Annotated in this window: 86 protein-coding genes, 11 tRNA genes, 3 rRNA genes and 1 other annotated feature (2 of these 101 cut by a window edge); of the genes, 4 read left to right on the forward strand and 96 right to left on the reverse strand. The window is 47.4% G+C overall.

The genetic code is table 11. The annotated features are described in order from the left end of the window. From MKY23_RS24460 to MKY23_RS24475, 4 genes are all read right to left on the reverse strand, one after another. A protein-coding gene (locus MKY23_RS24460) for a GerAB/ArcD/ProY family transporter (RefSeq protein WP_339832851.1) crosses the window boundary here: on the reverse strand, window positions 1-404 show its 5' portion. 697 nt of this gene lie to the left of the window's left edge; the window shows 404 of its 1,101 coding nt (coding positions 1-404); its start codon is at window positions 402-404; its stop codon lies beyond the left edge, outside the window. A 90-nt stretch (window positions 405-494) separates the two neighbouring features. Further along, window positions 495-2,207, reverse strand: a complete 1,713-nt coding sequence (locus MKY23_RS24465) for a spore germination protein (RefSeq protein WP_339832853.1) — start codon at window positions 2,205-2,207, stop codon at window positions 495-497. Between the two features lie 232 nt (window positions 2,208-2,439). Beyond that, window positions 2,440-3,360 carry a methyl-accepting chemotaxis protein gene (locus tag MKY23_RS24470; RefSeq protein ID WP_221786779.1) on the reverse strand — a complete coding sequence of 307 codons (921 nt, stop codon included), beginning with the start codon at window positions 3,358-3,360 and terminating at the stop codon, window positions 2,440-2,442. 302 nt (window positions 3,361-3,662) lie between these two features. Continuing rightward, window positions 3,663-4,106: a VOC family protein gene (locus tag MKY23_RS24475; RefSeq protein ID WP_339832858.1), complete on the reverse strand. Its 444-nt coding sequence runs from the start codon at window positions 4,104-4,106 to the stop codon at window positions 3,663-3,665. A 96-nt stretch (window positions 4,107-4,202) separates the two neighbouring features. On the opposite strand from MKY23_RS24475, the gene MKY23_RS24480 reads away from it, so the two are divergent. Beyond that, window positions 4,203-5,249 carry a YafY family protein gene (locus MKY23_RS24480; RefSeq protein WP_339832860.1) on the forward strand — a complete coding sequence of 349 codons (1,047 nt, stop codon included), beginning with the start codon at window positions 4,203-4,205 and terminating at the stop codon, window positions 5,247-5,249. Window positions 5,250-5,320: 71 nt separating this feature from the next. On the opposite strand, the gene MKY23_RS24485 is transcribed toward MKY23_RS24480, so the two are convergent. The 16 genes from MKY23_RS24485 to ppc form a co-directional block, all read right to left on the reverse strand. Then, window positions 5,321-24,259 (reverse strand): non-ribosomal peptide synthase/polyketide synthase, encoded by an 18,939-nt coding sequence (locus MKY23_RS24485; protein WP_339832862.1) that lies wholly within the window; start codon window positions 24,257-24,259, stop codon window positions 5,321-5,323. A 226-nt stretch (window positions 24,260-24,485) separates the two neighbouring features. After that, window positions 24,486-26,219, reverse strand: coding sequence for an ABC transporter ATP-binding protein (locus MKY23_RS24490; RefSeq protein WP_339832864.1), 1,734 nt, complete (start codon window positions 26,217-26,219; stop codon window positions 24,486-24,488). Then, the gene (locus MKY23_RS24495) at window positions 26,216-28,045 is read right to left on the reverse strand and encodes an ABC transporter ATP-binding protein (RefSeq protein ID WP_339832866.1); all 1,830 of its coding nucleotides are present in this window, start codon (window positions 28,043-28,045) and stop codon (window positions 26,216-26,218) included. The genes MKY23_RS24490 and MKY23_RS24495 overlap by 4 nt, the downstream gene beginning before the upstream one ends. Then, entirely contained in the window at window positions 28,035-31,343 is a 3,309-nt protein-coding gene (locus tag MKY23_RS24500) for an amino acid adenylation domain-containing protein (RefSeq protein ID WP_339832868.1), read from the reverse strand. The genes MKY23_RS24495 and MKY23_RS24500 overlap by 11 nt, the downstream gene beginning before the upstream one ends. A 153-nt stretch (window positions 31,344-31,496) precedes the next feature. Further along, complete coding sequence (locus tag MKY23_RS24505) at window positions 31,497-46,289, reverse strand: amino acid adenylation domain-containing protein (RefSeq protein ID WP_339839685.1); 14,793 nt, start codon at window positions 46,287-46,289, stop codon at window positions 31,497-31,499. 696 nt (window positions 46,290-46,985) lie between these two features. After that, the gene (ectB, locus tag MKY23_RS24510; RefSeq protein ID WP_090924349.1) at window positions 46,986-48,269 is read right to left on the reverse strand and encodes a diaminobutyrate--2-oxoglutarate transaminase; all 1,284 of its coding nucleotides are present in this window, start codon (window positions 48,267-48,269) and stop codon (window positions 46,986-46,988) included. Next, window positions 48,256-48,423: a hypothetical protein gene (locus MKY23_RS24515; RefSeq protein ID WP_253491078.1), complete on the reverse strand. Its 168-nt coding sequence runs from the start codon at window positions 48,421-48,423 to the stop codon at window positions 48,256-48,258. The genes ectB and MKY23_RS24515 overlap by 14 nt, the downstream gene beginning before the upstream one ends. A gap of 712 nt (window positions 48,424-49,135) precedes the next feature. Beyond that, window positions 49,136-50,968, reverse strand: a complete 1,833-nt coding sequence (gene glmS / locus MKY23_RS24520) for a glutamine--fructose-6-phosphate transaminase (isomerizing) (protein ID WP_090924350.1) — start codon at window positions 50,966-50,968, stop codon at window positions 49,136-49,138. Between the two features lie 155 nt (window positions 50,969-51,123). Further along, the gene (locus MKY23_RS24525; RefSeq protein ID WP_090924351.1) at window positions 51,124-51,369 is read right to left on the reverse strand and encodes a hypothetical protein; all 246 of its coding nucleotides are present in this window, start codon (window positions 51,367-51,369) and stop codon (window positions 51,124-51,126) included. 31 nt (window positions 51,370-51,400) lie between these two features. Next, window positions 51,401-51,553, reverse strand: a complete 153-nt coding sequence (locus MKY23_RS24530; protein ID WP_186331813.1) for a hypothetical protein — start codon at window positions 51,551-51,553, stop codon at window positions 51,401-51,403. A gap of 180 nt (window positions 51,554-51,733) precedes the next feature. Next, the gene (glmM, locus tag MKY23_RS24535; RefSeq protein WP_090924352.1) at window positions 51,734-53,074 is read right to left on the reverse strand and encodes a phosphoglucosamine mutase; all 1,341 of its coding nucleotides are present in this window, start codon (window positions 53,072-53,074) and stop codon (window positions 51,734-51,736) included. 77 nt (window positions 53,075-53,151) lie between these two features. Next, the gene (locus tag MKY23_RS24540; RefSeq protein WP_167375837.1) at window positions 53,152-54,651 is read right to left on the reverse strand and encodes a CdaR family protein; all 1,500 of its coding nucleotides are present in this window, start codon (window positions 54,649-54,651) and stop codon (window positions 53,152-53,154) included. Continuing rightward, window positions 54,644-55,483, reverse strand: coding sequence for a diadenylate cyclase CdaA (cdaA, locus tag MKY23_RS24545; RefSeq protein ID WP_090924354.1), 840 nt, complete (start codon window positions 55,481-55,483; stop codon window positions 54,644-54,646). The genes MKY23_RS24540 and cdaA overlap by 8 nt, the downstream gene beginning before the upstream one ends. Window positions 55,484-55,773: 290 nt before the next feature. Further along, on the reverse strand, window positions 55,774-56,388 hold the full coding sequence (locus MKY23_RS24550; RefSeq protein ID WP_090924355.1) for a zf-HC2 domain-containing protein: 615 nt from the start codon (window positions 56,386-56,388) through the stop codon (window positions 55,774-55,776). 135 nt (window positions 56,389-56,523) lie between these two features. Next, a complete protein-coding gene (sigW, locus tag MKY23_RS24555; protein ID WP_090924356.1) occupies window positions 56,524-57,090 on the reverse strand; it encodes an RNA polymerase sigma factor SigW in 567 nt (188 codons plus the stop codon). 255 nt (window positions 57,091-57,345) lie between these two features. Further along, a complete protein-coding gene (ppc, locus tag MKY23_RS24560) occupies window positions 57,346-60,138 on the reverse strand; it encodes a phosphoenolpyruvate carboxylase (protein WP_154960784.1) in 2,793 nt (930 codons plus the stop codon). A gap of 580 nt (window positions 60,139-60,718) precedes the next feature. Between ppc and MKY23_RS24565 the strand changes: the two genes are divergently transcribed. Next, entirely contained in the window at window positions 60,719-61,060 is a 342-nt protein-coding gene (locus MKY23_RS24565) for a WGxxGxxG family protein (RefSeq protein ID WP_253491062.1), read from the forward strand. 243 nt (window positions 61,061-61,303) lie between these two features. Here MKY23_RS24565 and MKY23_RS24570 read toward each other — a convergent pair. From MKY23_RS24570 to MKY23_RS24645, 16 genes are all read right to left on the reverse strand, one after another. Next, window positions 61,304-61,374, reverse strand: a tRNA-Gly gene (locus tag MKY23_RS24570). An 11-nt stretch (window positions 61,375-61,385) separates the two neighbouring features. After that, window positions 61,386-61,459: transfer RNA gene (locus MKY23_RS24575), tRNA-Pro, on the reverse strand. Between the two features lie 16 nt (window positions 61,460-61,475). Further along, a tRNA-Arg gene (locus MKY23_RS24580) sits at window positions 61,476-61,552 on the reverse strand. Between the two features lie 6 nt (window positions 61,553-61,558). After that, window positions 61,559-61,633: transfer RNA gene (locus MKY23_RS24585), tRNA-Gly, on the reverse strand. An 11-nt stretch (window positions 61,634-61,644) separates the two neighbouring features. Beyond that, window positions 61,645-61,725 (reverse strand) — tRNA-Leu (locus MKY23_RS24590). 12 nt (window positions 61,726-61,737) lie between these two features. Further along, window positions 61,738-61,810 (reverse strand) — tRNA-Lys (locus tag MKY23_RS24595). Between the two features lie 9 nt (window positions 61,811-61,819). Then, window positions 61,820-61,894: transfer RNA gene (locus MKY23_RS24600), tRNA-Gln, on the reverse strand. An 8-nt stretch (window positions 61,895-61,902) separates the two neighbouring features. Then, window positions 61,903-61,978 (reverse strand) — tRNA-Val (locus MKY23_RS24605). 40 nt (window positions 61,979-62,018) lie between these two features. After that, a tRNA-Glu gene (locus MKY23_RS24610) sits at window positions 62,019-62,090 on the reverse strand. Window positions 62,091-62,100: 10 nt separating this feature from the next. Beyond that, window positions 62,101-62,173, reverse strand: a tRNA-Thr gene (locus tag MKY23_RS24615). 3 nt (window positions 62,174-62,176) lie between these two features. Continuing rightward, window positions 62,177-62,252, reverse strand: a tRNA-Asn gene (locus tag MKY23_RS24620). 84 nt (window positions 62,253-62,336) lie between these two features. Further along, window positions 62,337-62,453: ribosomal RNA gene (gene rrf / locus MKY23_RS24625) — 5S ribosomal RNA — on the reverse strand. 150 nt (window positions 62,454-62,603) lie between these two features. After that, window positions 62,604-65,529, reverse strand: a 23S ribosomal RNA gene (locus MKY23_RS24630). Window positions 65,530-65,863: 334 nt separating this feature from the next. Continuing rightward, window positions 65,864-67,419, reverse strand: a 16S ribosomal RNA gene (locus MKY23_RS24635). Together the 16S, 23S and 5S rRNA genes with 11 tRNA genes alongside form the textbook arrangement of a ribosomal RNA operon. Before the next feature lie 523 nt (window positions 67,420-67,942). Next, a complete protein-coding gene (locus MKY23_RS24640) occupies window positions 67,943-68,173 on the reverse strand; it encodes a hypothetical protein (protein WP_090924652.1) in 231 nt (76 codons plus the stop codon). Window positions 68,174-68,344: 171 nt separating this feature from the next. Continuing rightward, entirely contained in the window at window positions 68,345-68,962 is a 618-nt protein-coding gene (locus MKY23_RS24645; protein WP_154892107.1) for a stage II sporulation protein M, read from the reverse strand. A 122-nt stretch (window positions 68,963-69,084) separates the two neighbouring features. Here MKY23_RS24645 and pdaB point away from each other — a divergent pair, with 122 nt between their 5' ends. Beyond that, a complete protein-coding gene (gene pdaB, locus MKY23_RS24650) occupies window positions 69,085-69,861 on the forward strand; it encodes a polysaccharide deacetylase family sporulation protein PdaB (protein ID WP_090924654.1) in 777 nt (258 codons plus the stop codon). 113 nt (window positions 69,862-69,974) lie between these two features. On the opposite strand, the gene MKY23_RS24655 is transcribed toward pdaB, so the two are convergent. Continuing rightward, on the reverse strand, window positions 69,975-70,589 hold the full coding sequence (locus tag MKY23_RS24655) for a KinB-signaling pathway activation protein (RefSeq protein ID WP_090924655.1): 615 nt from the start codon (window positions 70,587-70,589) through the stop codon (window positions 69,975-69,977). A gap of 125 nt (window positions 70,590-70,714) precedes the next feature. Here MKY23_RS24655 and gerD point away from each other — a divergent pair, with 125 nt between their 5' ends. Next, window positions 70,715-71,461, forward strand: a complete 747-nt coding sequence (gerD, locus tag MKY23_RS24660) for a spore germination lipoprotein GerD (protein ID WP_253491059.1) — start codon at window positions 70,715-70,717, stop codon at window positions 71,459-71,461. A 143-nt stretch (window positions 71,462-71,604) separates the two neighbouring features. Here gerD and MKY23_RS24665 read toward each other — a convergent pair whose 3' ends face one another. The 59 genes from MKY23_RS24665 to cysE form a co-directional block, all read right to left on the reverse strand. Next, window positions 71,605-72,708 carry an Mrp/NBP35 family ATP-binding protein gene (locus tag MKY23_RS24665; protein WP_154892111.1) on the reverse strand — a complete coding sequence of 368 codons (1,104 nt, stop codon included), beginning with the start codon at window positions 72,706-72,708 and terminating at the stop codon, window positions 71,605-71,607. A 78-nt stretch (window positions 72,709-72,786) separates the two neighbouring features. After that, entirely contained in the window at window positions 72,787-73,542 is a 756-nt protein-coding gene (gene cwlD, locus MKY23_RS24670; protein WP_090924658.1) for an N-acetylmuramoyl-L-alanine amidase CwlD, read from the reverse strand. A gap of 68 nt (window positions 73,543-73,610) precedes the next feature. Further along, window positions 73,611-74,780: a sulfate adenylyltransferase gene (gene sat, locus MKY23_RS24675; RefSeq protein WP_339832888.1), complete on the reverse strand. Its 1,170-nt coding sequence runs from the start codon at window positions 74,778-74,780 to the stop codon at window positions 73,611-73,613. Between the two features lie 115 nt (window positions 74,781-74,895). After that, complete coding sequence (locus tag MKY23_RS24680; protein ID WP_090924660.1) at window positions 74,896-75,588, reverse strand: phosphoadenylyl-sulfate reductase; 693 nt, start codon at window positions 75,586-75,588, stop codon at window positions 74,896-74,898. Window positions 75,589-76,377: 789 nt separating this feature from the next. Further along, window positions 76,378-76,770, reverse strand: a complete 393-nt coding sequence (rpsI, locus tag MKY23_RS24685) for a 30S ribosomal protein S9 (protein WP_090924661.1) — start codon at window positions 76,768-76,770, stop codon at window positions 76,378-76,380. A 19-nt stretch (window positions 76,771-76,789) separates the two neighbouring features. Next, window positions 76,790-77,227 carry a 50S ribosomal protein L13 gene (gene rplM / locus MKY23_RS24690; RefSeq protein ID WP_024633564.1) on the reverse strand — a complete coding sequence of 146 codons (438 nt, stop codon included), beginning with the start codon at window positions 77,225-77,227 and terminating at the stop codon, window positions 76,790-76,792. A gap of 205 nt (window positions 77,228-77,432) precedes the next feature. Next, the gene (truA, locus tag MKY23_RS24695) at window positions 77,433-78,206 is read right to left on the reverse strand and encodes a tRNA pseudouridine(38-40) synthase TruA (RefSeq protein WP_090924662.1); all 774 of its coding nucleotides are present in this window, start codon (window positions 78,204-78,206) and stop codon (window positions 77,433-77,435) included. A 160-nt stretch (window positions 78,207-78,366) separates the two neighbouring features. Beyond that, complete coding sequence (gene rplQ / locus MKY23_RS24700) at window positions 78,367-78,732, reverse strand: 50S ribosomal protein L17 (RefSeq protein WP_017692102.1); 366 nt, start codon at window positions 78,730-78,732, stop codon at window positions 78,367-78,369. A gap of 34 nt (window positions 78,733-78,766) precedes the next feature. Next, complete coding sequence (locus tag MKY23_RS24705; protein WP_024633566.1) at window positions 78,767-79,711, reverse strand: DNA-directed RNA polymerase subunit alpha; 945 nt, start codon at window positions 79,709-79,711, stop codon at window positions 78,767-78,769. 136 nt (window positions 79,712-79,847) lie between these two features. Further along, complete coding sequence (gene rpsK / locus MKY23_RS24710; RefSeq protein WP_068537278.1) at window positions 79,848-80,243, reverse strand: 30S ribosomal protein S11; 396 nt, start codon at window positions 80,241-80,243, stop codon at window positions 79,848-79,850. 19 nt (window positions 80,244-80,262) lie between these two features. Then, window positions 80,263-80,631 carry a 30S ribosomal protein S13 gene (gene rpsM / locus MKY23_RS24715; protein ID WP_056697730.1) on the reverse strand — a complete coding sequence of 123 codons (369 nt, stop codon included), beginning with the start codon at window positions 80,629-80,631 and terminating at the stop codon, window positions 80,263-80,265. Between the two features lie 20 nt (window positions 80,632-80,651). Then, a complete protein-coding gene (gene rpmJ, locus MKY23_RS24720) occupies window positions 80,652-80,765 on the reverse strand; it encodes a 50S ribosomal protein L36 (RefSeq protein ID WP_003333770.1) in 114 nt (37 codons plus the stop codon). A gap of 152 nt (window positions 80,766-80,917) precedes the next feature. Continuing rightward, a complete protein-coding gene (gene infA, locus MKY23_RS24725) occupies window positions 80,918-81,133 on the reverse strand; it encodes a translation initiation factor IF-1 (RefSeq protein ID WP_017692098.1) in 216 nt (71 codons plus the stop codon). Between the two features lie 3 nt (window positions 81,134-81,136). Beyond that, window positions 81,137-81,445: a KOW domain-containing RNA-binding protein gene (locus MKY23_RS24730; protein WP_090924663.1), complete on the reverse strand. Its 309-nt coding sequence runs from the start codon at window positions 81,443-81,445 to the stop codon at window positions 81,137-81,139. A gap of 10 nt (window positions 81,446-81,455) precedes the next feature. Continuing rightward, on the reverse strand, window positions 81,456-82,208 hold the full coding sequence (gene map / locus MKY23_RS24735) for a type I methionyl aminopeptidase (protein WP_090924664.1): 753 nt from the start codon (window positions 82,206-82,208) through the stop codon (window positions 81,456-81,458). A gap of 3 nt (window positions 82,209-82,211) precedes the next feature. After that, window positions 82,212-82,856, reverse strand: coding sequence for an adenylate kinase (locus tag MKY23_RS24740; protein ID WP_090924665.1), 645 nt, complete (start codon window positions 82,854-82,856; stop codon window positions 82,212-82,214). Window positions 82,857-82,946: 90 nt separating this feature from the next. Then, the gene (gene secY, locus MKY23_RS24745) at window positions 82,947-84,245 is read right to left on the reverse strand and encodes a preprotein translocase subunit SecY (RefSeq protein ID WP_090924666.1); all 1,299 of its coding nucleotides are present in this window, start codon (window positions 84,243-84,245) and stop codon (window positions 82,947-82,949) included. Next, window positions 84,245-84,685, reverse strand: coding sequence for a 50S ribosomal protein L15 (rplO, locus tag MKY23_RS24750; RefSeq protein WP_090924667.1), 441 nt, complete (start codon window positions 84,683-84,685; stop codon window positions 84,245-84,247). The genes secY and rplO overlap by 1 nt, the downstream gene beginning before the upstream one ends. A 45-nt stretch (window positions 84,686-84,730) precedes the next feature. Continuing rightward, entirely contained in the window at window positions 84,731-84,916 is a 186-nt protein-coding gene (gene rpmD / locus MKY23_RS24755) for a 50S ribosomal protein L30 (RefSeq protein ID WP_090924668.1), read from the reverse strand. A 12-nt stretch (window positions 84,917-84,928) separates the two neighbouring features. Then, window positions 84,929-85,426: a 30S ribosomal protein S5 gene (rpsE, locus tag MKY23_RS24760; RefSeq protein WP_024633574.1), complete on the reverse strand. Its 498-nt coding sequence runs from the start codon at window positions 85,424-85,426 to the stop codon at window positions 84,929-84,931. A 27-nt stretch (window positions 85,427-85,453) separates the two neighbouring features. Then, window positions 85,454-85,822 carry a 50S ribosomal protein L18 gene (gene rplR / locus MKY23_RS24765; RefSeq protein ID WP_017692090.1) on the reverse strand — a complete coding sequence of 123 codons (369 nt, stop codon included), beginning with the start codon at window positions 85,820-85,822 and terminating at the stop codon, window positions 85,454-85,456. Window positions 85,823-85,939: 117 nt separating this feature from the next. Beyond that, window positions 85,940-86,482, reverse strand: coding sequence for a 50S ribosomal protein L6 (gene rplF, locus MKY23_RS24770; protein ID WP_090924669.1), 543 nt, complete (start codon window positions 86,480-86,482; stop codon window positions 85,940-85,942). Between the two features lie 30 nt (window positions 86,483-86,512). Further along, on the reverse strand, window positions 86,513-86,911 hold the full coding sequence (gene rpsH, locus MKY23_RS24775) for a 30S ribosomal protein S8 (RefSeq protein ID WP_090924670.1): 399 nt from the start codon (window positions 86,909-86,911) through the stop codon (window positions 86,513-86,515). A gap of 32 nt (window positions 86,912-86,943) precedes the next feature. Beyond that, a complete protein-coding gene (locus tag MKY23_RS24780) occupies window positions 86,944-87,129 on the reverse strand; it encodes a type Z 30S ribosomal protein S14 (protein ID WP_013312154.1) in 186 nt (61 codons plus the stop codon). A gap of 74 nt (window positions 87,130-87,203) precedes the next feature. After that, window positions 87,204-87,746, reverse strand: a complete 543-nt coding sequence (gene rplE, locus MKY23_RS24785) for a 50S ribosomal protein L5 (protein WP_090924671.1) — start codon at window positions 87,744-87,746, stop codon at window positions 87,204-87,206. Window positions 87,747-87,778: 32 nt separating this feature from the next. After that, window positions 87,779-88,132: a 50S ribosomal protein L24 gene (gene rplX / locus MKY23_RS24790; RefSeq protein ID WP_090924672.1), complete on the reverse strand. Its 354-nt coding sequence runs from the start codon at window positions 88,130-88,132 to the stop codon at window positions 87,779-87,781. A gap of 41 nt (window positions 88,133-88,173) precedes the next feature. Continuing rightward, the gene (gene rplN, locus MKY23_RS24795; protein ID WP_024633579.1) at window positions 88,174-88,542 is read right to left on the reverse strand and encodes a 50S ribosomal protein L14; all 369 of its coding nucleotides are present in this window, start codon (window positions 88,540-88,542) and stop codon (window positions 88,174-88,176) included. A 36-nt stretch (window positions 88,543-88,578) separates the two neighbouring features. Further along, on the reverse strand, window positions 88,579-88,845 hold the full coding sequence (gene rpsQ / locus MKY23_RS24800) for a 30S ribosomal protein S17 (RefSeq protein ID WP_056697701.1): 267 nt from the start codon (window positions 88,843-88,845) through the stop codon (window positions 88,579-88,581). A 48-nt stretch (window positions 88,846-88,893) separates the two neighbouring features. Continuing rightward, window positions 88,894-89,091, reverse strand: a complete 198-nt coding sequence (gene rpmC, locus MKY23_RS24805) for a 50S ribosomal protein L29 (protein ID WP_017692083.1) — start codon at window positions 89,089-89,091, stop codon at window positions 88,894-88,896. Then, on the reverse strand, window positions 89,081-89,515 hold the full coding sequence (rplP, locus tag MKY23_RS24810) for a 50S ribosomal protein L16 (RefSeq protein WP_076292170.1): 435 nt from the start codon (window positions 89,513-89,515) through the stop codon (window positions 89,081-89,083). The genes rpmC and rplP overlap by 11 nt, the downstream gene beginning before the upstream one ends. A 2-nt stretch (window positions 89,516-89,517) precedes the next feature. Beyond that, window positions 89,518-90,183, reverse strand: a complete 666-nt coding sequence (rpsC, locus tag MKY23_RS24815; protein WP_090924673.1) for a 30S ribosomal protein S3 — start codon at window positions 90,181-90,183, stop codon at window positions 89,518-89,520. A 15-nt stretch (window positions 90,184-90,198) separates the two neighbouring features. Beyond that, on the reverse strand, window positions 90,199-90,531 hold the full coding sequence (gene rplV, locus MKY23_RS24820) for a 50S ribosomal protein L22 (protein ID WP_090924674.1): 333 nt from the start codon (window positions 90,529-90,531) through the stop codon (window positions 90,199-90,201). A gap of 35 nt (window positions 90,532-90,566) precedes the next feature. Further along, window positions 90,567-90,845, reverse strand: coding sequence for a 30S ribosomal protein S19 (rpsS, locus tag MKY23_RS24825; protein WP_056697694.1), 279 nt, complete (start codon window positions 90,843-90,845; stop codon window positions 90,567-90,569). A gap of 71 nt (window positions 90,846-90,916) precedes the next feature. Then, window positions 90,917-91,747, reverse strand: a complete 831-nt coding sequence (gene rplB, locus MKY23_RS24830) for a 50S ribosomal protein L2 (protein WP_076292169.1) — start codon at window positions 91,745-91,747, stop codon at window positions 90,917-90,919. 31 nt (window positions 91,748-91,778) lie between these two features. After that, window positions 91,779-92,069: a 50S ribosomal protein L23 gene (rplW, locus tag MKY23_RS24835; protein WP_090924675.1), complete on the reverse strand. Its 291-nt coding sequence runs from the start codon at window positions 92,067-92,069 to the stop codon at window positions 91,779-91,781. Next, the gene (rplD, locus tag MKY23_RS24840) at window positions 92,069-92,692 is read right to left on the reverse strand and encodes a 50S ribosomal protein L4 (RefSeq protein ID WP_090924676.1); all 624 of its coding nucleotides are present in this window, start codon (window positions 92,690-92,692) and stop codon (window positions 92,069-92,071) included. Before rplD ends, rplW begins: the two co-directional genes overlap by 1 nt. A gap of 25 nt (window positions 92,693-92,717) precedes the next feature. Continuing rightward, the gene (gene rplC / locus MKY23_RS24845; protein WP_090924677.1) at window positions 92,718-93,341 is read right to left on the reverse strand and encodes a 50S ribosomal protein L3; all 624 of its coding nucleotides are present in this window, start codon (window positions 93,339-93,341) and stop codon (window positions 92,718-92,720) included. 47 nt (window positions 93,342-93,388) lie between these two features. After that, window positions 93,389-93,697 (reverse strand): 30S ribosomal protein S10, encoded by a 309-nt coding sequence (gene rpsJ / locus MKY23_RS24850; protein WP_017692074.1) that lies wholly within the window; start codon window positions 93,695-93,697, stop codon window positions 93,389-93,391. A 433-nt stretch (window positions 93,698-94,130) separates the two neighbouring features. Beyond that, window positions 94,131-95,321, reverse strand: coding sequence for an elongation factor Tu (tuf, locus tag MKY23_RS24855; protein WP_090924678.1), 1,191 nt, complete (start codon window positions 95,319-95,321; stop codon window positions 94,131-94,133). 94 nt (window positions 95,322-95,415) lie between these two features. Next, window positions 95,416-97,494, reverse strand: coding sequence for an elongation factor G (gene fusA, locus MKY23_RS24860; protein WP_154960498.1), 2,079 nt, complete (start codon window positions 97,492-97,494; stop codon window positions 95,416-95,418). Window positions 97,495-97,542: 48 nt separating this feature from the next. Continuing rightward, on the reverse strand, window positions 97,543-98,013 hold the full coding sequence (gene rpsG / locus MKY23_RS24865; RefSeq protein WP_056697679.1) for a 30S ribosomal protein S7: 471 nt from the start codon (window positions 98,011-98,013) through the stop codon (window positions 97,543-97,545). Window positions 98,014-98,100: 87 nt separating this feature from the next. Next, on the reverse strand, window positions 98,101-98,523 hold the full coding sequence (gene rpsL, locus MKY23_RS24870) for a 30S ribosomal protein S12 (protein WP_017692070.1): 423 nt from the start codon (window positions 98,521-98,523) through the stop codon (window positions 98,101-98,103). 150 nt (window positions 98,524-98,673) lie between these two features. Next, complete coding sequence (locus tag MKY23_RS24875) at window positions 98,674-98,922, reverse strand: ribosomal L7Ae/L30e/S12e/Gadd45 family protein (RefSeq protein WP_090924680.1); 249 nt, start codon at window positions 98,920-98,922, stop codon at window positions 98,674-98,676. Window positions 98,923-99,123: 201 nt separating this feature from the next. After that, window positions 99,124-102,738 (reverse strand): DNA-directed RNA polymerase subunit beta', encoded by a 3,615-nt coding sequence (gene rpoC, locus MKY23_RS24880; RefSeq protein WP_154892114.1) that lies wholly within the window; start codon window positions 102,736-102,738, stop codon window positions 99,124-99,126. A gap of 112 nt (window positions 102,739-102,850) precedes the next feature. Beyond that, window positions 102,851-106,396, reverse strand: a complete 3,546-nt coding sequence (gene rpoB / locus MKY23_RS24885; RefSeq protein ID WP_090924682.1) for a DNA-directed RNA polymerase subunit beta — start codon at window positions 106,394-106,396, stop codon at window positions 102,851-102,853. Window positions 106,397-106,807: 411 nt separating this feature from the next. Next, window positions 106,808-107,410, reverse strand: a complete 603-nt coding sequence (locus MKY23_RS24890; RefSeq protein ID WP_090924683.1) for a class I SAM-dependent methyltransferase — start codon at window positions 107,408-107,410, stop codon at window positions 106,808-106,810. Window positions 107,411-107,508: 98 nt separating this feature from the next. Then, window positions 107,509-107,871, reverse strand: a complete 363-nt coding sequence (gene rplL / locus MKY23_RS24895; protein ID WP_090924684.1) for a 50S ribosomal protein L7/L12 — start codon at window positions 107,869-107,871, stop codon at window positions 107,509-107,511. A gap of 71 nt (window positions 107,872-107,942) precedes the next feature. After that, a complete protein-coding gene (rplJ, locus tag MKY23_RS24900) occupies window positions 107,943-108,446 on the reverse strand; it encodes a 50S ribosomal protein L10 (RefSeq protein WP_090924685.1) in 504 nt (167 codons plus the stop codon). A 23-nt stretch (window positions 108,447-108,469) separates the two neighbouring features. Next, window positions 108,470-108,616, reverse strand: a sequence feature (ribosomal protein L10 leader region). Between the two features lie 68 nt (window positions 108,617-108,684). Continuing rightward, window positions 108,685-109,377: a 50S ribosomal protein L1 gene (rplA, locus tag MKY23_RS24905; protein WP_090924686.1), complete on the reverse strand. Its 693-nt coding sequence runs from the start codon at window positions 109,375-109,377 to the stop codon at window positions 108,685-108,687. Between the two features lie 94 nt (window positions 109,378-109,471). Then, window positions 109,472-109,897, reverse strand: coding sequence for a 50S ribosomal protein L11 (gene rplK, locus MKY23_RS24910; protein WP_017692062.1), 426 nt, complete (start codon window positions 109,895-109,897; stop codon window positions 109,472-109,474). Between the two features lie 68 nt (window positions 109,898-109,965). Next, window positions 109,966-110,499, reverse strand: coding sequence for a transcription termination/antitermination protein NusG (gene nusG, locus MKY23_RS24915; protein WP_024633599.1), 534 nt, complete (start codon window positions 110,497-110,499; stop codon window positions 109,966-109,968). Window positions 110,500-110,521: 22 nt separating this feature from the next. Further along, on the reverse strand, window positions 110,522-110,713 hold the full coding sequence (gene secE / locus MKY23_RS24920; RefSeq protein WP_024633600.1) for a preprotein translocase subunit SecE: 192 nt from the start codon (window positions 110,711-110,713) through the stop codon (window positions 110,522-110,524). 21 nt (window positions 110,714-110,734) lie between these two features. Next, window positions 110,735-110,884 (reverse strand): 50S ribosomal protein L33, encoded by a 150-nt coding sequence (rpmG, locus tag MKY23_RS24925; RefSeq protein ID WP_072735843.1) that lies wholly within the window; start codon window positions 110,882-110,884, stop codon window positions 110,735-110,737. Window positions 110,885-111,194: 310 nt separating this feature from the next. Next, window positions 111,195-111,839 carry an RNA polymerase sporulation sigma factor SigH gene (gene sigH / locus MKY23_RS24930; protein WP_024633601.1) on the reverse strand — a complete coding sequence of 215 codons (645 nt, stop codon included), beginning with the start codon at window positions 111,837-111,839 and terminating at the stop codon, window positions 111,195-111,197. 172 nt (window positions 111,840-112,011) lie between these two features. After that, window positions 112,012-112,533 (reverse strand): NYN domain-containing protein, encoded by a 522-nt coding sequence (locus MKY23_RS24935; protein WP_090924687.1) that lies wholly within the window; start codon window positions 112,531-112,533, stop codon window positions 112,012-112,014. A gap of 5 nt (window positions 112,534-112,538) precedes the next feature. Next, window positions 112,539-113,285, reverse strand: a complete 747-nt coding sequence (rlmB, locus tag MKY23_RS24940; RefSeq protein ID WP_090924688.1) for a 23S rRNA (guanosine(2251)-2'-O)-methyltransferase RlmB — start codon at window positions 113,283-113,285, stop codon at window positions 112,539-112,541. 49 nt (window positions 113,286-113,334) lie between these two features. Beyond that, a complete protein-coding gene (locus MKY23_RS24945; RefSeq protein ID WP_253491039.1) occupies window positions 113,335-113,856 on the reverse strand; it encodes a ribonuclease III domain-containing protein in 522 nt (173 codons plus the stop codon). Beyond that, window positions 113,853-115,253 carry a cysteine--tRNA ligase gene (cysS, locus tag MKY23_RS24950; protein ID WP_339832917.1) on the reverse strand — a complete coding sequence of 467 codons (1,401 nt, stop codon included), beginning with the start codon at window positions 115,251-115,253 and terminating at the stop codon, window positions 113,853-113,855. The genes MKY23_RS24945 and cysS overlap by 4 nt, the downstream gene beginning before the upstream one ends. Before the next feature lie 65 nt (window positions 115,254-115,318). Continuing rightward, window positions 115,319-115,343, reverse strand: the final stretch of a protein-coding gene (cysE, locus tag MKY23_RS24955) for a serine O-acetyltransferase (RefSeq protein WP_339832919.1). The gene runs 629 nt beyond the window's last position; 25 of the gene's 654 nt are visible here — the last part of the coding sequence; the start codon falls outside the window, past its right edge; it ends in the stop codon at window positions 115,319-115,321.

Raw genomic sequence — 115,343 nt, forward strand, 5'->3', positions numbered from 1 at the left:
AGATAGATTCCAATCCACATAAACACCATCACTATGGCCCAGGTAGGTGTACGCTCCAGCAAATACATTCCGGTCACGTCTGCCATCACCCGAATTTCGAAGGCGGCAATCACCATAAAATAAAGAATGTTGGCACAGCCGAGTATGTAAGCTACCCAACGTCCCGTAATCTCACGGGTGAATTGGAAAACGGTCTTTTCCGGGAATCGTCGACACAAAGTCACCAGAATAATTCCTACACCCGTGATAATCAACCCGGATAGGATAATCGAAATCCAGACGTCCGGTGTACCAACCGCTTTGCTTGTTGTCCGAGGCAATGTTAATATGCCTGCACCCAGCATATAATTGACGATAATGACCACGGCTTGTGTCGTGCTTATTTTTACTTGGGAGTCATTCACTTCTTAGCACCTCCAGACCATCAGCGGATTATACGAGGCTAAACTGAACTGTACAGAACTGTTTGGCACGAAACTTCATTTCGATCAACGTTATTTCTTACGATCTTCATCGGTCGGATTCATCATGTCTGGACGTCTTCTCATCATATTCAGCGGGGCACGGATGACAAAATCCTTCCAATCACTCAAGTGGTACGGAACCGCTGGCGCGATGTAAGGGACTCCGAAACTAGATAGTCGAGCCAGATGTGTGCACATCAGCAAGAAGAACATGACCACACCATACAATCCCATTACAGCGGCACTAAACATCGCGGCAAAGCGCAATAATCGCAAGGTCAGCCCTGCACTATATACGGGAATAGTGAAGGAAGAAATCGCTGTAACCGCCACGACAATAACCAGAAACTGACTGATAATGCCTGCCTGTACTGCTGCCTGACCGATGATCAGACCCCCAACGATCCCCATCGCAGGTCCGATAGGTTTCGGGAGACGAATCCCCGCTTCCCTCAGAATCTCGATGGATAGCTCCATAATTAAAGCCTCGATAATCGAAGGAAAGGGTACACCCGAACGGGTTTCAATAATCGTTAGCACCAGTTTCGTTGGAATCAGACCTGGATGGAACGAAATGAAAGAGATATAAAGCGCCGGGGCAAGCAGGGCTAACATAGCCGACATAAAACGCAGAATTCGAAGGAACGTACTTGGAATCCAGCGTTCATAGTAGTCTTCTGGAGATTGAAGCAACATACTGAACGTCACCGGCACGACCAGAACAAACGGAGTTCCGTCCAGCAAAATAGCTACACGCCCTTCTAATAAAGCACCAATAACGCGGTCAGGTCTTTCCGTATTCAGAATCTGCTGGAAAGGACTCAAGGCATCATCTTCAATCAGTTGTTCTACGTAACCGGACTCCAGCATCGTGTCCATATCAATACTTTTCACACGTTTTATAACCTCGGTTACGAGTTTAGGATCGGCAATATCCTGAATATAAGCAATAGCCAAGTATTTTTTGATCCGACTGCCCACTTCAAGCTTTTCAATAAACAAACTCTGATCGCTTCCATAACGTCGTAAAATGCCCGTGTTATCACTAAGCTCCTCTGTAAAACCGATACGCGGTCCGCGTAGCAGACCCTCAGATAAGGGTTCATCCACTCCGCGCGTCTTTAATCTGGACGTTCCGATCAGCATAGCTCCCGGAAGACCATCCACCAACAAACCGTTTTTCCCTACCAATACACCTGTTGCAAGCTCCTGTAGAGATTGTGTCTCCTGAATCTCGCTGACGGGAAGAATTTGAGTTTTCAGATACGTGGACAGGAAGTCTGCCTGTTCCGGATGAAGAAAACTTTCCTGTTTGAGTTCAGGTATACCCTCAATCATTAAAGGTTTGATTAAATAGCTGTCAATTAGATCTGTATCTGTAAGTCCTTCGGTATACAGGATCGCCACTCTCGTGTTCGTTCCTCGAATGGTGAACTCTCGAATATGTACATCTGCATTCTTGCCAAAGGTCTCTCGAACCGTAATCAAATCTGTCGTGTATATTCCGGTTAACTTAATGTTGGCATAGTGCCCGGTTTCCGTCCCTGGTCCGATGCCAGCTTCAGCTGGTGAAATGTCCTTCGGTGAAGGAATCATTTTATTTTTGCGAGAGAAGCTGCCCCGCTTGATTGCCGTATGGAACCAGTTGGTCGTGAAATATATCATAATCGGTACAATAAACACCATGAGTGCCTGTGCCCAGATGGTCCATTTCGGTACATAAGATAAGATCGTTGACCACACCCTCCATCCATCCTCCCTTCTCTGTAAAATCAAACCACAGGTATTCCCGGCTTATTGTGTCCTGTTTACCCATAAAAATTCCGTGATTTTGGCAGGATATGCAATAGAACACTTTCTTGCCTGATGGTTAACGACCACTTTGATTTGCGAGGAATATGATCCAAACAGCAAAAAAACGACCCTGCCATGAGCACAGAATCGTTCTGGAATTCATACCGTATTTATTTTTCGCTTACACAATTCGAGTCACATGTTGTGCCTTATCATCCAGTAAAGTGGCCGCGGCCGCGATCGTTTTGAAATCATTTAACGCAATCTCAATTCTTTCGTGACTTTGTTGCACGTAGTCCTCTACCTTTTTCGTACCATTGGTAATATTGGTAATCTCTTTGGTAATGCCTGTTACACTGTCTCGAATCTCGTTAATTGAATTCTCCACCATGGCTGACAGCTTGCGCACTTCTTTCGCCACAATATCGAATCCTCGGCCGAACTCTCCTGCATGTGCAGCCTCAATCGCTGCATTGAGCGCGAGTAATTGTGTCTGAGAAGAGATTTCCCGAATCGTTCGCACCACGCCTTGAATGGAGCCAGCCTGTTCTTGCAGATGGGTTAGCGTAGATTGGTTAGCTGCAGATACTTCCGAGATGTAAGAAACGCTGGACATTAATTCATGGCTTCGGCCAATCCCTGCCCCTGCCTGCTCATTCAGCTCTTGAGATAGCGTCTTCAATTCCTGAACAACGGCTGTAATGTTATTTTGGCGATTCGTAATATCCGTAGCCATCTTGCAAACGCCAAGCACCTTCTGATTCGACGCATCAAACACGGGCATGTATGTAGCTTCGAGCCATACCGATTGGCCTTTGGCATCCATACGCTCAATCTTGTCCTGAAAGCTGTTCCCGGCCAAAATACTTCTCCAGAACTCCTCATATGCCGGACTATCTGTAAATGTTGCAAAGCATAGTTGCCGATGTTGCATTCCATACATCTCTTCCTTGGTATACCCCATTCTTGAAGCAAATACATCATTCACGTATGTAACCCTACGGTTTAAATCGAAGCGAATAATCGCCAAACTTTTCTCCATCGCCTTGACCACTAAATCGTCCGTCACCTGATCTTGCCGCCCCGTCTCCAATAAAGACATCCAAATCCCCCACAATCCGTCCCATAGTCAATAAAGTGTTGCATTTAATTACTTCATGCCGTTCATGATAGATGCATTCATGCGATGCGTTGACTCCTAGTAATGATACCCGAATTCGGGACTTATGGATCACTAATTTGCACGAATCCCAAAAAATATTTTTTTGTGTACATACAACCTTCATACTCTGGGTCATAATTCACAATCTGTGGGGACATAAAGCAGCATAAAAAGCAAGTTATGGATAATCATAACTTGCTTTTTTCTGGAAACTTTATTCTATATAAGTTGAACTAAAAAACTTAGAAATCATGTACCGTTACACATAACTGAATGACAACACCAAACGGATCACGGACAATCCCGTAGCCGGGACTAAATTCATTCCTTGCATAAGGCACAAGCACCTTCACCCCTTCATGTTGTGTCAACGCCTCGTATAGTCCATCCATTTGGCCTTGATCTTGAGATTGAATGCACAGCGATATACTGTTTCCCAGTTCCCAAGGTCTCTCCGTATCCATCGCTTCCTCCGCAATCATGATTTTGTTCGCTCCGATCTCCAGCACCGAATGGGTGATGTACTCATCCTGGCCGCCAGGATACGTGAAATCGGGACTCATCTGCTTCATTTCTTTGTAGCTTTTTCGGAATAATACTTTCGCACCCAACGTTTTTTCGTAAAATGTAATTGCTTCTGCCGCTTCTCCGTTCATCGAGAGAAAGGGGATAACTTCAACATTCATGTGACTTGCCTCCTTCATTTGTCTGTCTTACACTTATTACTATAACGACTAAAGGTGCCAATAGATGACACCATTGAGAGGAGGAGATGCCAACAAATGAAAAAGACTGAACGTCTACACCATATGCTTCGCTTTATTAATCATAAACAGCACTTCACGCTGCCTGACTTAATGCAAGAGTTTCAAATATCCAAACGAACCGCCTTACGAGATATTGCGTCTCTGGAAGAGATGGGTGCGCCCATCTATGTGGAGTACGGACGTTATGGCGGTTACCATCTGCTTCAGCAGATGCAACTGCCTCCGATCTCTTTTAATACAGATGAGCTTCATGCCCTGTATTTCGCTATGCAGGCTCTTCGCAGCTTCACCAGTTTGCCTTTTCGAACCACATTTGAATCTGTTCATAAGAAATTTATGGCAGCATTATCAGACAGACAGCAAGAAAACATTCATAACATGCAACAGCGTGTTGCTTTTAAACATACCGAACAGATCAAAGACAGTGCTCATCTGGAGCTTCTATTAAATGCCGCAGTACAGCAGATCGTTATTCAAATTACGTATCATGACAAAAACAGGAGTGCGGCGGAGCAGAGTAAAGTCGCAGTTTCTATTGAGAACAAAGAGCCTACGAAAGAGAATCTGGAAGATTACCATGATCAGTCAGAAGCAGTTTCCAAAACAAAAACCAGCACCCGTATTATACAGCCCATTGCGCTATATTCTATTAAAGGGTACTGGTATTGCCAGTCATACGATCTGAAGAAAAAAGCATACCGTGTATTTCGCTGTGATCGAATCATTTCGGCTGTATTAACGGAGATCGAACCTGTCGCACACCTTGCTGACATACATAGTGAACATCTCCGTTCCCTATGGAAACCTTCCGAACAAGCTATCTCATTTCAATGCAAAATCAGTGAGGCGGGCATGGATCAATTTCAGCAAAATCACTACCCCTCCATGCGCCTTGAAGAACAAGACGGATTCTATCTGCTCGTCGGAACCTATGAACCTCATGAACTGGAGTTCATTGTGAGCTACCTTGCAGGGTACGGTACTTCCATTAAGATTGTGGAGCCTGAGATGTTGAAGGAATCGTTGAGACAATACTATTTAAATTTGTTGGAGTGTATTTGATGCTAATAAAAAATACCCGGTAGAGTGCATACCGAGAAAAAATACGGCATACACCCAAGCCGGGTATAAGATTAGAACATAATATCAATGGCCTCTAGCTCGTCTTGTTCCTGTTCAGATTGACCGTTCAGGGAAATATCTTTCAGCAACATCGAAGGCTGTTCACCAATCTGGCTGATGATTAAGAGCAGATCCTGAGCGAAATTATCGATCAGATTGCGTGTAAACAACTTGGTCGCATATTCAAACTGCCCGGTCATCCCCTCATCCAGCATCGAAATGACCAAAGTCAGATCGAATTGAGCAACTGTATGCTTTTCCGGATAAGATTCGATCTGGATCTCTCCGAAGCTTTGAACGTTATCTTCCTTCGTTTCCAGAGCAAACATGACATCGAATACAGGATTGCGGCTTAGATCTCGCGGTACCTGAAGTTTCTTCACAAGCTCCTCAAACGGATAATCCTGGTGATCGTAAGCCTCCAGCATCGTTTCTTTGACTTCGTTCAAGTAAGCAAGGAATGTCTTCTCCCCCGACGGATAATGGCGAATGGCCAACGTGTTGACAAACATTCCGATCAGTGGCTCCAAGTCGGCATGTGTGCGACCCGAAACCGGCGTGCCTACAATGAAGTCTTCTTGCCCCGAGTACTTGCTGAGCAGGATGGAATAGGCTGCAGATAATACCATATAAAGAGTAGCACCGTTCTGACTAGCGATGCGTTCCAAGTTTTCCGTCATCTGCTGGTCGATATTGAAAGGTAGCACATCTCCCTCAAAGCTGCGATTGACAGGTCTGACAAAATCCGTAGGCAGTTCAAGCGTCGGCAGTTCGCCTTCCAGCACGTCCAGCCAATAGGCTTCCTGACGTTTCAGCTGTTCTTTTACAGGCTCAGACTGTTGCCAAGCGGCATATTCCTTGTATTGAATTCGAAGCGGTTCAAGAGTCTCGCCGTTATACAGGCGTAAGAGCTCTTCGACGAATATACCCATCGACATGCCGTCCGTGATGATATGATGGATGTCCAGCATAAGCAAGTGCCGCTCTGCTTCCCATTCAACTAAGCCCACACGCAGCAGCGGCGGCCGCTCCAAATCAAAGACTCGCACAAATCCGTCTGCGATATTTCTCGTTTCACTTTCTGTCGCTTTGGTATACTCGACAGCAAACTCCAAGTTCGGATAAATTCGTTGTACGGGTTCACCGTCCACCATCTCGAAGCCAGTTCGCAAAACTTCATGACGAGCGATTAATCCTTTGAGCGCGGACTCGAATTGATTCCGTTCCAAACGCCCGACGAGAACCGTCATGCCTGACATGTTGTAACTAAGCTCCGCGCCCTCCATCTGTTGCTGGATGTACAACCGTTTTTGCACGGAGGAAAGCGGATAGTAATCCTTCTGATCCAGCACCGGAATGGATCGGTGTTCCTGCCACTCCAATTGACTGATTATTTCAGCCATCGCTTCAATCGTCGAGTGTCGGAACACATCGCGCAGCGGCAAGTCTACACTCAACTCCTTGTGCACCTTGCTAACCAGCATTGTTGCTCGTAAGGAGTGCCCACCAAGATCAAAGAAGTTATCCGTTACACCTATTGTTATTGGTCCGAGCACGTCCTGCCAGATGGCGACCAGTTTCGCTTCTAGCTTGGTTCGCGGCGCCACGGTTTCGCGTCCTCCTCCAGCTCCTTCTTCTGGCGCTGGCAACGCCTTCCGGTCAACTTTCCCATTCGGCGTTAGTGGCAAGTTTTCCAGTTCTACAAAGTACGATGGGATCATATACCCTGGCAACTCCTGTGCCAGCGCTCCGCGCAGATCATTCACTACCAGATCCGTTCCCGTGTCCACTGTGTAATATGCACATAGCACTTTCTGCCCGTTTGCGTCATTTCGAACCAGCACCACGGCTTCGCGTACATTTTCCACCCGCAAGAGTTGTGACTCGATCTCGCCTGTTTCAATCCGATACCCCCGGATTTTCGCCTGGTTGTCCATCCGACCGATGAAGTCCACGTTGCCGTCTTTTGTCCATCTCGCCAAATCTCCCGTGCGATACAACCGTTCCCCCTCGGTGAACGGACTATCGATGAACTTCTCTTCTGTCAGCTCTGGACGGTTCAAGTATCCTCGCGAGACCCCAACTCCGCCAATAACCAACTCGCCCAGCACCCCGACAGGCACGGGATTTAAATGTGCATCCACAATATAAAACTTCGCATTTAACCACGCTTTGCCGATAGGCACATGCCCTGTCTCGGGGAGCATTTCCAGTGGCTCATCGTAGAAGCTGGAGTCAATTGCTGCTTCCGTTACACCATAGGCGTTGATGATTCGGAATTGAGAGCCAAATCGTTCCTGCAAGGTTCGATAGTCTCCTACGCTGCAGCTGTCTGAACTTGTAATGAGCAGTTCCATCTGACTCATATCCAGCTGATTTTCATGCACATATTCCATAAACGGCACAATCAGCGCTGGCGTCGATTCAAAAATGGTCACTCGCTCCTGCTCAATCCAGTGGTGTAGACGCGATGGATCGATCCGGTCGTCCTTCGGCACAATGATCATTGCGCCTCCGTTATACAGCGTGCGTGCAATATCACCCACGAACACGTCAAACGAGAAGCTGGCAAGCTGCAATAGCCGCACCGGGAACTGATCTAATCGATATTCCCGTCGGTATCCTGCCGCCGTATTCACCAGACTGCGGTGCTCAATCATGACGCCTTTGGGCTGTCCTGTTGTTCCCGACGTATAGATCACGTAGGCCAGATCCTCTGGACGGGCTTCGTGGAAGCTGTCCATGCCAGAACTCATCGACGTATTGGCCTGCTCTTCGCTGTACGATGCTTCGTCATCGAGATACAACACTGCAGACAACGCTAGTTCCTCTTCACCCAGCCATGTTTCAGCACGCTCTCGCAGTGGCGTTTGCGTTAATAGTACCTTTGCTCCACTGTCTTCGAGCATGAACCGCACACGGTCTGCCGGGTAATCCGGATCGAGCGGTACATATGCGCCGCCTGCTTTCCAGACAGCCAGCACGGCTACCAGCAAATCCACCGAACGTTCGGCAAGAATGCCGACGATGGATTCCCGGCCGATGCTACTTGCGCGCAGTGTAGCGGCCAAACGGTTCGCCCGCTCATTCAGCTCCGCATACGTTAGACGGTCGTTCTCGTACACAACGGCCTCCGATTCAGGCGCTTGCTGCGCCTGTTCCTCGAACAGACGGTGAAACGTAGCTGCAGGAGCAGCTTCCACTTCTGAAAGCGCCGGGTTAAACGCGCAGAGAATTTGTTCTTTTTCCACAGTGGTTAAGATATCCAATTCAGCAATGGTCCCTGACGGGTTACGGAGAATGGACTCGAGCAGTTGCAAGTAATGAGATGCCATTTTCTCCACCGTTTCGGTTTTATAAAGAGCTGTGGCATATTCAAACAGATATTCCAACCCTTCCTCAATCTCCGTGACGTCTAAACTTAGATCGAATTTAGAAACAATCTCTTCGCTGGCGTACGTCGATAAGCGGAGTCCAGGAAGCTGGATTTCCAAATTCTCTGTATTCTGCAAAGCAAACATCGTATCAAACAACGGATTACGGCTTAGGTCCCGAGCCACACTCACCTTATCTACCAGTTCTTCAAACGGATAATTCTGATGTTCAAAAGCACCCAGGGTGGTCTCCTTGATTTCCTTCAAATAGTCTAGGAACGTCTTATCGGCAGCCGGATAACTGCGAATAGCCAAAGTATTAACGAACATGCCGATCAATGGCTGAACGTCACTATGATTTCTTCCCGCAATCGGTGTACCGACGACCACGTCTTCTTGTCCTGTGTATTTCTGCAACAATATCGTATATCCAGCAAGTAGAACCATGTAAAGTGTTGCACCGTTCTCGGATGCAAGTCGTTTCAGACCCTCGCTTTGCTCGCTATTCATAAACAATTGAAGTGTACGTCCCTCGTAACGCTGCATTGTCGGGCGCGGATAGTCAGTCGGCAATTCCAAAACCGGCAGTTCTCCGCGGAACATGTCCAGCCAGTAGGCTTCTTGCTTAGCAAGCTGCGCCTTCTGCTCGTTTGATTGTTGCCATACCGCGTAATCTTTGTACTGAATGCGGAGCGGATCAAGCGACTTACCGCTGTACAAATGTACGAATTCTTCGATTAGTACGTCTATTGAGACACCGTCAGATACGATATGATGCGTATCAAACATCAGAATATGCCGGTCCGGCGCCAGTTTGGCAAGACCTACACGCAGCAGTGGCGGCTTCGCAAGATCAAACGGACGAACGAATTGGCGCACCGTCTCTTCCGCTTGATCTCCGCTGATATGCACATATTCCACATCGAAGACGACTTCATCATAAATCTGCTGAATCGCTTCGCCTTTTACCATCTCAAAGCCAGTACGCAGCGTTTCATGACGAGCTACGAGTTCTCGGAATGTTTCCGCAATCCGCTGTCGGTCAAGCTCACCTTCAAGCAACATAGCTCCCGGTATGTTGTAACTCAGCTCGGCTCCTTCCAGCTGGTTCAAAATATAAAGACGTTTCTGAGCGGAAGAGAGCGGATAATACGCGCTCGGTTCCGCAACCGGAATAGCTGTGAACGAGCCGTTCTCCAGCTTCTCCATAGCCGTGGCCATTTCCTCAACCGTGGAGTAGCGGAATACGTCACGAAGCGGGAATTGTACGCCTAGCTCTTTATGCATTTTGCTGACCAGCGTTGTCGCCCGCAGAGAGTGTCCGCCCAGATCGAAGAAATTGTCAGTTACGCCCACTGCTTTCTCCCGCACAAGCACATCTTGCCAGATAACAGCCAGATTGGCCTCCAGTTCGGTGCGCGGAGCCACATATTCACGACCTCCATCTGCTCCCGTCTCTGGTGCCGGCAGTGCCTTCCGGTCGATTTTTCCATTCGGCGTCAGAGGCAGATGCTCCATTTCTACGAAGTATGACGGGATCATGTAGCCAGGTAGCTCGCTTGAGATGGCCCGTTTCAGGTCTGCTACGGTTAAGCCTTCTTCCGCAGTATAATAGGCGCACAACGCTTTCTGACCTTCTTGATCTTCCCTTACTACAACGACGGTTTCCTTCACACCCGTTGCACGCAGCAACTTTGCTTCGACTTCGCCTGTTTCAATCCGGTAACCCCGGATTTTAGCCTGGTTGTCCATCCGACCAATGAAATCCACATTGCCGTCTTTTGTCCATCTTGCCAAGTCTCCCGTGCGATACAAACGCTCACCTGCGGCAAACGGACTGTCTACGAACTTCTCTTCCGTCAACTCTGGACGGTTCAAGTATCCGCGTGCGACCCCAATCCCGCCAATAACCAGTTCGCCCAGCACCCCAACAGGCACCGGATTCAGGTGTACATCCACAATGTAAAACCTCGCATTTAGCCATGCTTTTCCGATAGACACATGTCCCGTCTCGGGAAGCATTTCCAGTGGCTCGTCGTAGAAACTGGAGTCAATCGCCGCTTCCGTTACACCATAAGCGTTGATGATTCGGAATTGCGAGCCAAAGCGTTCCTGCAAGGTTCGATAATCTGCTACGCTGCAGCTGTCCGAACTTGTGATGAGCAGCTCCATCCCGCTCATATTCAGCCCCTGCTCATGCACATATTCCATAAACGGCACAATCAGCGCTGGCGTCGATTCAAAAATAGTTACCCGCTCCTGCTCAATCCAGTGATGCAGACGCGATGGATCGATCCGGTCATCCTTCGGCACAATGACCATCGTGCCTCCGTTATACAGCGTGCGCGCAATATCGCCCACGAACACGTCAAACGAGAAGCTGGCAAGCTGCAATAACCGCACCGGGAACTGATCTAATCGATATTCCCTCCGGTATCCTGCCGCCGTATTCACCAAACTGCGGTGCTCGATCATAACGCCTTTAGGCTGTCCTGTCGTTCCCGACGTATAGATTACGTAGGCCAGATCCTCTGGTCGGGCTTCGTGGAAGCTGTCCATACCGGAGATTTTACCGGAGACGGAGTCCGAAGCTATACCAGATTTCACCGTGAAATCCTCCTGCTCATCGCTATACGATTCCTCGTCGTCCATATACAGTACCTTCGCCAACGCTAGTTCCTCTTCACCCAGCCAAGCTTCAGCACGCTCTCGCAGTGGCGTTTGCGTGAGTAGTACCTTCGCTCCACTGTCTTCCAGCATGAACCGCACACGGTCTGCCGGGTAATCCGGATCGAGCGGTACATACGCGCCGCCTGCTTTCCAGACAGCGAGCACGGCTACCAGCAAATCCACCGAACGTTCGGCAAGAATGCCGACGATGGATTCACGACCGATGCCACTTGCACGTAGCGTAGTCGCCAAACGGTTTGCCCGCTCGTTCAGCTCTGCATACGTCAGACGGTCGTTCTCGTACACGACGGCCTCCGATTCAGGCACGCGCTGCGCCTGTTCCTCAAACAGACGGTGGAACGCAAGCGCAGGAGCCGTTTCTGCTTCCAGTTGCGCTGGATTAAAGCCACCGAGAATTTGTTCCTTTTCTGCCGCTGTCAGCAGTTCCAACTGATTCACACGGATGTTCGGATTAGCCGCGACCTGCTCCAGTGCCCGGGCAAAATGACCGTGGATCGACCTGATATCTTCTTCTCTGAAGGTCAGCGCATTGTACGTAAACCGCAGCCAAATATGCTCTTCCGGAATGACAGTAATGTCCAGGTCGTAATTCGTTTGCTCCGGTGACTGGATATTAGCGATTTTAAGCGCTTCTTTGTCCCCGCCAACAACCTGCTCAATCTGTTCCTCCATCGGATAATTTTCAAAGACCATGATATGGTTGATCAAGTCGCGCTTTTGCTTACTCAGCGACTGAATTTCGAACAACGGATATGTCTCATAAGCTCCCGATGTCAGTGCCTGATCCTGAGTATTTCTCAAAATATTAGCTACCGTTTCCGATGCTTTGCTTTGAATACGAACCGGAATGGTATTAATAAATAAGCCTATCATACTTTCGATGCCTGGAATTTCAACCGGACGACCGGATACGACCGAGCCGAATACGATATCCTCACTGTTGTTGTATATTTGCAGAACCAATCCCCATACGGTTTGCATGAACGTATTAAGCGTCACCTGCTGCTGGCGTGCCACCCGTTCGATTTTCCCGGTCAATTCCTTGCTGAGTTCCACATCCATTTCAGCCATCTCAAAAGCATGCTGATTCAGCTTCATTTTTTCCTGAGGCAGTTTGGTCTGCTCGTCGTAACCCTTCAAATACTCGGACCAGTAATGTGAAGCTTGCGCAACATCTTGCATTTCCAGCCATTCGATATACTTGGAGTACGAAGTAACCGGTGGAAGCTCCAGCTTCCGATTCTCTTGCAACGCGAAGTAGGTTTCGAACACTTCCTTGATCATAAAAGACATGCACCAGCCGTCCATCAAAATATGATGGTGACTCCAGATCACGTGGTAGGACTCATCGTCTGTACGCAAAACGGTAACGCGCATCAGTGAGCCTTGAGCCAAATCGAACTTGTTCGCTTTATCCGCGCTAACGAAATCGGCTATGGTCTTCTCCATGTCTTCACCGCTTACCGAGCGAATATCTTCAAAGTACACTTCACACTTTCGCTCACGGAATACCACTTGAATCGGCTCGTCTCTCCAGCCCGTAATAAAGTTGGTCCGCAATGCCTCATTCCGTTGCACCAACGTATCCAATCCTTTAGCAAAGGCTTCGACATTCAAGCTTCCGTACAGATCGAAGGTCACCTGTTCGAAGTACGCTTCCGAATCAGCATCCAGCAGGCTGTGGAACAACATCCCTTTTTGCAGTGAAGTCAGGATATACACATTCTCCAGTTCGCCAATCGCCGCCGTCTGTTCAGCTAACTGATTTAATTCCTCCACTGTCACATCTCGAAGCAGTACATCGCTAGGTGTAAGCTCTGGTCGCTCTTTCGAAACACAATGAAGGATGACTTCGCGTAAACTCGATTGAAGCAAGGTTCCTAATTTCTCTATCGTTTCCCTTTTATACTGGGTCTCTCCGTAACGGATCGTGAATTCCAGCATGCCTTCTGACACCATACCATTGATATCGAGGACAAAATCCATCACTGCATTCGGGCTTGAATCCGCGCCCGCACTGAATGGAGACGGCTGCACCCCGTTGCTTTCGACATCCTGGTCGAACTGACCCAAATAGTTAAAGCTGATCTCTGGTTCCAAAGTAAAGGCCTCACCGTCACGCGGTGCCGACAAATAACGCAGGATGCCATAACCGATTCCTTTGTTCGGAATACGGCGCAAGCTTTCTTTCACCTGTTTCACCTGATGACCGAGAGCCTGAACATGACTCAGCTCCAGTACAACAGGGAATTGACTTGTAAACCAGCCTACTGTACGTGTAATGTCCACATCTGGCAAAAGTTCTTCCCGGCCGTGACCCTCGAGATTCACCAGCACACGTTCCTGACCGCTCCAAGCTTGTACCGCAAGGCCAAGCGCAGTCAGCAACAGATCGTTCATTTCCGTATGGTATGCACGGTGTGCCTGCTTCATCAGCTGTTCCGTTTCCTCTGCCGACCAGCGAACAGTCACAAGCCCACTGTCCTTCAGCTTCGATCTGCCTTGTTCAAAATCTTTCGGAAGCGATTCATAGGTCAATTGCTCGACTTGTTGCCAGTACGCTCTTTCGCTATCTATTGCCGAGCTGTTGGCATAATCAGCAAGCTGTTTTGCCCACGTTTGGAATGAATCCGTTTTGAGCGGTAGACGAATTGGCTGTCCTTGCATAGCCTGCTCATAGCCAGTAGCCAAATCCTCAAGCAGAATCCGCCAGGATACACCGTCTACAACCAGATGATGAATCGCAATGAGCAGATGATCGCCGTCGTCACAGCGGAACAAACCGAGCTTCACCAAGGGGCCGTTTTCCAGATCGATGCTCGCTTGAATGTCATTCGCCTTAGCCTCTACCGTTTCTTTAACGTCGCGGACTCCCTTGAGATCGATAACTTCCAGATCGAACAGTGCTTCATTCTCCAGGGCGCTTCGGTTCCAAGCTGTATAACCGTTCTCGCTTTGACGGTAAACCGTGCGGAGAGCGTCGTGATGCACAACAAGCTGATGCATCGCATGGCGTAATGCTTCTTCGTCAAAACCTTGCTTGGAAAATTGCATGAACGCCTGGTTGCTATGATGCACGTCAGCCGGATTTTGTCCAAAGAACCAGTGCTGAATCGGAGTTAAGATCACCTCACCCGTTACTTCGGCTTGGCTAGCCGTTTTTTCCACCGTTTGCAGTCTTAAGCTAAGGGCAGAAATTGTCGGATAATGGAACAAATCTTTCATGACCAACTTGTAGCCCGTTTGCAAAAGACGGGACGATACCTGCAAGGCCTTGATCGAATCACCGCCGAGCGCAAAGAAATTGTCCTTTGTGCCGACCTGATCCACACCAAGTACAGACTGCCATACTAACGCAAGTGCTTGCTCAGCATTAGTACGTGGTGCCGTGTATGCAACCTCGGCGCGAATACTCCCTTCCGGCACAGGTAACGCTTTGCGGTCTACCTTTCCGTTCGGCGTAAGCGGCATCTGATCCAGACGCATCATGCGCGCAGGCACCATATGGGAAGGCAGGGCTGTGTCCAGATGAGCCACCAGTCTTTCCAGATCGAAACTTGATTCGGCTACGACATACGCGCACAAATATTTCTGCCCCCGCTCATCCATCCGATCCATGACAAGCGCTTGACGTACACCAGCCACATTATTCATGGCTGCTTCAATCTCACCAAGCTCGATCCGGTAACCGCGAATTTTCACCTGGTTGTCGATCCGACCGATGAAATCTACGTTGCCATCCGGCATCCAGCGGGCCAGGTCACCCGTCCGGTACAACCGCTCCCCAGCGGTGAACGGGCTATCTACGAATTTTTCCGCCGTCAAATCCGGACGGTTCAAATAACCGCGGGCTACACCCACACCGCCAATAACAAGCTCACCGAGTACGCCGATTGGCACCGGCTTCAGGTTCGCATCCACGATATAGAACTTGGCATTCAGCCACGCCATCCCGATCGGCACACTCCCCGTCTTTGGCAGTTTCTCCATCGGCTCATCATAGAAGCTGGAGTCAATCGCGGCTTCCGTTACGCCGTAGCTGTTAATAATACGGAACTGCGATCCGAAGCGCTCCTGCAAAGTACGGTAATCTGCTACGCTACACGCATCGGAACTTGTGATCAGTAACTGCATCGAACTGATATCGAGACCTTCGGCATACAGATGTTCCATAAACGGTATGATTAACGCCGGAGTCGATTCAAACACCGTTATGGCATAGTCACGAATCCAGCCGTACAGCCGGCTTGGATCAATTCGGTCATCCTTCGGTACGATGACCATGGTGCCGCCATTATACAGCGTGCGCGCAATATCGCCGACGAACACGTCGAACGAAAAGCTCGCGAGCTGTAATAACCGGATCGGAAACTGATCTAGACGGTATTCCCTCCGGTAGCCAGATGCCGTGTTCACCAAGCTACCGTGTTCCACTGCCACGCCCTTCGGTTGGCCTGTTGTACCTGAGGTGTAAATGACGTAAGCCAAATCACCCGCCTTGTTCACATTTGCAGGATTGGATGCCGGATCTGCTACTTGTGTGCTCTTCTCAGCTTCTGCTGTGGCAGAGGTTTCGGCAGCAGCCAATTCCACTTCCGCCTGCAACGTAGCTCTCTCTTCAGCGCATGTTTCACTCCAAGCTTGTGTACCTACAGTCCCATTTTCCCCTGCAAGTCCGTACGTTGTCTCGTCATCAAGCGCAAGCACCGTTTGCAGCATCAGATTTGTATCAGTACGCCAGACTTCTGTTTGCTCCAGCAGGCAAGTCTGCGTGAGCAGGACAGATGCACCACTGTCCGCGAGCATATACTCAATTCGTTCCGCGGGGTAATCCGGGTCAAGCGGTACATAAGCGCCGCCTGCCTTCCATACGGCAAGCACCCCAATCAATAGCTCCGTGGAACGACCAGCCAAAATGCCAACCACCTGCTCAGGCTTCACTCCGTGCGTCCGCAGTATATATGCCAAACGGTTCGCTTTGGCGTTCAGCTCCGCATATGTCAGCTTGCTATCTTCGTAGACAACGGCCAGCGCTTCTGGCGTACGCTCCGCCTGTTGCTCAAATCGCTCGTGGAATGTTCTCTCCCGCCAAGCTTCATGTGCCTCCAGATCTGTGCCCTCTTCCTCTTCGGAGGATTGTTTCGCGAGAGCCAGAGACGACACGTCAAACCCAACCAGCAAATCATGCTTTTCGTCATCCGTCAGGAAATCCAGATCCGCAATCCGTGCTCCAGGCTGAGCCAGAATCGACTCCAGAAGATGCTCGTAATGCCCTGCCAGCCGTACGATCGTTTCAGGTCTGAATAGCGAGGTAGCATACTCAATCTTGCAAACCAGTTCTCTCCCCGCTTCCACGATATCCAAACTAAGATCAAACTTTGCTGTCTTCTCCTCGATGTCGAACAGCGACCATTGCAAACCTTCCATCTTTAAATCCAAGCTCTCGTGCTTTTGTAAAGAAAACATCGTATCAAACAGCGGATTCCGGCTCAAATCCCGGTTCACCTGAAGTACTTCCACCAGTTCCTCAAACGGATAGTCCTGATGCTCATAGGCTCCAAGCGTTGTTTCCTTCACTTCCTGCAAGTATTCCATGAACGTCCGCTCTGCCGCTGGACCCAAACGAAGAGCCAACGTGTTGACAAACATGCCGATAATCGGTTGCAGGTCGGCGTGTGAACGGGCGGCAATCGGCGTGCCGACTACGATATCCTCCTGTCCCGCATATTTATGAAGCAATACGGAGTATGCGGCCAGCAAAAGCATGTACAGCGTTGAGCCCGTATCACCTGCAAGACGTTTAAGGGCTTCACTTTTGGCTTCATCCAGTGTAAACGTGAGCGTTTGACCGTCAAACTGCTGAACAGCTGGACGCGAGAAGTCAGATGGTAGCTCAAGAACCGGAAGCTCGGAGCTAAATACCCCACGCCAGTATTCCTCCTGTTGCTCAACGCGCTGTCGCTGCTCCTCGGATTGTTGCCAAACGGAATAATCCTTGTATTGAATATGCATCTCCGGTAACTCTTCCCCATTGTAAAGTCGCACGAATTCACGCAGTAGTACGTCCATGGAAAGGCCGTCGGAACCAATATGATGAATATCCAGTGCGAGCAGGAACTGCTCTTCTCCCAGTTCGATCAGCAGGGCACGTAGCAAAGGCGGCGCGCTCAAGTCAAAAGGCTGAATAAAGCCTTCAAGAATGGACGCAATCTGATCTTCACTGGCTTGAAGCTTCTCGATCTTGAAAGCGACATGTGGATGGATACGTTGAACCGGCTCTCCATTTACAATTTCAAAACCGGTGCGTAACATATCATGACGGGCCATCAAGGTATCCAGTGCTCTTTCCACTCTGGCCTCATCCAGAACACCTTCTAATCGCAAGGCGCTTGGGAGGTTGTAATTCAGCTCCAAGCTATCCAGTTGGTTCAGGACATACAGCCTTTTTTGCGCAGAAGAAACCGGATAATATGCTTTGTCCTCCGCTTTGGGAATGGAAGTATGTTTCGTTACTTCTAAGCTGGCAATAGCCTCGGCCAGCGCCCCTACCGTCATATAGCGGAATACATCACGTAACGGGAGTTCGACGTTCATCTCCTTCCTGATTTTGCTGACAAGGTTTATTGCCCGCAAGGAGTGGCCTCCGAGCTCGAAGAAATTGTTCAGGACTCCAATGCCAGAATAGCCCAGCACTTCCTCCCAAATTTTCACGAGTTGAGCCTCCAACTGGTTACGCGGTGCTACGTATTCAACGCCTGTTTCCATGCCACCTTGTGGCTCAGGCAACGATTTGCGATCGACTTTACCGTTGGACGTCAGCGGCATACGCTCCAGCTGCACGAAGTATGACGGGATCATATATCCCGGCATTTCCTCCGCCAACGCAGTTCTCATGGCACTGACTGTCAGCGTTCGATCCGCCACAAAGTAAGCGACAAGCGCCTTCTCACCCCCGCTGTCCTCACGAGCGAGCACCACTGCCTCTTCCACGCCCTCTACATTTAGAAGCTGAGTCTCGATTTCGTCCAGCTCAATCCGATAACCGCGGATTTTCACCTGATGGTCGATCCGGCCTAGATATTCGATGTTGCCATCCGGTAGCCAGGCCGCCAAATCACCCGAGCGATACAGTTTCTCCCCCTCCGCAAAAGGAGAATCGACGAACTTCTCCGCTGTCAGATCCGGACGGTTCAGATATCCTCTGGCCAACCCTTCCCCGGCCACATACATTTCGCCTGCCACACCAATCGGCACAGGACGGCGGTTTTCATCCAGAACGTATACGCTCAGCGTAGGGATCGGTTTACCGATATTACTTTTGGCTGCCTCTATCTCGACCCACGTAATTTCCTTATACGTCACATGAACCGTTGTCTCCGTAATACCATACATGTTGATCAGCTTCGTATCAGGGTATTTCGTCTTGTAGCCCTTGAGCAGCAATGGACTAAGTGCTTCTCCCCCAAAAATGACATTGCGAATCCGCAGATCATATGCATGATCCGTCAATACCTCCCGCAACAGTTGATAAAAATACGTTGGCGTCTGATTTAGAATCGTGACTTGTTCGCGGCCTAACAGTGCCAGGAAATCGGCCGGGTTTTTCGCCGTAAGCGGTGGTACAATAACCAGCTTGCCTCCGTACAGCAGTGCTCCGTACATTTCCCAGACCGAGAAATCAAAGCAGAACGAATGGAACAACGTCCACGTATCAGACGGTCCAAAGTCGAACAGGTTTTTGTCATTAAACAGGAGGCGCACAACGTTTTTATGCTCGATCAACGTTCCTTTCGGTTTGCCCGTCGTTCCCGATGTGTAGATGACATAAGCCAGATTGCCCGGGCCAGATATCGGTTCCAAGTTTGAGACATCCAGTGCACTTCCCCAGTCCGCTTTGCCATCTCCCCAAACAAAATCATCCAATTCAAGCCGGGTTCCAGCGAAGTCCGTCTTCTCATGCAATTTCTTTTGAATCAGCAATAATGGTGCACCGGAATCCTCGATCATGAAACGAATACGCTCTTCCGGATAGTCGGGATCGACAGGCACGTAAGCTCCGCCCGCTTTGAGAATCGCCAGAATGCCGACGACCATATCAAGCGAACGTTCGGCCAAAATGGCCACCAACTGATCCGCTTCGACTCCAGTCTCCCTCAGTTTTCGTGCGAGGCGATTCGATTGTTCATTTAACTCACGGTAGGTCAATTGCTTCTCATTCATAACAGCCGCCACGTTATTCGGGTAGAGCTCTGCTTGTTCTTCGAACAGTCCGTGAATGGTTTTCTGACGTGGGTAGTCCGCCTCCGAATCGTTAAACCCGTGCATCAGCTCGTGGATTTCCTCACCCGTAAGCATTTCCAGTGATGCAATGTCCCTGTCCGGTGCTGCTACGATGGTTTCGAGCAACTTGTCATAATGTCTGGCGAACCGCTCCGCAGTTTCCTGTTTGTACAGAGCCGTAGCGTACTCCAACCGACATTCAAGCTGACCATCCAGCTCCGAAATATCTAGTAGCAAATCGAACTTGGATGTTCGGTTTTCCAGCGGATAAAAAGATTGTTCAAGCCCCTCGATGACAATTCGCTCGTTCTCCGTATTTTGCAGGGAGAAGAACGTATCAAAGAGCGGATTCCGGCCAGTCGCGCGCGCAATGTGCAGACTCTCCACCAAGTCTTCGAACAAATAATTTTGATTTTCAAAAGCCCCAAGTGTGATGTCCTTAACTTCATCAAGGTAGGAAAGGTAAAGCTTGGAACGCTCTGGACGGCTACGAATGGCCAGTGTGTTGATGAACATTCCCACGATAGGTTGCACTTCTTCTTGCGTTCTTCCGGCAATCGGCGTTCCTACGATCAGATCTTCCTGGCCCGAATATTTATGCATAAGGATGGAGTACGCCGACAGTAGCACCATATACAGGGTCGTTCCCGTCCGTGCCGCAAGTTCTTTCAACTTCTCCGTTCGTTCTTTTCCGATATTAAACTTTACAGTCCGGCCGTCAAAGCTCTGCACCGCAGGACGCGGGTAATCCGTCGGTAGCTCCAAAACAGGCAATTCACCCGACAACTGTTCCAGCCAGTACTCCTTCTGCGGCTCAAGCATCAGCCCGTAGGCTTCGGAATGTTGCCACACAGCATAGTCTTTGTATTGAATGTCTAGCGGAACCAGCGTCTCCCCCCGATACAGACGACTGAACTCGTCGAAAAGCAACGCAGTCGAAATGCCATCGGAGACGATATGATGCATATCGAACAACATAATGTGGCGATTCTCGGCGACTTGGATCAGGCCGATACGTAGAAGTGGCGGCTTGGTCAGATCAAACGGGCGATAATAAGCCTCCACCATTTGATCTAATTCCTGCTCGTTCACCTGGAAATAATCCACGGCAAACTGCACCTCATCATAGATGCGCTGCACAAGCTCGCCCTGAACCTGCTCGATCCCGGTGCGCAGCGTCTCATGGCGCTGAATCAGTGCCCGGAATGCTTGCTCGACGCGCGTATGATCCAATGCACCTTCGAGTAGAAGCGCCGCTGACATATTGTAGCTACGCTCGGCTCCATCAAGCTGGCGCAGGATGTACAAACGCTTTTGTTCAGATGAAACCGGATAGTACTCTGCCTGGGCTGCCTTTGTAATCTCGTATGTCTCCTGCTGCTTTAAGCCACCGATTCTCTGGGCCAACTGTTCAATCGTGGTGTAGCGAAAAACATCCCGCAACGGAACCTCGACTTGCAGTTCCTTCCGAATCTTGGAAACCAGTGAGGAGGCCCGCAAGGAATGCCCTCCCAGGTCGAAGAAATCATCTTGAACGCCAACTCGCGCAATACCCAGCACCTGTTGCCAAATGAGCGCAATCCTTGTTTCAAGCCCTGTGCGAGGTGCTATATACTCATGTCCTGCCTCTACCTCTCCGCTCGGTTCAGGCAACCCTTTACGATCAATTTTACCGTTCGGCGTAAGGGGAAGCTTATCGAGTGATACGAATCGAGCCGGGATCATATGGACAGGTAGCTCTTCCTTCAATTGAGACAGCAGATCGCTTATCTGCAAAGATACATCGCTAGCAACGTAACCACACAAATACTTCTGCCCCTGTTCATCCATACGGTCGATCACTACAGCCTGCTTAATGCCAGGATAACGTAGCAAAGCCGTTTCAATCTCCCCGAGTTCGATTCGGAACCCGCGAATTTTCACCTGGTAATCGATCCGGCCGATGAAGTCCACGTTTCCGTCTTCAAGCCAACGAGCCAAGTCCCCTGTCCGGTACAGACGTTCGCCCGGTACAAACGGGCTCTCTACAAACTTCTCAGCGGTTAAGTCGGAACGTTTCCAGTACCCGCGGGCTACCCCAGCACCACCAATAACAAGTTCCCCCGGAACCCCTATAGGCACTGGCTTTAATGCAGCATCAACAATATAAAATCTGGCGTTCAGCCAAGCTTTGCCGATTGGCACATGGCCCGACGTCGGCAGTTTGTCCAACGGTTCATCGTAAAAGCTGCTGTCAATCGCCGCTTCCGTCACTCCATAGCTGTTAATAATGCGGAATTGTCCGCCGAATATTTCCTGTAACAATTGATAGTCGTTAACACTGCAAGCATCCGAGCTGGTAATCAGCAACTGCATGGAGCTAACGTCCAGCTTTTCTTCATAGATATGTTGCATGAACGGCAGAATGAGCGCAGGCGTTGATTCAAATACCGTAATGTTTTGATCCCGAATCCAGCCGTATAATCGGTTTGGATCAATCCGGTCATCCTTCGGCACAATCACCATAGTACCCCCGTTGTACAGCGTGCGTGCGATATCTCCGACGAATACGTCAAACGAGAAACTCGCCAGTTGCAGCAGCCGTACCGGGAACTGATCCAATCGGTACTCAAGGCGGTATGCATCCGCCGTATTTACGAGACTGCCATGCTCAACCATGACACCTTTCGGATGTCCCGTTGTACCCGAGGTGTAAATCACATAAGCCAAGTCTTGCGGAGCACTGTCGACAGAGTCAAATCCCATGCCAACTGCGTCCCCGGTATAAAGCTGCTCATCGTCCATGGCATAAACCGCTTGAAGCTTCAGCCTGTCATCAGCCAGCCAACCTCCGGCCCGCTCCAACAAATGACGGTGCGTAAGCAACACCGATGCCTCGCTGTCGCTTAGCATATACTCGATTCGCTCTGCCGGATAATCAGGATCTAGCGGCACATAGGCTCCGCCCGCTTTCCATACAGCGAGTACCCCTACCAGCAGTTCGACCGAACGTTCCGCCCAGATCCCTGTAATGCTCTCCTTTCCCACACCCTGTTCACGAAGGAGAGAAGCCAGACGTTCGGCCCGCTCGTTCAACTCGCCATACGTCAGCTGTTGATCCATATAGATGACTGCAGGATGATCCGGTATTTCCCTTGCAAACTTTTCAATATATCGATGAAACGCTTGTGCCTCGCTGAGTTCTGCCACTGGCGGGTTGAAAACGTTCAATATGCGATGTCTCTCCTCATCACTGAGCAGAGAAAGTTCACATACCCGTAGTTCGGGTGTCTGAAGAAACTGATCCAGAACCGTTACATACTGTTCCATAATCCGATCAATTTCGGCCTTCTTGAACAGGCCAGTACGGTAAGAAGCATGCAGAATGACATGTCCTTCATTCAGCATATGGTCGAAGCGCAGCAACAAATCGTCCATCTCATGTCTGGCAAAATGAGCCTCCAGGCGTACTTTGATTTCTTCGTACTCCTCAATTTTCAGAGGCAGATATTCCAGAGATGTGCGGAAAAGCTCCGACAGATCGTTGCGTCCATGTTGCTCACGCAAATCCTGGATCAATTGGTTATACGGATATTTCTGATACCGTAGATCCGCCGTATTTTCCTTGGAAACGGTCTGGATCAGGGACATCAGATGAGCGTCTGGATCAAGATGAATCCGTGTGGCCACAGTGCTGACGAACATACCAATGGTTTCTTTTTCCTTTTTGCTGGTACGATTGGCGAAAACCGTGCCGACCGGCACATCGGTGCTGTCAGTCAGCTTGTACAGCAGGGCGTACATGGTGGACAGAAATAACGTATATAAGCTGACCTGATATCGTTCACTGAAGGCCAGAATGCGTTCATACCGGGAACCATCCAAAGTGATGGCGAGTTTATTGGACTCACTGCCAACGGAGAATGATGGCACCGATTTAATGCCCGTCGTTTCAGGCAACGTACTGTACTTTGTCAACCAATATTCCTTGCCTTTTTGATAACGTTGTGATTGCTCATACTCTTGCTCAGCAGAAATATAATCCAAATAGGAGGGAGCCTGATCATTACCTGAGATATCTTTATCTCTGCCATTCTCATTCTCATTCTCTTTGACTTTGCCTTTTACCTTACCTTTGTCTTTGCGCAGTTTCAGATATTTTTCCATCACGGCATGCAACAAAGCATTTACGGACAAACCGTCAGCAATGATATGATTTATCGTCAAATTAAGCCATACCTGACCATTTGCAAAATGAATAATTGTAAATTGGTAAAGGTTTTCGTCAAACACGCTTACCGGTTTTTCGCTTACTTCGTTTACCCATGTATAAAATTGTTCAGTTGTATCTAATTCGAGGTGGCTTATCCTGGCTTGCACATTCTCCAGTTCTTCAAACCACTGTGTTGGATGTTGTAAATCTCCACTAAGACGGATGCGGAAAGCATCATAGGTTTTGACGATTTCACCCGTCGCTTGCTCCAGAAGCGGTGTGTCAATCTCACCCGTAATTTGGTAAGTTGCGGAAAGCATCGTGATGGACGTACCCGGATTCATAATTTCCATAAACCATATTCGGCGCTGGGCTTGCGTTAATCCGTATTGCTTGTTGGTATTTTCTCTCACATCGACACACTCCCGTTTTAGAGATTGTTTGTTAATAAGTTGAATTAAAGGGTTTTACACAGACCACTCCGATGGCAGAATAACCTTCCAATCGCTGTTATCCCCAGATTTTTTTGATCCATTTCTAAAGGGAAAATCCGGTGATAAAGGCGAGCGCTTCGCTTTTCCAGGTTTTTTCTGTCCTCTCCGTTTTTGTGTAAAAAATAGTTCAACTTATATAAATCAGCTAACTGTAAAGCCGGGCGTAATAACCTTCGAGCGCGAGCAGATCCTGATGCCGGCCCCGCTCAACGACTGTCCCTTGGTTCATAACCGTAATCAAATCTGCATGTTCCACGGTGCTGAGACGGTGCGCGATCAGAATAGTCGTACGCCCCTTCATCAGTACGTTCAGAGCCTGCTGTACCCAATGCTGGGATTCGTTATCCAGTGCAGAGGTTGCTTCGTCCAGCAGGAGAATTGGTGCATTCTTAAGAATCGCCCGCGCAATCGCAATGCGTTGCCTTTGTCCGCCTGACAACGATGCGCCTCTCTCTCCAACCGACGTTTGATACTGCTCAGGAAGTTCCTGAATAAAATGATGAGCGTATGCCGCCTTGGCAGCTTCGACAACTTCTTCATCCGTGGCTTCCGGCTTGCCATAGCGAATATTTTCCTCAATCGTACCTGCAAACAAGAACGGCTCCTGCGGAACATAAGCAATCTGCCTGCGGATTTCCTCCAGTGTGTAATGGCCAAACGCTTTGCCTTGGAGCAGGATTTCTCCACTGTCCACCGGATAAAAGCCGAGCAACAGCTTGATCAGCGTACTTTTGCCGCTACCGCTGGCTCCCACAATTGCTGCGACCTGGCCGGGAAACACCTTCAAGGACATGCCTTCAATCACCTTTTTATCCATCTGATAGGAAAATTCCACATCGCGAAACTCCACCGCAGCATCCGAAAAATGTTTACTATCTGGAGATCCTAGTCGCTCTGGTTCCTCTTCCTCTGCAAGTACCTCTTGAATCCGGTGAGCCCCCGCGAGCGAATTCTGAGTCATGGACAGAACCATCCCCAGGTTCAATAAAGCGTGCGTCAGATTCACTTGCAAAACCGCCAGGGCAGCAACACTCCCCATTCCCATAAGTCCATAGGCATAGAGAAGACTACCGATGACGATAATGCCACAGAACGTGACGTAGCTAATAAAATGATTCACCGCAGCCTGCATGCCGTTTTTCTGTGCAGTTTGCCGAAGCGTCTGAGTCATCTGTTCGTTCAACGTCTCATACTGGCTATAAATCGAACGGATACGAAACAGTTTCACCATCTGAATGCCGCCCATGAAATCTTTGAATTTTTCAGTCATTTTACCAAGCGTTTGCAATCCTTGTTCGGACAAGACACGAATATCTCGTGCAAATTTCAGGCTGACCGCGGAGGACAATAGCAGAATGACAAAAGATACGCCAGCAAACCGCCAATCGATCAACACCATGGAAACAATAGAACCGATGCAAAAAACAACTTGTAACAACAGAACGAAGTAAACCTGTGAAAATGTAAACTCAACTGTCGTTACGTCGTTGTTCACCCGCGACAACAAGTCCCCGTGGTGCGTTTGCTCCAGGAATCTCGGACGTACTCGGCACAGTTTGTTATAAAGACGCTCGCGGATGTTCAGTACAGTCAGCTCGACACTCCGCTGGTACAAGTAAATGAACCAGGGCGAAATGATATTTTCCAGAAACAGCGCCGTGCCCAAAATGATAAAAGCATTCACCATCAGGGACGTATCTCGGGACACGGCGAAATCAACCAAGTTATGTACAACCAAACTGAAGGCAATCAGAAACAATGTCTGGGTGAGCGCCGTTACAGCCAGGCCGGTGGCGTACTGAGTTTTTTGCTTGCGGTTCATAAATGTCAGCAAATAGCCAAGTTCTTTAACTTGCAAGATCCATCCGCCCTTTTTCATGTGTGCGCCACCTCCCTGCGTTCGGCGGACTCGGTAAACTCCTGGTAGTAAGACTGGGCATACAGCCCATTCATCCCCAGTAATTGTTCATGAGTGCCCTTCTCCACAATATTTCCCTGTTCCATGACCCAAATCTCGTCGACACTTTGTACCGTAGAAAGTCGGTGAGCAATAACCATCGTTGTTCTCTGTTTCATCAATACACCCAGAGCTTTCTGAACCGCACTTTCCGACTCCGGATCAAGGGCCGACGTAGGCTCGTCCAACAACAGCACGGGAGCATCCTTTAAAAAGGCCCGAGCCATGGCGATACGCTGACGCTGTCCGCCGGACAAAAATCCTCCGCGCTCTCCGACATACGTCTGGTATCCATCAGAGAGCTGCATAATGAAGGAATGCGCCTGAGCAACTTTGGCAGCTTCAATAATCGCGTCCATCGATGCTCCCTCCTGCCCGTAGCCAATATTTTCGGCAATCGTCCCGCTAAACAAATACGAATCCTGAGTGACCACGGAGAAATGTGACCGCAGTTGCTCCGGATCGGCACCATCAATCTGGCTGCCAAACACGCGGATTTCGCCTTCGCCTTTCTCCGGTAGCGGATAAAAGCCGCAAACCAGCTTAAACACCGTGCTCTTCCCTCCGCCGCTCGCCCCGACAAGAGCAATCGTCTTACCTTCCGGTACCGAGAAGCTAACATTCCGCAGGATCGGAGAGTGATCTTCATATCCGAAGGTCACGTTCTTGAATTCAATAGGAGCTGCGTTTGCTTTCGGAATTAAACGACCATTTTCTGTTTCGGTTGGTTGCTCAACGATGTCGGAAACCCTTCTCAAGGCACCGGCCATTTCGAACGTACGCGTGATAAGCTCGGGAATATGTTCCAGCGGTTCCAGACACAGATTCAGCAAGTATAAGAAGGCTACAAGTTCTCCAGCGCCTAACTGCCCTTGATAGATCAAATAACTTCCGTAACTGACTGCAAAAATGATCGGACTGATCATCAGTGTAGAAAGCAACGGGTTGACCCAGGCTTCCCGCTTTTTTACCGCCAGTTTTTTTTGAGCTGTCAATTGCAGCAACACTTGGTAGGATCGAGATAACATCCCGGATAACAGGTAGCTTTTTACAACAGGCATCCCCCCGAGCGTATCCTGGAGGTTAACGTTCATTCGACCCATATTGGTCTGAGCTTCCTCCGTCAACCGCTCCAATTGCTTGCCAATCCACTGAGAAACCAGCAAGGCTACCGGAAATAACAGCAGACTGTACAGCATCAGCTCCCATTGGAGGTAGATCAAATATGCGAAACAGCCAATGAACAATAGCGGATGATAGAACCACTGGGCAAAATCCCGCATCATAAACTGCTGGATGAGCTGCAGATCATTATTGATCCGTGACAGCATGTCACCCGAGTGCTGTTTTTCCAAATCGGAGACCCGAAGTTTACCGATATGACGCATGACATCGTTACGGACATCCTGAACCGCAGAGGCACTGCTTCGCTCCACGCCGAAACTCATGAAAAACTTCGCAGGTACACCGATCAGGATGACCACAAAGACCGCATACACGATCTGTAACACAATTGGCCCTGCCCCTTTCTCGGCCTGCGTGGTCAGTTGCTCGATCAGACTTCCCGTCCATATCTCAATGACGGCCGCAGCAATGGAGGACAATATACCGACGATCATCCAGCCCTTGTGACGGCCTACATAAGACATCAGCCAGCGAAACGCTTTCCATGTGGCGTAAGCGGTGTGACGCTTGGAAGGTTCGGCTGTGACTTGTTCTCGAACGAATGGTTGCCGCTCAGCTTCCATGCAGTACTCCAGCCTCCGCCTCAATCTGCCGCTTAACTTGCTCTAAAATATCCCGGATGACGACGGCCGTTTCGTCCACACGCACAAGCTCTAATAGTTCTTCATGCGCGCCTTCCAAACGATAGTCGGTGTAAGCTTGCCTTGTCGCACGCCTCCAGGATGGCAATTGGTGCTCCAGACGAAACGCCTCGCTGTCCTTCGCAATCAATTCATAAATCCGGGCCGAGATCGTTCCAGAATTAATAAGCTGTGCCTCGTACATCAAGGTCGCTTTAACCTTACGATGAACCCGCTCCCGTACGAGTGAGTTACTCATTAATTCCTTCTCTTCTTCGTCAAAATCGGCAAGCATTTCTTCAAGCTCTTTCTCTGACGTTTCAGCAGGCGTCAGCGTTTCCTTAATCCACGAGTCCACCATAAGCACGTCCGTTACGACATGCCCTCTTTTTTCCATCACTTTAGCTACCTCAAACGTCAGGTTGCCTCCAAAGCAATAACCGAGTAACACGTAGGGCCCTTCTGGCTGGATGCGAACAATCTCATCCACATAGCGGTTCAGCATGGACTCGTAATCGGTGGCATCGTCAATAAAATCAATACCGTAGAGTATGAATCGTCCATCGAGCCTACTTGCGAGTTCCCGGTAACCTATGCCGAAGCCGCTACCGGGAGGGAAGCAAAACACGTTAAGATCACCTGTTTTATTCAACTTAATGAAAGAGTCTCCCCCTTGATCTAGCCCCATATCTCCCTCTCCAAAAGCCATGGCTTCAACGGTGAAATGATGGAACTCGCGGTTCAGCGGGATCTCAATTCCTGTTTCATCGTAAACAGCTTGAACGAGCCTCATCAGGCTTAACGAATTGCCTCCAAGTTCAAAAAAGTTATCCTTTACGCCAACCTGCGGAACGGCAAGCGTATCTTGCCATACACGGGCGATTTTCATCTCAAGCAACGTTCTCGGCGCGACATATTCGGCTTCCCTGGCCGCGGTTTCCCCTGGCGCTGGCAATGCTTTGCGGTCAATTTTCCCGTTCGAGGTCAGCGGCATCTGCGGAAGCTGAACGAAGTGAGAAGGAATCATATACCCCGGAAGTTGCTTGGAGAGTTCCTCCTTAAGTTCATGCGCGGAAAACCTGGTTTCTGCGACGTAATACGCAACAAGAAGCTTATTACCGTTCGCGTCGTCGCGATCAAGCACTTTGGCCTCCTGCACAGCTTCAATCTTCAGCATCTGGTTCTCGATCTCATCCAACTCGATCCGGTATCCACGAATTTTCACCTGATGGTCGATCCGGCCCAGATATTCGATATTGCCGTCTGGCAACCAAGTCGCCAAATCGCCCGTGCGGTACAGTTTCTCCCCCTTTACAAACGGGGAATTGACGAACTTCTCTTCTGTCAAGTCCGGACGGTTCAGGTATCCTCTCGCAAGGCCTTCCCCGGCAACGAACATTTCACCCGCTACACCAATTGGAACGGGTTGGCGGTTTTCATCCAGAACATACACACGAAGCGTGGGGATAGGCTTGCCGATATTACTCTTCGCCGCCTCTATTTCGGTCCACGTAATTTCCTTATATGTCACATGAACGGTCGTTTCCGTAATGCCGTACATGTTGATCAGCTTTGTCTCCGGGTACTTCGTCTTGTAACCCTTGAGTAATAACGGACTGAGCGCTTCGCCTCCGAAGATGACGTTACGAATCCGTAGATGATATGCATGATCGACCAAGACCTTACGGAGCAACTGGTAAAAATACGTTGGCGTCTGATTCAAAATCGTAACTTGTTCGCGGCTTAGCAGCGCCAGAAAATCAGCGGGACTTTTCGCCGTCAGCGGTGGTACGATGACCAGCTTACCTCCATTCAGCAACGCTCCGTACATTTCCCAAACAGAAAAATCAAAGCAAAAGGAGTGGAACAGTGTCCATGTGTCGGCTGGCCCAAAATCGAACAAGTTCTTGTCGTTAAACAGAAGGCGCACGACATTTTTATGCTCAATTAGCGTTCCTTTAGGTTTACCGGTCGTTCCTGACGTGTAGATAACATAGGCCAAGTTCCCTGATCCAGATATCGGTTCTAAGTTTGAAGAGTCCAGTGTACCTTCGGAGCCGAGTCCATTCTCTTCCCAAACAAAAAGATCTAATTCAAGCCGAGTCCCTGCGAAATCGGTCTTTTCATGCAAATGCTTTTGAATCAGTAATAACGGTGCGCCTGAATCTTCAATCATGAATCGGATGCGCTCCTCTGGATAATCGGGATCGATAGGCACGTAAGCCCCGCCGGCTTTGAGAATCGCTAGGATGCCAACAACCATATCAATCGAGCGTTCGGCTAGAATCGCGACCAGTTGATCGGCTTTGACTCCTGTCTCCCGCAACTTCCGCGCAAGGCGGTTGGATCGTTCGTTTAATTCGCGGTAAGTCAACTGCGCTTCATTCATGATAACGGCTACGTTATTCGGGTAAAGCACTGCCCGTTCTTCAAATAAGCCGTGAATGGTTTGCCCACGTTCAAATCCGGTTTCGGTGTCATTAAATTGATTCAGGAGCGTTTCCCTCTCATCTGGAGACAGTACGTCGGCTTGTCCAATCTCCAGATCGGGCTGAAATAAAAGTAAGGATAGTAGCCGAACCAAATGGTCGGCAGCCTGTTCCACAAACGCATGCTCATACCGCTGCCCGTCATAACTTATCTCCAACTTGATCGAGCTGTCTTCGCGGTCGAAGCGAAAAATCATATCGTTCACCATTCGGTTGCCCAGCGGTTCAGGATGAATCGGGGCGAAGGAGACCACAGTATTAATGACTGGGAAGCCGTCCTTCGTGTAACCCAGATGGAGCGGCTCCACCATTTTCCGAAAAGGCAGGTGCTGATGCTCCAATGCCTCGCCGATGGAGGTTTTAATTCCTCCAAGTAACGTTTTAAGCGTCGTCTGATGGCTTACAGCCGTTTTGATGACCAGGATTTCATGCGACGTCGGCATCTCATGCGCTTCTGCATGATAAGAAGGCATACCGACCAGTACTTGACCCTGCCCTGTATATTTGAAAAGCAGGCCTTTTACTCCTGCCAAAGCAACCATGTATATCGCCAAATCGGAACCACTCGCTAGGCCAATAATTCTCTCCGAGAGCTCGCTTGGCAGAGTGCGGTGAATCAAGCCCGGCTTGGCCTGGACTTCCCCACTTGCAGATAATTTGGAGGATTGACTGTAAGGAAGGAAGCTCAGGCTATCACCGGCATCCAACTTGCTGCTCCAGTATCGTTCTTCCTTTTCAAATAAAGATTTCATGGATACCTCCCCTAAAATGAAGTGACCGCATGCCCTGCGCAGATCCCAAAACGTTTGTTTTCGGATCTGTGCATCTAGGGCTTGCATGTAGTTCGCCATCTTACTTGGGATACTGCAGATTTCGCTAGAGACATCAAAGGCACGTTTGTAGAATCAGAACGCGAATTCGATTGTATCCACCGCATTCTTTCCGCCTGTCTCCGGTTTATGACATTCAATGCGGTTTAGCTCAAGATGTGGATTTTCCACGATTTGAGACAGCACCCGCAGGTAATCCTCGGACAGGGTACGAATCATCGTCTCTTTGAACAGCTTCGTGGCATAGAAGAAGCCTCCGCTCAGCGTGCCGTTGTTTTCATACATAAACAGAGTTAGATCGAACTTGGCTTCTTCCAACTGGTCGAGTTCAACATTTTTCAGGTTGACCCCTTCCAGTTCGACGTCGTGTTCTTCGATATTTTGCAAGTCGAAAACTGCATCGAATAACGGGAAGCGCCCTGGTTCCCGCTTCACATTCAAACGCTCCACAAGCTCTTCGAACGGATAATCCTGGTTCTCAAAAGCACCCAAAGCTGTCTCTTTCACTTCTTCAAGGTAGGACAAAAACGTTTTGTCGCCTGACGGACGATTGCGGAGCGCCAACGTATTGACAAACATTCCGATGACCGGCTCCAAATCGGCATTCGTTCTTCCCGCCACCGGGGTACCCACGATGATATCCTCTTGTCCGCTGTACTTGGAGAGCAACAAGGTATACGCCGCTAGTAGCACCATGTACAGCGTGCTTTCTTGCTGGGCTGCCAATTGACGCAATCGCTCAGAGAGAGAAGCATCAACGTCGAAATCCAGATGCATGCCTTCGTAATCGCGAATCGCAGACCGTTCATAGTCCATCGGTAAGTCGGCCCTCGAGAGCTCGCCTTCAAAGGCTTTCAGCCAGTAAGCTTCCTGCCGCCCGATCCGGTCTTGGTAATCCTTAGAGTGTTGCCAAACAGCATAATCTTTGTATTGAATCCGTAGTGGAGGCAGTTCTTCACCGGCATATAAACTTGAGAACTCATCCATCACAATTGCCATCGATACGCCGTCGGACACAATATGATGCATGTCAAACAGGAGAATATGCAGGTCCCGCTCCAGTTCTATGACTCCGGCGCGCAGAAGTGGCGGCTTGCCAAGGTCAAATGGGCGAACGAAGCCGCGAATGGTCTGCTCCATTTGAGTCACATCCTCTGGATCTGCTTGATGGTGTTCGATAGCAAAATCAACCTGCTGGTAAATGCGCTGAACCGCTTCACCCTTCACAACTTCAAAACCGGTACGTAGTGATTCATGGCGAGTTATCAATTTACGCATGGCATCTTCAAAACGCTCTAAATCAAACTCACCTTCCAACTGCACCAGTTCCGGCATGTTATAAAGCTGGTCTGCTCCGTCCAGCGTGTGCTGAATGAACAATCGCTTCTGCGCAGAGGAGAGAGGGTAGTATTCTCTCACATCCGCTTGAGGAATGGCGTCATGCTCCCGTCGCTCCATCCGGGCGACTACCTCGGCCATCGCTGCAATGGTCGAGTGACGGAATACGTCGCGCAGCGGCAGATTGACATTTAATTTCTTAAATACCTTGCCTGCCAATGACGTTGCCCGTAGAGAGTGACCACCAATGTCGAAGAAGTTCTCGTACACGCCGATCTCCTTCGTTAGCCCCAGCACCTCTTGCCAAATCGAGGCCAATTTTATTTCCAGTCCATTGCGCGGTGCGACATACTCCGCTCCGCTTCCTGCCGCCCCTTCCGGGGCTGGCAACGCCTTCCGGTCAATTTTTCCGTTTGGCGTCAGAGGCAGATGCTCCATCTTCACGAAGTACGATGGGATCATATACCCCGGCAACTCCTGTGCCAGCGCTCCACGCAGATCGTTTACTGCCAGATCCGTTCCTGTATCCGGTGTGTAATATGCACATAGCACTTTCTGCCCGTTTGCATCATTTCGAACCAGCACCACGGCTTCGCGTACATTTTCCACCCGCAAGAGTTGTGACTCGATCTCGCCTGTTTCGATCCGATACCCCCGGATTTTCGCCTGATTATCCATCCGACCGATGAAGTCCACGTTGCCGTCTTTTGTCCATCTCGCCAGGTCTCCCGTGCGATACAAACGCTCACCTGCTGAGAACGGGCTGTCTACGAACTTTTCTTCCGTCAGCTCTGGACGGTTCAAGTATCCGCGTGAGACCCCAACTCCGCCAATAACCAGTTCGCCCAGCACCCCGACAGGCACCGGATTCAGGTGTGCATCCACAATGTAAAACTTCGCATTTAGCCATGCTTTTCCGATAGGCACATGCCCCGTCTCGGGAAGCATTTCCAGTGGCTCATCATAGAAACTGGAGTCAATCGCCGCCTCAGTCACACCGTAAGCGTTGATGATTCGGAATTTCGAGCCAAAACGTTCCTGCAAGGTTCGATAATCGGCCACGCTGCAGCTGTCTGAACTTGTAATGAGCAGTTCCATCTGACTCATATCCAGCTGATTTTCATGCACATATTCCATAAACGGCACAATCAGCGCTGGCGTCGATTCGAAAATAGTCACCTGCTCTTGCTCGATCCAGTGATGTAGACGCGACGGATCAATCCGGTCGTCCTTCGGCACAATGATCATTGTGCCTCCGTTGTACAGCGTGCGTGCAATATCACCCACGAACACGTCAAACGAGAAGCTGGCAAGCTGCAATAACCGCACCGGGAACTGATCTAATCGATATTCCCTCCGGTATCCTGCCGCCGTATTCACCAGACTGCGGTGCTCGATCATAACGCCTTTGGGCTGCCCTGTCGTTCCCGACGTATAGATCACGTAGGCCAGATCCTCTGGACGGGCTTCGTGGAAATCATCCATGCCAGAACTCAGCGGCGCATTGGCCTGCTCATCGCTGTAGGAGGCTTCGTCGTCGAGATACAGCACTGCAGATAACGCTAGTTCCTCTTCACCCAGCCAAGCTTCAGCACGCTCTCGCAGTGGCGTTTGCGTGAGTAGTACCTTCGCTCCACTATCTTCGAGCATGAACCTCACGCGGTCTGCCGGATAATCCGGGTCAAGTGGTACATACGCGCCGCCTGCTTTCCAGACAGCAAGTACCGCTACCAACAAATCCACTGAACGTTCGGCAAGAATGCCGACGATGGATTCCCGGCCAATGCTACTTGCGCGCAGTGTAGCTGCCAAACGGTTCGCCCGCTCGTTCAGCTCCGCATACGTTAGACGGTCGTTCTCGTACACGACGGCCTCTGATTCAGGCGCGCGTTGCGCCTGTTCCTCAAACAGAAGGTGGAACGCAAGCGCTGGAGCCGTTTCTGCTTCTGGTTGTGCCGGGTTAAATGCGCGGAGCATTTCTTTTTCCTCAGCCGTTAACAAGCTCAGCTCAGCAATCTTCGCCTCCGGACGGCTTACAATCGTGACGAGCAATTGCTCGTAATGTTTGGCCAGCCGTTCGATGGTCTCCCTTTTATAAAGAGCCGTCGCATATTCGAAGCTGTAATCCAAGCCGTCGTTCTCCTCACCCACATCCAAGCTAATATCAAACTTGGCGGTATCCATTGCGCTCGGATAAGAAGTCAAACGGAGCCCTTCCAACTCGAATTCCTCGTTCTCCGTATTCTGCATCGTAAACAACGTGTCAAAAAGGGGATTACGGCTTAAATCACGGGTGACTTGCACCTTGTCCACCAATTCTTCGAACGGATAGTTTTGATGCTCAAAAGCATGGAGGGTCGTTTCTTTAATCTCGTTCAGGTATGACAGGAATGTCTTCTCCGAAGACGGATAACTGCGAATCGCCAGTGTATTCAAGAAAATCCCGATTAACGGTTGCACATCTCCATGGTTCCTTCCGGCAATTGGCGTACCAACAACTACATCTTCCTGACCTGAATATTTGTGCAGAAGCACGTTATAAGCAGCAAGCAACACCATGAACAGTGTCGTGCCCGTTTCTGAAGCCAACTGCTTCAGGGCATCGGTTTTCGAAACTTCTAAGAAAAACTCCAGTGTGTGACCATCGTAGCTCTGCACAGCAGGACGCGGATAATCGGTTGGCATTTCCAGCACCGGAAGTTCTCCTTGGAACATGTCCAGCCAGTACGTTTCCTGATGCTGAAGCCGTTCCTTCTGCTCCTGTGAATGTAGCCAAACGGAATAATCTTTGTACTGAATGCGTAAAGGCTCCAGTTGTTCTCCCCCATACAAGCGGACGAATTCTTCAACAAAGATCTCCATCGATACACCGTCGGAAATAATATGATGCATATCGTACATTAGAATATGGCGTTCCGGAGCAAGCTGGACAAGGCCTACTCTCAGTAGCGGAGGTTTCGCCAAGTCAAACGGACGGACAAAACGATGAACGATCTCTTCGACCTCTTGCTCATCTGCTGAGTAGAACTCCACGGCCAAATTCAAGTCTTGGTAAATCCGTTGCGCTGCTTCGCCATCCACCATCTCGAAACCGGTGCGCAACATTTCATGTCTATCCACGAGCCTACGGAATGCGTCTTCGAACCTTGCACGATCCAAAGCCCCCTCTAGCACCATGGCTTCCGGCATGTTGTAACTAAGCTCCGCACCTTCTAGTTGATTCAAAATAAAGAGACGTTTTTGAGCAAAAGATTGTGGGTACACCTCACGTCTCTCCGCCAGCGGAATAGCAACGAATTTCTGCTCATCTAGCCGGGAAATGGCAACCGCCATGTTCTCGATCATAGAATGACGAAACACCTCTCGCAGTGGCAGATCCACGTTCAACTCTTTATGAATCTTGCTGACCAGTGTCGTTGCCCGTAGGGAGTGACCGCCGATGTCGAAGAAGTTCTCGTACACGCCGATCTCCTTCGTAAGCCCCAGCACCTCCTGCCATATCGAGGCCAATTTTCTTTCTAGCTCATTGCGTGGTGCGACATACTCCGTTCCGCTTCCTGCCTCCCCTTCCGGCGCTGGCAACGCCTTCCGATCGATCTTTCCGTTCGGCGTCAGAGGCAGACAGTCCATTTCCACGAAGTACGATGGAATCATGTATCCCGGCAACTCTTGTGCCAGTGCACCTCGCAGAACGTTCATTGCCAGATCCGTTCCCGTATTCGTTGTGTAATAAGCGCATAACATCTTCTGTCCTTCTCCATCAGTTCGAACCAGAACGACTGCTTCGCGAACACCTTCCACACGCAACAGCTTCGCTTCGACCTCACCTGTTTCAATCCGGTAGCCCCGAATTTTAGCCTGGTTGTCCATTCGACCGATGAAATCCACGTTGCCGTCTTCCATCCACCTCGCCAAGTCTCCTGTGCGATACAACCGCTCACCTGCGGCAAACGGACTGTCTACGAACTTCTCCTCTGTTAATTCTGGACGGTTCAAATATCCGCGCGAGACCCCAACTCCGCCGATAACCAGTTCGCCCAGCACCCCCACAGGCACCGGATTCAGGTGCGCATCCACAATGTAAAACTTCGCATTCAACCACGCTTTTCCGATAGGCACATGCCCTGTCTCGGGCAGCATTTCCAGTGACTCGTCGTAGAAACTGGAGTCAATCGCTGCTTCCGTTACGCCATAGGTGTTGATGATTCGGAATTGCGAGCCAAAACGTTCCTGCAAGGTTCGATAATCTGCTACGCTGCAGCTGTCCGAACTTGTGATGATGAGCTCCATCTGACTCATATCCAGCTGATTTTCATGCACATATTCCATAAATGGCACAATTAACGCTGGCGTCGATTCAAAAAGGGTCACCCGCTCTTGCTCGATCCAGTGGTGCAGACGCGACGGATCAATCCGGTCGTCCTTCGGCACAATGACCATCGTGCCTCCGTTATATAGCGTGCGTGCAATATCGCCCACGAACACGTCAAACGAGAAGCTGGCAAGCTGCAATAGCCGTACCGGGAACTGATCTAATCGGTATTCCCGTCGGTATCCTGCCGCCGTATTCACCAGGCTGCGGTGCTCAATCATGACGCCTTTGGGCTGTCCTGTCGTTCCCGACGTATAGATCACGTAGGCCAGATCCTCTGGACGGGCTTCATGGAAATCACCCATACCAGAACTCATCGGTGCATTGACCCGCTCCTCGCTGTAGGTTGCTTCGTCGTCGAGGTACAGTACTGCCGACAAAGCCAGTTCCTCTTCGCCCAGCCATGCTTCGGCACGCTCTCGCAGTGGCTTTTGGGTGAGTAGTACCTTTGCTCCACTGTCTTCCAGCATGAACCGAACGCGATCTGCCGGGTAATCCGGGTCGAGCGGTACATACGCGCCGCCTGCTTTCCAGACAGCCAGCACGGCTACCAGCAAATCCACCGAACGTTCGGCGAGAATGCCGACGATGGATTCACGGCCAATGCCACTTGCTCGCAGTGTGGCCGCCAAACGGTTCGCCCGCTCGTTCAGCTCCGCATACGTTAGGCGGTCGTTTTCGTACACGACGGCCTCCGATTCAGGCGCGTGCTGCGCCTGTTCCTCGAACAGACGGTGGAACGCAGCCGCGGGAGCCGTTTCTGCTTCGGGTTGCGCCGGGTTAAATGCGCTGATCAATTCTTCCTTTTCCGCTGTAGTCAACAGATGTAGCTCAGCAATCTTCGCATCCGGACGGCTTACGATCGTCGCAAGCAAATGTCCGAAATGAGCCTGAAGTCTTCGAATCGTGCTTTCTTTATAAAGAGCTGTTGCGAATTCAAAGTTGCATTCCAACACGCCGTCTTCTTCTGTAACATCCACACTCAAGTCGAACTTGGCTGAGCCATAGTCGCTAGGGTACGGTGATAACTTCAGTCCTTTCAGTTCTATCTTTTTATCTTCCAAGTTTTGCAGGGAGAACATCGTATCAAAGAGCGGGTTGCGGCTCAGATCACGAGTGACTTGCACTTTGTCGACAAGCTCTTCAAACGGGTAGCTTTGATGCTCGTAAGCTCCTAAAGTCGTTTCTTTCACTTCTTCCAAATACGAAAGGAAGGTTTTGTCCGCAGTCGGATAATTGCGAAGTGCCAGCGTATTAACGAACATTCCGATCAAAGGCTGTGTGTCGACATGTGTTCTGCCCGCAATTGACGTTCCGACGATCAAATCGTCCTGACCTGAGTATTTATGCAATAGCACGGTATATGCCGCAAGTAACACCATATATAGCGTCGTTCCTCTTTGAGCGGCCAGTTGCTTCAAACCTTCGTTTGTCTTCTCATCGACGAAAGATGTTAACGTCTGTCCTTCAAAACTTTGCACGGCAGGACGCGGGTAGTCGGTCGGCATCTCCAGCACTGGCAAATCGCCTTGGTAACGTTCCAACCAATAGCTTTCTTCCCGTTTCAACTGCTCCTTTTGCTCGTCTGACTGTTGCCATACCGCATAGTCCTTGTATTGAATGCGTAAAGGCTCTAATGTCTCGTCGCTGTATAGACGGACGAGTTCATCGACGAATACGTCCATCGAAACCCCGTCAGAGATAATATGGTGCATGTCAAACATCAGTAAATAACGTTCGGTCGCCAGCTCTACGAGTTTCGCTCGCAGCAGTGGAGGCTTCGCCAAGTCGAAAGGCTGGATGAAGGCCTGTACAACGTCTGGCGCTTCTTCCTCGTTCGCATGGCAGTACTCCACAGCAAAGTGGGCACTCTCATAAATGCGCTGTACTGCTTCGCCTTGCACGATCTCGAAGCCGGTTCGCAGCGTTTCGTGGCGTGCAATCAGTCCGCGGAAAGCCTTTTCCAGCAGACTTCGATCGATTGTTCCTTCCACCAGTAACACACCAGGCATGTTGTAGCTCTGATCTGCTCCTTCCAGCTGATTTAGGATATACAACCGCTTCTGAGCTGATGAAAGTGGATAATATGCTCTTGTGTCTGCCAACGGAATCGATGAGAACGTCTGCTCTCCGATCCGGGATATGGCTAGGGCCATCTCTTCAATTGTCGAATAGCGAAATACGTCCCGCAGAGGCAATTCAACGTTCAACTCCTGGTGCACCTTACTTACGAGTGTTGTCGCCCGAAGTGAATGGCCGCCAAGGTCGAAGAAATTATCATGAACGCCAATGTGCCCGAGTCCGAGTACACTTTTCCAAATATCAGCCAGACTGGCTTCGAGTGGGGTCCGTGGTAGAGTCCCCTCTTCTCCAACCTGCAAGCTCTCCTCTGGCTCCGGGAGAGACCTGCGGTCAACCTTGCCGTTCGTTGTCAGTGGGAGTTGCTCTAGCTGGATCAAGTACGACGGAATCATATAGGCCGGTAGCTCCTGGGAAAGTACACTCTTCACCTCAGCCGCTGGAAGCTCAACGTCTGCTTCATAATACGCACAAAGTTGCTTTTCGCCGGAAGCACTCTCTCTGGCAAATACCGTTGTTTTCCGAATGCCCTCCACTTTCTGAAGCTGAGCTTCAATCTCGCCGAGTTCAATCCGGAAGCCACGAATCTTCACTTGGTCATCCGTCCGTCCAACGTATTCAATCGTACCGTCCGGCAACCATTTCGCTAAATCCCCCGTTCGGTACATACGTGCTCCCGGTTCAAAAGGATGTTCCACGAATTTCTCTGCCGTCAGCTCAGGCCGGTTATTATAGCCCTGTACCAAGCCTTCTCCACCAACGCATAATTCGCCAGCCACACCGATCGGCAGAAGTTGGTTCCGGCTGTCCACGATATACACCGTTGTATTACTGATGGGTCTTCCTATAGGAACGGTAACGGCTGTGTCATCAATGAAGTCGACCGGAAGGTATGTGGTATACACTGTGCTTTCCGATGGGCCATACAGGTGGTTAAGTTTTCCCGGCCCGATATGGGCGAGCGCTTTACGCACATGGCCAACCGACACTCGCTCTCCTCCGAACAATATTGCCCGGACATCTCGCAAGCAGTCGATGTTCACATCTACAAGCACGTTGAAAAACGCCGTCGTTATCAGCATCACAGAAATATGCTCACGCTGAATGAGATCCGCAAGCTGACCAATCTCCAGCACAGTCTCACGAGGAACCAGTACTAACTTTGCTCCGTTGGTCAAAGCACCAAAAATATCGAAGATCGCTCCGTCAAACGAATAACTCGAAAGCTGGAGGACATGGTCGTGCTCCGTGATGTCAATATAATTCGTATTTCGTACAATACGCACGATGTTACGATGTGAAACAAGGTTGCCTTTCGGCTTGCCCGTCGTGCCTGACGTATAGATGATGCATGCCAGATCTGTCGCTTCCGTGCCTGGATGTAGATCAGTGCTGTCCTCATGATAGAAAAATTCATCATCCAATAAGATCACGGAGTCCGAATCCGCCATACGTTCACGCAAGTGGCTTTGGGTCAGCATGACCTGAGCTCCCGAATCCTCGATCAGAAAACGAATACGCTCCTCTGGATATTCCGGATCAATTGGTACGTAACCCGCTCCGGCTTTGTGTGCCGCCAGCATACCCACCACCATTTCAATCGAACGCTCAGCCATAATAGCGACTAGTCTCCCTCGGGTTATCCCGTGACTACGCAAGGTACGGGCAAGGCGGTTGACACGTTCATTCAGAGCGCGGTAGGTCATCTCGTGTCCATTCAAGGTGACAGCAGTTGCATCCGGGATGCGCCCCGCTTGTTCCTGGAACAATTGAATGAGCGTCTTATCGCGAGGAAACGCTGTGGTGGTATCGTTAAAACGTTCGAGCAGGTCCGTCTTTTCTGCCTCCGTCACAAGTTCCAACTCACCCACCGCAATTTTCGGATTAGCCGTCACCTGCTCCAGCAGATGTACGAGATGCCCCTTCAGTCGCTCGATACTATCTTTGTCGAACACTTCAGCATTAAAATCGAACCTGATTTCGATCTCGGCTCCTGGTGATACGGTCACGTTGAAGTTATAGTTAGTCTGCTCCTCCATCTGAACGTCTGCGATCGTCAGTTCCCCATGGTTCTGGTCGCCCGCTTGCTCCATCTGTTCATCTACAGGATAATTCTCGAAAGCGATGATATGGTTGATCAAGTTCTGCTTTTGCAAGCTGAGAGCTTGAATCTCATACAGCGGATAGTAATCATAACTCCCTGACTCCAGCGCTCGCTCCTGAAGCTTCACCATCAGGTTGGCAAATACGGTGTCGGCTTCACTCGTGACACGAACCGGAACTGTATTTATAAACAGACCGATCATGGACTCGACGCCTGGAATCTCCACCGGTCTTCCGGCTACAACGCTACCAAATACGGCATCGTGGGTTCCGTTATATTTTTGCAACATCACACCCCATGTAGCCTGCAAAAGTGTATTTACCGTAACCAGGTGCTGTTTCGCTACCTGATCCATCCGTTCACTTAAATCCTTGCCCAGCAGAGCTGTGACGTGATCGGCTTTAAATCTGTTATGCGGCGCTGATTCCTTTTGCCCGGGGAGTACCGTTTGCCCCTCATAACCTGCCAAGAATGCCGTCCAATAATCGGATGCTGCCTTATCGTCCTGCTTCTCCAACCATTCGATATAAGTACCGTAATCTGCTCCTTTATCTACTACCGGTTGCTCACCAGAGATCAAAGCAGAATACACCTCAAACAGCTCCTGTGTCAGCTGAGACAGACACCAACCATCCATTAAAATATGCTGGAAACTCCACAATACATGGTAGCTTTGCTCTTCAGTACGGAGGATCGTAAAGCGAACAAGTGCATCATGTTCCATGTCGAAGCCGCGAAGTTTGTCATCCTCAGCCTTTTTGTCCAGATAGGCCTGTTTTTCATCCATTTTCAAATGAAGCAACTCTTCATATTCGAATCCAACTGGTTTATCACGGTACACAATTTGCAACGGCTCCCCTGTTGGACCTTTCACAAAATTCGCCCGTAACACCAGATGTCGTTTCGCAAGCTCCATCCAGCTTTTCTCGAAAAGCTGGACATTGAGTGCTCCCCGCATCGTAAATCGCGTCTGCTCGAAGTAAGCGGCTGTTTGCTGATCAAGCGCGCTGTGGAACCACATACCCTTTTGCATCGGCGTAAGCGAGTAAATATTTTCGATTTCCCCGAGATGACCGGAACGCTGAGCGATTTGCTCCAATGCTGTAATGGTCAAACCTTTAAATTGTACGTCGCTTGGTGTCAGTTCGGTATGTTCTTTCCCTACACAGTGCGCTATGAGCTCTCGGAGACTTTGCTCCAGTCCTTGAGCAAAAAATTCCATTGTTTCCTTCCGATACTGCTTTCGACTGTAGCTAAGATCAAGCGATAAAGCTCCGTCCAGCACCATGCCGTTAATATCCAGCACAAAGCTGCGGGCCTGCCGATCACTAGCCGGGCTACCACTGGAATAAGCAGATATGCCGATCTCATCTTGATTGACATCATCGTCGAACTGACCGAGGTAATTAAAATTAATTTCCGGCTCTGCGCCCCAAACCAAGCTATCCTCCGACTTGGAGAGATAACGGCATACGCCATAGCCAAGACCTTTGTTAGGAATGCGGCGCAAGCGTTCCTTGACCTGTTTAATCTGGTAGGCCAAATCCCGATCGCTTTCCGGCTCCAGGACCACTGGAAATTTGGTCGTAAACCAGCCAACTGTGCGATTAATGTCGATATCAGTTCCGATGGATTCACGTCCATGTCCTTCGAGATTGATCCGCACACGTTCGTGTCCTGTCCAATTGCGAATGGCTATGCCGAGCGCCGTAATTAAAATATCATTCATTTCAGTGTTATAAGCTCGGTGAACCCGCTTCAGTAACAGCTCTGTTTCTTCGGGAGTTAGACGGACGAATAGTGATTCGCTGTCTTGTTGTGTCGTCATATCCGTCTCCATATCCTTCGGTATGGCCGGAACCTCAATTAGCTCCACGTCCTGCCAGTAGGCTCGCTCCTTCGCAAGCTCCGCACTTTGTGCGTAAGCGGCCAGTTGTTCTGACCAAGTGCGGTACGCATCCGTTTTCGCCGGGAAACGAATGTCCTCGTTTTTGACTGCCTGCTCATAACCCTGTGCGAAATCCTCCATCAAAATACGCCAAGATACACCGTCCACCACAGCATGGTGAACCGTCAGTAACAGATGATCCCCATCCGCACACTGAAAGAGTCCCGCTTTCATAAGAGGCCCATTCTCCAGATTAATACCTGCTTGAATGTCCGTTGCCTTCGCTTCCACAACCTGCCCGGTGTGTTGCTCATCCTTGAAGTCGAACACATCCAGCGTGAACAACCCGCCTTCCTGAATTGCTCGGTTCCGGGCGCTGAACCCTTGTTCCGTCTTACGGAATACCATTCGCAAAGCGTCATGATGTTCGGCCAGCTTTTGCAGTACATGTCCTACCGTTTCTTCGTCGAATCGGTCCTTTCGGTACAGCATCACCGACTGATTGAAATGATGGGAATCCACAAAGGAGCTCTCGAAAAACCATTGCTGGATCGGCGTCAGTACTGTTTCACCCGTAACTTCTCCTTGATCGATGGTACGTCCAATCGGTTTCACATGCAGACTGAGCTGTGAGATCTTCGGATATTTGAACAAATCCCGGATTTCCAGCTTGTATCCGGCTTGATGAAGACGCGAAGATACTTGAATGGACTTAATCGAGTCTCCACCAAGCTCAAAGAAGTGATCCGTTACCCCAACGCGATCAGCGTTCAATACGGCCTGCCATACATCAGCAAGAGTCCGCTCCACTTCATTTCGGGGAGCTACGTACTCGCCTCCAATCAGTGCATTTCCTTCTGGGGCAGGCAAAGCCTTGCGGTCAATTTTGTCGTTCGGCGTAAGGGGCATCCTTGGAAGCTGAACAAAATGGGCCGGAATCATGTAATTCGGCAAGTTTTGTGCCAGCGTGCTTCTCAGCTCACCTAGTGTAAGTGGGTGGCTCGCGACCAGGTAAGCACACAGTTCTTGGCCGCTTTTGCCTTCCCTCGCTATTACGATTGTCTCCTGTACAGAGTCAATCTTCAGAAGTTGCTCTTCAATCTCCCCGATCTCGATTCGGAATCCACGGATTTTCACCTGATGGTCGATCCGTCCCAAATACTCCATATTTCCGTCTGGAAGCCAGCGGGCCAGATCTCCCGTCCGGTAAAGGCGTTCTCCCGGTACAAACGGATGTTCCACGAACTTCTCTGCCGTTAGCTCCGGTTGGTTCAGATAACCTCTCGCAAGTCCCACACCTGCTACGCACAACTCGCCGTCCACTCCTGGAGGTACAAGTTGCAGGTTGGCATCCAGAATAAAAATCTGGTGATTCGCCAGTGGCCGCCCGATCGGAATCACTCTATGTTCCGGTTGCTCCTCATTCGCATCCCAAAGTGTCGTAACAATGGACGCTTCAGTAGGACCATAAGCATTGAAATAGTGAACCTTCGTTTTCCACTGTTGCACGAATTCGGCTGATACTGCCGAGCCTCCCGTTACGAGTTTCGTTAAACTAGGGAGTTGATCCGGGTGCAAATAAGCGCTATACGTTGGCGGCAAAATGGCCGCTGTAATTGCATGCTCATTCATATAATGCTCGAACAAACGAGTGTCGAGAATCGTTTCGGCTGTAGGAATGTACAAAGTCGCACCAAAGTAGAGCGCTTTGAACATTTCCCAGCAGGATGCATCGAATGACAGACTGGCGAATTGAACAATTCGGTCTCGCTCCGTAATACCAAGCCTGTCCGCAAACATCAATTTCAAGCTTACCAAGCCCCGATGCTCCAGCATGACTCCTTTGGGTTTGCCTGTCGTACCTGACGTATAAATGACATAAGCGAGGTCATTCGGGCCACTAGCGAGCTCCAGATCCGCCCCATCGTTGTCATAGGAGTTCTCGTCATCCAGTGCAAGAACAGTCCCTTTGAAAGGTACTTGGTGCATCAGCTCCCTTTGAGTCAGTAGCAGCTGCGCGTTAGAGTCCTCCAGAATGTATCGGATTCGTTCTTCCGGGTATTCGGGATCAATGGGTACGTAAGCACCGCCAGCTTTTAGAACCGCCAGAATACCAACAACCGTCTCCAGCGACCTCCTTACCATCAAGCCGACCAATTGATTGGGTAACACGCCGACGGATCGCAGTGTTCTCGCAAGCCGGTTAGCTCGTTCATTCAACTCCGCGTATGAAAGTTGCTGATTCTCAAAAACAACTGCCGTTGCTTCTGGCACCCGCTGTACCTGTTCTTCTATGAGTTGATGGATTGTCCAATCCCGGGCATAGTCCTGCTTGGTATCGTTAAAGCTTTGGAGCAATTTAATTTTCTCTTCTTCAGACAACATATCAATCTTCACGATGTCCAGTTCCAGCTCGTGGAGACCCACAGTTAGCAGGCTGTTGAGATGACCAACAACCCGAGTCATGAATTCAGAATCATATAAATGCTCGTTGTATAAAAGAGCTAACTGTATGGTCCCGCCGGTTATGCTGAACTCAAAAGAACAATCTGTGACCACATATGGTGTGATTTCATCCGTATGTAGCTCCTTTAGAGATACTAGTGTATGGATGATTGGCTTCCCGTCCTCATATTGCAAGTCCAGCTTCTCCGTCATTTTCGAGAACGGAATATGTTGATGCTGAATCACTTCCGGTAAGGAAGTCCTCAATTCATTCAGAAGTGTTTTAAAAGTCACACCCGCCGCAAACGAGTTTTTTAATATGACGGTATGATTAATGGAGCGTCGCTGTTCCGTCTTTTTCGGTACAATCGGCATACCAACCAAAATGTCGGAAGCGCCTGTATATTTATATAAAAGTGACTGCACACCCGCAAGCATAATCATAAACGTCGCCAGCGGAGTCCCCTTACTCATTTGTAGGACACGTTGCGACGCTTTCTCTGAAAGCGAACCACTAACGGTTGTCATCATGGGTCTTAAAGGGCTTTGCGTTTTGCTATAAGGTAACCGCGTCAGAATATCATCATCACTACCGAGTTTTTCGTTCCAAAACAACGTTTCTTTTTCAAAAGCCACCTGGATCGTTCCCCTCTCTTCATCGGTAAAAGCAATCCGGCAGAGCCTATGCCGCAGCAATGCTCCCCGCCTTTTCAAAATGTGATAACAATAGCTATGGCTTATGCCAAATCACCGCTCTGCTTATCCAATTGATCGCATATGGCAATCTTCTGCCTGGCAACGATCTCGAACGACTACCCTGCTTGAAAAAAATAGAGACATCGTTTACGCAAAAGGTGTATCTGTTACTGACTCCCTTGCTTCAATATGTTTACTGTGAACACAGATGCCCGAAAACGGACCTTACATTTAACCTTGGATTCGGAATTGGAATTAGAGGTAGACAAGGGAGGCTCATCCCATTGATGTAAGACGTGCTGTAGGATTCCAGAGGCAGCAGGAAATCAGCCGTACCTTCGGATTTTGCAACGGAGTTACCTTGATCAAAACCTATGTTAAGGGGCATTGATACACTCTATGTACGCTTAATGCATTCCCCCGCAGTCCCGATGTGGATAAGTCAAGATCAGGCCGCGGGGTAGTGATCTTTTCCCGGGCGATTACATGTGAAGATGGTATTTCATGAGGTTCTCAAAAATGCTCTGTATTAGATGAACGGGTTAGTCCTAGGAATAGAAATGAATTCCATGTTGCCTGACGCGCGGCCCCCTGAAAGAAGTTCTATTCCTATTGCCAGCGCACCCGTCGGTTTGACCAAACTTAGGTTGTTACCAGCAAACGCTGGGCCTCTTGAGAGATTACCTGCTGAATACTAGACTTGATAATATCGCAACCAGCAGCCAGATTCTCCATGGAAACAGTCAGCGGAGGCATGATCTTCAGGACGAGGTCCCCTCTGCCGGCCCTTTCAATAATAAGCCCATTCTCGAAACTGATCTCCGACATCCGCTTCGCCCCGGCTTCATCCGTAAAGCCCGAAACGTCAATGCCCCAGATCAGGCCAAGCCCGCGGATGGTGATGGAAGGATGTAGAGGTTTGATTTCTTTATCAAGGAACGCTCGCACGAACTCTTCCTTCTGCTTCACCTGTTGTTCCAAGGCTACTCTATCCCGGAACTCAAGAGCAGCCTTGGCAGCCACAAAAGCAAGCTGGTTGCCGCGGAAGGTGCCGTTGTGTTCCCCTGGCGTCCAGAGATCCAGTTCAGGCTTCAGGAGCAGGAGGGACATTGGCAGGCCGTACCCGCTGATCGACTTTGACAGGGTAATCAGATCCGGCTCAATCCCCGCACGTTCGAAGGAGAAGAATTCGCCAGTTCGGCCGCAACCGACTTGAATCTCATCGGTAATGAGCAGTATATCGTGCTTGCGGCAAATCTGTTGCAATCCGCGTAGCCACTGTGCGTCAGCAACATGAATGCCGCCTTCAGCTTGAACTGTTTCGAGCAGAATGGCAGCCGGCTTATCAACTCCGGAGTGCGAATCCGTTAGAATATTTTCAATATAACCAAGTGTATCCATATCTGCGAAAGCTCCACTCGGATGTGGTATGAAGGTAACTCCATCCAGAGGAAGCCCCGCTCCTTCCCTCATCGACTTGGAGCTTGTTGCCGAGAGGCTGCCAAGTGACATGCCGTGGAAACCGCCCATGAATGCAAAGATGCCGGTTCTTTTCTTCGCCTTGCGTGCAAGCTTGAGTGCCGCTTCCACCGCATTTGTACCCGTCGGACCGCAGAATTGAAGCTTGTAATTCAGCTTCTTTGGCTCCAAGATTCGTTCCGAGAAGCTCTGGATGAATTCGCGCTTGGCCATTGTGTACATATCGAGACCATGCATAATCCGATCGGAGGTCAGATAATCTAGAATCCGACCTTTAATATAATCGTTGTTATGACCATAGTTCAGTGCTCCAGCACCTGCAAAAAAATCAATGTATGCTCTTCCATCCTCAGCATATAACAGGTCTTCCTTGGCCCGGTCGAATACTACCGGAAAGCTTCTGCAGTAAGATCTTACGTTAGATTCCAGCTTCTCAAAAATGCTCACGCGCTTCATCCTCCATCGTAATTGGGATAAGTTTAGCTTCATTCTTTCTGAAACTTCTGGCGTCATCGAGCAAAAAATTCTTGGCTGTCGTTACCACAATTGTCGGTCCTCGCATGCCGGCTTGCTGGGTATCCAGTAGACTGGTCTCTCGCACACAGCTTAGGTATGTATAAAAACCCACCAATTCTATTTTTTTCAATAATTGGAAGGTCGACCTGCGTAGAATTATATCAAATTTCCAAAGAATGTATAGTAAAATTTTGGTTAAATTAGATCTTTGAAGTATAAAGTGTTAATATTTTGCCTTAAATTAACACAATTAGGAGGGAAATAAGCAGAGTTTGTCATCAATCGAGGAATTCAACAGGAATGATTTACCAATAATTCGAATGGTACTAATGGTATATATTACCTTCACTTCCTCCGTCGAAGCTTTGAATCCTTTCACTTTACAAAAATTTAACATGATTGTCCTAAATTGATCTCGTTAACTTATATAAGCAGAAGAATTTAAGAAGTTATACTTTCATTTTAATTTACTTTTGTTTTGTAAAGATTAGCAGAGCTAAAAATTACGTTGATGTCGATTTAACAACTATTTTACGAAGTGCCTTACTTGCTATTTCGATACGTGGAAGGCTCTCTCTTCTTCATTTGGCTTCGTCTTTTTCTTTCATTTTCACTACAACGAATGATTAAGGCTGTATCGTATATTTTTGAAAACTAAAAAAAGGAAGCCACGAGTCAATCTCTCGGGCTCCCTTTTCGATGTTAAAACTTTTTTCGTACCATACGATTCAAAACTCTTTTACTAGTTCACAACTTTTTCATCACTGAACATGTGCTTGTTCATTCAAGCCAGGGTTTTACTCAACCGTTACACTTTTCGCCAAGTTACGTGGTTTATCGACATCGTGACCCAGAGCGAGGGAAGCGTAATATGCCAGCAATTGCAACGCTACAACAGACAGAGCTGGGCTTAGAAGTGGCAGTGTCTTAGGAATCGCAAACGCTTGGTCAACGGATTTAAGCAATGGAGCTACGTGCTCTTCGTACGTAATCGCCAGTACGTCTGCGCCACGTGCTTTTACTTCTTTGATGTTACTTACCGTTTTCTCCAGTACGTTCTCCTGTGTTGCCAAGGCAATAACAGGAATACCGTCCTCGATCAACGCGAGTGTACCGTGTTTCAACTCACCTGCAGCATAAGCTTCAGAGTGAATATAAGAGATTTCTTTCAGTTTCAATGAGCCTTCTTGTGCTACCGCATAATCCAAACCACGGCCGATGAAGAAGAGATGTTCATGTTTAGAGATTTGCTCCGCATACCCTTTAATCGCATCCGCTTGCTCCAGCATGGATTCCACTTGTTCAGGCAGTGCTTGCATCGCTGCCAGTGTGTGTGCAATCTCATCCGGTGTTTGTGTACCACGTACTTGTGCAAGGTACAGACCAAGCAGGTTGAACGCGATCAACTGGGACGTGTAAGCCTTAGTGGAAGCCACGGCGATCTCAGGTCCAGCCAATGTAGCAATTACATCGTCTGCATCACGTGCAATCGAGCTACCCACAACATTTGTAATCGCCAGTACATGCGCACCGTTAGATTGAGCTTCACGCAGTGCTGCCAGCGTATCTGCTGTTTCACCGGATTGGCTTACCACAATTACAAGTGTATCTTTATGAACGATCGGCGAACGGTAACGATACTCGGAAGCAACATCCGTTTCAACCGGAATACGAACCATTTGTTCAATCACTGTACGTCCAACCAGACCAGCATGGTACGCTGTACCACATGCGATGATTTGAACGTTACGAATATTTTTAATTTGCTCTTCCGTCATTTTGAGCTCAGGAAGCTGCACTTTTTTGCCTTCATTGTCGATGCGACCCAGCATTGTATCACGATATGCTTTTGGTTGCTCATGAATCTCTTTCAACATAAAGTGCTCAAATCCGCCTTTTTCCGCGGTTACTGCATCCCAATCGACACGAATCATTTCCCGAGAAATAAAATTGCCCTCAATCGTCATCAATTCGACAGCATCATGTGTCAATACAGCCATTTCGCCATCATTCAGAATGTACACATTACGTGTATGTTCCAGAATTGCCGGAATATCGGAACCAATGAAGTTCTCGCCTTCACCAACACCAATAATCAATGGACTAGCTTGACGCACAGCAACAAGTTTCTCAGGCTCATGCTCTGTCAATACACCCAGTGCGAATGCACCACGCAACAACGTGATCACTTTTTGCACAGTTTTAACAATATCACCATTGTATTCACGTGCAACCAGGTGAGAAATGACTTCAGTATCTGTCTCGGAAGTAAACGTGTGACCTTGGGAGATCAGCTCATCCTTCAGCTCCAGATAGTTCTCAATAATCCCGTTATGCACAACGGAAAACTTCTGGCTTCCATCCGTGTGTGGATGGGAATTCTCGTCCGATGGTTTACCATGCGTAGCCCAGCGAGTGTGTCCGATTCCGGCATTACCTACCAGCGGAGCACCATCCAGCTTTGCTTCAAGATTCGCCAAACGTCCAAGAGCTTTCGTAATTTGCAGACCTTGCGGTGTAAATACAGCGATCCCTGCAGAGTCATAACCACGATACTCGAGCTTTTTCAATCCTTCGACCAATACCGATTGAGTGTTCTTATTACCAATATATCCAACAATACCGCACATAATTTAGTTCCTCCGTTTGTATATGAATACTGTGTCTGGAAGAGAAACAGGCAGAGGTGGACGTATTGGAAAATGATAGATTGCTTACCGTATCATGAATATCATTTCCTATTCAATTATCAATGATTAGAACGGCCTTCTGCCGCTCTGTGTGTTCATGCTCTATTACGAATGCAATCATGAATGTACATCATTTTCCCGTCCGCGCACTGTTTACGCTCTTCACGCACATTCATTTTGAATTTTATCTGATCCTTTGCACCTACCGGCGCGTTGTGTGGACAGTCACCTATCCATTTTCCGCAATCCGGTTTACGGCTCTGGTGCATCACCGGGAGGTCCCCGCCGAACAATCCGAACACCTCCACCTCGTCAGCTTGATTGCCGTCCATGTTTCCCATGTTATCTCCTGATTAGCAAAAGAGAAATCCATCAACATGCGTCCCGCGCAACTCCAAGCTCTGGCGCTTGTGTAACTGTAACCTTACAATCCTCACTTTCCGTGTCTGAATGACGACTCCACTCATTATATGCACCTGAAGTCCATTTTGCAATGGAGCAAAGTACCTGTAACCATTTCAGCATATTTACCCACGCTCCCAGCCAAATAATCAGACCCATAGTCTTATCTGGCCAGGACGCAGGAACAATGAATGAATCGTTAATATATGGAATCAAAGCAGCCTCTGTATAACCATATGCCAAGATATCTATTTTGTGAAAAATAACACTCAAATCGCATGACAACAGGCTTTTTTCAGTAGGTTATACCAGTTCTTTTTGCACAACATCTGCAATCTGGGATACAAACTGCTCCAGCTCATCCTTATCCGGCCCTTCAGCCATAACACGGATCAAGGACTCGGTACCCGATGCACGAACAAGCACACGACCATTATCCCCCAGTTTTTCTTCTACTGCAGCGATCGCTTCTCCGATGGCAACATTGCCTTCGTATTTGCTCTTGTCTTCAACACGAACGTTAACCAGCACTTGTGGGTACTGTGTCATGATTGCTTTCAACTCACTCAGCTTTTTACCTGAAGCTTTCAGTGTGTCGACAAGTTGAATCGCCGTTAGCATGCCATCTCCCGTCGTATTGTAGTCCAGGAAAATAACGTGACCCGACTGCTCGCCGCCCAGGTTATATCCACCACGACGCATCTCTTCCATCACATAGCGGTCACCAACAGCCGTTTTGGCTGTTTTCAGCGCAAGCTTCTCTGTTGCTTTGTAGAAACCAATATTACTCATAACGGTAGACACCACCGTGCTATCTTTCAGCTTACCTGCCCGATTCATCGCGTCTCCGCAAATACACAGAATAAAGTCGCCATCCACTTCGGCACCCGTTTCATCAATAGCAATCAGACGATCGGCATCCCCGTCAAAAGCAAGACCAAGATCCGCTTGATGTTTCAGCACCTCTTGCTTTAAATGCTCCGGATGAGTCGAACCGCACTGCTCGTTAATGTTCAGACCGTTCGGCTCAGCGCCAATGGCAATAACTTCAGCCCCAAGCTCACTGAATAATTTTGGTGCCAGCTCATATGCCGCACCATTGGCACAGTCGAGTACAATTTTGAGACCAGAGAACGACTCGGATACAGTGGTTTTCAGATAATCCAGATAACGATAACGAGATTGCTCATCCATCGTCACCGTTCCAAGACCTGCACCAACGGGGCGTGGCAGTTCATCTTTTGCCGCATCCATCAGTTCTTCGATCCGGTTCTCCGTCTCATCCGATAGCTTGAAGCCATCTCCACCGAAAAATTTGATACCGTTATCCTCAACAGGATTGTGGGAAGCCGAGATCATTACACCCGCGTCTGCTTTGAGCAAACGAGTAATATAAGCGACACCTGGTGTAGACACAACGCCTAAACGAATTACATCCGCTCCAATAGACAACAGACCCGCTACGAGTGCTGATTCCAGCATAAGTCCGGAGATTCGTGTGTCCATGCCGATCACTACTTTAGGTCTTTCCACCCCACCTGCAAGCACATAACCACCACAGCGTCCGATGCTGTAAGCCAGCTCCGCCGTCAATTCTTTATTCGCAACCCCTCTTACACCATCTGTACCAAAATATTTACCCATGATCTAACTCCTTCTATTTGCATCATATATGAGCACATCAATATCATTTTTAGATTTGAAAATAAAAAATTGCATAATTACGGATTAGAACCAGATTTACTGCCGTTATTATTATTTGCATTGTTATTTACACTACCACGATTGGTCGCTGCACTTCCCTGCTGAGTTTGATCCTGCTGTTCCGTATTCGATTCGTTTTGCTCTTCTACAGGATCTGTGTTTGGCTGTCCATTCTCAACTTCTGCCGGTGATGGATCTGGCCCTGAGGGATTATCCTCACCAGAATTTTGCTCTGGAGGAGCAGTCGCATCTGCGGCTTTCTCACTGATCTTCACCGTGGCACTTAAATTATTAGACGCCTCATCCAGCTTAGCGAACCGGGGCAGATTAGCTTCCAGTTTAATCTCATGTGTGCCCACACCAAGTCCCTGGAGATTGGCTGTAAGCTTGATGTCATCACCACTGAGACCTTCAAGCATGGTTCTTGGCCCACTTAGTGTAATGTTCTGTCCACCACTTTTTGGAGTAACCAACTCACCTTCCAGCCCGTTCCCCACGCCAGTTAAATGAATCGGCACGTTGGGAAAGACTTTGGTCGTTGTTTCGACCTCATCATATGGGGACACCGTCACCTTGATCTGAATCGAACTAGGCTCGATTTTCTCAGAACCAGAGGGCGGCGTCAAGTCCACGTTAACTGTAGAGGTACCAGACTCCGTGAATTGCGTAAGATCAAGAGTAGCTTGGTCGTAGGACTGTATACCTGCAAGTGCACCCTCACTCCCATAAATCGAGACTTCTTTCACGCTCGGCTCGACCGAGGACAGCACCAGACCCTCTGGTAACTGTCCCGAATATTTGATCCTCAAGGGAACTTTAGTGTAGGGCTGATTGACTGGTATTCGAACTTCGACTGTTTGAGGTGATATGGTTGCATTCTCGATGACTTTACCCTCAGCATCATATGCCTGAAGCTTCACTTTTTTCTGAATTATATCTTCCTTCGCATCTTTAACACTGACACTGCCCTGAACACTCGCCACAGCATCAAGCTGTCCTTCCGGCAGAGTTACCTTAACTGGAGCAGAAGGCTCAACCACGGGCGTTCCAGCCGTATATCCAGCCGAAGGCTCTCCTTCGGGTACAATATTCACATTGAACGATTTGGTGCCCAATTTCTCCACGTTCACCGTTACCATGGAAGGTTCCATACTGACCACTTCAACGCCGGAAGGCAGATCAGGTACAAGCGGCAGTGTGTTCGAACCATCTTTAACCTGGCTCAAATCAACCAGAACCTTATAATCATCATTGGTAAAAATGGACGTAAGCATTGAACGCTGTCCTTTAATCTCCAGCCGCACCTCATCTGTGCTAAGTGAAGTAAGAACATAAGCATTACTATCCAGCCCATATGGCTGAACAGGTACAGTACGCTCCACAACCTTGCTCGATATCCCCGTTGTGATGGTTGGTGTAGTTGGTACTTCATCCAGATGAATCATGAACCAGAGAAGCAGGCTTACCGCCAGTGCAAGTATTTTCGCAAAGTTATTGTTGTTAAACCATTTATCCATTGTTACGTCCCCCCTTCCGTTTCCAGAAGGTTGACCATGCATTCTTTTTGCTCAGGTTGGAGGTCGGTCGCAATTCCTCATACAGCTTGGCAATCAACGACTCTTCCTTAATATCACGAACTACCTGTCCATTCATCGCCAGAGAAACTTGCCCTGTCTCCTCCGAAACAACCAGACAGATTGCATCGGCCACCTCCGTTATTCCGATTGCCGCACGGTGGCGCGTTCCCAATTCCTTACTGATAAACGGATTCTCGGATAATGGCAGGTAACAGGCTGCTGCAGATATTTGTTTTCCTTGAATGATGACTGCCCCATCATGGAGCGGCGTGTTGGGAATGAAAATGTTAATCATCAGTTCAGAACTGACGAGAGATTGCATCTTGATCCCGGATTCCGTGTAGTCATTCAGTCCTGTTTCACGCTCGAAGACGACAAGTGCACCAATTTTACGGCGAGACAAATAGTTAACGGACTTAATAATTTCACCAATTAACACGGTTAACTCTTCATCACTTGCGGCGGCTGAGCGCCCAAACAGTTTACCTCGACCCAATTGTTCCAAACCACGACGGAGTTCCGGCTGGAATATGATAAACACCGCAACAACCCCAAACGTAAACATCTGGTTCATTAGCCATTTAAGTGTATACAGATTTAGCCATGTGCTTAACGCCCAGATCAACACCAGGAACAAAATTCCTTTCAGTAGCTGAACCGCGCGTGTACCCCGCACAAGCAAAATCAGTTTGTACATAATATAGGTAACGATCAATATATCGATAACGTCCTTAATGGACTCTTTCCACGTTAAGTCAGCAAAATAATTCATAAGCCAGCCCCCGCTATCCCCATTGATGAGTAAACTCTGATCTCATATTAACCATTTGGGATTTTACATAATCCCTTCTTCGCATTTATTCAATGCTTATCTATATGTAGTATGTTCTCATTACTATCTAGGTTATAACGTTACCGTTCAGGTTGCAAGTTACTCCAGTCACAAACTGCATATAAGCTTCCTTTTCGTACTTTCTCTGTCATTTAGGCAATAAAAAAAGAGCACCCCACGCAATTCGGAGGTACCCTGCTTGGTATATACCCGTGAAGTTATACCCTGACTTAGCGGTAAGCCACTTCATTTACCATATTGGTTATTTTGTACCAAAACCAGTCCAGCGCCTGATCAATACTTTTTACCTGACCTGACACGTGCGCTGTAGAAGCTTGAAACAGTTGTCCGTCGATGACCGTCAGATTGCCATTCACATCACCATACACCTGAGCGGTTCCATTCTCTATCGTAAGATCGCCAGCAACTGACTTACCTTCTGGAACAATAACCGTGTTGCCTTGAATCACGAGCTGATCCAGACTGTTCCCCTTAACGACCATTTCGTTGTTCTGATTCCAGAAATTGAAGGCGCTAAAGAGCATCACGACCAAAAAGAAGGCTGCCGCCGTCAGCGCGGGATGTCCTTTGACCCATCTGAGCCATACTTGTTGTCTCTTGGGCTGTGGCAGAGCATTCATAATTCGATTGGTCAGCTCATCCGAGGCAGACGGTGAATAATGTTTCATGGCAAAGAGTAGCATTTCCGTCTGTTCCAACTCTTTAAAGCGCATGCGACAATCCGGACAGATCAACAAATGGCTTTTCAATTCAGTTTTCTGATCCGGGGACAACGACTCATCCAAACATTCATGCATTAAAGAGACGGCCGAGTTGCAATCCATATGAGAGCCAATCCTTTCCTTAGACACTTAGTCCATACACCTGCAAAAAGCATGCATAAGACTTGCATACATTTCATACGCACCCGTTTCGGATATGTTTCAAATAATTTTGCCCAAAATTTCGGGTGATTGTGATTATAACTTATATTCTAGTTTTTTGCGCAGAAAATCACGGCCCCGGTGCACCCTTGTCTTAATCGTTGTTACGGGCATACCTGTGACATCACTGATCTCCTGTAATGACAAGTCCTGTAAATATCTCAAAACCATAACGGACTTATACTTGGCTGGTAAGCTATCAATCGCCTCACGGATGAGGGTCTGTGTTTCGGAAAGCAGTGCTTCACTCTCTGGTGTTCGATCATCACTAGGAAGCATTGCGTAGCCGTCAGATCCTTCTTGATCATTCAGTTCTGCATCAAGTGAGTAAGAAGGTTTCTTTCTCCGTAACCGGTCAATGCACAAATTCGTTGCAATCCGATAGATCCAGGTCGAGAATTTCTGATTCGGATCATACTTTTCCATATTTCGAAACACACGCAAAAACGTCTCCTGAACAACATCCTCCGCTTCGTGACGGTTGCTCAGCATCCGATATGCCAAATGAAACAGCTTGTCCTTGTATAATTCAACGATTTCTGCAAAGGCTCTCTGGTCTCCCTTGAGTACCAGCTTCACAAGCCTGTTCTCCAAATTGTCCACCCTGATTCCCCCAGACATGCTGATGGGTCTTCCGTCTTCTGATACCCGTCCACACTTGTAATTCACCAATCAAATCGTAAATCAACTTTGGTCAAAAATCAAGACTGTATGACAAATATCCTCCAAAAACAGTAAAAACGGGAACTCCCTAAGGAGTCCCGTCTAATCTCTCTTTTCAAAAGAAGAGATAGATATTTATTTTATTACATAAATCATTCATCATATGAACGTTGTGAATGATCCTTTGATCAAACATCAGCCTGTATTCCGCAATCCTGCTGCAATACCATTAATGGTCAACAATACTTCACGAAGTAGTTCGGTATCATCCTCACCACGTTCCCGCATGTCACGCAGTTCACTTAGCAACTGTACTTGCATGTAGGAAAGTGGATCAACATACGGATTACGCAAACGAATCGATTCCTGAATTACAGGTACATCATCCAGAATTTCAGCTTCACCTGTAATTTTCAGAATCAGCTCTTTGGTAAGCTTAAACTCCGATTCGATCTGACCAAAGATACGGTCACGAGCTTCTTTATTGGAAGTCATAGCCGAATACTCTTTAGCAATCACGAGATCTGCTTTGGCAACCGCCATTTGCACCGTATCAATCAGCGTACGGAAGAACGGGAAGTTAGCATACATTTCTTTCAGGACGTTCAGGTTCTCCTCTTTGCCCTGATAGTAACTTTGCAACCCCGTACCTGCCGCATACCAAGCCGGAAGCAAGTAACGGCTTTGTGTCCAGGCAAATACCCAAGGAATCGCACGCAAGTCTTCAAACTTGTCACTGCCCTTCCGTTTGGATGGACGTGAACCAATATTGAGTTCGCCTACTTCTGGAAGCGGCGTAGACTCTTTAAAGAACGTGAAGAAATCCGGGTCACGGAAAATGAGATCCTGATACTTCGTCAGTGACACTTCCGAGATGTCCTTAATAATCTCATCCCAAGCTTGCTCTGACGCCGACTCTTGCGGCTCCAGACCATTCAAAGCCGCTGTGATTAGCGCCGAAGTAGCCTGCTCCAAACTGCGGTAAGCAATTCCTTGGAGAGAATAACGAGATGAAATAACTTCACCTTGCTCCGTAATTTTGATGCCGCCGCCAATCGTATGAGGAGGCTGTGCAAGAATACTACGGTTCAGTGGCATGCCGCCACGTCCGAGCGCTCCGCCGCGTCCGTGGAAGAATTTCAGCTTCACACCATGCTCATTGCCTACAGCCGTAATCGCATTCATCGCTACGCGCAGTTCCCAGTTTGCCGTAACTACACCGCCATCTTTATTACTGTCGGAGTATCCAAGCATAATTTCGTGCAACTCATTACGTCCAGTCACGCTTGCACGATATATAGGTAAGTTAAACAACCGTTGCATAATTTCCGATGCTGCATGAAGGTCGTCAATCGTTTCAAACAACGGAACAGCTTGCAGTGTAGAGATCACTTCACCGTTTGCCCCTTTGGAGAACAAACCAACCTCTTTGGCAAATACCATCACTTCAAGTAGATCACTTGCTCCTTGTGTCATACTGATCAAGTAACTCGTGATACAGCCTGTACCGAACTCATTCTGTGCACGCTTAATTGCGCGGAAGACATCCAGACACTCTCTCGTTCCTTCCGTGTACTGATGATACGGGGAAGTAAGTGGTCTTGGATCATCCAGCAAACGAGCAAGCAGATCGATTTTTCCGTCTTCTGTCAGACGTGCATAATCGTCTACAATGTTCATTTTTGCTAAAATTTCCGACATCGCACTTTCATGCTCTTTGCTGTGCTGACGCACATCCAGAGCAGCGGTATGGAATCCGAAAAGTTCAACCTGACGAATCATTTTACGCACTGTAGTATCTGCTACATAGTCAGCAAAATGATGACGCAAGCTACGGTCGATAATTAACAGATCATCAATCAGATCTTGAGCGTTCTGGTAGCGATCCGGCTGACCAACCTTGTTCTCATCAAGGACATTGTTCAGCTTGGCAATCATGTAGGCCAGTTTAATGCGATAAGGCTCTTTTTCATTACGCCAAATGTCCACTTTTTTCAAAGTAACACAGTTGCGATCCTGCTCAATCGACTGCGCCAGTTCATCCGAGATATGAATGATGTTGGTGCTGAAGCTGAGGTGTCCCATAAGTTCAATCATAATCCGCTGATACTCACGCAAAGCGAGCTTACGTTGCATGAGAAGCGTTTGCCATGTTACATCTGAAGTTACCGATGGATTTCCATCCCGGTCTCCACCAATCCAGGAACCGAAACGCAAATACGTCGGCACATGCCAGTCATGGTCTGGATAAAATTTATTCAGGCAACGTTCCAGTTCCTGATATACATCCGGAAGTACGTGGAACAACGTTTCATGAAAGTAATACATCCCGTTCCGCACTTCATCGAGTACAGTCGGTTTGCGATCGCGAAGCTCATCTGTCTGCCAGAGCGTAATAACCTCATTCAACAGTTTCTCACGCAGTTGTTCACGTTCACGCAACGTCAGCGTAGGATTGTCCAGTAGCATGACATCTTCAGAAATCCGTTTATGGATATCCAGAATAACCCGGCGCATCGCTTCTGTCGGGTGAGCTGTCATCACGAGTTCCAGTGATAAATCATCCAGAATCTCTTCTACTTCGGTATGAGACAATCCACGTTCTTTTAGGTCCTGTACTGCCTTTTCAATCGAACCTGGCTGTACAGCATCTCCCGCAGAACGCTCATAATCCCGTTTACGCCGAATCCGATGGTTTTGTTCAGCAATATTAACTAATTGAAAATAAATAGCGAAAGCTCGAATAACCTGATGACGATTGTCCGAGTCTAATTCCTGGATCATCGTTTTGAACTCTTCATACAGTTCTGGCAAAAACTCTGCACGCAACGATTTGCTCGTTTCCCGAATCTTCTCAACGACATCTAGAAGCTCCGTGCCTCCTTGATGGACAAGAACTTCTCCGAGTATGTTGCCCAGGAACCGCACGTCTCGCCGAAGCAGGTTGTTGGATTGGCTTTTGCTGGCGGTTACCGTAGTTTCAGTCATGCTTATCCTCCCATCTGATCGTTCCATTCGTACACGTAAATTTGACACCTTCATAACATCATACAATAAAATGGTACGAAAATCTTTATTTTTCTACTAGTAAAAATGGGGATTATCCCCGAAATACATCACAAAAACACGCTTTTTTATTCATTTTCTTGTTCTGCTTCTATGAATAGCCATATGCTGTCGCATGATACCTTTTTCACGTACTTTTTATACCTTGAACATCTCATAACTAATCTAAAAAATTCATAATTATGCAGTCACATTATTCTAGGTTTTGGAATACGGAAGTAGGCTTTCAATTCTCCAGTTTTAGCATTCATGGATAACAGGCGCTCCTAAGAAACATGACCGGCAAAGCAAGCTTTTGTATACTTTACCACACTGACGCAATGAATTAAAGAGAAATTTCGATTTTCTAACACTTACCGTTGTCTTTAGACATATTTCTTATGTATTTCACAGTAAATTTGTTTGTCCCCCATAACTTAACACTCCTCCTGCTACATAATGTTCTTGTGTATTTGGGCAGATTACTTGATAGTTCGTACAACATAAAGGAGGAGTTCACATCATGAAAAAAGCCACAACCATTATTGCTTCCATGTTAGTCGTTGCCGCAATGGCTGGTTCTGCAGGTGCTGAGGGCCATATGACCAACGGGATGGATACCAACGGTTCACGTGTAAAGTCTTATCAGAATAGCAACTACATGGACCGTACAAACAGCAACTTGAACATGAACATGGATGGTAACTACCGTACCAATGGGGATTACCGCACTAACAGTGTACGTACAAATGCAGCTACAACAACAGACCGCGACAACGGAATGGACTGGGGATGGCTTGGTTTGCTCGGGTTGCTGGGACTGGCCGGTATGCGTAAGAGAGCAACTGATCATCACGAGCGTTAATTGATTGGTTCTTTTGTGAAAAAAAGGACCTCCGCTACTAAGCTGGTCATCACTGACCTTTAGCGTAAAGCAACATAAAAGAGCCGAACCCGTTGTGTACTGCTTCACACAATGGATTCGGCTCTTAGATACATACAAGGCCGATCTGTGCCTTAGATCGCCTCCTAACACGATATATCAACGTTTCAGATTCATTACAAAAAAAGTCTCTGCTATAAGTGCAGAGACTTTTTTGAATCAGTAAGCGGGTGATGGGAATCGAACCCACGCTATTAGCTTGGAAGGCTAAAGTTCTACCATTGAACTACACCCGCATAAACAAAAATCGGGATGACACGATTTGAACATGCGACCCCCTGGTCCCAAACCAGGTGCTCTACCAAGCTGAGCTACATCCCGATATGAAAGGTAATAATGGCGCGCCCTGAGAGATTCGAACTCCCGGCCTTTTGATTCGTAGTCAAACGCTCTATCCAGCTGAGCTAAGGGCGCAAATATTGGAGCGGAAGACGGGAATCGAACCCGCGACCCTCGCCTTGGCAAGGCGATGCTCTACCGCTGAGCCACTTCCGCAAAATAAGGGATGCGCGTGGAGGGACTTGAACCCCCACGTCAAAGACGCTAGATCCTAAGTCTAGTGCGTCTGCCAATTCCGCCACACGCGCATGTAGTAAAAGTGAGTCATGAAGGATTCGAACCTTCGACACCCTGATTAAAAGTCAGGTGCTCTACCAACTGAGCTAATGACTCATATTAAAATGGCTGGGGATATAGGATTTGAACCTATGCATGACGGAGTCAAAGTCCGTTGCCTTACCGCTTGGCTAATCCCCAAAAATAGATGGTGGAGGCTGAGGGGATCGAACCCCCGACCCTCTGCTTGTAAGGCAGATGCTCTCCCAGCTGAGCTAAGCCTCCATCTTTGGGATGTTCATCCCTAAAACATTAGATAAAACTATGACCCGTAGGGGATTCGAACCCCTGTTACCTCCGTGAAAGGGAGGTGTCTTAACCCCTTGACCAACGGGCCCCATTTGCAGAGCTCTCAACCGGGATCGAACCGGTGACCTCATCCTTACCATGGATGCACTCTACCTACTGAGCTATGAGAGCAAATGGCTCCCCGAACAGGACTCGAACCTGTGACAACTCGATTAACAGTCGAGTGCTCTACCAACTGAGCTATCAGGGAATAATATGCATTTGCAGTGCAAATGCAATTCATCGTACAACGTCCACATGCAGAGCCTGTTTTCTATGTATGATGAAAGAGTTCGCTTGGCGGCGTCCTACTCTCCCAGGACCCTGCGGTCCAAGTACCATCGGCGCTAGAGGGCTTAACGGTCGTGTTCGGGATGGGTACGTGTGGAACCCCTCCGCCATCGCCACCAAACGCGATTGGTCGAAGCATAGCTTCTTCCATATCAATCAGAACTGAAAATCAACCACACATTCCGTGATGTACCGATTTTCACTTCATTCAGAGTGTTGTTCTCTGAAAACTAGATTCGAAACGAAACGCACGCGATTTAAAACTTGCATATTGGATAAGCCCTCGACCGATTAGTACTGGTCAGCTCCATGCATTGCTGCACTTCCACCCCCAGCCTATCTACCTCGTCGTCTTCAAGGGGTCTTACATACTGGGAAATCTCATCTTGAGGGGGGCTTCACGCTTAGATGCTTTCAGCGCTTATCCCGTCCGTACATAGCTACCCAGCGGTGCTCCTGGCGGAACAACTGGTACACCAGCGGTACGTCCATCCCGGTCCTCTCGTACTAAGGACAGCTCCTCTCAAATTTCCTACGCCCACGACAGATAGGGACCGAACTGTCTCACGACGTTCTGAACCCAGCTCGCGTACCGCTTTAATGGGCGAACAGCCCAACCCTTGGGACCTACTTCAGCCCCAGGATGCGATGAGCCGACATCGAGGTGCCAAACCTCCCCGTCGATGTGGACTCTTGGGGGAGATAAGCCTGTTATCCCCAGGGTAGCTTTTATCCGTTGAGCGATGGCCCTTCCATGCGGTACCACCGGATCACTAAGCCCGACTTTCGTCCCTGCTCGACTTGTAGGTCTCGCAGTCAAGCTCCCTTATGCCTTTGCACTCTTCGAATGATTTCCAACCATTCTGAGGGAACCTTTGGGCGCCTCCGTTACTCTTTAGGAGGCGACCGCCCCAGTCAAACTGCCCACCTGACACTGTCCCCGCACCGGTTTACGGTACCAGGTTAGAACCTAGATACGATCAGGGTGGTATCCCAACGGTGCCTCCACGCAAGCTGGCGCTCACGCTTCAAAGGCTCCCACCTATCCTGTACAGATCGTACCCAAATTCAATATCAAGCTGCAGTAAAGCTCCATGGGGTCTTTCCGTCTTGTCGCGGGTAACCTGCATCTTCACAGGTATTAAAATTTCACCGGATCTCTCGTTGAGACAGCGCCCAAGTCGTTACGCCATTCGTGCGGGTCAGAATTTACCTGACAAGGAATTTCGCTACCTTAGGACCGTTATAGTTACGGCCGCCGTTTACTGGGGCTTCGGTTCACAGCTTCGGATTGCTCCTAACCACTCCCCTTAACCTTCCAGCACCGGGCAGGCGTCAGCCCGTATACTTCGCCTTACGGCTTCGCACAGACCTGTGTTTTTGCTAAACAGTCGCTTGGGCCTTTTCACTGCGGCCCCCTCGTGCTATTCACACTACCGGGGCACCCCTTCTCCCGAAGTTACGGGGTCATTTTGCCGAGTTCCTTAACGAGAGTTCTTCCGCGCGCCTTAGAATTCTCTTCTCGCCTACCTGTGTCGGTTTGCGGTACGGGCACCTTCATCTGGCTAGAGGCTTTTCTTGGCAGTGTGAGATCATGACCTTCGCTACTGTAATTTTCACTCCCCATCACAGCTCAGCCTTACGGTTAGCGGATTTGCCTACTAACCAGCCTTACTGCTTGGACAGGCATCCATCAGCCTGCGTCACTACCCTACTGCGTCCCCCCATCGCTCGTAACGATTTACGGTGGTACAGGAATTTCGACCTGTTGTCCTTCGACTACGCCTTTCGGCCTCGCCTTAGGTCCCGACTTACCCTGAGCGGACGAGCCTTCCTCAGGAACCCTTAGGCTTTCGGCGGATCAGATTCTCACTGATCTTTTCGTTACTCATACCGGCATTCTCACTTGTATAATGTCCAGCGCTCCTTACGGTACACCTTCAACCCTTATACAACGCTCCCCTACCCCTGATGCAAAGCATCAAGCCATAGCTTCGGTGGTGTGTTTAGCCCCGTTACATTTTCGGCGCAGAGTCACTCGACCAGTGAGCTATTACGCACTCTTTCAATGGTGGCTGCTTCTAAGCCAACATCCTGGTTGTCTGTGCAACTCCACATCCTTTCCCACTTAACACACACTTGGGGACCTTAGCTGATGGTCTGGGCTGTTTCCCTTTTGACAATGGATCTTAGCACTCACTGTCTGACTCCCGGAAGTAAGTCTATGGCATTCGGAGTTTGACTGAGCTTGGTAACCCTTGCGGGCCCCGCACCCAATCAGTGCTCTACCTCCACGACTCTGTTTTCCGAGGCTAGCCCTAAAGCTATTTCGGGGAGAACCAGCTATCTCCGAGTTCGATTGGAATTTCTCCGCTACCCCCACCTCATCCCCGCATTTTTCAACATGCGTGGGTTCGGGCCTCCAGTGCGTGTTACCGCACCTTCACCCTGGACAGGGGTAGATCACCCGGTTTCGGGTCTACGTCCACGTACTATGGCGCCCTATTCAGACTCGCTTTCGCTGCGGCTCCGGCTCTTCACCTTAACCTTGCACGGGAACGTAACTCGCCGGTTCATTCTACAAAAGGCACGCCATCACCCCTAAAACGGGCTCTGACTTTTTGTAAGCACACGGTTTCAGGTTCTATTTCACTCCCCTTCCGGGGTGCTTTTCACCTTTCCCTCACGGTACTGCTTCACTATCGGTCGCTAGGAAGTATTTAGCCTTGGCAGATGGTCCTGCCGGATTCATACGGGGTTTCACGTGCCCCGCACTACTCGGGATCCGTCTCGGAGGGAACAGACTTTCAATTACAGGGCTTTTACCTTCTTTGGCGGGCCTTTCCAGACCTCTTCGCTTAACCGGTTCCTTTGTAACTCCATGTGAGACGTCCCACAACCCCAAAGAGCAAGCTCTCTGGTTTGGGCTTCTCCGCGTTCGCTCGCCGCTACTGACGGAATCACTATTGTTTTCTCTTCCTCAGGGTACTTAGATGTTTCAGTTCCCCTGGTATGCCTCTACTTGCCCTATGTATTCAGACAAGAGTAACTGGATATTACCCCAGCTGGGTTTCCCCATTCGGACATCCCCGGATCAAAGCTTGCTTACAGCTCCCCGAGGCAGTTTCGTTGTTCGCCACGTCCTTCATCGGCTCCTAGCGCCTAGGCATCCTCCGTGTGCTCTTAGTAGCTTAACCATTGCGCTCGTGTTCGAGCTGTCACTTCCCTTGGTTTGCTTGCGCAAAGCCAAAAGTCGTTCCATTTCGATCACTCGCTCCAGCAATCTACCTTATAAAACACTTCACTTGTTTACACAAGATCAGCTTAAAGGAATGTTCTAATTCGCGTTTGTTTCGTTTCGATATCTAGTTTTCAAAGAACAAATCGTTTCGTTCGGGCCGTTCACGGATGTGTCGGTCGAACAAACGAGAAGTTTTGAGAGTTTGAGCTCTCAAAACTGAGCAACGAGTGAGTGGTTTGCAGCTGAGCTGCATATTTGAATGTTTCCACGCGGGAAACGATTCTCCATAGAAAGGAGGTGATCCAGCCGCACCTTCCGATACGGCTACCTTGTTACGACTTCACCCCAATCATCTATCCCACCTTCGGCGGCTGGCTCCTTGCGGTTACCCCACCGACTTCGGGTGTTATAAACTCTCGTGGTGTGACGGGCGGTGTGTACAAGACCCGGGAACGTATTCACCGCGGCATGCTGATCCGCGATTACTAGCAATTCCGACTTCATGCAGGCGAGTTGCAGCCTGCAATCCGAACTGAGACCGGCTTTGGTGGGATTGGCTCCATCTCGCGATTTCGCAGCCCGTTGTACCGGCCATTGTAGTACGTGTGTAGCCCAGGTCATAAGGGGCATGATGATTTGACGTCATCCCCACCTTCCTCCGGTTTGTCACCGGCAGTCTATCTAGAGTGCCCACCCGAAGTGCTGGCAACTAAATATAAGGGTTGCGCTCGTTGCGGGACTTAACCCAACATCTCACGACACGAGCTGACGACAACCATGCACCACCTGTCTCAACTTTCCCCGAAGGGCACCTGATGCATCTCTGCTTCGTTAGTTGGATGTCAAGACCTGGTAAGGTTCTTCGCGTTGCTTCGAATTAAACCACATACTCCACTGCTTGTGCGGGTCCCCGTCAATTCCTTTGAGTTTCAGTCTTGCGACCGTACTCCCCAGGCGGAGTGCTTAATGTGTTAACTTCGGCACCAAGGGTATCGAAACCCCTAACACCTAGCACTCATCGTTTACGGCGTGGACTACCAGGGTATCTAATCCTGTTTGCTCCCCACGCTTTCGCGCCTCAGCGTCAGTTACAGCCCAGAGAGTCGCCTTCGCCACTGGTGTTCCTCCACATCTCTACGCATTTCACCGCTACACGTGGAATTCCACTCTCCTCTTCTGCACTCAAGTCACGCAGTTTCCAGTGCGATCCGGGGTTGAGCCCCGGGATTAAACACCAGACTTACATGACCGCCTGCGCGCGCTTTACGCCCAATAATTCCGGACAACGCTTGCCCCCTACGTATTACCGCGGCTGCTGGCACGTAGTTAGCCGGGGCTTTCTTCTCAGGTACCGTCACCTTGAGAGCAGTTACTCTCCCAAGCGTTCTTCCCTGGCAACAGAGCTTTACGATCCGAAAACCTTCATCACTCACGCGGCATTGCTCCGTCAGGCTTTCGCCCATTGCGGAAGATTCCCTACTGCTGCCTCCCGTAGGAGTCTGGGCCGTGTCTCAGTCCCAGTGTGGCCGATCACCCTCTCAGGTCGGCTACGCATCGTCGCCTTGGTGAGCCGTTACCTCACCAACTAGCTAATGCGCCGCAGGCCCATCCCCAAGTGACAGATTGCTCCGTCTTTCCAGTTCTCTTCAGGCGAAGAAAACAAGTATTCGGTATTAGCTACCGTTTCCGGTAGTTGTCCCAAGCTTGAGGGCAGGTTGCCTACGTGTTACTCACCCGTCCGCCGCTAACCATCAGAGAAGCAAGCTTCTCTTCAAGTCCGCTCGACTTGCATGTATTAGGCATGCCGCCAGCGTTCGTCCTGAGCCAGGATCAAACTCTCCAATAAAGATGAATTTCGCAGCGTCGTTAAACGCGGTATAACTCATCGGGGTATTGAAAAGAGCGATAAGCTCATTTTGAATCTGACGAGATTGAAAATCTCATTTGTGTTCCAGTTTTCATACAGCCAGATGGCATGTACCAAAAACCTTCACGTCATTCTGCAAGCAGAATGTTTACTCACTCGTTGTTCAGTTTTCAAAGATCAAACATAATTTGATGCGTTGTTTTTCATATTGTCGTCGTTTCAGCGGCGACTTTTATAATGTAACACATCCACGTTTTCTTTGCAAGCATTTTTTTCAACCGTTTTAGTTACTGTCTTATAAAAATGCTTGTCCAATCAAACGGCTCCTTAAAAATGGAACGAAAATTAATTTACCATATAGTTTCGAAAAGGTCAACCCTATTTCGACAAATAAGTTGATCATTCCCTTTAGCAAATGGCGAATATAATGAGAGGCGCATTCTCTATCTAGAGAGCTACACCTCTCATCATATCGTTTAAAAATTATATGTTCAGCTTTATTTTATAGCTTGGAGTTTTTTAACTTACCGCCTCTTGCATACTTGGATAACTCTTTAGGCGGGGCGAACCTTGCATACATACGGAATACTGTTTTATACCGACTCGCTATAGCATATTTAATCTCTTGGTCAAGACGATGGTCACTTAGATCGAACAGCATTTCATCCAACTCTTTGCGTAATACATAGTCCAGTTCCTTGCATTCTTTCTCGTTAAATAGCATACCCAGCATTAAGAGTTCTCCTTTTTGTGCATAGCCTCTATAGTCACACTCGTCTTTCAGCATCTTCTTTTGTTGAACATATCTCTTTTTTGTCTGCACTGCTGAAACCCGTTTTATTGTTATGGTCAAATTACTGGGAATTTATGAATGCTGGGTATCACAAAATTTGCACAAATAATTTTAACCTCTCACAAGTGCATATGTGAGCGTGCTCTCAATAACCGCTGCAACGAGAAGCAAGATGACTACCCAAAAGCTTGCCGTTAACGTCATATTCATAAACTCTTTCCACCGAGATCCGATCATTGCCCGTTTGTCGCCTCCCATTTGCGCCAGACTCCGCACAACCAAACCGCCGAACCTCAATCCAAACGCACAGGCAATAATAATAACCGGGATTTCGATAATGCCATGTGGAAGAAGCCCTTTTACGACAATATCAAAAAAGCTTGCCCCATAATTCATCGTGGTGTGAACAACAAAGCCAAGCACCATCCCGTTGATTAGCAGAAAGATAATTGGCAAGATTCCGAAGAAAATACCTGCATAGATAACCAATACACTTTTAATGGCATTATTGAAAAAGATAAGCAAGAAGAAATTCCACTGCACATTTCCTCCTTGCTCCAACTGCTGACTGATTTGGCGAAGCCCTTCAATCTGCCCTAACAGTAACTCTTCTAAGGGGCCAGTACTCACCCACCCTGCCCCTATACCCACAGCGAACAACAAAAATGACCAGATTAAAGCTCCTCTAATCTTACCCATATCTCTTATAAATGTACTGAATTTTAACATAACAACCTCCTGTAAACCTAAATGATGGACAAACAAAGATGTAAAACGAATAACTGGACGGTACGAGCATACATTGAGAAGTAAACAAGCATTTCTTTATTGGGAGAGGGGCGCTTAGCGAAATGAACTCGTTCTATGTATTCAGCGGCAAAAAGATCAAACGTAATCTGATTGTGCTCGTTGCTGCCATTTTTGCGATTGGTATTATTTATTTGGAAAGTGGCAACGTGTCAGTGTTCTCGGAAGAAGCACCTTCCGCCGTCTACAGTGTACCGACTGACAAAAAGGTCATTGCACTTACCTTTGACATTAGCTGGGGTGATAAACGAACTGAACCGATTCTTAAAGTTCTTCAGGAGAATAAAGTGCAGAAGGCCACCTTCTTTCTCTCTTCACCCTGGAGCAAAACCCATCCCGAGATTGTGACTGCCATCAAAGATGCAGGCTATGAGATCGGTAGTCATGGACATCGGCACGAGAACTATACTAGCCTGACCGAAGAGCAGATCCGCAAGGAGATTTCGACAGCTCACAGCATTTTAACCGATTTAACGGGAAAAGAACCCAATTTGCTACGATTGCCTAACGGAGATTTTGATAAACGCGTGCTTCAGGTTGCGAATAGTCTAAACTATCAAGTTGTACAATGGGATACAGATTCTCTGGATTGGAAAAACCCCGGAGTACAGACAATCGTTGATCGTGTCGTCAGCAAAGCACATCCCGGTGACATTGTCCTGTTGCATGCCAGCGACTCATCGAAACAAACTCATGAAGCACTTCCGGCCATCATCGATAAATTAAAAAATCAGGGCTATGAATTCGTCACCGTATCTGAACTCCTCAACCATTCAAGTGTAGAGGGTAAGGAAGTACGCGATCAAGCCAGCGGCCAATAATACGCAAACAGTTGAAAAAGAGCTAACACAGTTAGCTCTTTTTGTATTTTTCATCGTTATGAAAACCTTATTCATGTGGTATGACCCTTCAACTCTTTATACCCAACATTCGTTCAACGACTCGGAGCAGGATTCACAGCGGCTTCTTTTGAGCTATCGACCAGCTTGTGCAGGATCAGCATCTGATATGCATTACATAACAGCAAAGGGATCACAATAAAGATGGTGGCTGCATTAACGTCAATACGCAGTACACCAATCGTTTCCACTGCAGTCACAGCGATCATGAAAAAGAGCGTTGGTACTAGCGCAGAGATATGTGTCTGTTTCACTTTCACGTAAGCGGTAACAATTGCAGCCGCCAAAATGATCAGTCCCAGCACAATGTCCGAGATACGCTCTCGTCCTCCTCCGACAAACAAACGCAAGAACATGATGTCCAGCAAAGCTAGCACAGTCAGCACAACCTGCACGATCTGCCATCCGCGTCTTGGGAATACACCCTTGCCCATATAATTCAAGATGAGATATGCAAAGAAACCCATTTGTGAATATACGCTAATCATCACTCCGGAGCCAAACAGAATCAGAAGATACAGCATAAAATCAGCAATACCATTCATTTTTTCTCCGTTTACCAACATCATAATCAATCCTGTACCTAATGCTCCCGCGGCGCCAATAAGCAAGGCTGTCCAAAATAGGAAAAACCATCTACGCAAATTCAAATGTTTTCCACCCCCGAGTGTTTATTTTACCAACCTTCACAGCAAAAAACCATCATTGCTCAACATATTTCCCCCTTTCCCATCACATACTACATCCAGTATCTAATCAAGGAGGGATTGTACACATGAAACGGCCTATATGGCAGCTATGCTACGTTGTATTGGGGCTATCCGTCATGCTCGCCGGCTGCGGTTCAGATCAGAGTTCTTCGCCTCCTCAGGGCAGTTATAAAGAGATGAAAACGATGGTCGTAGATATTTTGAAAAGTGATGAAGGCAAAAAGGCTGTTGAAGAGGCTCTAACGGGTCAAAGCTCCTCTGGCGGCGGTGGCGGCGGTGGGTCAGAAGAAGGCGGGAGCTCTGGTGGTGGATCGGGAACGGTAGGAATGAAAATGTTAATGCCAATGCAATCTTCGGAACAAATACGTATTGCCGTAAAAGATACCATAACCGCTCCTGAATACCAGAAGGAATTCGAGAAAATCATGACCGATCCGCAATTTGCCGGTGAATTCGCCAAAGCGATTAACGGACAAAGCAAACAACTGCATATGCAACTGATCAAAGATCCGACGTATCAGAAGTCGATTGGGGATATCATGAAATCTCCTGAAGTATCCAAGATGTTCATGGATATGACCAAAACCCCGGAATACCGAAAACAAACGATGACCGTTATGCAGGAAGTGATGCAAAATCCTTTGTTTCGTATGGAAGTTCTTACTTTGCTGAAAAAAGTGGTACAAGAAGAACTCCAGCCTAAAACGGAAAGCGGTGGCGGGCAAAAGGGGCAGGAATCCGGTGGTCAGGGAGATGGTGGCAGTGGTGATTCTGGAGGTGGAGACTCCGGTGGTGGCGGTGGAAGTTCATAGAACTGCAACGATGATCCAGGTTCTACAAGAAGAGAAACGTTGATAAGCTTCAATTTCCTAAGTAGAGATCATGTGAAAAAGCCTGCATCCAAAGGACGCAGGCTTTATTTATAAGCACATTAAATTTTAATCACATAAAAAACTCATTCAAACTTAGACTCGATCGACTTGGCAACCTCGTCATATATAGCTCCTATTGTTGTCTCTGCCTTGTACACAGACGGTGAGAAATCCGGCTCAGAAGGATGGTTATCTGGAGCACCTAATGGAATCTGGGCAAGCAGTACCGTGTGCAAGCTTTCGGCAAGACGTCCGCCCCCTCCTCGACCAAAGACATACTCTTTCTCCCCACATTTACCACATTCGTAGTACGCCATGTTCTCAACCACACCTAACAGCTCATGTTCCGTTTGAATGGCCATCGCTCCGGCACGCGCCGCTACAAAGGCTGCAGTGGCATGTGGAGTCGTTACAATGATCTCTTTGCTCTGTGGCAACATCTGATGCACATCAAGCGCAACATCTCCGGTGCCCGGTGGCAGATCCAGCAACATGTAATCCAGTTCGCCCCACTGAACATCGGTGAAGAACTGACGTAGCATCCGGCCAAGCATTGGGCCACGCCAGATCACGGGGTTATTTTCCCGAATGAAGAAACCCATAGACATCACTTTGACGCCAAAACGTTCGACCGGTTGAATCACACCGTCCTCAACGACAGGGTATTCCTCAATCCCCATCATATCCGGCACACTGAAACCATAAATATCAGCATCAATGAGACCGACTTTCTTCCCTTGACGAGCCAGGGCTACAGCCAGGTTAACGGTAACCGTTGATTTCCCCACGCCGCCTTTACCACTAGCTATGGCAATAAAACGAACTCCCGACTCAGGGCTTAACAGCTCATGTCCATCGAGACCAGCCGCATGACCTTTTACAAGCACTTCATCCTGATCTTGCTCTTGCTGCACTTGTCCCAGGTTAAGGCTCTGACGGTCATGCTCTGACGCTACCCGTGTGCGGATATGCACATCCTTCACTCCATGCTGGGAAAGCAGGTTACGTGCAGCATCCGTTAAAGCGGTTGCATCTTCTGGCCGATTCTCCAGTGTCACCATGCTTAAGGCCACATGGTGTTCTTTCACCATAATGTCACGAATCCATCCCAGTTCCACTAAGCTTTGTCCTAGCTGCGGTTCCTGTAATGGCTGTAAAAGTTCAAGTATCTGTTCTTTTGATAACATCAGACAGCACCTCGGTTTTATCTATTGGCATGTGTTAGGTATGCTGTTCCAATTATAGCACTACCTCTCTTCTTATGACTAACTTTTCGGACGTTCACCTGAAGCATATCGGAGAATACCGTTATAAATAGATGCGGCTACTTTGCGTTGGTACGTTTCTTCAGCGAGCAGACGAGCCTCTTCCGGATGAGACAAGAAGCCGACCTCAACAAGTGCTGACGGGATTTTCAGAGCCTGAAGCAGATAAACGGTACTCACCGTTTTCGCTATACGATCTGTATTTTCCAGATTCCGAATCATTTCGGCTTGTAGCAGATTTGCAAGACCTTCGTTATCAGGATGATTAGGCGTGTAAAAGACTTGTGCACCGCTCCACCGATTAGATGGCACACTGTTCATGTGAATGCTGATAAATAAATCCGCTTGTTTATCTTCAATCTGTCTTACTCTCTGTTTGAGATCCTCTGTCTTACGTCTGGAGTACCCTCTCGTTCCCTCATCGGCCAAATCCTTATCGATTTCACGAGTCATTACAACAAGAGCTCCTGCCTGTTGCAGATAGTCTCTAACATACAGCGCAATGGACAGATTGATATCCTTCTCAATAACTCCCTGCCTGCTCACGGCTCCCCCATCTGGTCCGCCATGACCTGCATCAATAGCGATCACCTTGCCAGCCAGAGGCAAACTCCAATATCCTGACGTTTTGGCCGAGGGCATCTCATACGAAACAACCGCTACAAACATAGCCAACAAACATAGGCTCAGCATAACCCTCTTCACTGTTTTTAACCGGACCCAGACTACCAGATGTTTCCCCATGTTTTTGCGCATAAAAAAACCACCTCGTCCCTATAAATGACTCTAATCATCTATATGGGACAAGATGGACAAATATACCCTTAGGAATGGACTTGCTCAGCCATACCCTCAATCAACACCTCAGCAACTTCAGGACGTGTAAATTCTGGCGGTGGACATTCACCATTACGCAACAATCCACGTACCTTGGTTCCCGACAAAGTCATATGATGTTCCTTGTCATGAGGGCAGGTTTTGCTGGAAGCCATATTTCCGCATTTGGTACAGAAGAAACTGTGCTCAAAGAACAGTGGTGTAATGCCCAATTCCTCAGCCGTAAAATTAGAGAAGATCTCTTGTGCTTCATAGGTTCCGTAATAATCACCTACACCCGCATGATCACGCCCTACGATAAAATGGGTGCAGCCATAATTTTTACGTACCATGGCATGGAAAATAGCTTCACGAGGTCCCGCATACCGCATTGCAGCCGGGAATACACCCAGAAACGCACGATCCGTCGGATAATAGTTCTCCAGCAGTACCAGATAACTCTTCATGCGCACATTCGCTGGAACATCATCAGACTTCGTCTCACCTACAAGTGGATTCAAGAAAAGTGCATCAACGATTTCCATTGCACTTTTCTGGATATACTCATGTGCCCGGTGGACAGGATTACGTGTCTGAAAACCAACAACGGTTCTCCATCCTTTATCCTGGAAAATCTTACGTGTCTGAGCCGGGTCATAATAGAAATCTTCAAACTTGGCCGGTTTCGGACGGTTCAACACTCGAATTGGACCTCCTACATATGTTGCAGGACGCTCCAGCAGTTTTTTCACACCAGGGTGCTCAGGATCATCGGTTTTGAAAACTCGACGAGCTTCCTCTGCCTGATCCACCTTATAGATGCTTTGAACCTCGAGCAGACCGTACGTTACTCCATCCGCTTCACCAACAAGAGCTACAGTTTCACCTTTACGAAGTGAATCAGCCTGTTGATCATTTACAGCCAGTGTAATCGGTATGCTCCATACTGTGCCATCCGCTAAACGCATTCGGGATACGACAGACAGATAATCTTCCTCATTCATAAAGCCTTGAAGCGGTGAAAACGCACCTACACCAATCAAATCCAAATCTGAGATCGTCCAGGTGTTAATCTGCAATGAGTTCAGGTTTTTGCTTTCCTGCAATAATTGCTCACGTTCTTCTCCTTGTACGATACGCTGCACCAGCGTACCTCCATGAGGCAGAATCGAAGTCATCTTGTCAGCTCCTTATTAAAACATCCGATATTTTGATGAAAACTGCATTATCATTCTAAAATGGTTTAACTGAAAAAGACATTTGCGCTATCATGCCATAACTCTATTAATCAGCTTATTTGTGCAATCCGCACTCCGTTTTATCATTACCAGACCAGCGCCCTGCGCGAGGATCTTCCCCAGGCATTACCTGGCGTGTGCAATGCTCGCACCCGATGCTCGGGTAATTTTGATCATGCAGCGGATTATATGTCACGTTATTAGCACGAATATATTCCCACACATCCTCACTCGTCCAATGTGCAATCGGGTTAAATTTCATGAGTCCAAACTTAGTATCATATTCCACCTTCTTGGAGTTTGCACGCGTTGGTGCCTGATCTCTGCGAATCCCCGTAATCCATGCATCATACTGCGATAGAATACGTGTCAGAGGTTCTACCTTACGAATGTTACAACAAGCATTGGGATCGGATTTCCATAATTCTTCCCCATGCTGAGCAGCTTGTTCTTCTGGTGTGATTTTTGGCGATACTTTTACAAACTCAAGGTTGTACTTTTCTTGCATCCGATCACGCGTATCATATGTTTCCTGAAAATGAAAATCTGTATCCAGATAAAAAACATCAGTAGATGGGCTAATTTTTTGCAACATATCTACAAGTACAACATCTTCTGCACCGAAGCTGCATGCAAATGTGATATTAGGAAATGTTTCAACCGCATAGCGAATAATATCTTCCGGGCTTGCGTGCTCCAGTTCCTCTGCTTTTGTACGAGCCAGTTCTTCCTTTTCTAACAAGTTCATTGTTCAATTTCCCCCATTCATGATCTCAAAACCACAAAAGCCGACTAATCTAATATGAATTATGTATAGTATAAATCTTTCACTCGCGATGTCAATGCCTGCCATCTGGTAAATTACATCAATTCTAATCGTAAAAATACACTATAAACGAGCTGAATTTTTAGTGCCTATTAGGCTTCTAGATGAAATGTAGGTAAAACCATACAAAAATCTTATAAACGTAACTTTCAAGTGCTTGAGACCCTAAAGAGAAAAAACGTTGCTATTGTTGGATTTTTGGGATGAAGGAAGAAATATTTTTCATCATTAAAGAGCGTATCCTGTCAGAAGACCATCCTCATTTGGGGAATATTGAGAGCCCGAGTCTGCAACTCCGTCAAATAACAAAAGTAAGGACCCTTTATCGTATTCATAAAAAAGACTGATATCTGAGACATGAGAAAAAATGATATTGCTCTGGAGTAGGAGTATTGCTATAAACGGCTAAGATTTGTGCTAACGATAGTTAGAGTTATAACGTGGATCAAGTCATAGAGGGGAATGGCGGATGGACATTACTTAATCAATCTGAATTCATTTGGATTAAGAAGGTTAATTTAGATATGAATTAGATCAAAATTCAAGGATATACAAAACTAATGTTACAGCTAATCTCTTGTAACCTCGTTTTTCTCTCAATGGGAATCATGTTGCTATTACGTTAACGTTAGAATATTCAAATTAGGCATAGCCTATTAGTAGATAAAACACAAAAAAGTCCCTGGCCGAAGCCAAGGACTTTGAAAAATCTTAACGTTTGGAGAACTGAGGTGCGCGACGAGCCGCTTTAAGACCGTATTTTTTACGTTCTTTCATACGTGGGTCACGAGTCAGGAATCCTGCTTTTTTCAGGGATGCACGGTATTCTGGATCTGCTTTGAGCAGAGCGCGGGAGATACCGTGACGGATCGCACCGGCTTGACCGGAGATTCCGCCACCGTGAGCGATAACCAAAACGTCATAGTTAGTGAGCGTTTCTGTCAAAGTCAGTGGTTGTTTTACGATCAGTTTGAGTGTTTCCAAACCAAAGTATTCATTAATATCACGTTTATTGATGACAATGCGTCCTTCACCCGGTACAAGGCGAACACGTGCTACCGAATGTTTACGACGACCTGTCCCATAGTATTGTACTTGTGCCATGAAACTGTCCTCCTTTTAATTAACCGCGAAGTTCGTAAACTTCTGGTTTTTGTGCTGCGTGTGGATGCTCAGTGCCTCTGTACGCTTTAAGTCTCAGCTTCATTTTCTCGCCCATGCGAGTTTTAGGAAGCATACCGCGAACAGCCAATTCCAACATACGTTCAGGTTTGTTTTTAACCATCTCTTCTGCAGTAGTTACTTTCAAACCACCTGGGTGCATCGAGTGACGGTAGTATTTTTTACCTTGCATTTTTTTACCAGTCAATACAATTTTCTCTGCATTGATGATAACAACGAAATCGCCAGTGTCCACATGTGGAGTGAATTGTGGCTTATGTTTGCCGCGGATCAAAGCAGCTGCTTCGCTCGCCAAACGTCCGAGGGTTTTGCCTTCAGCATCAATGATGTGCCATTGGCGCTCAACTTCGTTAGGCTTCGCCATGTACGTAGTACGCATGAAAAGTTCCTCCTTAAATGTTCAAAATCATCATTTTTCATTTATCTTCGTTCGTTAAGTGATAACTTTAGGTGTTGATGGATAGTTGTTGCGATGTGAACATCTTAATTGGGGCTGTGGGAAAGCCATTAAGAAAACACAACTTTTATATTACATGATAGGAGACTAATTCGCAAGTATTATTTGAGCTTTTTACTCACCAAATTTAATCTTTTTTGTATTCAAGATCCCAGAGCATTAAACCACAACTAACTGCAGTTGGTCCCGCAGCAGAACGGTTGCATGCAGCAATCATATCCGGCACATCAGAGGCTTTCCGTTTACCCTCTCCGACCTCCAGCAGTGTCCCTACAATGATACGCACCATATGTTGCAAAAAGCCGTTACCACTCACATAAATGTGAATGACACCCTGATCGCGAGGATGGTCTCTGCACATTGAACGGTCCACTTCTATCCATGCTTCGTATACCGAACGCACATGATTCTCTTTCTGAGACTTGCGTGAAGCAAAGGAAGTAAAGTCATATGTGCCTATGAAATGACGCAGGCCCTCTTCCATCGCAGTGATGTCCAGCTTGGCATGATGATGATGCTGCAGTCTTCTGTTAAAGACATCCGGGAATTGGTTTGCATTGACCGTATATCGATAGGTTTTCTTTTTCGCTGCATAACGAGAATGAAAATCTAGCGGTACCTCCATTGCATCAATAACAACAATGTCAGATGGCAATCTGGAGTTGAGTGCAATACACCAACGTTCCACCGGAATCTGGGACGCTGTAGGAAAATTGAAGATTTGTCTGCGGGCATGAACGCCTGCATCCGTTCGACCTGACCCCGTGATTTTCACCGTCTCACCAGTCAACGCACGAATAGCATCCTCAAGGTGGTCCTGAATGGTATTACCTCCTGGCTGTACTTGAAAGCCGTAGTAGGCCGTTCCATCATAAGTTACCGTCATACATAAGTTGCGCATATTACCACACCTTTGTTCCATACTATACATAACCCTATCCCGAACAGCAAAAGAAGCCCCTTACGGAGCTTCATTTACAGCACGAATTCCGAAATGAAGAGAAAAAAAGGGTTGATCCAGAATCTTGGACTCTGTCCCCTTTCCTCATCTCACATCTGTATTACGCGCGGTCTACCAGTTCCAAGTAAACCATAGGCGCTGCGTCACCACGACGAGGTCCCAGTTTCAGGATACGTGTGTATCCGCCTGGACGCTCAGCGTAACGACCGGACAATTCGCTAAACAGTTTTTGGATTGCATCTTGCTCACCATCGATAGTTTCGCGGCGAACATATGCTGCCACTTGGCGACGGGCATGAAGATCTCCCTTTTTCGCTTTAGTGATCAGTTTTTCAGCAATAGAGCGAACCTCTTTTGCTTTCGCTTCAGTTGTCTGAATGCGCTCGTATAAGAACAGGTCGGTTACCAGGTCACGGAACAAAGCTTTACGTGCGCTGGAATTACGGCCCAACTTTTGGTATGCCATTGTTTTCCCTCCTTCACTTCAAGCACTCAGCTGTCTATTCTTCTGTACGTAGTCCCAAACCCAGTTCCTCAAGCTTCTCTTGAACTTCTTCCAAAGACTTGCGTCCGAGGTTACGGACTTTCATCATGTCTTCTTCCGTTTTCGTAGTCAGCTCTTGTACGGTATTAATACCAGCACGTTTGAGGCAGTTGTAGGAACGAACAGAGAGATCCAGCTCTTCGATCGTCATTTCGAGTACTTTTTCTTTTTTGTCTTCTTCTTTTTCAACCATGATCTCTGCATCCTTCGCTTCGTCTGTAAGACCCACGAAGAGCATGAGATGCTCGGTCAAAATTTTAGCGCCAAGGCTTACAGCCTCTTCAGGACGAATACTTCCGTCAGTCCAAACTTCCAACGTGAGCTTGTCATAGTTGGTTACTTGGCCTACACGCGTATTTTCCACAGCGTAGTTTACGCGGCTGATCGGGGTGAAGATGGAATCGACAGGGATGACGCCGATCGGCTGGTCATCGCGTTTATTCCGATCTGCCTGGACGTAGCCGCGACCGCGATTGGCAAAAATACGCATGTGAAGTCTCGAACCTGGTCCAAGCGTAGCAATGTGAAGATCCGGGTTAAGGATTTCTACATCGGAATCAGCACGAATGTCTCCAGCCGTGATTGCTCCTTCGCCTTCAGCATCAATCTCGAGCACTTTCTCCTCGTCAGAATGAATTTTGAGCGACAAAGCTTTCAGGTTAAGGATAATCTCTGTAACATCTTCCATTACGCCAGGAACTGTAGCAAATTCATGCAGAACGCCATCGATTTGAACCGAAGACACTGCCGCACCCGGCAGTGATGAGAGCAGGATTCGGCGAAGCGAGTTTCCAAGCGTCGTACCGTATCCGCGCTCCAGCGGTTCTACTACGAATTTCCCATAGGTGCCATCATCGTTGACGTCTACCGTCTCAATTTTCGGCTTTTCGATTTCTATCACTGCAATACCCCTCCTTCAAAACGTCGGTCCTCTATGAAACATTTACCTTCTCTTGCGAAAACATGTAGTAGTATGCCTAAACAACCATTATTAGCAGATTGTGCCGGAAGTATACCACACGCAGGGGCAAATCTCATTAGACACGACGACGTTTTGGAGGACGGCATCCGTTATGCGGGACTGGAGTTACGTCTTTGATCAGGTTAACTTCAAGACCAGCAGCTTGCAAAGAGCGGATCGCTGCTTCACGGCCTGCGCCTGGTCCTTTAACCATAACCTCAACGGATTTCATCCCATGTTCCATTGCAGCTTTGGCAGCAGTCTCAGCAGCCATTTGTGCAGCAAACGGAGTCGATTTACGGGAACCTCTGAATCCGAGGCCGCCGGAGCTTGCCCACGAAATCGCGTTTCCGTGAGGATCCGTAATAGTAACGATAGTGTTATTGAAAGTGGAACGGATATGTGCCACGCCAGATTCAATATTTTTACGGTCACGACGTTTAGTACGTACGACTTTTTTCGGTTTAGCCATTTTCTCTTATCCCCCCTTATTATTTCTTCTTGTTCGCTACAGTACGACGAGGACCTTTACGAGTACGAGCATTCGTTTTCGTACGTTGTCCACGAACAGGCAGACCACGACGATGACGAACTCCACGGTAACAACCGATCTCCGTCAAACGTTTAATATTCAAAGAGATTTCACGACGCAGGTCACCTTCAACTTTGACCTCTTTGTCGATACTTTCACGCAATTTGCTGACTTCATCTTCCGTCAAATCACGAACACGAGTGTTCTGATTGATGCCTGTAGAGCTCAGAATTTTCTGGGAAGTCGTTTTACCGATTCCGAAAATATAAGTCAAGGCGATCTCAACGCGCTTATCACGTGGCAAATCCACACCAGCTATACGTGCCATTTTACGCTACACCCCCTTCATTAACCTTGTTTTTGTTTGTGTTTTGGATTTTCACAGATAACCATTACATTCCCTTTGCGGCGAATGACTTTGCATTTTTCGCAAATCGGCTTGACCGAAGGTCTTACCTTCATGTGAATTACCTCCTCAAAGTTCTGCTTAGCAAAACCCTCTTCGTAAGCATTGACCTTGTTCTACTATTGTAAAACCGGCTTCGAAGCTTTCGCAAGTTTTGCCGGGCAAAACCCGCTTCATAAGCTTCACAGTTCATTGCAACTGTCTACTACTATTTACGGTAAGTTATACGACCTTTTGTTAGATCATAAGGCGATAACTGAACAACTACTTTGTCTCCAGTCAGGATACGGATGAAGTGCATCCGTAATTTCCCGGAAACGTGAGCGAGAATTTGATGACCATTCTCAAGCTCAACCTTGAACGTTGCATTCGGCAGCGGTTCAAGAACCGTGCCTTCCACTTCAATGACATCTTCCTTGGCCATTAGTCAGTCTCCTTTCTCTTCAGCTTGAATGTTGGTGGATTCCAGAAACGAATGAACCGCATAGCGGAGCTTTCCGTTTGTCACCCGACCACTCTCGTTTAAACTGTTTACAACCTCACTGCTAATCATCGGTTGAAGTTCAAGATGAAGAACATTCTTCTTCTTGGGTTGGTCAAACTTTCGTTTGTCTCCATCCGCGATATATACGAACCTATTGTCCTCTATAGCAACAATTACTGCGGCTTGGTCCGCATTGCGGCCTTTACGGATCTTCACAATTTGACCGAGCTGCGGATTCGACGGATTGTTCATGCCTAATCACCTACGCATTCAGTTTTGTGAAAATTTCCATACCTTCAGGTGTAACTGCTACGGTGTGTTCAAAGTGGGCACATAACGATCCATCAGCTGTAACGACAGTCCAGTTATCTTCCAACGTTTTGACATACCGTCTGCCTGCGTTAACCATTGGCTCAATAGCTAGCACCATACCAGCCTTTAACCTTGGTCCACGATCAGGAAGACCATAGTTCGGAATCGATGGTTCCTCGTGTAGATTCGCTCCAATGCCGTGACCGACATATTCACGAACGACGGAAAACCCTTCATCTTCGATATATTTCTGAATTGCATGAGATATTGTAAACAAGCGAACGTCTGGTTTTACCAGCGCTAGTCCTGCGTATAATGAAGCCTCGGTAACGTCCAGAAGACGACGAGCTTCTTCGGAAATACGGCCAACTGGATAGGTCCAGGCAGAATCTCCATGATACCCCTGGTACTGCGCGCCAATGTCAAACGTAACGATATCGCCCTCGTTCAACTTGCGTTTGCCGGGAAATCCATGTACCAACTCTTCATTCACTGAAGCGCACACACTGGCAGGGAAACCGTTATAACCTTTGAAAGACGGCACAGCTCCTTGACTGCGAATAAATTGATCAGCCATATGGTCAAGTTCACCAGTCGTAATACCGGGAACAATGTGTTCTTCCAAGAGACGATGCGTTTCCGCAACAATTCTCCCAGCTTCCCTCATCAAACCCAGTTCCGTTTCGGACTTACCAATGATCATCAATTAACCTCTCAACAAGGACACGATTTCTTGAGAAACTTGATCGATATCCTGTTCTCCGTCGATTTGACGAAGAAGGCCTTTAGTTTCGTAGAACGTGAGGAGTGGTGCTGTTTTGTTGATATATTCGTCCAAACGAGTGCCTACGCTCTCTTCGTTATCATCAGAGCGTTGGTACAACTCGCCGCCGCATTTATCACAGATTCCATCCTGCTTTGGTGGATTAAATACGACATGATAAGTCGATCCACAGTTTTTACAAATACGACGACCCGTCAAACGAGCCAGCAATTTGTTGCGATCCACTTTCAGGTTGATCACATGATCAAGACCTGAGTTCAGTCGTTCCAGGATGCCATCCAGCGCTTCTGCCTGAGACAGGGTTCTTGGAAAACCATCCAAGAGGAAACCTTCTCTGCAGTCCGACTGTTGCAATCGCTCTTCAACGATGCCAATGGTAACATCATCTGGTACAAGTAATCCTTGATCCATATATTCCTTGGCTTTCAGGCCAATGGGAGTTCCCTGTTTAATCGCAAGACGAAATGCATCGCCTGTTGAAATATGGGGAATACCGAACTCTTTCACAATGACGTCTGCTTGCGTACCTTTTCCTGCCCCCGGAGGGCCCATGAATAGGATGTTCACGTTATGTCACTCCCTCCAAGACTACCCTACATCAACAAACAGCACAATAGGTGCCGGCAAGTAAATCTTTACTCAACCGGAACCTATTGCCTATTTATTGATAAAACCTTTGTAGTGGCGTTTGATCAATTGGCTTTCGATTTGCTTCATCGTATCCAGCGCAACACCGATAACGATCAGGAGGGAAGTTCCTCCAATTTGCGCTGATTGAGGCAAACCAGAAAGTGCCCCTAAGAATACAGGCAGAACGGAAATGACTGCCAAGAAGATGGCTCCGGCCATTGTCAAACGAGTCATGACACGGGTCAGATATTTCTCGGTTGCTTTACCTGGGCGAATACCCGGAATGTAACCGCCGTTCTTTTTCATATTATCAGCCATCTGCTGTGGATTCATCTGTACGAACGTATAGAAGAATGTGAATCCGAAGATCATCACGACATACAGCACCATACCAAGAGGTTTGTGTGTAGTCAAGTTCTGACCGATCCACTGTGCCCAACCATGATTAGCCCAGAAGTTGGCAATAATCGTTGGGAACATCAACAGCGATGATGCGAAGATGACAGGGATAACACCAGCTGCATTAATCTTCAGCGGGATATGTGTATTCTGTCCACCGTACATTTTGTTTCCTACGACACGTTTTGCGTACTGTACAGGAATTTTCCGAATCGCCTGTTGAATGTAAATGACCCCGATGATAATCAGCACGATGACAATCGCGATGATCACACCTTTAAGAATGTTCATGAACAATTGATCAGGTTGGATGAAGTCGGACTCGATTGTTTGTTTGATAATGTTAGGCACTGTTGACAGGATACCCGCAAAGATCAAAATCGAAATTCCGTTTCCGATGCCTTTCTCGGTGATCTGCTCACCAAGCCACATCAGGAATGAAGTACCGGCCGTAAGTACAATTGCGATCAAGATATAATCTGCAAACGTAGCGTTAGGAATCATGTCTGTATTGTACAAGCGGTTGAATCCGATCGACGTACCAAACGCTTGAATCAATGCCAGCCCGATCGTTAAATAACGAGTCAGTTGTGCAGATTTCTTCTTACCTTGTTCACCTTGCTTTGCCCACTCCGCTAATTTAGGAATAACGTCCATGGAAAGCAACTGTACTATGATAGACGCAGTGATGTAAGGAACGATCCCGAGAGCAAATATAGAGAACTGGAACAGTGCTCCACCCGAGAACGTATTGAGAAGTCCAAAAACTTCTTTACCCGCAGAATTTGTCGCTTCGAACACATCTTTGTTAACGCCCGGAACGGGGACAAAGGAGCCGATGCGGTAAATGATCAGTACAAAAAGGGTAAATAATACCCTTTTGCGCAGATCTTCAACCCGCCAGATATTCTTTAGGGTCTTGAACATTAAATCACCTCGGTTGTACCGCCGGCAGCTTCAATTTTCTCCACCGCAGATTGAGAAAACTTGTTAGCTTTAACAGTCAGCTTCACAGTGACTTCACCGTTACCCAGGACTTTGATTCCGGATTTAGCGTTTTTAACAACGCCGTTCGTCATCAAGAATTCTGGAGTTACTTCAGTACCCGCAGGCAAACTATTCAGGTCTTCGATATTAACAACTGCATATTCTTTGCGAGTTGGGTTTACGAAACCGCGTTTTGGCAAGCGACGATACAATGGATTTTGTCCACCTTCGAAGCCTGGACGAACACCACCGCCCGAACGAGCGTTTTGTCCTTTATGACCGCGACCTGATGTTTTACCTGTACCACTACTTGGACCGCGACCAACACGTTTGCGTTCTTTACGCGATCCAGGAGATGGTGAAAGCTCATGTAACTTCATCGTTCGTTGCACCTCCTTAAAGATTTGTGGGTGTATACCCGTATATTAAGCTTCTACTTCTTTTACAGCTACCAAGTGACTTACTTTGTTAATCATACCACGGATGGCAGGATTATCGTTTTGGATCACTTTGCTGTTGATTTTGCGCAATCCCAATGTTTTCACAGTTGTTCTTTGCGTCTCCGGACGTCCGATCAAGCTACGGACGAGGGTAATTTCTAATTTAGCCATGAGAATTCCCTCCTAACCCAGAAGCTCTTCGACGGATTTTCCGCGCAGTTTAGCCACGTCTTCAGCACGCTTCAAACGGGACAAACCTTCCAAAGTCGCATTGACCATGTTCATGGAATTCGAAGAACCCAGAGATTTTGTCAAAATGTCACCTACACCAGCAAGTTCGAGAACCGCACGTACAGGACCACCAGCGATAACACCAGTACCTTCAGATGCTGGTTTCAACAGAACGCGTCCTGCGCCGAACTTACCTGTTACCAAGTGAGGAATCGAAGTTCCTACGAGTGGAACGTGTACAAGGTTTTTCTTAGCATCTTCAATACCTTTGCGAATTGCATCAGGTACTTCGCCCGCTTTACCGATACCCGCTCCAACCCAGCCGTTGCCGTCGCCGACTACAACCAGTGCGCTAAAGCTGAAACGGCGTCCGCCTTTTACTACTTTAGCTACGCGATTAATGTTTACTACTCTTTCAGACAGTTCCAAAGTATTCGGATCTACACGCAAGTCGTTAACCTCCTTTTGAAAAATATCTTAAAACTCAAGTCCTGCTTCACGAGCCGCTTCAGCCAATGCTGCGATACGACCATGATACAGATATCCGCTACGGTCAAATACGATATTGGAAACACCTTTATCTTTTGCACGTTTAGCAACGAGTTCGCCAACTTTACGAGCAGATTCAACAGATGCACCATTTTTGATGTCAGTGCTCAATTCTTTGTCTACAGTAGACGCGGAAGCGATTGTTACACCAGCTACATCATCGATGATTTGAGCGTACATATGTTTACCAGAACGGAAAACGTTCAAACGAGGACGTGCAGCCGTTCCTTGGATTTTCTTACGAACACGAAGGTGTCTTTTCAGACGAGCCTTGTTTTTATCTGGTTTCGTAATCATCTCAGGGATTCACTCCTTTCAGGTTACCTCGCTGGCTTCAAAGCAGAAGCCACGGGGTATATTAGAAACACACGAAGCAAGCAAGCCGAAAGCCGCGAAAAGGCGGTAAGAGAAATCTTATTTCTTCTTACCGGCTTTACCTTCCTTACGGATGATACGCTCGCCTTCATATTTAATACCTTTACCTTTGTACGGCTCAGGTTCACGAACGGAACGAATTTTTGCAGCGTAAGCACCTACGCGCTCTTTATCGATACCGCGAACAATGATTTTCGTATTCGAAGGTACTTCGAATTCGATTCCCGCTTCCGGTGTGATTTCAACCGGGTGAGAGTAACCAACGTTCAGAACGATTTTATCTCCGGATTTGCTTGCACGATATCCGACCCCAACCAACTCCAGAGATTTAGCGAATCCTTCAGTTACGCCACTCACCATGTTGCTGACAACGCTACGTGTTGTGCCGTGTAAAGAACGGTGAGTTTTGTTATCGGAAGGACGCACAACTGTAATTTCGTTGTTTTCAACTGTAACCTTCATGTCTTTGTGAAGTTCACGAGTCAAAGTTCCTTTAGGTCCTTTTACCGTGATAACGGTATTGTCCAAAGTGATGTCTACACCACTTGGTACTGTAATTGGTTTGCGACCAATACGAGACATATGTTGCACCTCCTATCTTGTGACGTTATATTACCAAACGTAGCAGACGACTTCTCCGCCGGATTTCGATTGACGAGCTTCTTTGTCCGTCATAACACCTTTGGATGTCGAGATAATCGCGATTCCAAGGCCGCCAAGTACGCGAGGTACTTCATTGCTTTTCGTGTAAACACGAAGACCTGGTTTACTGATTCTTTTCAGACCAGTGATAACGCGCTCGTTATTTTGACCGTATTTCAAGAAAACACGGATAATCCCTTGTTTGTTATCTTCGATATATTCTGCGTCACGGATGAAACCTTCACGCTTCAGGATATCGGCGATTTGTTTTTTCATTGTCGAAGCAGGCATTTCTACCGTTTCGTGACGAACTGTGTTCGCGTTACGAATACGAGTAAGCATATCTGCAATTGGATCAGACATAGTCATTGTGAGTTAACCTCCTTCCCGTTCAGGACTTTTTACCAGCTTGCTTTTTTCACGCCAGGAATCTGGCCTTTATAAGCTAATTCACGGAAGCAAATTCTGCAAATTTTGAACTTTTGCAGTACCGAATGTGGACGACCACAACGCTCGCAGCGTGTATAAGCACGTACTTTAAACTTTGGTGTACGTTGTTGTTTAACTTTCATCGAAGTTTTTGCCACTTTAGCCTGACACCTCCTAAATAATTTCGGAGAAAAGGGAGTCTTTCCAGACACCCGGAACGTTTATGCCAACATTATTTAACGAAAGGCATTCCCATTTGCGTAAGCAATTCACGGGACTCTTCGTCTGTTTTCGCCGTTGTTACGATGACAATATCCATACCGCGGACTTTGTCTACTTTATCATACTCGATCTCTGGGAAGATCAATTGCTCTTTCAGACCCAGAGTGTAGTTACCACGACCATCGAACGCTTTGCTCGATACACCGCGGAAGTCACGTACACGTGGAAGTGTTACGTTGAACAATTTATCGAGGAAGTAGTACATACGCTCGCCGCGCAATGTTACTTTCACACCGATAGGCATGTTCTCACGCAGTTTGAATCCTGCGATTGATTTTTTCGCACGAGTGATTACAGGTTTTTGACCTGCGATCAGTTGCAAATCGTTTACTGCGGAATCCAACACTTTGGAGTTTTGGACAGCGTCGCCCACACCCATGTTGATAACGATTTTCTCGATTTTCGGCACTTGCATTACCGTTGTATAGTTAAACTTCTGCATCAAAGCAGGAGCGATTTCTTGCAGGTAACGTTCTTTCATTCTTGATGCCATGAATCATAGCCCTCCTTTCTCATTCGGTTCAATTAGTCGATAATTTCTCCGGAACGTTTTGCAACGCGCACTTTTTTACCGTTATCCAAAACTTTGTAACCGATACGGGTTACTTTTCCGCTCTTCGGATCGATGTGCATCACGTTGGAAACATGAATCGGAGCTTCCTTCTCGATAATGCCGCCTTGCGGGTTTTGCTGGTTAGGCTTCTGGTGTTTTTTCACCATGTTAACACCTTCCACAAGGACGCGGTTTTCACGAGGATAAGCAGCGATGACACGGCCTTTTTTACCTTTGTCTTTACCGCTGATCACCATAACCGTATCTTCCTTTTTAACGTGAAGTTTGTTGTTATGGGATTCCAGAACTTTTTTCACTCTTGGCATTTCGTACACCTCCTGTTTCTAAACATCACGAGCTTAATCTATTAGATAACCTCTGGGGCCAAGGAAACGATTTTCATGAAATCTTTCTCGCGAAGTTCACGAGCAACAGGTCCGAAAATACGTGTTCCACGTGGGCTTCTGTCGTCTTTTACAACAACAGCTGCATTTTCATCAAAACCGATGTAGGAACCGTCTTTACGACGTACAGAACGCTTCGTACGAACGACAACCGCTCTAACTACATCACCTTTTTTGACAACGCCGCCTGGTGTTGCTTGTTTTACAGAACAAACGATCAGATCACCGATTTGAGCTGTACGACGTCCCGTACCGCCGAGTACGCGGATACACATCAGTTCCTTCGCACCGGAGTTGTCGGCTACAGTCAAACGTGTAAATGGTTGAATCATTTAGTATTCCTCCTTCCAGCTATGCTGATCATGCAATTAGATGATAACCGCTTTTTCAACGACTTCAGTAAGTCTCCAGCGTTTATCTTTCGAAAGCGGACGAGTCTCCATGATTTTCACCGTGTCACCGATTTTTGCAGTGTTTTCTTCGTCATGCGCTTTGAACTTTTTAGTAACCTTAATGCGTTTATGATACAATTTGTGGTTTTTGTAGGTTTCTACAGCAACAACAATCGTTTTGTCCATTTTATCACTGACAACTTTACCAGTTTGAACTTTACGTGCATTACGTTCTTCGCTCATTGTTGGCCTCCTTCCTGATTACGGACGGAATGTATATCCGACCTCTAATTAACCGATTCCCAATTCTCTTTCACGGATGATCGTTTTAGCACGAGCTATTTCTTTACGCACATCACGGATACGAGTCGGGTTATCCAGCTGACCGGTAGCAAGTTGAAAGCGGAGGTTAAAGAGTTCTTCTTTAAATCCGGCAATCTTTTGCTCGATTTCAGCAGAGGTTAGGTTGCGAAATTCACTAGCTTTCATTTGCTTCACCACCCAATTCTTCACGTTTCACGAACTTCGTTTTGATTGGCAGTTTGTGAGCGGCAAGACGCATCGCTTCGCGTGCAATATCCTCCGGTACACCAGCAAGTTCAAACATGATCTTACCTGGTTTCACTACTGCAACCCATTTTTCTACGTTACCTTTACCGCTACCCATCCGAACCTCGAGAGGCTTTTGAGTGATTGGTTTGTCAGGGAAAATTTTAATCCAGACTTTACCACCACGTTTGATGTAACGAGTCATCGCAATACGAGCCGCTTCGATTTGACGGTTCGTAATCCAAGCCGGTTCCGTAGCTTGCAGACCATATTCGCCAAAGTTCAGCGTAGTTCCGCCTTTTGCTTGGCCTTTCATATGTCCACGTTGTTGCTTACGGTGTTTTACACGTTTTGGTACCAACATGATTAGTTGCCTCCTTCCTTAGCAGCTTGTTTCTTAGCCGTAGGAAGAACCTCTCCACGATAGATCCATACTTTTACGCCGATACGTCCGTAAGTAGTATGAGCCTCTGCAGTACCATAGTCAATGTCAGCACGCAGTGTGTGCAGTGGAACAGTTCCTTCGCTGTAGCCTTCAGAACGTGCAATCTCAGCACCGCCAAGACGTCCGCCTACTTGAGTTTTAATACCTTTAGCACCAGAGCGCATAGTTCTTTGAATAGCTTGTTTCAGAGCACGACGGAAAGAAACACGACGTTCCAATTGTTGTGCAATGCTTTCTGCTACCAGGATCGCGTCCAGGTCTTGGTTCTTAATTTCAGAGATGTTGATGTGTACTTTTTTACCGCCAGCAATTTTCGTAATTTGGTTACGAAGATTCTCAACTTCAGATCCACCTTTACCGATTACCATACCTGGTTTCGCTGTGTGAATCGTTACGTTTACACGGTTAGCCGCTCTCTCGATCTCAACACGAGACATAGCGGAGTCTTTCAATTTATTTTTCAGGAATTCACGAATTTTCACGTCTTCCATCAAAAGATCGCCGAAGTCTTTGCCTGCATACCACTTAGATTCCCAGTCACGGATAACTCCGACACGAAGTCCGACTGGATTTACCTTTTGGCCCACACGTTTTCCCTCCTTCTACTTTTCAGATACCACCAAAGTAATGTGGCTAGTACGTTTGTTAATACGACTTGCACGTCCCATTGCACGAGGGCGGAAACGTTTCATCGTTGGTCCTTGGTTTACGTAAGCTTGCGAGATCACCAAGTTATTAACATCTAAAGAATAATTATGTTCCGCATTCGCAATAGCGGAGTTAAGCAACTTCTCAACAACTGGAGAAGCGGATTTCGGAGTGTGACGGAGAATGGCAACCGCCTCACCTACTTGCTTGCCGCGAATCAAGTCAACAACGAGTTGAACTTTACGAGGAGCAATCCGGATAAACTTAGCATGTGCTTTTGCTTCCATTGTGTAACCTCCTCTCAAACATTAGAGATGTTCATTTATCTTCTTGTTTTCTTGTCATCATCAGTATGGCCTTTGTACGTACGGGTTGGAGCGAACTCACCCAGTTTGTGTCCAACCATGTCCTCAGTTACATACACTGGCACGTGTTTACGACCGTCGTAAACGCCAAATGTGTGTCCGATGAATTGTGGGAAAATTGTAGAGCGACGGGACCAGGTTTTGATAACGTTCTTCTTGCCTGATGCTTCCATCTCTTCTACCTTCTTGAGCATGTAGCCATCAATGAATGGCCCTTTTTTCAAACTGCGACTCATGTGGAGATCCTCCCTTCAAACATAGCTTTTATGCATCCGTAGATGCCTCACGAAGTTATGCACAGTGTGTATTACTTCGTGCGGCGACGGATGATGTATTTATCAGAAGCTTTATTTTTCTTACGCGTTTTGTAACCAAGAGTAGGTTTACCCCATGGTGACATTGGCGATTTACGTCCGATTGGAGCACGACCTTCACCACCACCGTGAGGGTGATCGTTAGGGTTCATTACCACACCACGAACCTCAGGACGTTGACCCAACCAACGGCTACGACCGGCTTTACCGATTTTGATAAGCTCGTGGTCTTGGTTACCAACGGATCCGATTGTTGCGCGGCAAACTTTCAAAATACGACGAACTTCTCCAGAAGAGAGACGAACGGAAACGTATTTTTCTTCTTTACCAAGCAATTGAGCTTCTGTACCAGCAGCACGAACCAATTGTCCGCCTTTACCTGGTTTCAACTCGATGTTGTGGATAACGGTACCTACTGGAATGTTTTCAAGCGGCAGTGCGTTACCAATTTTGATATCTGCGTCAGGACCAGAGAATACTTGATCTCCAACTTTCAGACCTTTAGGAGCGATGATGTAACGTTTCTCACCATCAGCATAGTGAATCAATGCAATGTTGGAGGTACGGTTCGGGTCATACTCGATTGTAGCAACGCGGCCCGGTATTCCATCTTTAGTACGTTTGAAGTCGATGATACGGTATTTACGTTTGTGTCCACCACCGTGGTGACGAACTGTAATTTTACCTTGGTTGTTGCGGCCTGCTTGTTTGCTCAATGGGGCCAACAACGATTTCTCCGGCTTATCTGTGGTAATTTCCTCAAATGTAGAAACGGACATGTTCCGTCTTGCCGGGGATGTTGGTTTATACTTTTTGATTGGCACTAGTTTTCCCTCCTTACTTCAAAGATTTCAATTATACAGTTTCAAAGAACTCAAGCGATTTGCTGTCTTGCGTCAGTGTTACAAACGCTTTTTTCCATTCGCTTGTATATCCGGAATAACGTCCGTACCGTTTCGGTTTAGCTGGAACACGAAGTGTGTTCACGTTTTTCACTTTTACGCCGAAAATAGCTTCTACCGCTTTTTTGATCTCGGTTTTGTTTGCACGGATATCGACTTCAAATACATATTTCAAGTCGTTCATCATGTCGGCAGTACGTTCCGTAATAATCGGACGTTTTACAATATCACGAGGATCTTTCATTACGCGAGCACCTCCTCTACCTTCTGAACTGCTTCTTTCGTAATGATCAGTTTGTCGTGCGAAAGCACGTCAAGAACATTAATACCATCAGCAGCTACGAATTTCACGCCCGGAATATTCCGTGCAGAAAGAGCTACATTATCATCATAGCTAGGAGCTACAATCAAAGCTTTGCGACCTACTTTGAGATTGTTCAAAATAGCTGCAAACTCTTTTGTTTTTGGTGAGCTCAACGCGAGAGCATCCAAAACGATAATGTCATTGTCTTGCACTTTGGATGAAAGAGCAGACTTGATCGCCAGACGGCGAACTTTCTTAGGCAGTTTGTACGCATAGCTCCGTGGTGTCGGACCAAATACGATACCGCCGCCTTTCCATTGTGGAGAACGAATCGAACCTTGACGAGCGCGACCTGTACCTTTTTGTTTCCAAGGTTTACGTCCACCGCCACGTACTTCAGAACGTCCTTTTACTTTGTGGGTACCTTGACGAAGAGAAGCGCGTTGCATAAGAACTGCATCGTACAGAACGTGTTGATTCGGCTCAATACCGAATACCGCATCATTCAGTTCAACTTCACCTACTTGGCTACCATCTACATTGTAAACTGATACTTTTGGCATTTTGTGTTCCTCCTTTCTTCAGTGGTTATTTTTTCACCGTTTCTTTGACTCTTACAAGGCTGTTCTTCGGTCCAGGAATAGAACCTTTTACGAGGATTACATTACGCTCAGCGTCTACTTTAACAACCTCAAGACGTTGAATTGTAACAGTATCATGTCCCATATGCCCTGGCAGGCGTTTGCCTTTAGGAACTCGGTTAGCTTGGATCGAACCCATCGAACCTGGGCCACGGTGATAACGCGAACCATGTGACATAGGTCCAGTGCTTTGTCCCCAACGTTTGATAACGCCGGCAAAACCTTTACCTTTAGAAATACCTGTTACGTCAACGAACTCGCCTTCAGCGAAAATGTCAGCTTTCAATTCTTGGCCAACTTCATATTCCGCGATGTTAATGCCGCGAAGCTCACGAACGTAGCGCTTAGGTGCAGTATTCGCTTTTTTAGCGTGTCCTGCTTCTGGCTTGTTAGCATTTTTCTCTTTCTTATCGGCAAAACCGATTTGAACTGCTTCGTAGCCATCGTTTTCAATATCTTTCTTTTGTAAAACAACACAAGGACCTGCTTCGATAACCGTTACTGGAACTACGTTACCTTCAGCGGTAAACACTTGAGTCATTCCAAGTTTTTTTCCTAAGATACCTTTCATGTTGACACCTCTTTTCCTTTATACGTGGTCTTGTTTGTTGCTATATATTACAATTTAATTTCGATATCTACACCGGACGGTAGATCCAAGCGCATCAAGGCATCCACAGTTTGTGGAGTCGGGTTAACGATATCGATCAAACGCTTATGAGTGCGTTGTTCGAATTGCTCCCGAGAATCCTTGTACTTGTGCACCGCACGAAGAATAGTAATGATTTGTTTTTCAGTAGGAAGCGGAATCGGACCGGATACACCTGCACCCGAACGTTTTGCTGTTTCAACGATTTTCTCCGCGGATTGATCAAGAATTCTGTGGTCGTAAGCTTTCAAACGAATACGAATTTTTTGCTTTGCCATTTTAGTCCCTCCTTCTATCGCCCAATTTTTTATCGGACATACTCCGTGAAAATTTTCTAGCCACTCTCCCATGGCAAAGGGGCCGGGTGTGCCAGTAACCTCTCACATCATCGCAACGTCACAAGAACAACATTCATTATTATATAGAAAAGATGGGCATATTGCAAGCATATTTAAAAAAAACATTTAAATTGATCTTTTCAAAAGAATCGACTCAATTTAGCTCAATGTTTTTCTTCATATCCAGGCTGCCTAACCTATCAATCTATAAGATAAATCTTGTTCATTTTAGATGACGCAGGTTCCGAAACGTTGACATAATAAAAGAGTTCTTTATCCGATGTCGGATAAAGAACTCTTCCGAAGCTTCGTTACAATACAATGTTACTCGTTCCAGTACACTGTTGCTTATACTTATTTGGCAAGAGCCAAATTATTTTTGGATTGTTGCTACGGAACCCGCACCAACTGTACGTCCACCTTCACGAATAGAGAACTTAGTTCCTTCTTCGATCGCGATTGGAGAGATCAGTTGAACAGTAACCGTGATGTTGTCACCAGGCATTACCATTTCAGTACCTTCTGGCAGGTTGATGATACCAGTTACGTCAGTTGTACGGAAGTAGAACTGTGGACGGTATCCAGTGAAGAAAGGCTTGTGACGGCCACCCTCTTCTTTAGTCAAAACGTAAATTTGAGCAGTGAATTCTGTGTGTGGTTTAACAGATGCTGGTTTAGCAAGTACTTGACCACGCTCGATTTGAGTACGGTCAACACCACGCAACAATGCACCGATGTTGTCACCCGCTTGTGCGGAATCCAACAATTTACGGAACATCTCAACGCCCGTAACTACGGATTTTTTAGTTTCTTCAGTGATACCAACGATCTCGATCTCTTCGCCGACTTTAACAGTACCACGCTCTACACGACCTGTAGCAACGGTACCACGACCAGTGATGGAGAATACGTCCTCGACAGGCATCAAGAAAGGCTTGTCAGTTTGACGCTCAGGCAGTGGGATGTAAGTGTCGATTTCTTTGAACATCTCAACGATTTTTTGAGCCCACTCACCATCAGGGTTTTGCAGAGCTTCACGAGCGGATCCACGAGTGATTGGAGTATCATCACCTGGGAACTCGTACTCGTTAAGAAGGTCGCGAACTTCCATCTCAACCAGTTCCAACAACTCTTCGTCTTCAACCATGTCACATTTGTTCAAGAAAACAACAATGTAAGGTACGCCTACTTGACGGGAGAGCAAGATGTGCTCACGAGTTTGTGGCATTGGGCCGTCAGCTGCGGATACTACCAGGATAGCTCCGTCCATTTGTGCCGCGCCAGTGATCATGTTTTTAACATAGTCGGCGTGACCTGGGCAGTCTACGTGAGCGTAGTGACGAGTGTCAGTTTCGTACTCAACGTGTGCTGTGGAGATAGTGATACCGCGCTCGCGCTCTTCTGGAGCTTTGTCGATTTGGTCGAATGCTACAGCAGCACCACCGTAAGTTTTGGACAATACAGTTGTGATTGCAGCAGTCAGAGTTGTTTTACCATGATCGACGTGACCAATAGTACCAATGTTAACGTGTGGTTTATTACGTTCGTATTTAGCCTTTGCCATTTGAACGTGGCCTCCTTAAAATTTATGATTTTATGTTTCACTGAATGCGGTGCTTCAAACCATGTTTCAAGCACAAGCATTCAGTGTGAGAAAACTACTCGGTGCCTTTTGTTTTGGCAACGATCTCTTCAGCGATGCTCTTAGGAACTTCTTCATAGTGGGAGAGTTCCATTGAGAACACGCCGCGTCCTTGAGTACCGGAACGAAGAGTTGTAGAGTAACCAAACATCTCAGAGAGAGGTACCTTAGCACGGATGATTTGAGCTCCACTACGGGAATCCATACCTTCAATGCGGCCACGACGGGAATTCAACATACCCATTACGTCACCCATATACTCTTCTGGAACAGTTACTTCTACTTTCATGATAGGCTCAAGCAGAACTGGACTACATTTGTCTTTCGCTGCTTTCAGCGCCATAGATCCGGCAATTTTAAATGCCATCTCGTTGGAATCGACATCATGGTAAGATCCGTCTACGATAGTAGCCTTAACGTCAACAAGCGGGAAGCCTGCGATAACGCCGTTTTTCATTTGCTCTTCAATCCCTGACAATGCAGGTTGAATGTATTCTCTTGGTACGGAACCACCGACAACCTTACTTTCGAACTGGCTGCCTGTACCCGGCTCGAGAGGTTCGAATTCAACCCATACGTGACCGTATTGACCACGACCACCGGATTGACGTACGAATTTACCTTCAACGCGCGCTGGAGCACGGAATGTTTCGCGGTAAGCTACTTGTGGTTTACCCACAGTAGTTTCAACCTTGAACTCACGACGCATACGGTCGATGATGATATCAAGGTGAAGCTCACCCATACCTGCCAAGATTGTTTGGCCTGTTTCTTCGTCAGTATGAGCGCGAAGAGTTGGATCCTCTTCCGTCAACTTACCGAGAGCCACACCCATTTTATCTTGGTCAGCTTTGGTTTTAGGTTCAACAGCAATTTCGATTACCGGATCAGGGAAGTTCATGGATTCCAGGATAACCGGATGTTTCTCATCACATAGTGTATCACCTGTACCTGTATCTTTCAAACCAACAGCTGCTGCGATATCACCGGAGTAAACTTCAGTGATTTCTTGACGGCTGTTTGCGTGCATTTGAAGGATACGACCGATACGCTCACGTTTGTTTTTAGTTGCATTCAATACATAAGAACCGGATTGAAGTACACCGGAGTATACGCGGAAGAATGTCAATTTACCAACGTAAGGGTCAGTCATGATTTTGAAAGCCAATGCAGAGAATGGCTCTTCATCGGAAGACTTACGAACCGCTTCAGTTCCATCCTCAAGAAGACCCTTGATTGCTGGAACGTCAACTGGAGCTGGCAAGTAGTCGATAACAGCATCCAACATCAGTTGAACACCTTTGTTACGGTATGAGGATCCACAGATAACTGGGAAGATCTTAACATCTACAACACCTTTACGGAGAGCGGATTTAATCTCATCAATAGTGATTTCTTCGCCTTCCAGGTATTTCATTGTCAGTTCTTCATCAAGCTCTGCAACACGCTCAATCAATTCGTTGCGAAGTTCTTCAACTTGCTCAACGAATTCCGCAGGAATATCGGTTTCTTCAATATCTTGTCCCAGGTCATCTTTATACATATGAGCCCGTTGAGCAACGATATCAATGATACCTTTGAAATCATTCTCAGCACCGATTGGAAGTTGAATCGCAACAGCGTTCGCTTGAAGGCGATCACGCATGTCAGATACAACGTTCAAGAAGTCAGCACCGATGATATCCATTTTGTTTACATATGCGATACGAGGTACGCCGTACTTGTCAGCCTGTCTCCATACAGTTTCAGACTGAGGCTCAACGCCTTCTTTCGCACTGAATACACCTACTGCTCCGTCCAATACACGAAGGGAACGTTCAACTTCAACAGTGAAGTCAACGTGTCCCGGGGTATCAATGATATTTACGCGGTGACCTTTCCAAGCAGCGGTAGTCGCAGCGGAAGTAATCGTAATTCCGCGCTCCTGTTCCTGTTCCATCCAGTCCATTGTCGCAGCGCCTTCGTGAACTTCACCGATTTTGTGCGTACGTCCTGTGTAAAACAAGATCCGCTCAGTTGTCGTGGTTTTACCCGCATCAATATGAGCCATGATCCCGATATTACGTGTATTTTTCAAGGAGAACTCTCTAGCCATGAAATGGGTCTCCCTTCAAAATTGAAGTTTATTTTTGTGAACTGAATCCTACCAACGGTAGTGAGCAAACGCTTTGTTCGCTTCAGCCATTTTGTGCGTATCTTCACGTTTCTTAACGGAAGCGCCTGTGTTGTTGGAAGCGTCGATGATCTCAGCCGCCAAACGCTCTTCCATTGTTTTCTCACCGCGGTTGCGGGAGTAGTTCACGAGCCAACGTAAACCCAAAGCAGTACGTCTCTCTGGTTTTACCTCGATTGGTACTTGGTAGTTGGCACCGCCGACACGGCGAGCTTTAACTTCCAGGACTGGCATGATATTTTTGATTGCTGTCTCAAATACTTCCATCGGGTCATTACCCGTGCGTTCTTGGATCAACTTGAACGCATTATACAGAATGCTTTGAGCAACACCGCGTTTTCCGTCGAGCATGATGCGGTTGATCAAACGAGTAACCAACTTGGAGTTGTATACCGGATCTGGCAACACGTCTCTTTTCGTAACTGGACCTTTGCGTGGCATGGATATCCCCCTTTCTTTCTTGTTCAGCAGTCCCTGTACCTTCCAGACCTAAGCCAGAAGGCTTTCAGGCAATCTGCTTATCGTAATTTAGGCTTTTTTAGCTTTTGGACGTTTAGCTCCGTATTTAGAACGAGCTTGCATACGGTTGTTCACGCCTGCAGTATCGAGAGCTCCACGAACGATGTGATAACGAACCCCTGCAAGGTCTTTTACTTTACCTCCGCGGATCAATACCACACTGTGCTCTTGAAGGTTATGTCCGATTCCCGGGATATAAGCAGTTACCTCGAGACGGTTCGTCAAACGAACACGGGCATATTTACGAAGTGCAGAGTTCGGTTTACGTGGAGTCATTGTACCTACACGAGTGCAGACACCACGTTTTTGTGGGGCACTGATGTTAGTGGATTCACGTTTCAAAGCGTTGAACCCTTTTTGCAAAGCTGGTGATTTTGACTTCTCAACTTTTGCTTGACGTCCTTTACGAACCAGTTGGTTAATAGTTGGCATGTGATTGCCACCCCCTTCCTCAATTATTCATGTTTCTTTACAAACCTTTATCTAAGCCCACAGACCCAGGCGGTTCATAAAAAGACAAATGAAAAGTTTTTGCCTTGGAGAATCCTTAAATGTTCTCGGACAAAAACGTTCCTTACCGTATCATTTTACGACAGCAGCCATCGCTGCTCCCACCCCAATCCCGCACGCTTTGCCGAGATTTTTCATTGTGTCCACTTTCGTGTACTTCACATTGTGTTGTTCACACAAAGCAATGATTTTGGAAGTGAGCTGCGGATCACTATCTTCTGCGACATAGACTTCTGAAGCCATTCCTGTCTGCACTGTCCGCATGGTCTGTTTGGTACCAATCTTGACATGAGCATCTTGCAAGCCTTTTTCATTAGACATCATACATTCCTCCGAATAGGACCAATTACAATCAGCTGCCCACGCACCTTTGATATATTAGCATCTAGCGCAAGCATTGTCAATGTTATTCCAAAAAGTTTTTATAAAGTTTGTGTACATCAGGATTCGTCCGCTTGGATATTACAAACGTCGCTTCCTGACATACACATTCTTTAATTCCTCAGAACGAGGAAATCTATATTAGTCTACCGAAACTGGCTCCAGTTCTTCTACAGAAGATTGGCCATCTTCAGGCTCAGCAAATTTGATACTGCGGTAACGGTTCATACCCGTACCAGCAGGGATCAGCTTACCGATGATAACATTTTCCTTCAGACCGAGCAACTGATCCACTTTACCTTTGATCGCTGCATCCGTCAGTACACGTGTTGTCTCTTGGAACGATGCCGCAGAGAGGAAGGAGTCTGTTTCAAGGGATGCTTTTGTAATACCGAGCAAGATTGGTTTTGCAACCGCTGGCTCTTTATCACTCAGAATCGCAATTTTGTTCGCTCTTTCGTACTCATGCGTATCTACAAATGATCCTGGCAACAATGTTGTATCTCCCGCATCAACGATACGGATTTTACGTAACATTTGACGGATCATAACTTCAACGTGTTTGTCATTGATTTCTACGCCTTGGTTACGGTATACGCGCTGTACTTCCTGCAAAATGTAGTTCTGTACGCCACGTACGCCTTTGATGCGTAGCATTTCTTTCGGGTCGATAGAACCGTCTGTCAACTCGTCACCCGCTTCAATTTCCATACCTTCGCTTACGCGAACACGGGAACCGTAAGTAACAGAGTATACTTTGGATTCTGCTTCACCTTGAATTTCGATTTCACGACGGTCTTTCGCTTCGCGAATCTCTTTAACTACACCGTCAATCTCACTGATTGTTGCTTGACCTTTAGGATTACGGGCCTCAAACAACTCCTGGATACGAGGCAAACCTTGCGTGATGTCGTCTCCGGCTACACCACCGGTATGGAACGTACGCATTGTAAGCTGTGTTCCTGGCTCACCAATGGATTGTGCGGCAATGATACCAACCGCTTCACCAATCTCCACGTGTTTACCTGTCGCAAGGTTGCGACCGTAACACTTCTTGCAGACACCATGACTTGCACGGCAGCTGAGAACGGAACGGATTTGCAATTTGGTCACGCCAGCTTTGATAATCGCTTCTGCTTTGTCAGAGTCGATCAACTCATTGCGGCCAGCGATAATTTCTTTTGTTTCCGGATGACGAACAGTTTCGAAGCAGTATCTGCCTTCAATACGGTCGTAGAGATCTTCGATGACCTCTTTACCATCCTGGATACGACTAACCGTAAAGCCTTTATCTGTACCACAATCGTCTTCACGCACAATTACGTCTTGGGCTACATCTACGAGACGACGAGTCAGGTAACCTGAGTCGGCTGTACGCAGGGCTGTATCCGCGAGACCTTTACGCGCACCGTGAGTGGAAATAAAGTACTCGAGTACTGTCAGACCTTCACGGAAGTTCGATTTGATTGGGAGTTCGATAATACGACCAGACGGGTTGGCCATCAGACCACGCATACCACCCAATTGAGTGATTTGCGATTTGTTACCCCGTGCTTTTGAGTCAACCATCATCATGATTGAGTTATAACGATCCATGGATTTCATCAAAATATCCGTGATGTCATCTTTGGATTTTGACCAGATATCAATGATACGGTCATAGCGCTCTTCATTCGTAATCAAACCACGACGATACTGGTTCGTAACGATCTGAGCTTTATCTTCGGACTGTCTGAGAATTTCGAATTTCTCAGGTGGAACGACAACATCGGACACGGCTACGGTAATACCCGCACGCGTCGAATACGTGAATCCAAGTTGTTTAATTTTATCCAAAATAACCGCAGTTTCGGTTGTATGATAAATTTCAAAACAACGAGCGATGATGGAACCGAGGTATTCTTTGCCGACACCGCCAGCTTGAGGAGCATTCATGATTGCCTCTCTCAAGTCAGTACCTTTCTCATAAACAAATGAATGATCGGCTGTACCTTGATACAGGTTCGCACGAGTCGCATCATTGATATAAGGGAAGGTTGCCGGGAAAATTTCATTAAAGATAATTTTACCGATCGTAGTCAGCAACATACCTTTTTGTTGCTCTTCCGTAAAGCTTGTTTTACCAAGCGCCTTAACTGGAATAGCTACACGTGCATGCAGTCCGGCAGTACCCCGTTGGTATGCAGATACAGCCTCATTGACTGTACGCAGAACCATACCTGTACCCTTCTCTTCTTTATTGTCCATCGTCAGATAGTACGAACCAAGAACCATATCCTGAGAAGGAGTTACAACCGGTTTACCGTCTTTCGGGTTCAAAATGTTACCTGATGCAAGCATCAAGATACGCGCTTCCGCTTGAGCTTCAGCAGACAATGGAACGTGCACGGCCATTTGGTCACCGTCAAAGTCGGCATTGTATGCCGTACATACGAGTGGGTGAAGACGAATTGCTTTACCTTCAACCAAAATCGGTTCAAACGCCTGAATACCGAGACGGTGAAGCGTAGGGGCACGGTTCAACAGAACCGGATGCTCCTTGATGACTTCTTCAAGAACATCCCATACTTCAGGACTCACACGCTCAACTTTACGTTTTGCGCTCTTGATGTTGTGGGCAAGCCCTTTATTCACAAGCTCTTTCATCACAAAAGGCTTGAATAGTTCCAGTGCCATATCTTTAGGCAGACCGCACTGATACATTTTCAGGTAAGGTCCGACAACGATAACGGAACGGCCGGAGTAGTCAACACGTTTACCGAGCAAGTTCTGACGGAAACGACCTTGTTTACCTTTCAGCATGTGGCTGAGGGATTTCAAAGGACGGTTACCCGGACCTGTAACAGGACGTCCACGACGACCGTTATCGATCAAGGCGTCAACTGCTTCTTGCAGCATCCGCTTTTCATTTTGCACGATGATATCTGGCGCGCCCAGGTCAAGCAGACGTTTCAGACGGTTGTTCCGGTTAATTACACGGCGATACAAGTCATTCAAGTCAGACGTAGCAAAACGTCCACCATCCAGTTGTACCATCGGACGAAGTTCCGGCGGAATGACAGGAAGTACATCCATGATCATCCACTCTGGGTTATTACCAGAGTTACGGAATGCTTCAATCACTTCCAAACGTTTGATTGCACGATTACGACGTTGTCCTTGTGCAGTGCGAAGCTCTTCCTTCAGGAATTCAAGCTCTTTCTCTACATCAAGGTCTTGAAGCAATTTTTTAACTGCTTCTGCACCCATGCCTGCTTGGAAGCCGTATCCGTATTTTTCACGGTAGCTGCGATATTCCTTCTCGGACAACAGCTGTTTTTTCTCCAGTGGAGTTTCTCCTGGATCAGTTACTACATATGATGCAAAATAAATGATCTCTTCGAGAGATCTTGGAGACATATCCAGTGCGAGACCCATACGGCTCGGAATACCTTTGAAGTACCAGATATGCGATACCGGAGCAGCAAGCTCAATATGGCCCATACGTTCACGACGGACTTTCGCACGTGTTACTTCAACGCCACAGCGATCACAGACAACGCCTTTATAACGAACGCGTTTGTATTTACCGCAATGGCATTCCCAGTCTTTTGTAGGGCCAAAAATCTTTTCGCAGAACAGCCCTTCTTTTTCCGGTTTCAACGTACGATAGTTGATCGTTTCCGGTTTTTTCACTTCTCCGCGGGACCAAGAACGAATTTTCTCTGGGGAAGCAAGCCCGATCTTCATGTATTCGAAATTGTTGACGTCCAACAAGGAGCAACCCTCCTTAACCAATTCCTGTATTCTAGGTTACGCATGCCCCGGCTGTAGCCGGAGCATGACGTGAGCCTGATGAAAAACGCCGGTCATCATGCGCCCGAAGCGATTATTCCGCTCCGACCTCTGTACCCTCAAGGTTGAGGCTGAGCTTATCGCTCGCAGCGTCATCTTCATCGTCCATTTCTTTCATTTCAATCTCTTGCTCATCTTCACTCAAAATCTTAACGTCCATACCCAAGCTTTGCAGCTCTTTGATCAATACTTTGAACGACTCAGGAACACCTGGTTCCGGTACATTCTCGCCTTTGACAATGGACTCGTACGTTTTCACCCGACCAACAACGTCATCGGATTTAACCGTCAAGATTTCTTGCAGAGTATAAGCGGCACCATAAGCCTCAAGCGCCCAAACTTCCATCTCCCCGAAACGCTGTCCACCAAATTGGGCTTTACCACCCAGCGGTTGTTGCGTAACAAGTGAGTAAGGACCTGTGGAACGGGCATGGATTTTATCGTCAACCATGTGTGCCAGTTTGATCATGTGCATGACACCAACGGTAACTTCACGTTCAAACTCTTCACCAGTACGACCATCATACAGCACGGTTTTACCATTACGTTGCATACCTGCTTCTTCCATTGTATCGAAGACGTCATACTCTTTCGCCCCGTCGAATACAGGTGTTGCTACGTGGATACCAAGCTGCATTGCTGCCATACCCAAGTGAACTTCAAGCACTTGACCGATGTTCATACGGGAAGGTACGCCCAGCGGGTTAAGAACGATTTGAACCGGTGTACCGTCTGGCAGGAAAGGCATATCCTCTTCCGGCAAGATGCGGGCTACGACCCCTTTGTTACCATGACGTCCGGCCATTTTATCACCCTCGGAAATTTTCCGTTTTTGAGCAATATACACACGAACGAGTTGGTTCACACCTGGTGGCAGTTCATCTCCGTTTTCACGGGTAAATACTTTCACGTCAACCACGATACCATCGGTACCGTGAGGTACACGCAGAGATGTATCACGTACTTCACGTGCTTTTTCACCAAAGATTGCATGCAAGAGGCGTTCTTCTGCAGTCAGTTCTGTTACCCCTTTTGGTGTAACTTTACCAACGAGAATGTCGCCAGCAGCAATTTCGGCACCAATGCGGATAATACCACGCTCATCCAGATTACGCAGCGCTTCTTCCCCAACGTTAGGGATATCACGTGTGATCTCTTCAGGTCCGAGCTTCGTATCACGAGCTTCCGACTCATATTCCTCGATATGGATGGATGTATATACATCTTCCTTAACGAGTTTTTCGCTGAGTAGGATCGCATCCTCATAGTTGTAACCTTCCCATGTCATGAAGGCAACGACTACGTTGCGTCCAAGAGCAAGTTCACCCATTTCCGTCGAAGGACCATCAGCAAGGATGTCGCCAGCTTTAACAGCAGCGCCTCTTTTTACGATCGGACGTTGGTTGATGCATGTTCCTTGGTTCGAACGCATAAATTTGTGTAATTTATATTTAACGATATCGCCTTTGACTTCTTGACCGTCAACCTCTTCTACACGACGAAGCCAGATCTCGTTCGCAGAGGAACGTTCAATAATTCCGTCGTAATCGGCAACAATACATACACCGGAGTCTTTCGCAGCTTTGTGTTCCATACCCGTTCCTACAAGCGGAGCTTTAGGAATCAAGAGTGGAACCGCCTGCCGTTGCATGTTTGATCCCATGAGGGCACGGTTGGAGTCATCGTTCTCAAGGAACGGAATGAGCGCTGTAGCGACGGATACAACCTGCTTAGGAGATACGTCCATGTAGTCTACTCGTTCACTCGGCATCGTAAGGATGTTATCCGACTGTTTGTTGTAACGTACAATGATCGCATCTTCTGCAAAAGTGCTATCTTCGTTCAGCTTCGCATTCGCCTGAGCGATAACATAGTTGTCCTCTTCGTCTGCTGTCAGATAATCAATCTGCTCAGTGACAACACCAGTCTTCGGATCAACCCAACGATATGGAGCTTCAATGAAGCCATATTCGTTCACACGCGCAAACGTCGACAAGGAGTTGATCAAACCAATGTTTGGTCCCTCTGGTGTCTCGATCGGGCACATCCGTCCATAGTGGGATGGATGGACGTCACGGACTTCCATGCCGGCACGCTCACGAGTCAAACCGCCCGGTCCGAGTGCGGACAGACGACGTTTATGCGTCAACTCGCCCAGCGGGTTCGTTTGATCCATAAACTGTGACAATTGGGAGCTACCGAAGAACTCTTTAATCGATGCGATGACTGGACGGATGTTGATCAATGCCTGTGGTGTAATGACATTCGCATCCTGGATGGACATTCTTTCACGAACCACACGCTCCATACGGGACAAACCGATACGGAACTGGTTTTGCAAAAGTTCACCCACAGAACGCAGACGACGGTTACCCAGGTGATCGATATCATCCGTGCTTCCAATGCCATGCAACAAATTCAGGAAGTAACTGATGGATGAAATGATATCCGCTGGCGTGATGTTTTTCACGGACTTGTCAATGTCGCCATTGGCAATCAGCTTAACCACTTTACCATCTTCAATTGGTGAAAACACATCAATCGTTTGCATCGGGATATCATTGGCATCCAAAACACCGTTCCCCACGTGATATGTGCGGAATCCAACGCTTTTCTCCAGGTGAGGCATGATTTCGTCGAGCAAACGACGGTCAACCATCTGACCTGCTTCTGCAATAATTTCACCTGTTTCAGCGTCGATCAAAGATTCAGCCAAACGCTGATTAAACAAACGGTTTTTGATGTGAAGTTTTTTGTTGATTTTGTAACGACCTACGTTTGCAAGGTCGTAACGTTTTGGATCAAAGAAACGAGCAACGAGCAAGCTTTTCGCGTTATCCAGCGTTGGTGGCTCGCCTGGACGAAGGCGCTCATAGATCTCAATGAGAGCTTTCTCGGTGGAATCCGTGTTGTCTTTGTCCAGAGTATTACGGATATATTCGTCATTACCAAGCAAATCCAGAATCTCAGCGTCTGTGCCAAAACCAAGGGAACGCAGGAGAACCGTAACCGGAATTTTACGCGTACGGTCGATCCGGACATAAACAACATCCTTCGCGTCCATCTCCAGCTCCAGCCAAGCGCCGCGGTTAGGAATTACTGTAGCGGTATACGTTTTTTTCGCGTTCTTATCTACTTTGGTACTGAAGTAAACGCTAGGAGAGCGAACCAACTGGCTGACAATAACCCGTTCAGCACCATTAATAATAAATGTGCCGGTGCTGGTCATCAGCGGGAAATCTCCCATGAATACTTCCTGCTCTTTGACTTCTCCGGTTTCCTTATTAATGAGCCGGACTTTCACCCGAAGTGGTGCTGCATAAGTAACGTCGCGTTCTTTCGCGTCGTCTACTGTATACTTCGGTTCTCCGAGACTGTAATCGATAAATTCCAAAATCAAGTTACCTGTAAAATCCTGGATCGGCGAGATATCCTGGAACATTTCGCGCAACCCTTCCTCCAAAAACCAATCATACGATTTCTGTTGGATTTCAATCAGGTTCGGAACTTCGAGTATCTCGTTAATTCGTGCATAACTGCGCCGAGTGCGTCGACCATATTGAACAAGATGTCCTGCCAACTTAAACTCACCCCTCAATGTCTACTCACTTTAAAAATTTCGTTGCGAACCTCTGTTTGTAACCTTATAATGGTACACATACAGAGCAAAGCAATGCACCCGCAAATAAAGAAAAGCCCTTATTCGAAATGTCGTTCGATAAAAGAGCAACTTTGATCGGCGGATGTCTTTCCAAATCATTCTTATCCCCAGTTTGCCCAAAATGTACATATTATACGCCAAACATAGGCATAATAAGCCCGGTTCGGCGTAAAAAAAGGTTGACATTTTTAGTTAGCTAAAGCCAAGTAGGGCATCTTAATACTGACATTTTACAACTATACCACGCCTTGAATTTCAAGTCAATAGTCCTATTGCAAAAAAAATGATCCCCTGCTTACTTTACAAATTCGAATGTATCTCTCAATCCCTCTACTCTTCTTTCAACGCTTTGAAGATTCGGTAGCCTTTATCCTTCGTCACTTCTTCCACTCGTGTAAACAACGATTCCAACTTCGCTTTCGCAGAAGGTGCCCCTTGTTTCTTTTGAATGACAATCCATAACGCCCCGCCTACCTTCAAATGATCATACGCCTGCTCAAAGATCGTGTGAACCGTTTCTTTGCCAGCTCGAATCGGAGGATTAGTCAAGATCACGTCGAAATCCCGCTTCTTTACTTCAGTCAGTAGATTGCTCTGCAATACAGTAACATTGACAATGCCATTCCCTTTGGCATTTTCTTTGGAAAGCTCAACCGCTCTTTCATTGATATCGATCATGGTGACATGCCCATCCGGTACAAGTTTTGCTGCTGTAAGCCCGATTGGCCCGTAACCACATCCCACATCGAGAACATGAGCGCCTGACGGCAGTTCCATCGCATCAATTAACACTCTGCTGCCATAATCGATTCCGTTTTTAGAAAAAACACCAGCATCCGTCACCAGTCGCAGACTGATCCCACGAAGCACCGCTTCTGCGGCCTTGCGGTCATGCGCTACTTGTGGTTTGTCCGAATAATAATGATTGGACATGCCCTCACTCACTTTCCATAGTTACATTTACAGCAACAAACCCCTTGATATAAGTCAAGGGGTTTGTTGTTTTGTTCATTCAGCTTGGATAAGCTAAATTATTTAACTTCGATTGTAGCGCCAGCTTCTTCAAGCTTAGCTTTGATTGTTTCTGCTTCTTCTTTAGAAACTTTTTCTTTCAATGCTTTTGGAGCGTTGTCAACTACTTCTTTAGCTTCTTTCAAGCCAAGACCAGTGATTTCGCGAACCGCTTTGATAACGTTGATTTTGGAAGCGCCAGCGCTTGCCAAGATTACGTCAAACTCGGATTGCTCAGCTTCAGCCGCAGCCGCGCCGCCACCTACAGCAGCTACTGGAGCTGCAGCAGTTACGCCGAATTCTTCTTCGATTGCTTTAACAAGATCGTTCAGTTCCAGTACAGTCATGCCTTTGATTGCTTCCAAGATTTGCTCTTTACTCATGATTGAACCTCCATATATAATTTTATTTTTTTGTATTTCATTACTGCTAGGCAGTATTCAGATCAAGTAGCTTATGCGCCTTGTTCTTCTTTGTCTGCAACAGCTTTAACCGCAAGCGCGAAGTTGCGAACTGGCGCTTGAAGCACGCTGAGGAGCATGGAGAGGAGACCTTCGCGTGATGGCAGTTCTGCCAACGCTTTAACTTCTGCTTCTCCAATTACACGACCTTCTACGACAGCACCTTTCAATTTCAGTGCATCGTTCTTTTTCGCGAAGTCGTTCAGAATTTTGGCTGGAGCTACAGCATCTTCTCCGCTGAATGCAATCGCAGTAGGACCTGTCAGAACGCTATCGAGTTCTGTCAATTCTGCTGCTGCAGTTGCACGGCGAAGCAATGTGTTTTTCAGCACTTGGAATTCGATTCCGGCTTCACGAAGCTGCTTGCGCAGTTCAGTAGCTTGGGCAACGTTCAATCCGCGGTAGTCAACAACAACTGTTGTCACGCTTTCGCGCAATTTTGCTGTTACAACATCAACGGACTCTTGTTTTGCTTGAATCACTTTTGCGTTTGCCAATCTGTACACCTCCTGATCAAATTTATCCCATTAAGAAAAGCCTCCGTAGAATCACGAAGGCTTGATATATACTCGCATCCGATTTGCATCGTTCAAGTTGTATAATCACACCTCGGTAGGAAATTAAGCCATATGGCACCTACTGTCTACGGCAAGCATATTCAAATGTCAACGGTCAGTCACTCGGACTCACAACTTTTACAGAATATCAGAACAGGGCGAACCTGTCAAGAATATTTTATCTAAAAGCTGCTGCGTTCACGCGTGCACCAGGGCCCATCGTAGAAGAAAGACTTACGTTCTTCAGATAAACACCTTTAGCTGCCGCCGGTTTAGCACGGTTCAGAGCATCCATGAGAGCTTTGAGGTTCTCATTCAATTGCTCGGAAGAGAAAGAAGCTTTACCGATCGGTGCATGAATTTGACCTGCACGATCCAGACGATATTCGATTTTACCGGCTTTGATTTCTTGAACAGCCTTAGTTACATCGAAAGTTACCGTTCCGGCTTTAGGGTTAGGCATCAGACCTTTACCGCCGAGCAGACGGCCCAATTTACCTACTTCACTCATCATATCCGGTGTCGCTACGCAGACGTCGAATTCGAACCAGCCTTGTTGGATTTTGTTGATCATGTCTGCATCACCAACATAGTCCGCGCCAGCCGCTTCCGCTTCTTTCGCTTTGTCACCTTTTGCAAATACCAATACGCGTTGTGTTTTACCTGTACCGTGTGGCAAGACAACAACACCACGTACTGCCTGGTCTTGCTTACGAGGGTCTACGCCCAAACGAACTGCTGCTTCGATAGTTTCATCGAACTTTGCAGTAGCTGCCTTTTTCACAAGCTCTACAGCTTCTGAAGGCTCGTAAGTTGCTTCGCTGTCGATCAGCTTAGCAGCTTCCAGGTATTTTTTACCGTGTTTAGCCATGTTATATTCCTCCTTTGTGGTTTTAGCGGATATACCTCCCACATTGACCGGCCGCGAATCGGCCGGCTTTACGAAGCCATGTTTCGTGTGAAAATTAGTCTTCGATGGTGATACCCATGCTGCGGGCAGTACCTTCAACCATACGCATTGCGGACTCAACGTCAGCAGCATTCAGGTCAGGCATTTTTGTTTCCGCGATTTGACGTACCGCGTCACGTTTAACGGTAGCAACTTTTTTCTTGTTCGGCTCGCCGGATCCTTTTTCAACTTTAGCTGCCACTTTCAACAGAACTGCTGCAGGTGGAGTTTTAGTGATGAATGTAAAGGAACGGTCCTCGAATACAGAAATCTCAACTGGAATGATCAATCCTGCTTGATCAGCTGTACGAGCGTTGAATTCTTTACAGAATGCCATGATGTTGACACCTGCTTGACCCAATGCCGGACCTACTGGTGGTGCTGGATTTGCTTTACCTGCTGGAATCTGCAGTTTTACCATTTTGATTACCTTTTTTGCCATGATAGACACCTCCTTGCAAAATAGTGGTTAACGGGCCTCACAGCCCTCCCACAAGAAACTTGAAGAAACTATATCTTCTCCACTTGGGTGTATTCCAACTCAAGCGGTGTTTCCCGTCCAAACATGTTAACGTGTACCTTGAGCTTGCTTTTGTCTACCAAAATCTCTTCCACGGAGCCCACAAAATTCGCAAAAGGACCGACTTTAATGCGTACGGATTCCTTAATATCGAATTCAATTTTAGGCTTAGGTTCAACCATACCCATGTGCTTCAGAATTTGTTCCACTTCTTCTGGCAACAAGGCTGTTGGTTTGGAACCGGAACCTGTCGAACCGACAAAGCCGGTAACACCTGGTGTATTGCGAACAACATACCAAGAATCATCCGTCTGAACCATTTCGACCAAGACATAACCGGGGTAAACTTTACGCATAACGGTCTTTTTCTTACCGTCTTTGTTTACCACTTCTTCTTCCATCGGAACAAGAACGCGGAAAATCTTGTCTTCCATGCCCATGGACTCTACGCGTTTTTCCAAATTGGCTTTGACCTTATTTTCATACCCTGAATAGGTATGAACGACGTACCATCTTTTTTCCATATCAAGCCACCTGGGACCCTTCTTAAATAATCGCTTCGATCACAGCGGAGATGCCGATATCTACGACCCAAAAAAACAGCGTCATAACCACAACAGTACCAAGTACAATTAACGTGTAGTTCGTCAGCTCTTTACGATTAGGCCAGCGAACCTTTTTAAGTTCAGCCCAGCTTTCAGAGAAAAAGGAAATCAGAGATTTGAAACTACGTTTCACGCCGACTACACCTCCAAAAAACTATCTGGTTTCGCGATGAGAAGTCTGCTCGTTACAAAACTTGCAAAATTTCTTCATCTCCATGCGGTCGGGGTGATTACGCTTGTTTTTTGTCGTAGTGTAATTTCTTTGTTTGCAGTTCGTACAAGCCAAAGTAATAATTACCCGCATGATGTACACCTCCCGAAGACTTCCACATTGAAGCAGAGTCTCTAAATTGATCCTGAAAAAAAAGCCGTAAAATAGGCCTACCTAAAACACTTTATCACAAGGGTATAAGCATGTCAACGAAAGAATAACCTTTCGTCGATGGGTATTAATTCCGCAGGAAACGCAACGTATCTCTCATCTCTGATTTTTTCACTGCTCCAGTATGAACCGAGCGATTACTAGTATTTATCAAACCTTAACAATATAAACTACAGACAATAAAAAAAGACTCAAACACCGAGCCTTTTTCATCAACGACAACAACCTTTGTTCAATTATCTCGAACTTCCAGGTACTTTTCAAGTTTGCGTTTTACACGCTGCAATGCATTATCGATAGACTTTACATGACGATCCAAATCCACTGCAATCTCTTGATAAGATCTCCCGTCTAGGTACAACATCAGTACTTTACGTTCCAGGTCACTCAAAATCTCGGACATTTTATCTTCCAGGCCTACAAACTCTTCCTGGTTAATAATCAACTCTTCCGGATCACTGACCTGAGTTCCACAAATCACATCGAGTAACGTACGATCAGACTCTTCATCATAAATGGGCTTGTCCAGAGATACATAAGAATTAAGCGGAATATGCTTCTGACGTGTGGCTGTCTTGATCGCCGTAATGATCTGTCTTGTAATGCACAGTTCGGCAAATGCCTTGAACGAAGCAAGCTTGTCCCCTTTGAAATCACGAATGGATTTGTAAAGGCCAATCATTCCTTCTTGAATAATATCTTCCCGGTCAGCTCCGATCAAAAAATAAGATCTTGCCTTGGCGCGTACAAAGTTGCGATACTTGTTGATCAAAAACTCCAGCGCTTCGCTTTCGCCTTCACGGACCGCTTCGACAATGTCTTCGTCACTTTGGTAATCATACTTGGATAACATGATATCTTTGAGGTCGACACTCACAGACAATCCCTCCGGCTGCAACGCAAGGTACCCCGTTACTCTACTCTATGAAATATACGAACAGTATATATGATGGTACCTCCCACCGTCAACCACGGCATCCCTAAAAAAGAACAGGTATAACATAATTGTCAATAGTTTCAATATTGAAAAATTTGTAAGAAATCCGCTGTCAGCCTCGTCTCCAGCGTTCAAATTGCTGTAAAACATCCGGGCTTAATTTGCCCCCAATTGTATTCCGTGTTGACCTTGCCTGATCCTCTGCAAGCCGTTGTTGCAATTCCTTTTCATTTTGTTCCACTTCAATCAGCAGCTCTCTGGCAGATACGCGCAACGCTCCCTGTCCAAAGATGACATGTTGCTCTACCATATCGCTGGTTGCTACATAGATTTGGCGTCTTCGCATGCTTAGTTCCCGAACGAGTCTCTCGATACATTCGTCTGCCGTCTCTTTTTCCTTTGTAAAATGAACTTCAACTTTGCTCTGTGTAAAGGATTTACCGAGTCCTGGCACAAGGTAGGCGTCAAACACAACAATGACTCGACGGCCGGAGAAAGCCTGATAGTCCGCAAGCCGAAAGAGGAGCCTGTTCCGCGCTTCTTCCAATTCGTTTTCGGCTATTTTGGATAATTCAGGCCAGCCGCCAATCATGTTATACCCGTCTACAAGAAGCACATCACGGGAATCAGCCATATCATCTATTCCTGCTCTTGGCGAGCACGAAGCACCTCATACATAACAACACCAGCTGCCACAGAGGCATTCAGGGAATTAATCTGACCTTGCATAGGCAATTTGACCAGAACATCGCATTTCTCACGAATAAGACGTCCCATACCTTTATTTTCATTCCCGATGACAAGTGCAACCGGTCCTGTAAATACTCCATTGCCAAACACGCCTTCACGCGCAGTAACATCTGTACCAACAACCCATACGCCTTCTTCTTTCAATCGATCAATCGTTTGTGCCAGATTGCTTACACGAGCGACTGGAACATACTCTGCTGCACCTGCTGATGTCTTAGACACTGTTGCAGTTACAGCCGCTGAGCGCCGTTTAGGAACAATAACGCCGTGAGCTCCTGTGCAGTCCGCTGTACGCAAGATAGAACCCAGATTATGAGGGTCTTCAATCTCATCCAGCAAAATTAAAAACGGATGTTCATTTTTAGATTTGGCCGCTTCCAAAATATCTTCAACCTCAGCATAGGCATAAGGCGCTGCCTGCGCAACTACACCCTGATGTTGAATACCAGGAACCGTCTGGTCCAACTTGCGCTTGTCCACATGCTGAATGACAATCCCCTGTTTTTTGGCTTCCGCAATAATTGGTTGCGTCAAATGTTTCTGAGCCGTATCAGCAATCCATATTTTATTAATGGTCCGGCCTGATCGTAACGCCTCCGTTACGGAGTGTTTACCGGCAATCCATTCTTCTTCCATCCTCATTCGTTCCTCTCTGTATTGCTTGTTATATATTTCAACCCTGAAGCTATTTTGACGTGGATGCAGATGCTTGCTCCGCCAGCTCAATACCCAGCCCGATCAGTTGAATCATGCGATCATGCTGACTACTGCTATACAGATAACCAATCAGACATTCAAACGCCGTTGCATGTCTATACTCCAGCACATCTGCATTTTTGGGAACACTGCCCGATTTGGCATTCCGCCCTTGCCGCACAACATCTTGCTCTTCTTCTGTCAGTTCAGCCTCAATACTTGTCAGTATGCGGCTTTGTGCTTTGGCAGATACCAGTTTGGTTGCACTGCGGTGCAGATGGTTAGGACGCATGTTCGCTTTGGATAACAGATACTGTCTCACGGCAACCTCATATACCGCATCACCGATGTAAGCCAGTGCGATTGGCGGAATCAATCGTGCAGGCCTGGAGGGTGGATAAGGAAACCATCCCCCCTCAAGTTCATTAACCTGATTATTAGTCACCACTTGCTTGGCCTGTTCATTCCGCTCGACAGAACCAGACAAAACATTCTCTTTTTCTCCACTCATTTGCGCCGCCATCTCATTCCCTGTGCGGTATCTTCCAGCAGAATCCCTTGAGCAGATAGTTCATCACGAATTTCATCCGCACGAGCCCAGTTTTTAGACTTGCGTGCTTCCACTCGATCCTGAATCAAGCGTTCAATGTCCTCATCCAGAAGCTCTGGTTCAACATCCGTGTAGATTCGAAGCACAGCATTGAGTTCTTCGAACAGTTCAAGCAGTGCATGAATTTCAGCGGCATTGACCACATCTTGTTGCAACAACTGGTTCGCTTCCGCAGCCCACTCAAACAACGCCGTGATTGCATCAGGTGTATTAAAATCATCCTGCATTTTTTCATGATATTGTTGTCGAATCCGGTCTAGTTTTGCTGAAAATTCAGGTGTAACCTCCTGATTAACAGACACAGCTCCCAGGCGATGTCTCAGGTTACCTACTGCATTCGCAATTCGATCCACACTGTTTTGCGCCTGTTCCATCGTATCTTCTGTAAAATTGAGCGGGTTACGATAGTGGGTGGACAACATAAAGTAACGAATCGCTTCACGTTTGTACTGATTACGCAAGTCTTTTACCAGAACACCGTTACCGAGAGATTTCGACATTTTTTCGTTATCAATACGAATAAAACCGTTATGCATCCAGTAATTCGCCAAAGGTGCGCCTGTGATTGCCTCGGACTGTGCGCATTCGCATTCATGGTGAGGGAACTGCAAATCCTGTCCACCGCCGTGAATATCTAGCGTGTTACCAAGGTATTCTCTTGCCATAGCAGAGCACTCGATATGCCATCCAGGACGACCATCTCCCCATGGGCTAGACCAGAAGATCTCACCTGGTTTGGCTGCTTTCCAGAGCACAAAGTCTTCCGGGTGTTCCTTCCGTTCATCTACACCGATCCGAATACCGAACTGCAATTCCTGCAGGTTTTGCTTAGACAATTGACCGTATTTTTCGAACTTTCCTGTTCGATAATATACGTCACCGCCATTTTCATATGCAAAACCTTTTTCAACCAGTTCACGGATAAAATCGATAATAAGCGGCATATTCTCCGTTACCCGTGGATTACTGCTCGCTTTAGGAATACCGAGTCCCTCCAGATCGGCATAATACGCGGCAATAAATGTTTCAGCCACATGCGGAACGTCGGTACCCAGCTGCTCTGCTTTGCGAATGAGTTTGTCATCGACATCGGTGAAGTTCACGACATAATTCACTTCATGTCCGATCTGCTCCAGATATCCACGAACCGTGTCGAAAAAGATCACCGGTCGTGCATTGCCGATATGAATGTAGTCATAGACGGTTGGCCCGCATACATACATTTTCACTTTGCCAGGCTCTTGTGGAACAAACTCCTCTTTGGTGCGACTCATCGTATTATAAATCTGAAGCGTCATAGTCACTTTTCCTTTCATTCTAAACTACGTTTACTTGATTCCACGGTTTATGTTGATCGATGGAGTTATGTGCATTTCTCCGATTCTCGT

Source organism: Paenibacillus sp. FSL R7-0272 (assembly GCF_037969905.1).
GTDB lineage: Bacteria > Bacillota > Bacilli > Paenibacillales > Paenibacillaceae > Paenibacillus > Paenibacillus polysaccharolyticus.

Bases quoted from the DNA above. Each gene is read 5' to 3' on its own strand.
- rplQ (WP_017692102.1), bottom strand. From the start codon at position 78,732: ATGGCATACCAAAAGTTGGGCCGTAATTCCAGCGCACGTAAAGCTTTG.
- rpsG (WP_056697679.1), bottom strand. From the start codon at position 98,013: ATGCCACGCAAAGGTCCAGTTACGAAAAGAGACGTGTTGCCAGATCCG.
- MKY23_RS24490 (WP_339832864.1), bottom strand. From the start codon at position 26,219: ATGAAAAAGGGCGGATGGATCTTGCAAGTTAAAGAACTTGGCTATTTG.
- rplC (WP_090924677.1), bottom strand. From the start codon at position 93,341: ATGAAAGGTATCTTAGGAAAAAAACTTGGAATGACTCAAGTGTTTACC.
- rplM (WP_024633564.1), bottom strand. From the start codon at position 77,227: ATGCGTACTACGTACATGGCGAAGCCTAACGAAGTTGAGCGCCAATGG.
- rpmG (WP_072735843.1), bottom strand. From the start codon at position 110,884: ATGCGGGTAATTATTACTTTGGCTTGTACGAACTGCAAACAAAGAAAT.
- rplE (WP_090924671.1), bottom strand. From the start codon at position 87,746: ATGGCATCAAGAATGAAAGAACGTTACCTGCAAGAAATCGCTCCTGCT.
- rpsL (WP_017692070.1), bottom strand. From the start codon at position 98,523: ATGCCAACTATTAACCAACTGGTTCGTAAAGGACGTCAAGCAAAAGTT.
- rplK (WP_017692062.1), bottom strand. From the start codon at position 109,897: ATGGCAAAAAAGGTAATCAAAATGGTAAAACTGCAGATTCCAGCAGGT.
- rplX (WP_090924672.1), bottom strand. From the start codon at position 88,132: ATGCCAAGAGTGAAAAAAGTTCTGGAATCCCATAACAACAAACTTCAC.
- MKY23_RS24480 (WP_339832860.1), top strand. From the start codon at position 4,203: ATGAAAAAGACTGAACGTCTACACCATATGCTTCGCTTTATTAATCAT.
- rplN (WP_024633579.1), bottom strand. From the start codon at position 88,542: ATGATTCAACCATTTACACGTTTGACTGTAGCCGACAACTCCGGTGCG.
- MKY23_RS24565 (WP_253491062.1), top strand. From the start codon at position 60,719: ATGAAAAAAGCCACAACCATTATTGCTTCCATGTTAGTCGTTGCCGCA.
- rpsM (WP_056697730.1), bottom strand. From the start codon at position 80,631: ATGGCACGTATAGCTGGTGTGGATTTGCCACGTGATAAGCGCGTTGAG.
- MKY23_RS24475 (WP_339832858.1), bottom strand. From the start codon at position 4,106: ATGAATGTTGAAGTTATCCCCTTTCTCTCGATGAACGGAGAAGCGGCA.
- cwlD (WP_090924658.1), bottom strand. From the start codon at position 73,542: ATGCGCAAAAACATGGGGAAACATCTGGTAGTCTGGGTCCGGTTAAAA.
- rplP (WP_076292170.1), bottom strand. From the start codon at position 89,515: ATGTTGGTACCAAAACGTGTAAAACACCGTAAGCAACAACGTGGACAT.
- rpsI (WP_090924661.1), bottom strand. From the start codon at position 76,770: ATGGCACAAGTACAATACTATGGGACAGGTCGTCGTAAACATTCGGTA.
- MKY23_RS24540 (WP_167375837.1), bottom strand. From the start codon at position 54,651: ATGGATAAATGGTTTAACAACAATAACTTTGCGAAAATACTTGCACTG.
- rpsJ (WP_017692074.1), bottom strand. From the start codon at position 93,697: ATGGCAAAGCAAAAAATTCGTATTCGTTTGAAAGCTTACGACCACAGA.
- gerD (WP_253491059.1), top strand. From the start codon at position 70,715: ATGAAACGGCCTATATGGCAGCTATGCTACGTTGTATTGGGGCTATCC.
- MKY23_RS24945 (WP_253491039.1), bottom strand. From the start codon at position 113,856: ATGAGTGGAGAAAAAGAGAATGTTTTGTCTGGTTCTGTCGAGCGGAAT.
- rpsH (WP_090924670.1), bottom strand. From the start codon at position 86,911: ATGACTATGTCTGATCCAATTGCAGATATGCTTACTCGTATTCGTAAC.
- rpsS (WP_056697694.1), bottom strand. From the start codon at position 90,845: ATGAGTCGCAGTTTGAAAAAAGGGCCATTCATTGATGGCTACATGCTC.
- pdaB (WP_090924654.1), top strand. From the start codon at position 69,085: ATGAACTCGTTCTATGTATTCAGCGGCAAAAAGATCAAACGTAATCTG.
- nusG (WP_024633599.1), bottom strand. From the start codon at position 110,499: ATGGAAAAAAGATGGTACGTCGTTCATACCTATTCAGGGTATGAAAAT.
- MKY23_RS24935 (WP_090924687.1), bottom strand. From the start codon at position 112,533: ATGGCTGATTCCCGTGATGTGCTTCTTGTAGACGGGTATAACATGATT.
- cdaA (WP_090924354.1), bottom strand. From the start codon at position 55,483: ATGAATTATTTTGCTGACTTAACGTGGAAAGAGTCCATTAAGGACGTT.
- ppc (WP_154960784.1), bottom strand. From the start codon at position 60,138: ATGACTGAAACTACGGTAACCGCCAGCAAAAGCCAATCCAACAACCTG.
- cysS (WP_339832917.1), bottom strand. From the start codon at position 115,253: ATGACGCTTCAGATTTATAATACGATGAGTCGCACCAAAGAGGAGTTT.
- MKY23_RS24875 (WP_090924680.1), bottom strand. From the start codon at position 98,922: ATGTCTAATGAAAAAGGCTTGCAAGATGCTCATGTCAAGATTGGTACC.
- secY (WP_090924666.1), bottom strand. From the start codon at position 84,245: ATGTTCAAGACCCTAAAGAATATCTGGCGGGTTGAAGATCTGCGCAAA.
- rplV (WP_090924674.1), bottom strand. From the start codon at position 90,531: ATGGAAGCAAAAGCACATGCTAAGTTTATCCGGATTGCTCCTCGTAAA.
- fusA (WP_154960498.1), bottom strand. From the start codon at position 97,494: ATGGCTAGAGAGTTCTCCTTGAAAAATACACGTAATATCGGGATCATG.
- rlmB (WP_090924688.1), bottom strand. From the start codon at position 113,285: ATGGAAGAAGAATGGATTGCCGGTAAACACTCCGTAACGGAGGCGTTA.
- MKY23_RS24680 (WP_090924660.1), bottom strand. From the start codon at position 75,588: ATGAACTTGTTAGAAAAGGAAGAACTGGCTCGTACAAAAGCAGAGGAA.
- sat (WP_339832888.1), bottom strand. From the start codon at position 74,780: ATGACTTCGATTCTGCCTCATGGAGGTACGCTGGTGCAGCGTATCGTA.
- truA (WP_090924662.1), bottom strand. From the start codon at position 78,206: ATGCGCAACTTATGTATGACGGTAACTTATGATGGAACGGCCTACTAC.
- MKY23_RS24730 (WP_090924663.1), bottom strand. From the start codon at position 81,445: ATGAACAATCCGTCGAATCCGCAGCTCGGTCAAATTGTGAAGATCCGT.
- MKY23_RS24495 (WP_339832866.1), bottom strand. From the start codon at position 28,045: ATGGAAGCTGAGCGGCAACCATTCGTTCGAGAACAAGTCACAGCCGAA.
- MKY23_RS24640 (WP_090924652.1), bottom strand. From the start codon at position 68,173: ATGCTGGGTATGCTATTTAACGAGAAAGAATGCAAGGAACTGGACTAT.
- rpsQ (WP_056697701.1), bottom strand. From the start codon at position 88,845: ATGAGCGAAGAACGTAATGCACGTAAAGTTCAAACTGGTAAAGTTGTC.
- MKY23_RS24550 (WP_090924355.1), bottom strand. From the start codon at position 56,388: ATGGATTGCAACTCGGCCGTCTCTTTAATGCATGAATGTTTGGATGAG.
- rplF (WP_090924669.1), bottom strand. From the start codon at position 86,482: ATGTCTCGTATTGGTCGCAAACCAATTACAGTACCAAGTGGTGTAGAC.
- MKY23_RS24645 (WP_154892107.1), bottom strand. From the start codon at position 68,962: ATGTTAAAATTCAGTACATTTATAAGAGATATGGGTAAGATTAGAGGA.
- MKY23_RS24665 (WP_154892111.1), bottom strand. From the start codon at position 72,708: ATGTTATCAAAAGAACAGATACTTGAACTTTTACAGCCATTACAGGAA.
- rpmJ (WP_003333770.1), bottom strand. From the start codon at position 80,765: ATGAAGGTAAGACCTTCGGTCAAGCCGATTTGCGAAAAATGCAAAGTC.
- rplR (WP_017692090.1), bottom strand. From the start codon at position 85,822: ATGATTACGAAACCAGATAAAAACAAGGCTCGTCTGAAAAGACACCTT.
- rplL (WP_090924684.1), bottom strand. From the start codon at position 107,871: ATGAGTAAAGAGCAAATCTTGGAAGCAATCAAAGGCATGACTGTACTG.
- MKY23_RS24530 (WP_186331813.1), bottom strand. From the start codon at position 51,553: ATGCTGAAATGGTTACAGGTACTTTGCTCCATTGCAAAATGGACTTCA.
- glmM (WP_090924352.1), bottom strand. From the start codon at position 53,074: ATGGGTAAATATTTTGGTACAGATGGTGTAAGAGGGGTTGCGAATAAA.
- MKY23_RS24525 (WP_090924351.1), bottom strand. From the start codon at position 51,369: ATGGGAAACATGGACGGCAATCAAGCTGACGAGGTGGAGGTGTTCGGA.
- rplW (WP_090924675.1), bottom strand. From the start codon at position 92,069: ATGAAAGATCCTCGTGATATTGTAAAACGTCCGATTATTACGGAACGT.
- rplD (WP_090924676.1), bottom strand. From the start codon at position 92,692: ATGCCAAAAGTATCAGTTTACAATGTAGATGGTAGCCAAGTAGGTGAA.
- MKY23_RS24890 (WP_090924683.1), bottom strand. From the start codon at position 107,410: ATGTCCAATCATTATTATTCGGACAAACCACAAGTAGCGCATGACCGC.
- infA (WP_017692098.1), bottom strand. From the start codon at position 81,133: ATGGCCAAGGAAGATGTCATTGAAGTGGAAGGCACGGTTCTTGAACCG.
- rplA (WP_090924686.1), bottom strand. From the start codon at position 109,377: ATGGCTAAACACGGTAAAAAATACCTGGAAGCTGCTAAGCTGATCGAC.
- MKY23_RS24470 (WP_221786779.1), bottom strand. From the start codon at position 3,360: ATGTCTTTATTGGAGACGGGGCGGCAAGATCAGGTGACGGACGATTTA.
- rpmC (WP_017692083.1), bottom strand. From the start codon at position 89,091: ATGAAAGCTAGTGAATTTCGCAACCTAACCTCTGCTGAAATCGAGCAA.
- rpsK (WP_068537278.1), bottom strand. From the start codon at position 80,243: ATGGCTAAACCGAAAAAAGTCGTACGTACTAAACGTCGTGACCGTAAA.
- rplO (WP_090924667.1), bottom strand. From the start codon at position 84,685: ATGAAGTTACATGAGCTTTCACCATCTCCTGGATCGCGTAAAGAACGC.
- rpmD (WP_090924668.1), bottom strand. From the start codon at position 84,916: ATGGCTAAATTAGAAATTACCCTCGTCCGTAGCTTGATCGGACGTCCG.
- map (WP_090924664.1), bottom strand. From the start codon at position 82,208: ATGATCATTGGTAAGTCCGAAACGGAACTGGGTTTGATGAGGGAAGCT.
- glmS (WP_090924350.1), bottom strand. From the start codon at position 50,968: ATGTGCGGTATTGTTGGATATATTGGTAATAAGAACACTCAATCGGTA.
- MKY23_RS24500 (WP_339832868.1), bottom strand. From the start codon at position 31,343: ATGAAATCTTTATTTGAAAAGGAAGAACGATACTGGAGCAGCAAGTTG.
- tuf (WP_090924678.1), bottom strand. From the start codon at position 95,321: ATGGCAAAGGCTAAATACGAACGTAATAAACCACACGTTAACATTGGT.